The following is a 113,452-nucleotide window of genomic DNA, read 5'->3' as shown; positions in this document are numbered from 1 at the left end:
CTTCAGGCCCGGGGCCGCGAAGGCACCCAGGGACTGACCGGCGGAGCCTTCCAGCTTCACCGTCAGGTGGTCGGGCTGCAGCGCGTTGCGCATGCCGAAGGCCCGCACGATGTGGCTAGAGGTGCGCGTGCCCACGGTGCGGTGCGTGTTCTGCACCGCGTAGGACAGTTGCATCTTCTCCCCGTCCTTCAGGAAGCGAGCCGCGTCGCGGACGATCTCGGCATCCAGGGTGTCCGGCACCGCGTTGCGCGGCTTCAAACGGTCGTAGTGGATGTCCTTGGCGCCATCGACGGTGATCAAGAGCGGGTTGAGGTCCAGATCGTCGAGGTGTTCCGCCCCGCGCGAGACCTGGTGCAGCAGGTCCGCACGGCCGATCACCTCGTCCAGGGACCGGGCGCCGATCTCGGCCAGGATTTCCCGCACTTCCTGAGCGTAGAAGGTGATGAGGTTCACCACCTTGTCCGCCGAGCCGGTGAACTTGGCCCGCAGCGCCGGATCCTGGGTGCAGACGCCCACCGGGCAGGTGTTCGACTGACACTGACGGACCATGATGCAGCCCATGGCGATCAGGGCGGCGGTGCCGATGCCGTATTCCTCGGCGCCCATCATCGCGGCCATGACGATGTCGCGGCCCGTGCGCAGGCCCCCATCGGTGCGCAGCGTGACCCGCTCGCGCAGCTTGTTCATCGCCAGGACCTGATGCGCCTCGGTCAGACCCATTTCCCAGGGCAGACCGGCGAACTTGATCGAGGTCGCGGGCGAGGCGCCCGTGCCGCCATTGTGGCCCGAGATCAGGATGACGTCCGCCTTGGCCTTGGCCACACCGGCAGCGATGGTGCCAACGCCCGAGGACGACACCAGCTTGACCGTCACCTTCACGGTGGGGTTGATCTGCTTCAGGTCGTAGATCAGCTGCGCCAGATCCTCGATCGAGTAGATGTCGTGGTGCGGCGGCGGCGAAATCAGGGTCACGCCCTTGGTCGAGTGGCGCAGACGGGCGATCAGGTCGGTGACCTTCATGCCGGGCAGCTGGCCACCCTCACCGGGCTTGGCGCCCTGGGCCACCTTGATCTCCAGCTCTTCACACTGGTTCAGGTATTCGGCGGTCACGCCGAACCGGCCAGAGGCCACCTGCTTGATCTTGGCAGACGGGTTGTCGCCGTTGGGTTCGGGCACGAAGTGTGCCGGATCCTCACCGCCCTCGCCGCTGTCGGACTTGGCGCCGATGCGGTTCATCGCAACGTTCAGCAGCTTGTGCGCCTCGGGCGACAGGGCGCCCAGGGACATGCCGGGGGTGACGAAGCGCTTGCGGATCGAGGTGATCGATTCGACCTCTTCAATCGGGATCGACTTGGCGAGCGGCTTGATCGCCAGCAGGTCGCGCAGGTGGATCGGCGGATTCGCCTGCATCCGGGCGCTGTACTGCTTCCAGATCTCGTAGCTGGCCCGGTCACAGGCCGCCTGCAGCATGTGCATGGTCTGCGCTTCCCAGGCGTGGGTCTCACCCGATTTGCGCGCCTTGTAGAAACCGCCGATCGGCAGCACGTCCTGGCCGTTCTTCCAGCCCAAGCGGTGCACTTCCTCGATCTTCTTCTGGATGCCGTAGATCCCGATGCCCGAGATGCGCGACAGCATGCCGGGGAAGAACTCGGCGCACATGGCGCGGGACAGGCCCACGGCCTCGAAGTTCAGGCCACCACGGTAGGAGGAGATGACCGAGATGCCCATCTTGGCCATGATCTTCAGCAGACCCTGGTCGATGGCATCGCGATACCGCTTCATGTTTTCGGTCAGAGTGCCGTCCAGCAGGCCGCGCTTGATGCGGTCGGCGATGCTGTCCTCGGCCAGGTAGGCGTTCACGATGGTCGCGCCGGAGGCGATCAGCACGGCGAAGTAATGCGGGTCGACACATTCGGCGGACCGCACGCCGATGGAGCAGAAGGTGCGCAGGCCCTTCTGGGTCAACCAGCTGTGCACGGCGGAGGTCGCCAGGATCATCGGCATGGCCACCTTGTCGGGGCCCTGGTGCTGATCGGTCAGGATGATGTGACCGCCGCCGGAACGCACCGCGTCCTCGGCTTCCTGCCGGATGCGGTTCAGCGCCTCGCGCAGTGCGCCGCGTTCGCCGGTCGCGGGGAAGGTACAGTCGATCTCGACCATCTCGGCGTTGAAGTGGTTGCGCAGCTCCTCGAACTGGGCGTTGCCGACGAAGGGCGTGTCCAGCACCAGGATCTCGGTCTGCGAGCTCGACTCATCCAGCACGTTCTTCAGGTTGCCGAAGCGCGTCTTCAGGCTCATCACGCGGAATTCGCGAAGGCTGTCGATCGGCGGGTTCGTCACCTGGCTGAAGTTCTGGCGGAAGAAGTGCGACAGCGGGCGGTACTTGTTGGACAGCACGGCCGACGGCGTGTCGTCCCCCATCGAGGCGATGGCTTCCTTGCCGTCCTCGGCCATGGGCGCCAGCATGTTCTCCAGCTCTTCGATGGAATAGCCGGCCGCGATCTGCCGCTTGCGCAGCTCGCCGCCCTCGAACAGCGGCTTTTCCTCGACCTGGGCCAGGGCCTCGTCCAGCTCGGAAATCTTGCCGACCCATTCGCCGAAGGGCTGACCCGCGGCCAGTTTGTCCTTGATTTCGACGTCGTGGTAGAGCTTGCCCTCGAAGGTATCCACGGCCAGCAGCTGACCTGGGCCCAGGGCGCCCTTTTCGCGCACGGTGGCCTCGTTCGTCGGCACCATGCCCGCCTCGGAGCCCGCGATCAGCAGGCCATCGCCGGTCACGACATAGCGCATCGGGCGCAGGCCGTTGCGGTCGGTGCCGGCGCAGACCCAGCGGCCGTCGGTCATGGCCAGGGCGGCGGGGCCGTCCCAGGGTTCCATCACCGAGTTGCAGTAGGAATACATGTCACGCCAGGCTTCGGGCAGTTCCTCGGCCTGCTTGGACCAGGATTCGGGCACCAGCATGGTTTTCGCCATGGGCGCGTTGCGGCCCGCGCGGACCAGCACCTCGAACACCGCATCCAGCGCGGCGGAGTCCGAGGACCCACCGGGGATGATCGGCTTGATGTCTTCCGCCATGTCCCCGAAGGCCGACGACGCCATGCGGATCTCGTGGCTCTTCATCCAGTTCACGTTGCCCTTCAGCGTGTTGATCTCGCCGTTGTGGGCCAGCATGCGGAAAGGCTGCGCCAGCCACCATTCCGGGAAGGTGTTGGTGGAGTAACGCTGGTGATAGAGGGCGAAGGTCGAGGTGAACCGTTCGTCCATCAGATCCGGGTAGAAGACGGCGACCTGTTCGGCCAGCATCATGCCCTTGTAGATGATCGACCGGCAGCTGAGCGACGCCAGGTACAGATCGGTGATGCCCGCGCTCGCGGCGGCCTTCTCGATCCGGCGACGGATCACGTACAGCTCGCGCTCGAACTGTTCCTCGTCGACGCCCTTGATGTTGGAAATCAGGATCTGCTCGATCTCGGGGCGGGTCGCATTGGCCTTTTCGCCCAGGCAGTCGATCTCGACCGGGACGTGGCGCCAGCCGTAGATGTAGTAGCCCATGCGCAGCACTTCGGCCTCGACGATGGTCCGGCAGGTTTCCTGAGCGCCGAAATCGGTGCGCGGCAGGAAGACCTGGCCGACGGCCATCAGCTCATTCTCGCGCGGCTCGTGGCCGGTGCGCTTGATCTGGTCATAGAAGAAGGGGACCGGGATCTGCACGTGGATCCCCGCGCCGTCGCCCGTCTTGCCGTCGGCATCCACGGCGCCGCGGTGCCAGATCGCCTTCAGCGCGGTGATCCCCGCCTCGACCACCTTGCGCGACGGCTTCCCGTCGATGGAAACGACAAGGCCCACGCCACAGGAGGAATGCTCATGCTCCTCGCGGAACAGGCCGTTTTCCTCCATCCACTGGCGCTTGGCTTTCTCGGCTGCGGCCCAATTCGCGTCGATCTTGGTCATGGTCAGGTCTCCCTTGGCCGAAATGGCGGTGTTGCGGGGAAAAGCCGGGGCGGTCATGCGCCCTGCTCTCCGGTCATCTCTTCGGTTTCGCTGCCCTCTTCGGGCAGCGCATCTTCGCGGCGGTAGACGCCCAGCGGTTCCAGTGTCTTGCGAAGCTTGCGCGCCTGGTTGAGGAAGGCGCGTTCCAGCACGGCGCCGGTCAGCCCGGCATCATCCAGCAGCTGCGGCACGGTCTTGTCGCCCGAGGGCAGCACGAACTGATGGATGTTCGGCTGCAGCGGGAAGCTTTCCAGGTGGGCGGCCTCGCCCGGCGCCTCGCCGTGGATAAGGTAGTAGTCGGCCGACCGGCCCAGGACCTCGCCCAGGTTGTGCAGGCGCAGATCCTCCAGGCCCTTGCCCTCGGGAATGGCGCGGGCCGGCATGGCGAAGAGCGGGCTCAACGCCAGGGCCACCTTGACCTCCAGGAAGGCCGGCATGGCCAGCGCCATGAAACCGCCCATCCCCTGGCCCAGCACCATCACCGTTTCGGCGGCGCATTCGCGACGATAGGCGGCGGCCCATTCGACGATTTCCTCGATCAGGCCCTCGCCGTTCAGCCAGGTGTTGCCGGGGTCGGCGAAGAACAGCACGTTGTCGCGCCCGCCATGGCTGGCCGCATGGGCAAAGGCCGCGAGCGGCGCGCCGCCCTCCTCGCTGTCCCAGAAGGACAGCACCAGGCGGGTGCTGGTGCCACGGTACAGCCAGACCTTCAGCGTCTCGCTGTCCGAAACCGGGGTGATGTCGAGTGCGTCTGCCATGTCCTGCCCTTTCGGGGCCTTGCGGGAATGCTGGGAAGGGGGGACGCGCGGGGACGCGCGCCCGGGATCTTGCTTACTCGGCGGCGACAGAGGCCGGAGCGGCCAGGTCTTCGAGGATCGCGGCAGCGCAATCGCGGCCGTCGCGGATCGCCCAGACCACCAGGGAGGCACCGCGGACGATGTCGCCCACGGCATAGACCCGGTCCAGAGAGGTGCGGCCGGTGCCGAAATCGGCGCGGACGGTGCCCCAGCGGGTCACTTCCAGGCCGTCGGTGTTCCACAGATTCGGCAGGTCCTCGGGTTCAAACCCAAGCGCCTTGATCACGATGTCGGCCTCTTCGGCATAATCGCTGCCCTCGATCACCTCGGGCGACTGGCGGCCTGTCGCATCGGGCTGACCCAGGCGCATGCGCTGCACCATGGCCTGGCGCACGCGGCCGGCGCCGGCGCCCGCGCCTTCGGGTTCGATCACGCCGGTGGTGAAACCGACGGGGTTCGACAGCCAGACGAACTCCACGCCTTCTTCCTCGGCGTTCTGCACCTCGCGCTGCGAGCCCGGCATGTTCTTGCGGTCGCGGCGATAGAGACATTTGACCGACTCGGCGCCCTGGCGGATGGCGGTGCGCACGCAATCCATCGCGGTGTCGCCACCGCCGACCACGACGACCTTCTTGCCCTTCGCGTTCAGCTCGCCGTTCAGGTATTCCTCGACCTCGTCGCCGAAGCTGACCTTGTTGGAACAGGTCAGATAGTCGATGGCCCGCACGATACCCTCGGCCTCGGCATTGGGGCCGGTCAGCTCGCGGGTCTTGTAGACGCCGGTGGCGATCAGCACGGCGTCATGCTTGCCGCGGATCGCATCGAAGGAGATGTCGTCGCCTACGGTGCAGTTCAGCACGAATTCCACGCCGCCCGCTTCCAGTTGCTCGACGCGGCGCATGACCACGTCCTTTTCCAGCTTGAAACCGGGGATGCCGTAGGTCAGCAGGCCGCCGGCGCGGTCGTAGCGGTCATAGACGGTGACCTGCACGCCGGCACGGCGCAGCATGTCGGCCGCGGCCAGGCCGCCGGGGCCCGCGCCGATGATGCCGACGCTTTCCTCGCGCTCCTGCGCGGGCGCGGGCGGCTTCACCCACCCCTTTTCCCAGGCGGTATCGGTGATGTATTTCTCCACCGCGCCGATGGTGACGGTGCCGTGGCCCGACTGTTCGATCACGCAGTTGCCTTCACACAGACGGTCCTGCGGACAGATGCGGCCGCAGATCTCCGGGAAGGTGTTGGTGGCCTGGCTGATCGCATAGGCCTCTTCCAGACGGCCCGTCGCCGTCAGCTTCAGCCAGTCGGGGATGTTGTTGTGCAGCGGGCAGTGGGACTGGCAGTAGGGCACACCACACTGGCTGCACCGGCTTGCCTGCTCCTCGGCCTTGGCCTGGGCATATTCCGCATAGATCTCGTCGAAGTCATGGGCACGGAGATCCGCATCCCGCTTTTCCGGGGTTTCCCGCTCGACGGAGACGAATTTCAGCATCGGTTGCTTCGCCACGGCCAACTCCTCGTTACGCTTGTCGCTACCTTGTTCCGAGGCCTTCTACAGCACGGATCGCGGCGTGAAAAGTCAGAACTAGTGACCTATTAATGCGCAAACAGCGCTTTCAGCCGGACGGACGCGCATCTGACAGGTTTTATTAGGTATTGATCCGGACCTATTTAACAGCTTTCCATTCACTTACAGCGGGTTAATCCTATCCTTGATTGTGCTCCCCAGGATTTCCCATGCCTTTGCTTCAGCTCCTTCTTCTCGCGATTATTCAGGGTATTACCGAGTTTCTTCCCATCTCCTCCTCCGGTCACCTGATTCTTCTGCCCGCGCTGTCGGGCATGCAGGACCAGGGGCAGGTGATCGACGTGGCGGTCCACGTCGGCACTCTCGGCGCGGTTGTGCTCTACTTCTGGGCAGATGTCCGCGAAGCCATCGGCGGGCTGCCGCTGCTCATGCGCGGCCGGACCGACACGCCGGGCAGCCGGCTGGCCTTCCTGCTGATCGTGGCGACGATCCCCGGCATCCTCTTTGGCCTGTTCCTGGCGATGACCGGCATCGACGACCTGCTGCGCTCGGCCGCCGTGATCGGCTGGACGATGCTGGGCTTCGGCGTGCTGCTGTGGATCGCCGACCGGCGCGGCGACAGCGGGCGTCCGGCCACGGACTGGACGCTGAAGGATGCGATCATCTTGGGGCTGTGGCAGGCCATCGCCCTGATCCCTGGCACCTCTCGATCGGGCATCTGCATCACCGGGGCGCTGTTCGGCGGCTTCGAGCGTCAGGCGGCGGCCAAGATCTCGATGCTGATGTCGATCCCGATGATCCTGGCCAGCGCCGCCTACCTGTCGGGCGAGGTGATTGCCACCGCCGACAGCCAGGCCGCGATCAGCGGCGCCATCGCCGCCTTCTTCGCCTTCCTCTCGGCCCTTCTGGCCCTGACGCTGATGATGCGGCTGCTGAGGTCGGTCAGCTTCACCCCCTACGTGATCTACCGCCTCGCCCTGGGCAGCTTCCTGCTCTGGTGGGCCTACGCCTGACGCCGCCCCGGCCCGCCCCAACGAAAAAGCCCGGCCAGTGGCCGGGCTTTCGCATGTCGTCGAAACGCGGGTGCGTTCAGGCCGTCTGATCAGGCCTTCAGGTTCTGAGCGGAGTCCTTGATCGCCGCGTACTGCCCGGAGGGACGGTAGGTCCACAGATAGTCGGGCAGGACCGCCTCGGGCGCAGCCGGGTCGATGCCCAGATCGGCAAAGGTATTGGCCTCGCCGGTCACCACGTTGTCGTGGCGCAGCTGTTTCACCTGGTCGCTGGTCAGCACGCTGTTGGTCACCAGGCCGAGGGTCAGCGTTTCCACCAGACCCAGGACGCCGGCCATCACGCTGCCGACCCAGAAGGGGAGTGCCAGCACGCCGCGGCGGCGGTGGATCACGCCGAACATTTCCTTCATCCAGCCGCGGAAGGTCTTCACCTCCGGGCCGCCCAGCTCGTAGATGCCGCCCGGGGCCTGGCCCAGCACGCCCATCACGGCGGCGGCGGCCACATCATCCACCCAGACCGGCTGGAACTTGGTGTCGGCACCGATCACCGGCACCACGGGGGCGCGGCTGGCCATCTTGCCGAAGCGGTTGAAGAACTTGTCCTCGTAGCCGAAAATCACCGAGGGACGCAGGATCATCGCCTCGGGATAGGCGGCCAGCACGGCGGCCTCGCCCTCGCCCTTGGACCGGGCGTAACCGCTTCCCCCCTCGGCATCGGCGCCCAGGGCGGAGATATGCACCAGGTTGGCCACGCCCTGCGCCGCGGCGACACGGGCGATTCGCCCTGCCCCGTCGGCCTGCACGGCGTCGAAATTGTTCTTTCCCTTGGCCGCGAAAGTGCCGACGCAGTTCACCACCGCGTCAGAGCCGCGCATCGCGACCTCGACCGAGGCATCGTCGCGGATGTTGCAGAACACGGGTTCCACCTGGCCCACGGCGCCATAGGGGCGCACGAAGCCCGCAAGCGCGGGGTTGCGCACGGCGACGCGCACGCGCCAGCCCTGCTGCGCCATGCGCCGGGCGATGTAACGGCCGACGAATCCCGACCCGCCGAAAATGGTGACAAGCTTCGATTTGGGCATGGACGTACCTCCGGCTGATCGAATTCCTCTCGTTCCTAGCCCCGCTTTCCCTTGCACACAAGGCGGTTGGCAGCTTTGTCGAAATCACTTTCACAAAATGCTCAAAAACCTCGTTGACACCCCCGGACACACCCCATATATCGCCCCTCACGACACCGGCCCAGGTGGCGGAATTGGTAGACGCGCTAGCTTCAGGTGCTAGTGTCTGTATGGACGTGGAGGTTCGAGTCCTCTCCTGGGCACCATTACTCAAAGCCCCGTGAAACCCTTGGTTTCACGGGGCTTTTTGTTGTTCCTACCGCCCCCGCGCCAAGGAAAAAGGGCAGAGGTGCCCCCCTGCCCTTCCCCAGTTTTCCAAGGCCCCGCTTCCTGGGCGCCGGCGCTCAGGCGATGCTCTTGTCCGACCCGTCCGCCACGCCGCGCGTCCAGTAGCCCGCGGCCTTCATCCGGGTCAGCGGGTGACCCCGTTCTTCCAGCGCATTTCGCAGGGCACGGGCCACGGTCGCCTCGGCGGCGATCCAGGCATAAAGCCCCTCGGTCAACTCGACCTCCGCCAGGGCGGGCAGAATCGGATCGACCAGATGCGCCTCGTCCTCGGGGCGGTGGATCCAGCGAATCTCCACCTCGGCATCGGTGTCGAAGCCCTGTTCGTCCGCTGCGCCCGGCACGGCGATCAGCGCGGTGACCTTGTGGCCCGCGTCCAGCCCCTCGATCCGGCGCGCGATGGCCGGCAGGGCGGTTTCATCCCCGATCAGCAGCCACTCCTGCGGGCCGCTGACCACCTGGCTGCCGCGCGGGCCGCCCACGGTCAGTTCGTCGCCCGGCTGCGCCGCGATGGCCCAGGCGGTGGCGGGGCCGGCCTCATGCACGGCGAAATCCAGCACCAGCCGTTGCGCGTCGTTGTCGTAGCTGCGCGGGGTGTATTCGCGCATCACCGGCGCCTCCTCGCCTTTGACGGGGAAGATCAGCTTCACGTGATCATCCACGCCGGGCGAGGCGAAATCGGCCAGGTCCGCGCCGCCGAAGGTCAGGCGCAGCATGTGCGGGGTCAGTTCTTCCTTTTCCAGCAGGGTCAGCGGGCGCCGCTTCAGCTCATGCCGGATACGTTCGATGGTCACGGGGGTTTGGTCGTTCGCCATCTCGGTCCTCTCGTGTCGTGAAATCCGTTTCCCTTCGGGCCTGCGTCCAGTGGCCGGACCTGTCGGGACCGGGTGCCGCGTCAGGCGGGGTCGCGGGCAGCGTCGCGCAAAATGCGCCGCGCCGCCATGGGGAATTACGTGTGCCAGCCGCGCCTGCCCCCTGCGCAGGGGCAGACCGGGCAGCAAAAAAGCCCCCCGGCCCATCGGGGCCGGAGGGCGAATTGCGGGGCGCAGCCCCGGATGGATCAGCCGAAGACGCGGGTCAGGGCCACGTCCATGGCGCCCACGATCTCGTCGATATTGTCTTTCGTGGCGATCAGCGCGGGCGACAGGCACAGCGTGTTGTTGAACCCGGGCAGCGAGCGGTTGGTGACCCCGATCATCACGCCCTGGGCGCCGCATTCACCCACGACCTGCTGGGCCAGCTTCTCGGCCACCGGCTCCTTCGTGCCGCGATCTGCGACCAGTTCGGCGCCGAGGAACAGGCCTTTGCCGCGCACGTCGCCGACGACGGCATGCTTGTCCTTCAGCTCTTCCAGCTTCTCCAGGCAGTAGTCGCCCATGGCCGTGGTGTTTTCCAGCAGGCCCTCGCGCTCGATGATCGCCAGGTTTTCCAGCGCGGCGGCGGGACCGGCGGTGCAGCCGCCGAAGGTGCTGATGTCGCGGAAATAGTTCAGCGGATCCTCGGCATCGTCCTTGAACAGGTTGAACACCTCTTCGGTGGTCACGCAGCAGGCGATGGCGGCATAGCCGGAGGCGACGCCCTTGGCCATGGTCACGAAGTCGGGCTTGATGCCGTAGTGCTGGTAGCCGAACCAGGTGCCGGTCCGGCCGACGCCGCAGACCACCTCGTCGATGTGCAGCAGCACGTCGTATTTCTTGCAGATCTCCTGCACCCGCTCCCAGTAGCCCTTGGGCGGAACGATCACGCCGCCACCGGCGGTGACGGGTTCCAGGCAGATGGCGCCGACGGTGTCGGGGCCTTCGCGCAGGATCACTTCCTCGATCGCATCGGCGGCGCGTTCACCGTAGTTCTCGACGTCCCACTGCTTGCGGTACTCCAGGCAATGCGGGACCTCGACGAAACCGGGCGTCAGGGGGCCGTACTGCATGTGGCGTTCCGGCTGGCCACAGGCCGACAGGGCGGCGATGGTGGTGCCGTGGTAATCGCGTTCACGGAACAGGATCTTGGTCTTCTTGCCGCCATAGCGCTTGTGCGCGATCTGGCGGACCATCTTGAAGGCCTTCTCGTTCGCTTCGGACCCAGAGTTGCAGTAGTAGACGCGGGACATGCCCGGCATCTTTTCGATCAGCTTTTCCGAGAACAGCGCGCCGGGGATCGAGCCCGCGGAACCGGCGAAATAGTTCAGTTTCACCAGCTGTTCACGCACGGCATCGGCGATGGATTCGCGGCCATAGCCCACGTTGACGGTCCAGACCCCGCCGGAGACGGCATCGAGGTAACGGGTGCCCTTGGCGTCCCAGACGTGGATGCCCTTGCCCTCGACGATCACGCGCGGATCGGAGGTTTCAAAGGGTTTGTGCTGGGTCAGGTGGTGCCAGACATGGGCCTTGTCGGCGGCCACCACATCACTGATGTCGTTGTCGTACATGAATATAACTCCCGGTTGGGTCCTTGCCGTCACAAAGCCGCGTGCCGCGCGCTCGCGACAGGTCCAGCCGACACGAATACATGGGTCCACGGACTTGTCCACGCCCGGATCTTGGGCGAAACCGTTGGCAGGCGAACATCCCCGCGCGAAACGTCATGTATCATGTCCCGCCGCACCGGCTATGATCCGGCGAGATAGGACCAACACCCATGCTAACCATCATCACCCGGGAAAGCGAAGAGCCGATCCAGTCGCAGCTGCGGCGCCGGATCGTCGAGTCGATCCACTCGGGCCAGATGCAGCTGGGACAGAAGATGCCCCCCTCGCGGCAGCTGGCTGGTCAGCTTGGCATCGCGCGCAACACGGTCACGGCGGTCTACGAGGAACTGGTGGCGCGCGGCTACCTCGATTCCGTGCCGCGCCGCGGGGTCTTCGTCGCCCGCGACCTGCCGCCCGAACCGGCGAACCAGCCCGAGGCCGCCCCCGGCACCGGCCCGGACTGGGACGCACGGCTGAAACAGCGCCCCTCGCGGCTGCGCCACATCATCAAGCCCTCGAACTGGCAGGACTACGCCTTTCCCTTCGTCTACGGGCAGGTCGATCCCTCGCTCTTTCCGATCAACACCTGGCGCACCTGTTCCCGCGACGCGCTTGGCCGGTCGGCCATTGACTGGTGGACCGCCGACCGCGCGGTGGAGGATGATCCGCTGCTGGTCGAACAGATCCGCACCCAGATCCTGCCGCAAAGGGGCATCTACGCGAAGCCCGAGGAAATCCTGATCACCCTGGGCACCCAGGAGGGGCTGTATCTTCTGGCCCGTCTGCTGGCGCGCCCCGGCACCCGCGTGGGCTGTGAAATGCCGGGCTATCCCGACAGCCGCAACATCATGGCCGCCGAAGGCGCCGACATCATCGACCTGCCCATCGACAGCGAGGGTGCCCGCCTGCCCGACAGCGCGCTGGACCTGGCGGTGCTGACCCCGGCGCATCATTGCCCGACCATGGTGCCCATGTCCCCCGAACGCCGCCTGGCGACCCTAGCGCGGGCGCGCCGTGACGGCACCGTGCTGATCGAGGATGACTACGAGGGCGAAACCGCCAGCGACGGCGACCAGACCACGTTGAAAAGCCTCGATAACTCCGGCCATGTCGCCTACCTCGGCACGCTGTCCAAGGTGCTGGCGCCCGGCGTGCGCCTGGGCTTCATGGTGGCCGCTCCCGCCCTGGTGGAGGAGGCCCGCTGGCTGCGCCGGCTGATCCATCGCTCGGCCCCGCTGAACAACCAGCGCACCGCCGGGATCTTCCTGGCCGAGGGGCATTACCTGGCGCTGCAACGCTCCCTGCGGGCCGCGCTGGACCATCGCCACGCCAAGGTGGTCGAGGGCTGCGACCGCTACCTGCCCGACTTCCGCCGCACGGGCACGCATGGCGGGTCCTCGGTCTGGCTGGAATGCCCGCCCGGTGTCGATGCGCGGGCGCTGTTCACCGCCGCCTGCGCGCGCGGGGTGCTGTTCGAATCCGGAGACCCCTTCGTGCCTGAGGACCAGGCGGGCCGCTTCCTGCGGCTCGGGATTTCCTACATCGACGAACGCAAGATCGACGCGGGCCTCGCCGAGCTGGGCCGCGCCGTGCGCGATCTGTGATCCGCACACATCCCTGACATGAAACGGATTTACGCTGGCCCAACCCATGGGACCGGGCTGGACCTGTCTGGCGCGCCGCCCCCTGCCTAGGCTGCGGGAAAAATCGACCAACAGGACTCTCCCCCCATGACCTCCTCACCCGCGACATCCTCCGCCGTGACCATCTTCAAGGCGGCCCGCATCCGCACCATGAACCCCAACCGTCCACTGGCCACCCATGTGGCGGTGCGCGACGGCCGCATCCTGGCCGTGGGTGATGCCAGTGATTGCGCCGCCTGGCAGGCGACCTGGGACTGCACCCTGGATGAGCGTTTCGCGGAACGCATCCTGATGCCCGGCTTCGTCGAGGCCCATGGGCACACGATGGAAGGCTCGCTGTGGAACAACCTGTTCCTGGGCTACTTCAAGCGCACGGCGCCCGATGGCCATGTCGAGGGCGGGCTGAAAAGCATCGAGGCGGTGGTCGAGCGGCTGAAGGAAGAAGAGGCGAAGCTGACCGATCCCGACCAGGCGCTGGTCGCCTGGGGGTTCGACCCGATCTACTACAGCGAACGGATGACACGCAAACACCTGGATGCCGTTTCCGCCACCCGTCCGATCGTCATCATGCATGCCTCGCTGCACCTGCTGAACGTGAACACGCCGGTGATGGAACGCGGCAACATGCTGGGCCAGAGCAACGTCGAGGGCATCCTGCGCGACGCTGAGGGCGTCGAGACGGGCGAACTGCAGGAGATGGCGGCGATGAACATGGCCGCCCGCGTGGTGGGCGAGGCGATGGCGGTGCGCGATGTCGATGCCGACACCCTGCGCACCTATGGCCGCGCCTCCGTCAACGCCGGGGTCACCACCACCACCGACCTGCACCAGCGCTTGAACGACGACTCGCTGGCCGCCTTCCTGGCCGTCACAAAAGAGGCGGACTTCCCCATCCGCATCGTGCCCGCCCTGGGCGCCATCCAGTGGGCGCTGGACGAGGGCATCGCCCGCGCGACCGAGCTGAAGACACAGGGCAATGACCGGCTCTACATGGGGCTGGTGAAGATCATGACCGACGGCTCCATCCAGGGCTTCACCGGACGACTGAAATGGCCGGGCTATCACAACGGGGCGCCGAACGGGCTATGGAACGTGCCGCCGGCGCAGCTGAAGGCGATGATCCTGGCCTACCACGAGGCCGGCATGCAGATGCATTGCCACGTCAACGGCGACCAGGCGTCCGAGTTCGTGATCGACGTGATGGAAGAGGCGCTGACCAAGGCGCCGCGTCCGGACCATCGCCACGTGTTGCAGCACTGCCAGATGGCCGACCGGGCGCAGTTCCGGCGGATGAAGGCGCTTGGCCTGTCGGCCAACCTCTTTGCCAACCACATCTTCTACTGGGGCGAACAGCACTATGCGCTGACCATGGGACCCGACAAGGCGCGGCGCATGGATGCCTGCGGCACGGCCCTGGCCGAAGGGGTGCAGTTCTCGGTCCATTGCGACGTGCCGGTAACGCCGCTGAACCCGCTGTTTACCGCCTGGTGCGCCGTCAACCGGCTGACCAGCGAGGGCCGCATCATGGGGCCGGAGGAATGCCTGCCCGTCGAGGAGGCGCTGAAGGCGATCACCATCGGCGCCGCCTACCAGCTGAAACTCGATCACCTGGTGGGTTCGATCGAGGTCGGCAAGTTCGCCGATTTCGCCGTGCTGGACAGCGACCCCGCCGAGGTGGAGCCGATGAAACTGCGCGAGGTGCGTGTGCTGGGCACCATCAGCGCGGGCCAGTGGTACGAAAGCGCGATCCCCGCCGACCAGGCGCCGGTGCCCGATGTCACGATCCCCGACGCACCGGTGCCCGCATGACGCCACCCCTGAACGTCGCCGCCCGGCCCGCGCCCGGCCTGATCCCGGTCACCGTGATCGGTGGCTTCCTCGGCTCCGGCAAGACCACGCTGGTCAACCGGATCCTGGGCGCCGCCACCACCCGCATCGCCGTGCTGGTCAACGATTTTGGCGACATCAACGTGGATGCCGCGCTGATCCGCTCGGACGACGGGCTGACGCTGGAGCTGTCGGGCGGCTGCATCTGCTGTTCGATGGCCGAGGGTATCGGCCCGGCCCTGGTCGCGGCGATGGAAAAGGGCCCGGACGAGATCCTGATCGAGGCCTCGGGCGTGGGCGAACCGCGCCGCGTGGCCGAATTCGCCCTGCTGGAACGCGGGCTGAAACTGGACATGGTGGTGACCATGGCCAACGCGGTGGAGCTGGCGGCGCAGCTTGATGACCCGCTGATTGGCGACACCGTGGCGCGCCAGTTCGACGGCGCCGACCTGGTGGTGCTGAACCACGTGGATGCCGCCGGTGACGCCCGCCTTACCGAGGCCCGCGCCGCCCTGCGCCGCCTCGCACCGGGCAAGACCGTGGCCGAAACCACCCGCGCCGCCCTGCCGATGGAGCTGCTGGCCGGCTCCACCCTGTCGCTGCTGTCGGCCCCGCAGGGCGATCCGATGGCCCATGACCATGTCTTCCACCGCTACCGGGTCGACACCGGCCCCCTGCCCCGCCCCGCGCTGGAGGCCGCGCTGGCCGCCCTGCCCGCCGATCTGCTGCGGCTGAAGGGCTGGGTGGAGATCGCCGGCGAAGGCCCCGCCCTGCTGCAATGGGTGGCCGGTCGGTGGGAGCTGACCCCCGGTTCAGATGCACAGGAAACAGGCACGCACCTGGTCGGCATCGGCACCCAGCCCGATCTGGACCTGACCGAGATGCTCTCTGGCAACCCCCTGAAAGCAGGACAATAACCTCCCGGACTGCGCCTCTGGCCCGATCCGGTTTTCATTTCCGCCCCGCGTGGACCCATGCAATGCCGCCCTCTGGCCCAAGCCGGGGGCAGATGACCCAAGGACAACGAAAGAATGACCGAGACACCCCTTCTGCCCCAGGATCCCGAGGCACTGATCGCCTCCTACGCCGGTGTGAACCTGGTGGGCGGCGAGAAACGCGCCACCGCCGCCACCCTGGCGGTGATGAACCCCGCCACCGGGGCCGAGATAGGCCAGGCCGCCGCGTCTTCGGCCGAGGAAACCGCCGCCGCCGTCGAGGTGGCCGCCGCGGCCTTCCCCGGCTGGACCCAGGTGCCGGCACGTGAGCGGGGCAAGCTGGTCGGCGCCGCCGCCCGCGCCATGACGGCAGAGGCCGAGGTGATCGCCCAGGCCCTGGCGCGCGAAACCGGCAAGGCCATCCGCACCGAATGCCGGGGCGAGGTGAAGACCGCCATCGACATCCTGGAATTCTATTCCGGCCTGGGCTCCGAGCTGAAGGGCGAGACGGTGCCCTTCCACCCTCGCTCCCTGACCATGACCACCCGCGAACCGCTGGGCGTGGTGGGCGCGATCCTGCCGTGGAACGTGCCCCTGGTGCTGATGATGCTGAAGATCGCGCCGGCGCTGGTGGCGGGCAACACCGTGGTCGTGAAGGCCTCGGAAGAGGCGCCCTATGCCACCTATGCGATGATCGAGATCCTGTCGCGCCACCTGCCCGCCGGCGTGGTCAACGTCATCAACGGCACCGGCCCGGCCTGTGGCGCGCCGCTGTGCGAACACCCCAAGGTCGCCAAGATCACCTTCACCGGCTCCGAGGCCGTGGGCCAGACGGTCTATGAGGCCGCCGCCAAGAAGATCATCCCGGTCAGCCTGGAACTGGGCGGCAAGTCCCCGATGATCATCTGCGAGGATGCCGACCTCGACAAGACCGTCGCGGGGGCGATCTCCGGCATGCGCTTCACCCGTCAGGGGCAGAGCTGCACCGCCGCCTCGCGCATCTACGTCCATGCCTCGCTGATGGACGCCTTCATGGAGAAACTGACCGCCGAGCTGGACCAGCTGGTGATCGGTGACCCGCTGGACGAGGCCACGGATGTGGGCACGATCATCAACGCCAAACAGGCCAAGGTGATCAACGACTACGTGGCCCAGGCCGAGGCGACCCCGGGCGCGAAGGTCATCCGCTGCGGCACCGCGCCCGAGGGCGCGGAGCTGGCGCCGGAGCTGTTCATGCAGCCAACCCTGCTGCTGGACCTGCCCGAGGATCATCCCTGCGTGATGAACGAGATCTTCGGCCCCGTCGCCTTCATCGCCGCCTGGGACGACTACGAGGACGTAATCGCCAAGGCCAATGCCACCCACTACGGGCTGGCGGCCTCGGTCTGGACGAAATCCCTGTCGGTGGCGCTGGACAGCACGGCGCGGCTGAACGCGGGCTATGTGCAGGTGAACCAGAACCTGACGATCCAGCCCAACGTGTCCTACGGCGGCTTCGGCCGTTCGGGCCTGGGCAAGGAAGCCTCGCTTGAGGCGATGCTGGCCCATTTCACCCGCTCGAAGACCATCGTGATGAACTTCGACTGATGGAGGTCTACGCCCTCATATGCGCGGCGACCTTCGCCGCCGCGGTCCTGCGGGGGCTGACGGGCTTCGGCTTTGCCCTGGCGGCCGTGCCGGCGCTCAGCCTCTTCCTGCCACCTGCCCGCGCGGTGACCATCGCCATCCTGCTGCAATGCATGGTGGGGCTGCGCGACATCCTCAGCACCCGGGGGCTGGTGATGTACCGCACGCTGGGGATCATGGCGATCGGCGCGGTGGTCGGCACGCCCCTCGGCCTCTGGGGGCTGACACAGCTGTCGCCGGACGTGATGCGCGTGGTGCTGGCGGTGATCGTGGCCATCGGCCTGGCTGCCCTGCTGCTGAAGATCCGCCTGCCCAGCGGACCCGGCCCGGCCATCGGCGCAGGTCTGACCGCCGGGGTCTTCTCGGGCCTCGCCGCCATGCCCGGACCGCCCGCCATCGCCTATTTCCTGGGAACCGACACGCCCGCGAAGAACACCCGCGCCTCGGCCATGGTGTTCTTCTTCCTGACCTCCCTGATGGCCCTTCCGGGGCTGTGGCTTGCGCAGAAGATCGACGTGCAGGTCTTCACCCAGGCCCTGATCGCCCTGCCCGCCCTGCTGGTCGGCACCTGGGCGGGGGGCCGTGCCTTCGCCCGGCTGGGCGAGGGCGGATACCGGATGGCCGCCATCGGCCTGCTGGGTATCACCGCCGCCGTGACCGCCCTGCGCGGGATCGGGGGTCTTCTCTAAAACCAAGAAACCAAATAACAAATCTCTCCCAACAGGAACGCAGTCATGAAACTCTTCAAGACATCCACTCTCGCCGGGGCCCTCGCCCTGGGCCTGAGCGCCGGTTTCACCCCGGCCGTCGCCGACACGCTGGTCGTCGGCACCACCCAGACCCCGCGCCATTTCAACGGCGCCATCCAGTCCGGCATCGCCACCTTCATGGCCACCGCGCAGGTCTTCGCCTCGCCGCTGAAATACGATGCCGAGTGGAACCCCGAACCCTACCTGGCCGAAAGCTGGGAAACCTCCGAAGATGGCCTGACGGTCACCCTGAACCTGCGCGACGGCGTGACCTTCCACGATGGCGAGCCGCTGACCTCCGCCGACGTGAAATTCTCGATCGAGACGATCAAGGAAAACCACCCGTTCCAGACGATGCTGGCCCCGGTGACCGAGGTCGAGACCCCCGATGACCTGACCGTGGTGATCCACCTCGCCAACCCGCACCCGGCGCTGATGCTGGCCATGTCGCCCGCGCTGATGCCGATCATCCCCGAACACGTCTACGGCGAGGGCAACATCCAGGAAAACCCGGCCAACCTGTCGCCCGTCGGATCGGGTCCGTTCAAGTTCGTCGAGTACCAGCAGGGGGATTTCTACCGGCTGGAGAAGAACGAGGACTTCTTCCTCGACGGCCTGCCGAAGATGGACGAGGTGATCGTGCAGATCATCGGCGACCAGGCCAACCTGACCCTCTCGGCCGAACGCGGCGACGTCGACATGGTGCCCTTCATGTCCGCCATCCGCGACGTACAGCGCCTGGAAAAGGCCGATGGCGTCAGCGTTTCGGATGACGGTTACGATGCCGTCGGTCCGCTGAACTGGATCGCCTTCAACACCCAGAAGCCGCCCTTCGACGACGTGCGCGTGCGTCAGGCCATCGGCTATGCGATGAACAAGGACTTCATTCTGGAACGTCTGCTGGGTGGCGTGGCCAAGACCTCCGTCGGGCCGATCACCGCGACCTCGCCCATGGCCACCGACGAGGTGGAAACCTACGACTTCGACCTGGAGAAGGCCGCCGCCCTTCTGGATGAGGCCGGCCTGGCCCCCGACGCCGACGGCGTGCGTTTCACCGCCACGATGGACTTCATCCCCGGCATGGCCGAGATGGGCCGCAACATGGCGGAATACATGCGCACCCAGCTGCGGCCCCTGGGCATCGAGGTCGAGGTGCGCACCGCGCCGGACTTCCCCACCTGGGCTCAGCGCATCGCGTCCTACGATTTCGACATGACCGAGGACAGCGTCTACAACTGGGGCGACCCGGTGATCGGGGTGCACCGCACCTACCTGACCTCGAACATCCGCGAGGGCGTGATCTGGTCCAACACCCAGCAGTATTCCAACCCGGAGGTGGACGCCTTGCTGGAACAGGCCGCCGTGGAAACCGACCCGGAGGCCCGGGCGGAGCTCTACAAGGAGTTCCAGCAGATCGTCGTGGCCGATGCGCCGATCCTCTTCATCAACGAAGTGCCCTTCTACACCGCCTACAACGACAGCCTGACCGGGCTGCCGCAGACCATCTGGGGCGCCGTGTCGCCCTGGGACGAAGTCGAGTGGACTGAATAAGCCCGCTCCCTGCCCGGTCCGCGACTGCTCCCCCGCGGGCCGGGTGCCTCCCTCAGCCTTCTCCCCTGCCAGAGGTGCTTTCATGCCTCCCCTCGTCAAACGCCTTGCCTCCGCCATCGGCCTGCTGGTCGCGGTGCTGGTGCTGAACTTCCTGCTGATCCAGATGGCGCCGGGTGATCCCGTCGAGGTCATCGTCGGCGAGATGGGCGGCGCCTCGGAAGAGCTGATCGCCCGGCTGCGCGCCGAATACGGTCTGGACAAGCCGGTCATCGTGCAGCTTGGCCTCTACCTGTCGAAGGTCGTCACCGGCGATTTCGGCTATTCCTACTACTTCAACCAGCCGGTGCTGGGCCTGATCCTGCAACGGCTGCCCGCCACCATCCTGCTGGTCGTGTCCTCGCTGATGATCGCCGTGGTCGTGGGTACGCTGATGGGGATCTATTCCGCGCGCAAACCGAAAGGTCTGCTGTCGCATTTCGTCACCATCTTCTCCCTCGTGGGCTATGCCGCGCCGGTCTTCTGGACCGGGCTGATGCTGCTGATCCTCTTCGCCTCGGTCTTTCCGATCTTCCCGGTCTCGGGGATGCAGAACGTGCGCGGCTCCGAGACCTGGATCGGCGCCGTCCTGGATGTGCTGCACCATCTGGTGCTGCCCTCGGTGACCCTGGCCTCGATCTATATCGCCACCTATTCGCGTCTCTCGCGCGCCTCGATGCTGGACGTGCTGGGGTCCGACTACATCCGCACCGCGCGGGCCAAGGGGCTGAACGAACGCCGGGTGATCTTCGGCCATGCGCTGCGCAACGGGCTGATCCCCGTGGTCACCATGGTGGGTCTGCAGTTCGGTCAGCTGTTCGCCGGCGCCGTGCTGGTGGAAACGGTGTTCAACTGGCCGGGCCTGGGGCGGCTGGCCTACGAATCCATCCTGCGCCGCGACTATCCCACGATCCTGGCGATCCTCTTCTTCTCGGCCATCCTGGTGATGGTCGCCAACATCTTGACCGACCTGGCCTATGGAAAGATCGACCCCCGCATCGGTGGGTCGCGCCGCAAGGCCCCGAAACCCAAAGGAGCGGCCCAATGACGGAGACGACCTCCGCCCCCACCGCCGCGCCCGAGGCCACGGGGCCGAAACCCGCGCATCCGGCGCTGGAGTTCCTGCGCGCCTTCGCCCGCAACCAGTCCGCGATCATCGGGCTGATCCTGCTGGCGCTGGTGCTGGGCACCACCTTCCTCGGCCCGGTCTTCTACGACGTGGATCCCTATTCCATGGTCGACATGCCCTTCGTCGCGCCGGGCGGAGAATATGCGCCCCTGGGCACCGATTACCTGGGCCGCGACATGCTGGCCGGGATCATCGAAGGGGGCCGCGCCACGCTGGCCGTGGGGGCTGCCGCTGCCGTGATCTCGGTGGTGATCGGCATCCTGATCGGATCGCTCGCCGGGTACTTCGGCGGCTGGATCGACGCGGCGCTGATGAAGGTGACCGAGTTCTTCCAGATCCTGCCGACCCTGCTGCTCGCCATGGTGCTGGTGACGATCTTCGGCGCGACGCTGGTGACGATCACCCTCGCCATCGGCGCGGTCAGCTGGCCGCAGGTCGCCCGCCTGGCCCGGGCCGAGTTCATGAAGATCCGGAAACTCGACTACGTACAGGCCGCCCGCACCGCAGGCGCCCGCGATGCCTATCTGATCTTCCGCGTCATCCTGCCCGCCGCCCTGCCGCCGCTGGTGGTGGCCGCGGGCCTGGCAGTCGGCGCTGCGATCCTCTTCGAGGCCGGCATGTCCTTTCTGGGGCTGGGGGATCCCAACACCATGTCCTGGGGCCTGATCATCGGCCAGAACCGGAACTACCTGCTGGACGCCTGGTGGACGGTGACCCTGCCCGGTGTGGCGATCTTCATCACCGTGCTGGCGATCAGCCTTGTCGGCGACGGCATCAACGACGCCCTCAACCCCAAACTGCGGAGGCGCTGATGGATCCCGTTCTGGAAATCACCGACCTGAAGGTCGGCGTGGACACCGGCCGCCAGGTGCATTCGGTGCTGGATGGCGTGTCACTGAAACTCACCCCCGGCAAGACCCTTGGCGTGGTGGGCGAGTCAGGCTGCGGCAAGTCTATGACGGCGCTGTCGACCATGGGCCTGCTGCCCGACCGGTTCGCCGTCTCCGGCGGGTCGATCAAACTGATGGGCGAGGACCTTCTGGCCGCCAAACCCGCCCGCATGCGCGAGTTGCGCGGCAACGCGATCTCGATGATCTTCCAGGAGCCGATGACGGCCCTGAACCCGGTGCTGACCGTGGAACGCCAGATCGCCGAGGTGGTGGAGCTGCACCAGGGCAAGACCGGCGCCGAGGCGCGCGAGATCGCGCTGGAAATGCTGCGCGCCGTCCAGATCCCCTCGCCCGAAGACCGGCTGGCCGCCTATCCGCATGAGCTGTCGGGCGGGATGCGCCAGCGGGTGATGATCGCCATTGCGCTGGCCTGTCGGCCCAAGGTGATCATCGCGGACGAACCCACCACGGCGCTGGACGTGACCGTGCAGGCGCAGATCTTCCGCCTGCTGCGCGAATTGCAGGACCAGACCGAAACCGCGATCATGCTGATCACCCACGACCTGGGCGCGGTGGCGGAAATGGCCGATGAGGTCGCCGTGCTCTACGCAGGCAAATGCGTCGAAAGCGGCCCGGTTCGCGAAATCCTCAGCAATCCCTCGCACCCCTACACGCGCGGCCTGATGGCCTGCACCCCGCGCCTGCGCCTCGGCGCGGCTGCGGCCAGCGCCGCCGAGGAAGGGCTGGGCGAGATCCCCGGCATGGTGCCGCCCCTGGGTCGTTTCCCCAAGGCCTGCCGCTTTGCCCCGCGCTGTGCCCTGGCCGATGCCCGCTGCCACGCCGAGGCCCCGCCCGTGGTGCCCACCGGCCCCGACCATTCCGCCCTGTGCTGGCACACCAACAAGATGGAGCAGGTCGCATGAAACCCCTCCTCGACGTGAAGGACCTGAAGGTCCACTTCCCCCTGGCAAATGGCAGCTCCGTCCATGCCGTCGATGGCGTCAGTTTCCAGGTCAACGAGGGCGACAGCTTCGGCATCGTCGGCGAAAGCGGCTCGGGCAAGTCCACCACGGCGCAGGCGCTGATGCGGCTGGTCGATCCGGTGGCGGGCAGTATCAAGCTGGACAAGCACGATCTGGGCGCGCTGGAGGGCGAGGCCCTGCGCACCCTCCGACACATGCTGCAGATGGTGTTCCAGGATCCCTATTCCTCGCTCAACCCCCGCCTGCGGGCGGGTCAGGCAGTGCGCGAACCGCTTGACCTGATGGGCCTCGGCCCGGCCCGGGGCCGGGACAAACGGGTGGATGAGATGTTTCGCGCCGTGGGTCTGCACCCCGACGCCAAGCGCCTCTTCCCGCACCAGTTCTCCGGCGGGCAGCGGCAGCGACTGTGCATCGCGCGAGCCATGGTGACAGAGCCCCGGCTGATCGTCTGCGACGAGCCGGTCTCGGCCCTCGACGTGGCGATCCAGGCGCAGATCTTGAACCTGCTGAAGAAACTGCAGATCGAGAAGCACCTGACCTATGTCTTCATCTCCCACGACCTGGCGGTGGTGCAGCACCTGTGCACCCATGTGGCGGTGATGTATCTGGGGGAGTTCGTCGAGACCGCCCCCACGCAGGAGCTGTTTGCCAGTGCCAAACACCCCTACACCTGGTCCCTGATGGCCGCGGCCCTGTCACCCGACGACACCACGCCCTCGACCGATCGGTTCACCGTGACCGGCGAGCCGCCCTCGCCCATCAACCCGCCGAAGGGCTGCCGGTTTGCCGGGCGCTGCCCCTTCGCCACCGACACCTGCCGGGCCGAGAAGCCGCCGGTGAAGACCTTCGCCGAGGGGCACAAGGTCGCCTGCCACTACGCGGGCGAGCTGACGCCGCCGCTGCCGGAACTGGCCGCCCACGCCGCCTGAGGCGCTGTGCAAACCCGCACAGGGGGGCCGGGCCGCACCGCCCGGCCCCACGCCTTTTCCCCAAGCTTCATTTGCATCCACGGCCCCGACGCCCTAAGTCATTTCCAGATTTTCAGGGAGCCGCCCCCGTGACCAACCACCTTTACAAGAACGACCTGCCCGACGGGCTGGACCTCGGCCCGGTGGTGGCCATCGACTGTGAAACCATGGGGCTGAACCCGCATCGCGACCGGCTTTGCGTTATCCAGATGTCGGGCGGCGACGGCAACGCGCATATCGTGCAGGTCGCGAAGGGCCAGACCGAGGCGCCGAACCTCTGCCGCATGCTGGAAGATCCGAAGGTGCTGAAGCTGTTCCACTACGGCCGGTTCGACATCGCCGCGATGTTCAAGGCCTTCGGCGCCCTGGCCGCGCCGGTCTACTGCACCAAGATCGCCAGCCGCCTGGTGCGCACCTACACCGACCGCCACGGGCTGAAGAACCTGACCCAGGAACTGATCGGCGTCGACATTTCCAAGCAGCAGCAGATGTCGGACTGGGGCGCGGCGGAGCTGACGCCGGCGCAACTGGACTATGCCGCCTCGGATGTCCTCTACCTGCACCGCCTGCGCGAAAAGCTGGACGAACGGCTGGCGCGCGAGGACCGGACCGAGGTCGCCCAGGCCTGTTTCGACTTCCTGCCCACCCGGGCCAAACTCGACCTCGCGGGCTGGCCCGAGATCGACATCTTCGCCCATTCCTGAGGGTCAGATGGCGCTGAGCGAGTCCTCCCGCACCCGGCTGATCAGCTGGCTGAAGATCGTGCTGCCGCTGGCGGCCATGGCGATCCTGTCGACGCTCTTCCTGATCTCGCGAAGCATCGACCCGCTGGCGGAGATCCCCTATTCCACCGTCGACCTGCGCGACAGCGCCCGCAGCGAACGGGTGACCAAGCCCAGCTTTGCCGGCGCCACCGAGGAAGGCGACATGATCGCCTTCACCGCCGAAAGCGCCCTGCCCCGCGACGGGAACCGCCTGGACGCCAATGACCTGGCGGCCGAGATCGACTTTGCCAGCGGTGGCAGCGTGGCTGTCCGCGCCGAAACCGGCCAGATCGACCAGCCCGCCGATACCGCCACCCTGCGCGGCGGGGTGGAGATCACCTCCTCCACCGGCTACCGCGTGGAGACGGAGGCCCTGGCCATCGGCATGCGCCAGACCCGCGCCGAGACCGAGGGCGAGATCCGCGCCGAAGGCCCGCCCGGCACCTTCACCGCCGGCCGCATGCGGCTGAGTACGGATCCCGAGACCGGCAAGGTCTATATGGTTTTCACCGCTGGCGTGAAGCTGATATACGATCCGGGATCCACCCCCGGACCAACCGAGGAGTAACCCCTGTGCCCCGCGTCCAGACCCACGCCCCAACCCCGCGTCGCGGCCGGGCCTTCGCCCGTCCCCTGGCCGCTGCCGCAGGCCTGGTGCTTCTGCTGGCCGCGCCCGGTATCGCCCAGGAGACGACGGTGCCCTTCGGCACCCAGGCCGACAGCTCCGCCCCGATCGAGGTGCAGTCGGAAACCCTGTCGGTCAGCCAGGACGATGGCGCCGCCATCTTCGAGGGCAATGTGCTGGTCGAACAGGACAACATGCGCCTGTCGGCGGCCCGCGTCGAAGTGATCTACAACGAGACCCAGTCGCAGATCGCCAGCCTGGCGGCCTCTGGCGGGGTCACCCTGGTCAGCGGCGACGATGCCGCCGAGGCCGAACGCGCCGACTATGACGTGACCTCCGGCGCGCTGGTGCTGTCGGGCGACGTCCTGCTGGTGCGTGGCCCCAGCACCATCGCCTCCGAACGGATGCGCGTGGATGTCGACGCGGGCACCGCCCAGCTGGAAGGCCGCGTGCGCACCTTCCTGTCGCAGGACGGGGACTGACACTTGGCCACCCCGGAACTGACAGTCGCGGACGGCCAGCACGGCCTGCGGATCGAGGGCCTGCGCAAGGCCTACAAGAAGCGCGTGGTGATCCGCGACGTGACCATGACCCTGGACCGGGGCGAAGTGGTGGCCCTGCTTGGTCCCAACGGGTCGGGCAAGACGACCACCTTCTATTCCGTCGCCGGCCTGGTGATTCCCGAAGGCGGCCGGGTGATGCTGGACGGCACCGACGTGACCGGCCTGCCGATGTACCGCCGTGCCCGCCTCGGCATCGGCTACCTGCCGCAGGAAATGTCGATCTTTCGCGGCATGAACGTCGAGGACAACATCGCCGCGATCCTCGACATCACCTACTCGGACCGGCACAAGCGCCGCGAGCGGCTGGAAGAGCTGCTGTCGGAGTTTTCCATCGAACACCTGCGCCGCGCGCCCGCCCTGGCCCTGTCGGGCGGGGAACGCCGCCGGGTGGAGATCGCCCGCTGCCTTGCGGCAGAACCCAAGTACCTGCTGCTCGATGAACCCTTCGCCGGGGTCGACCCGATCTCGGTTGCCGACATCCGGCACCTGGTGGCCGACCTGAAGACCCGCGGCATCGGGGTGCTGATCACCGACCATAACGTGCGGGAAACGCTGGAGATCGTGGACCGCGCCTATATCCTGCACGACGGCGCCGTGCTGATGTCGGGCACCCCCGACGAGGTGGTCGAGAACGACAACGTGCGCCGCGTCTACCTGGGCGACAATTTCCGGATCGGCTGATCCCCGCCCGGCCCGTGCGGGCCATTTTGACGCATCTTTCCCGCCCCTCGCCGCAGTGCGGCATGTTCTCGCGCAGCGCAGCGTCAACGTGACAAGGGACAGGCCCGCAAGCGGCGGAAAACCAGCGGCTCCTGCGCTGGTTTACGCTGCTTTGCGGCGCAAGATCCTGGCAAGCTCTTGAACCGGATTTCATTGACAGCCCGGTCCCTTTGCTCGTCAAATGAACCCATGACAGGTCTGACTCACGCCGTAATGTTCCTTGCGTGCCGCCCCGGCGGGACCCGGAAGATTTCGTCGCCGGCCCTGTCGTTTTTCCGCAGCATTCGAGCCTGATCCCACCCCGCGGCCCCGCCGCGCCCGGGTGACGCCCGAATTGTCATGAGAGGAGACGGAATGCGTTACAAGATCACAGGAAAGCAGATCGACATTGGCGATGCGCTGCAAACTCACGTCAAGGACGGCGTCAACACCGCCGTGGCGAAATATGCCGAGCGCCCCACCGATGCGATCGTGACCTTTTCCAAGGACGCCCATGAATTTGTCTGCGAGACGACCGTCCATCTCTCCACCGGGCTGACCGCCCAGGCGCGGGGTGTCTCGACCGAGATCTACGCGGCATTCGAGAAATGCTGCGACAAGATGGAAAAGCAGCTGCGCCGCTACAAGCGCCGGTTGAAAGACCATCACAAAACCCGTGCCACGCCGGTTGAAATCCTCGAGGGCTCCTCGTATATCCTCGCCTCGGATCAGGATAACGAGGATTCGGAACCCGAGACCCTGCAGCCCATTATCGTCGCGGAGATGGAAACACGGATCCCGTCGCTCTCTGTCGGCGAGGCCGTGATGCAGATGGAGCTGGCCGGCGCGCCTGTCCTGGTCTTCCGCAACGAGGGAAAGAACGGTCTGAACGTGGTCTACCGCCGCGATGATGGAAACATTGGTTGGATTGACCCGCGTAGCTGATGGCCGCCTCCGGCCCCGCCACGCGGGGTCGGACCGCCCGAAACAGCACGAGGCAGCATGAAACTGTCACAGATCCTGAAGCCCGAGGCGATCAAGGTGATCAACTCGGCCTCCAGCAAGAAACGTCTTCTGCACGATGTGGGCGAGTTGGCGCATTCCGCCTTCCAGTTGAACCAGTCCCGCGTGGTCGAGGCGCTGCAGGAACGGGAATCGCTGGGTCCGACGGGTGTCGGCCATGGCGTGGCCCTGCCCCATGCACGGCTGGACGGGCTGGACAGCGTTCAGGGCGGATTCATCATGCTGGAAAAGCCGGTCGATTTCGACGCGGTTGATCGTCAGCCGGTGGACCTGGTATTTGCCCTGTTTGCTCCGCAGGACGCGGGTGTCGAACACCTCAAGGCGCTGGCACTGGTGTCGCGCAGCCTGCGCGATCAGGGCCTGTGCAAGAAGTTGCGCGCCAACCCCGATCCCTCGACGCTCTACGCGATCCTGACCTCGGATCAGAACGTCGCCGCCGCCTGACACAAGGCGCAGGGACCGGATCACGCAGCGGGGCCTTCGGGCCCCGTTTTTCGTGTCTGCCCCCTGCCCGCCTCAGCCCGCCCAGGGGCCGAAGCCGAAGATCATGTAATCCCGCTGATAGGCCTCCGCCGCCCGCGCCTCCAGGTCCGCATCGTGGATCTGCGCCAGCGTATAGGGCGTATCCTCGGGCGCGGGGCCGGGCTGCGGCGCGTCGATCCCCAGCCGTGCGGCCAGGCGCGTCAGATCCTCGGCCATCTCCTCTTCCCGCAGCACCAGGTCGGGGGTGGCGAACTGCGCCATCCCTTCCAGCAGCGCCGACTGGCTGGCCCAATGGGGGTCGATGCGCAGGCCCGTCTGCTGCGCCAGGTTGGCCTTCAGGAAATCGAGGAACAGGCCAAAGGCCTCGCGGTGCTGTTCCAGGCTGTAGTCGCCATCGGGCTTGCCGGGGATCGGCAGGGAATAGCGCTGGCGCAGGATCTTGCGGATCTCGGTGAACTTGGCCGACAGGATCTTCTCACAGAAAACCGCATGCGCCCGCGCCAGAGGATGACGCAGCACGGTGAAGCTGCGGTGCCCGGTTCGGGCGCGCAGCCACTGGCGCAGCTCCTTCTGGGACATCTTGCGCGTCAGGTCGCGCGGCTTGCCCCCGTCGAGCGCCGCCAGCCACTGTTCCACCTGCCGGTCCGGCCCGCCCTTCACCGGCATGTAAAGCAATGGCGCCTCGGTCGCGGCGATGAAACCCGGCACCTGTGGCCCCCGGCGCGGCTCGAAATTGGGGGTGCGCGACAGGTTGAACCGATCGAGCCGCGCGAGCACCCCCTCCATCTGGTCGAAGTTCGCAACCTTCTCCGACAGGGCCTGGGGGTTCTGCACCTTCAGTTTCTGGGTCAGCCCCTCCAGCCGCGCCTCGACGCCCAGCCAGTCGGCCAGACCGTTCATCACGTCGACCGATTGCAGGTCCTCGTAATCGACGTAGAAGGCCGTCTGCCCCGTCACCTGCAGCACCGACATCAGCCGCATCTGGAACTGCTGCAGCGCCTGAAGATGGGCCTCGAACTCCTCGGCGTCGAAGGTGGCCTGCTCCTCCTTGCGGCGGCGCACGTCGGTCAGTTTCCACTGGCCGGTGGCCTGGGCGATCTTCCAGCTGACATAGCTTTCGGCCGGATTGCGGGTCAGCACGATCTTGGCACAGCGCGGGTCGGCCAGGGCCAGGTCCAGCACCCTCTGGTCATGGTCGTGGAAGAAGCGGAAGCCGTTCAGACCCGGCGCCGCGCGCACCGCCTCGATCATCGCCAGCGGATCGGCGTCGCGCGCGCCTTGAGTGATCCCGAGACAGTCCTCGGCATTGGGATAGGCGATGAAATAGGGGTTGAAGACCTCGCCCAGACAGCTGACGCCATCCAGCGCGTTCAGGTTCGCCTCCAGGAAATTGGACCCGGTGCGCATCTCGGCGAAGACGATGAAGTAGTCGAAGCGGGCCATGGCGTCCTATTTCTGTACCAGGTAGGGGCGGCGGGGTTTGCGCGGCTTTTCCTCCGGCTCGGTGGCCGGGACGGCCTCCGCCGGGGTGGTCGGAAAATCGCCCATCAGGTAGGGGTGCATGCCCTGGTTCTTCAGGTCCTGCAGAAACTGCCCGAACCCGTCCAGGTCGCGCATCTGCGGCACCTCCGACAGGCGCCGCGCGGTGCGGGCGCCCATCTCGTCGATCATCAGCTGCAGCGGCTCCATCGGGGCCTCGACGAACTCCGCCATGGTCCAGATCCGCACCCGCGCCTTCGCATGGGGGGACCGCAGCGCATGCAGGAAATCGGCCTCCACCTTCTGCAGCCACGCAGCTTCCTTGCGGATCTCGCTGAAGGGGCGGTCTGCGCGGAACAACGGCACCGCCCAGGCGCCGGAGATGACGCTGATCTGCGCGTTCAGGTCCTTGGCCATGTCCCAGGTCACCGCCTGGTTGCCGCGCGGCGAGAACTGGAAGCACTGCCGCTCGCCCCGGGTGTTCCACAGCAGGTTGGTCAGGAAGTCGCGCGGGGCATAGTCGCGCAGCGTCGCGCTGGCCGTCAGTGCCCCGTTGATCACCGGTTGTCCGCCCGCGAAGGCCGCATCGCCGGGGCCGAAGATCTGCCCGTGCACGCGGCAGCCGGTGGTGCGCGCCAGCCAGGGCTCGAAGTCCTCGTATAGCTCGGCAAAGCCTTGGAAGACGGAATACTTGGTGCCCGTCAGCCCGCCTTCCCAGCCATCGCAGGGATAGCGCGACTGCATGTACAGGCCCGCGCGCCCGCGCGTGCGCCGTTCCACCGCCTTGGAAAAGATGCGGTCGATCTTGCCGGGGTTAGGCTCGCGTTTCTTCATCGCGCCGGCCGGGTCGGTCAGGAAGGCGCGGTAGAGGCGGTTGGCATGGGGCCAGATCTTGCGCGCGACGAAGCAATCCGACCGACGCAGCAATTGCAGGTGATCGTCGTAGAAGATGTGCGGCTTACCCTGGAAATCGAACTTCGACAGGGTCAGCGAGCGGCTTTCGACATGGGACGAATACTTCCGCGTCAGGGTCTGGAAATAGCTTTCGTCGGGGATCCAGACCTTGCTGAAATAGCGGTCGTATTCCGCCCTTTGCGGATCGGTCAGAATGGCCTGAAGGGTCTGACGTGTCAGGCACCACCACTGGCTGCCCATATGCGGGACGATGCCCGCCGGGATCCGCCGGCGGAAGCCGACGCGGCGCTGGAAATCGACGTACCAGTCGAAGGCGCGGCGCTGCGTCTTCCAGGAGAAGGGGAAGCGCAGGGTGAACCGCTCCTCGTCCAGCCCGCCCACGGTCCAGGGCACATCCGCCGTGGTGGCGCTTTCAATGAAATCGGTATGGGGGCGGGCACGCAGGTAGTGCTTCAGCTCTTCCACCGGGCGCAGCGGCAGGCAGGACCCCGACGACAGGTAGACGTGGCGCGCCTCGGGGAAATCGCGCAGCAGCATTTCGGCCGCGTCCTGGGTCGCGGCGACGATCCCCCAGGCGCCCCAGGTGCACAGGTGGCGCGGGGAAAACCGGATCAGTTCCTCGTCGGCCAGGGCCTCACGGAACTTGTCATAGACCCGGTCGCGCACCTTCTTGTCGACATGGATGACCACGGGGCATCCGGCCGCCGCCCAATGGCGCGCGACCTGCTCGGCCCGTCCCAGGGCCGTATGGACCAGCATCACGATCCCGACGCCCAAATCCCCGCTCTCTCCTTTCACGGGCCGGTCAGGCCCAGTTTCCCTTCGACATCAGCCCGAGGATCTCCAGCTGGCGCCAGTTGATGTATTTCTCCGACCACTTGCACCACAACTCCGGCTCGTCCTTCAGCCGCTGGTGGTAGGCGATGTATTCCTGGCTGTCGCCGTAATGCTGGCCGCGGGTCAGCTCCTCCGCCGCCTTGGCAGTGAAGGTATCGAGGAACTTGGTGTGCAGCAGCACGCCCGAGGCCTTTTCGCCCCCCCATTCGTCGAACACGAGGTTCAGCCCGCGCGGCAGCAGCGAATGGGTGGAGGACTCGAAGGCATAGCGTCGGTGCCAGCGCACCAGCGGCACCTTGTTCAGCGCCGGCGCCTTCCAGGGGTCATCCTCGAAGAAGACCCGCATGCGCGGCCCGCCTTGGATCCACAGGTTGCCGTTCCGCCAATTGCGGCTGATCGTGTAGTTGCCCGCGTCGAACCAGCTGGCGATCTCCAGCGGGTCCTGCCCCTCCCGGTAGGGGTCCGCGGTGATCGGCCCCTTGGGGTACATATCCAGCAGCATGGCGGAGAAGCTGCGGATCTCTGAGGCGTCCAGCCAGTCGGTCAGCGCGTTCAGGGGGCGCGTGTCGCAGAACGGGTAGACGAAGAATTCGTCCGGATCGACCGTCAGCGTCCAGTGATCATGGGCGTAGCGCAGCAGCAGCCAATTGATCCAGTCCATGCCGAAACGCGATTTCAGGTAGCTGGCCCTGGTCGTCCAGACCGAACAGTCCTCCTGCTCGGCCAGGTATTCGCGCGATCCGTCGTCGCTGTCGTTGTCCACGAAGAGGAAATGGTCGATCCCCAGGTCGCGGTAATACTCCAGGAAATACGGCAGGCGGATGCGTTCGTTGCGCAGGGTGGTGAAGGCCAGGATGTGACGTTTGCGAATCTTCCGGGTCCGGTTGACCACGGCGGTCAACTGGTGCCGCTTGCGCAGCGCCCTGTAGTGCAGGAAACGCTTTTCCCGCCCCAGATTGTACGATTCGAACCAGCCCAATCCACTGCTCCTGCGCCGGGCGCCCTCTGCCTCGGACCACCCCTGCCGGCGGATCCGTGCCGGTCAGTCTACAATCTATTTCTCTATGAAAACAGAACTGTCGGAAAGGGCCGAGTGGTCCGAACGGGGGCGAATGTGCCCCTGCGGCGACGCGCCGGTCAGTCGCGGCGCATCAGGCCCAGTTGCGCCAGCAGGTCCGGGCCGGTGTAGCGGCAGGTCCCCGCGTGCCAGGCATCGGGCGCGGCGCTGACGGCGCTGTAGTAGGGATCGAAGGCCGCCGGGTCGCCGAAATGTTGCTGCCGCTGCCGCTCCTCCGCGGCACGCGCGGGGCTGTCGGGCAGGAATTTCGTGTGCAGCAGCACGCCCGAGGGGCCGGGACCGGCGGGGCCGCGATAGGCCGCGTTCAGGCTGGCGGGCAGAAGGGCATGGGTGGAATTCAGGTAAGCTTGGCGCCAGTGCCAACGCACCAGCGGCAGCTTGTTCAGGGTCGGCCCCTGCGCCGGGGTCTCGGCGAAGAACACCCGTTCGCGCATCCCGCCCTGCACCCACAGATTGCCATGGCGGGGCTGCCAGCAGGCCCGGTAGGGGCCGGGATCAAAGCCCGTCAGCACCTCCGCCGGGTTCTGCCCGGGCCAGTAGGCCACGCCGTCCAGCGGCCCTTCGGGATAGAGATCCAGCATCAGGGCGCCCAAGGCGCTCTGCCCCGCGCTCTCCAGCCGGGCGGTCAGGACGGCCAGCCCTTCCGCCTCATGCCCGGGCCAGACCAGCAGCTCGTCGGCATCCACCGTCAGGCACCAGTGACCCGACCCGTGGCGCATCAGCAGCCAGCCCAGCCAGTCCATGCCGAAGCGGCTGTCGCGGTAGCTGTCCGCTGTCTGCCAGAGCGAGACATCGGGCTGATCCGCCAGCAGGGCCGCGCTGCCGTCGTCACTGCCGTTGTCGACGATCAGGAAATGATCGACGCCCAGGCGGCGGTAGTGATCGAGGAAGAACGGCAGCCGCAGCGCCTCGTTGCGCAGGCAGGTGACGGCCAGCACCGCCTCGGGGGTGATGGCCTCCGTGCGATCCGCGACGGGCCGAAGACGATGCCGCGCGCGCAGTGCACGATAAAGCAGCCGGCGCCGCAGCAGGCGCAGGCGATACCGTCGCCCAAGCGACAGCGCGGGCGGGGGACCGGCATCACCGGCCCCCGCGTCCGGGGTCATTTCTCGTAATGTCCTGTCTGGTGCCACCGCCATGCGTCCTCGATCATAATATCGAGGGTGGAGCGCTGCGGTGTCCAGCCCAGTTCGCGTTCCGCCCGCACGGATCCCGACACCAGCTTGGTGCAGTCTCCGGGACGACGCGGGCCTTCATCATAGGGCACGGCGCGGTTGGTCACCGCGCGGGACTGTTCGATCACCTCCCGCACCGAGAAGCCGGACCCCGTCCCGAGGTTGAAGACGCGGTTGCGCTTGCCCTCCTCCAGCCACTTCACGCCCAGGACGTGGGCATCGACCAGGTCGCAGACATGCACGTAGTCGCGGATGCAGGTGCCGTCGGGGGTGTCGTAATCTGTGCCGAAGATGGTCAGCGCCGGGCGCGTGCCGTCGATCGCCTCCAGCATGATCGGGATCAGATGCGTCTCGGGGCGGTGATGTTCGCCCACCTCCGCCTCGGGATCCCCGCCCGCGACGTTGAAGTAGCGGAAGATCACGTGCCGCAGCCCGTGGCTTTCGCCGAAGTTGCGCAGGATCTCCTCCACCGCCTTCTTCGAGGCACCGTAGGCGTTGATCGGCAACTGCGGGGTGTCCTCGTCCAGCACGACGTTGTCATGCTCGCCATAGGTGGCGCAGGTGGAGGAAAAGACGAAGTTCATGCAGCCCGCGTCCACCGCGGCCTCCACCAGGTTCAGCGACCCCAGCACGTTGTTGCGCCAGTAAAGGCCGGGGTCCTGCATCGACTCGCCGACCTGGCTGAGGGCGGCGAAATGCATCACGGCAACGGGTTCATAGCGGGCAAAGACCGCGTCCAGGCGGGCGCGGTCCAACAGGTCCCCTTTCTCGAAGGGGCCGAATTTCACCGCGTCCTGCCAGCCGGTGACGAGAGAATCGAAGGTGACGGGCACGAAACCCGCCGCCTTCAGCGCCTTGCAGGCGTGCGAGCCGATATAGCCCGCACCCCCGGTGACGAGGACATGATCCTGCACGTATCCGTCCTTCTTATTCTGCAGCCTGCTGGCTGACGACGACGTCCTGCAGATAGCCCATCAGCTCGTCCTTCAGGTCGTCGCGCTGCAGACCGAAGGAAACGGTGGCCTGCAGGAAGCCCGCCTTCGAGCCGCAGTCGAAACGCTGGCCGTTGAAGCGGAAACCGTGCACATCGCGGCCCGCCGCGATCTCATCGGCGATGGCATCGGTCAGCTGCACCTCGCCGCCGGCCCCTTTCTTCATCTGGTTGAGGTTTTCCATCACCTGCGGCGTCAGCACGTAGCGGCCGATCACGGCCAGGTTCGACGGCTGGGTGCCCGGCGCGGGCTTCTCGACCATGCCCTTCACCGACACGACATTGCCCATGTCTTCCTTCACGTCGAGGATGCCGTAGGACTTCGCCTTGTCGGCTGCCACTTCCATCGCGGCGACCATGCAGGCGGGCTTCTCCTCGAAGGCCTCGACCATCTGCTGCAGGCAGGGCTTCTCGGCGGCGATGACGTCATCGGGCAGGATGACGGCAAAGGGCTCATCCTTGTTCAGCAGGCGCCGCGCGCACCAGACCGCGTGACCGAGGCCCAGGGCCTTGTGCTGGCGAATATAGGCGATCTGACCGCTTTCCATGTAGGTGGATTTCAGCACCTCAAGCAGGTCGTCCTTGCCCTTGGCCTCCAGCTCGGCCTCCAGCACGGCGCTATGGTCGAAATAATCCTCCAGGGCGGACTTGCCGCGCGAGGTGACGAAGATGAATTCCTCGATCCCGGCGGCGCGCGCCTCGTCGATCGCGTATTGGATCAGCGGCCGGTCGACCAGGGTCATGATCTCTTTCGGAACCGACTTGGTGGCGGGCAGGAACCGCGTCCCCAGACCGGCAACCGGGAAAATCGCTTTCGTGACCTTTTTTTGCACTGTGAGCCCTCAATCTATTGCTGTTCGGCCGCTCTCGAAACGAGAGCACCGTGATAAACATTTATGGTCAAGTTCACGCCTGACCAGCTTAGATGTCTGAAACCTTAAAACCAACCACCGTGACCCTCTCGGTCAGAACTGCGGACACACACCCCGCAGATCCTCCAGGCGTGCGGCCCATCACACCCAAGCCGCCGATGTCCCTCATGGAGCGTCAGCCAAAAAAGCTTAGTGACCGTGAATGCCGAATGAAAGGCAACGACTCAGGACAGGCAGGTCGTCGCCGATACAACCGCACGCTGTGCCAGAACCCGCCGATGGGACCGCCGCGCTCGGGCCGCCAGTCGGCGAGACGCGGGGCACAGGCCGGATCATGTTTCGGGATTTCCGAGACTTACCCAACGGTAAGCTATCGGAGGCAATCGCGGAAAAGTTCGCACATAGCGCCGGCTTGCGCTGTCAGGCGCCGGGAGCTGGGCAGGGGCAGACCCGGGGCCCGCCGACCCGCGCCAAGGTGCAACGCCCGTTTTTGAGGCAGCTTTGCCGGAGAGTCAGACACCCGCATAAAGTGCGGGTCCCGGAATCGGCTCGCGGGCAGAGCGGACGGCATGGCCCGTCCTGCTCCCCGAGACGCCACACTCCCCTCCGCACACCTCTCGGCATAGGGGCCCGGCAGAATTGATTGCCATGCCAAGGCAATGTATCTTCAGGCCAAAGCCCGAGACGACGGGGGCGACCGGCCCCGTCCTTCGGTCCGGCGGCAAGAGGCAGAGAACCGGCGCATGTTTCAGCAGAGATCCCGGAAGACGCGACTGCAGTCAGCCATCGCCATGTGCGAGCTGATCTTCCACTCGACCGCGCACAACATCCGCAAGAGCCACAACAACGCGATCCTGTCGATCGTGAACAACCTGATCCGCGTGGCGATCATGATGGCGGTCTTCTACGCCATGTTCGCCATCCTCGGCCTGCGCCGAACCGCGATTCGCGGCGACTTCCTGCTGTTCATGCTGTCGGGCGTCTTCATCTACATGACCCATGTGAAGACGGTGTCGTCGGTGATGGGCTCCGATGGGCCGTCCTCTCCGATGATGAAACACGCGCCGATGAACACGGTCATCGCGCTGGCCTCCTCGGCGCTGTCGACGCTCTATCTTCAGGTGCTGACGCTCCTGCTGATCCTCTTCGTCTACCACGTCGCGGTGCGCCCCTTCGAGATCTACGAACCCGCCGCTGCCTTTGCCTGCATCCTGACGGCCTGGTTCTACGGCATCGCCGTGGGGGTCTGTTTCCTGGCGCTGAAACCCTGGTTCCCGGAATTCACCGGGATCGCGGCACAGCTCTATACCCGGGCCAACATGATCGCCTCGGGCAAGATGTTCGTGGCCAACCAGATCACGCCGCAGATGCGCAACCTGTTCGACTGGAACCCGCTGTACCATTCCATCGACCAGGCGCGCGGTCATACCTTCATCAACTACAACCCGCATTTCTCCTCTCTGGAATATGCGCTGTCGGTGGCGGTGGCCCTGTTCTGCCTCGGCATGATCGGCGAGTTCTATACCCGCCGCCACGCCTCGCTGTCCTGGAACGCCCGGCGCTGAGGCCCCGCATCCGGCCCTGGCCAGACCGGCCCACGCTGGGACATCCTGACTGCATCCCTGTCGGAGCTGCCGCCATGACCCGCCTCCTGTCCCTGCTCTGCCTGCTGATCCTGGCCCTGCCCGGGGGCGGGCAGGCCCAGCCCCGTCTTCCCGCCCTCTTTGCCGTGGTGGATGTCGCGGCGGACGACCGGCTTAACATCCGCGCAGCCCCCACCTCCGGCGCCCAGATCCTCGGCAGCTTCGGCCCCACGGAGGACGGGATCGAGGTGATCCGCCTGACCGACGACACCCGCTGGGGACAGGTGAACCTGCGCGACGGCGCGGGCTGGGTCTACATGCGCTACCTAGAGGAGATGCCCGTGTCGGCCGGCCCGCTGCCACCGATCCGGGCCTGTTTCGGCACCGAACCCTTCTGGTCGCTGACCCGCGAAAGCCCCGACAGCTATGCCTACAGCACGCCGGACCGCGCGCCCCTGCCCCTGCTGACGGATTTCGAGGCCCCGGCGCCGGGCGGCGGCACCTTCGCCCTGTCGGCCTCCGCGCCGTCGGTGCAAGTGACCGGCGTGATCCGGCGGGAGATCTGTTCGGACGGCATGTCGGATCGCGCCTATGGCCTCTCCGTGGCGCTGGTGCTGTGGCAGCTTGGCGAGGACGGCGAAAGCTACGCCCTGCAGACAGGCTGCTGCCGGCTGCAGGCGGTCGACTAGCTGCCCTGCCGGGGACGGGTCAGTCCACCACCCGACAGGTCAGATTGATCCGCCCGCCCTGGGCCAGCAGCGTGGAGGAGCCGAACCGGATCCGGTCGACCCCGTGATGCAGCAGCCGCGACGGCCCCTGAAGGGTCAGCACGTCACCGCTTTTCAGCCAGACGCTTTCGGTCTTGCCGCCCCTTTCCTCGTTGCCGATGCGGAAAAGCCCCTCGTCCCCGAGGGACACGGACATTACGGGCCAGGAAAAGTCGGCCTCGTCCCGGTCCTGATGCAGGCCCATCTTCGCCCCCTCGCCATAGAGGTTCACCAGGCAGCAATCGGGCTGCCGCTCCAGCCCGGTCAGATCGGACCAGAGGCGCAGCACACTGTCCGGAATAGGCGGCCAGTCGACACCGCTGGGGTGCTGCCGCTCGTACCGGTAGCCGCGGCGGTCGGAATACCAGCCGTATTTCCCCGCCGAGGTCATGCGCACCGACATCTTCTTGCCCCAGCGGGTCTCGGGCGAAAACAGCGGCGCGGCGCGCTGGACGGCGCGCAGATCCTCCAGCAGGGCCTCCTGCGCGGCCCGATCCAGCACTCCCTGCCAGATCTTCACGCCGCGCAGGGTCAGGGTCGGATCGGGGGACATGGGTCTACCTCTCTTCGGAACACTGACGGGTCTCTTCCCCTATGTAGGGGAAGTTTCGGCGCCGGACACAACAGATTGCCCTCTCCCGCGTCCCGGGCCCACCCCCGCCAATTCACTGACATTGCAAGAATCCCGGGCATTCCCCGACGGGACGTTCACCAAGAGCGCAAAAGGCGAATTTTTTGCCGATCTCGCGCTTGTGACCGGCTTGCAGGGCCGAAACCCCCTCCTTATATAGCCTTCGAAGCCCGGCGGGCGGGGCCAAAACCCCCGCCGGACCGGGTCTTGGAAGGGCCGATGCCGGAATGGGTCGGACCGCCAGACCATCGCCTTAAGTAGAAGGGATACAAATCATGGGTAAAGTGATCGGGATCGACCTCGGCACCACCAACTCCTGCGTCGCCATCATGGACGGCGCCCAGCCGAAGGTCATCGAGAACTCCGAAGGCGCCCGTACCACGCCTTCGATCGTCGCCTTCACCGAAGAAGAGCGACTGGTCGGCCAGAGCGCCAAGCGCCAAGCCGTGACCAACTCCACCAACACCATTTTCGGCGTGAAGCGCCTGATCGGTCGTCGCGCGACCGACCCGGCCCTGGCTGCGGATAAATCCAACCTCCCCTACGCAATTGTCGACGGCGGCAATGGCGACGCATGGGTCGAGTCCCGCGGCGAGAAATATTCGCCCTCGCAAATCTCCGCCTTCATCCTCGGCAAGATGAAGGAAACCGCCGAGAGCTACCTCGGTGAAGAAGTCGACCAGGCGGTCATCACCGTTCCGGCATACTTCAACGACGCCCAGCGTCAGGCCACCAAGGACGCCGGCAAGATCGCCGGCCTGGAAGTGCTGCGGATCATCAACGAACCGACCGCGGCGGCCCTGGCCTATGGCCTCGACAAGGAAGAAAGCCACACCATCGCGGTCTATGACCTTGGCGGCGGCACCTTCGACGTGACCATCCTGGAAATCGACGACGGCCTCTTCGAGGTGAAGTCGACCAACGGCGACACCCACCTGGGCGGCGAAGACTTCGACATGAAGATCGTCAACTACCTCGCCGAGGAGTTCAAGAAAGAGAACAACGTCGATCTGCGCCAGGACAAGATGGCCCTGCAGCGCCTGAAAGAGGCGGCTGAAAAGGCCAAGATCGAACTGTCCTCCAGCCAGTCGACCGAGATCAACCAGCCGTTCATCTCGATGGGCTCCAACGGCCAGCCGCTGCACATGGTCATGAAGCTGACCCGTGCCAAGCTGGAAAGCCTGGTGTCCGACCTGATCAAGAACTCGATCAAGCCCTGCCAGGCCGCGCTGAAGGATGCCGGTCTGTCCACCTCCGACATCGACGAGGTCGTCCTGGTCGGCGGCATGACCCGCATGCCCCGCGTGGTCGAGGAAGTGACGAAGTTCTTCGGCAAGGAACCCCACAAGGGCGTGAACCCGGACGAAGTGGTCGCCATGGGCGCCGCCATCCAGGCCGGGGTGCTGCAGGGTGACGTGAAGGACGTGGTCCTGCTGGACGTGACCCCGCTGTCGCTGGGCATCGAGACGCTGGGTGGTGTCTTCACCCGCCTGATCGACCGCAACACGACGATCCCGACGAAGAAGTCCCAGGTCTTCTCGACCGCCGAGGACAACCAGGGCGCCGTGACGATCCGCGTGTTCCAGGGTGAGCGCGAGATGGCCGCCGACAACAAGATGCTCGGCCAGTTCAACCTGGAAGACATCCCGCCGGCACCGCGCGGCATGCCCCAGATCGAGGTGACCTTCGACATCGACGCCAACGGCATCGTGTCGGTCTCCGCCAAGGACAAGGGCACCAACAAGGAACAGAAGATCACGATCCAGGCCTCCGGTGGTCTCAGCGATGACGACATCGAACAGATGGTCAAGGACGCCGAGGAAAACGCCGAAGCGGACAAGGCCCGCAAGGACCTGGTCGAAGCCAAGAACCAGGCCGAAAGCCTCATCCATTCGACCGAGAAATCGGTCGAGGATCACGGCGACAAGGTCGACCCCTCGACCGTCGAGGCGATCGAACTGGCCGTTGCCGCGCTCAAGGACGAGCTGGAGAACGACAACGCCGAGAAGATCCGCAGCGGCATCCAGAACGTGACCGAAGCGTCGATGCGTCTGGGCGAAGCGATCTACAAGTCGCAGCAGGAGGAAGGCTCGGATGAGCCCCAGGCCTCTGACGACGGCGCGTCCGACGGCGGCTCCGACGATGACACCATCGTCGACGCCGACTTCGAGGATCTGGATGACAACAAGCGTGGCTGATCTGATCAGCCCACGCTGAGGAACCTCTGGGGCCGGTCCTCCCTTCGGGCGGGCCGGCCTTCAACGTTCCAAGGAAGGGATAACCTACCGTGGCAAAACGTGATTACTACGAGGTCCTCGGCCTGAAGAAGGGCGCCTCTGCGGACGAGATCAAGAAGGCCTATCGCAAGAAGGCGAAGGAACTTCACCCCGACCGCAATGCCGACAACCCCCAGGCCGAAGACCAGTTCAAGGAAGTGAACGAGGCCTACGACTGCCTGAAGGATGGCGACCGCAAGGCGGCCTATGACCGCTATGGCCATGCGGCCTTCGAGGGCGGCATGGGCGGCGGAGGCCGTCCCGGCGGCGGCGGCCCCGGCGGCAATGCCGACTTCGCCTCGGCCTTCTCCGATGTCTTCGACGACCTCTTCGGCGACTTCATGGGCGGGCGTCAGCCCGGCGGACGCCAGCGCGCCACCCGGGGCGCCGACCTGCGCTACAACCTGCGCGTCTCCCTCGAAGAGGCCCACACCGGCCTGCAGAAGACGATCAACGTGCCGACCTCGGTGCAATGTACCGTCTGCGAGGGGTCCGGCGCCGAGGGCGGCGCAGAACCCACCACCTGCCCCACCTGTTCCGGCATGGGCAAGGTGCGCGCGCAGCAGGGCTTCTTCACGGTCGAACGCACCTGTCCGACCTGTTCGGGCCTGGGCCAGATCATCCAGAACCCCTGCAAGGCCTGTGGCGGCCAGGGCCGTGTCGATCGCGACCGGCAGCTGTCGGTGAACATCCCCGCCGGTGTCGAAACCGGCACCCGCATTCGCCTGGGCGGCGAGGGCGAGGCCGGGATGCGTGGCGGTCCGTCCGGGGATCTCTACATCTTCATCGAGGTGGCCAAGCATCCGATCTTCGAACGCGAAGGGCCCAACCTCTTCTGCCGCGTGCCGGTGTCGATGGCCACGGCCGCGCTTGGCGGCGACATCGAGGTGCCGACGATCGACGGCGGCCGCAGCCGCGTGAAGATCCCCGAAGGCTCGCAGTCGGGTCGCCAGATGCGCCTGCGCGGCAAGGGCATGCCCGCCCTGCGCGGCGGCGGCTCGGGCGACATGTTCATCGAGCTGGCGGTGGAGACCCCGGTCAACCTGACCAGCCGCCAGAAGGAGCTGCTGCGCGAGTTCGAGGATCTGTCGGAAGAGAACAATCCCGAAAGCGAAGGCTTCTTCAAGTCGGTGAAGAACTTCTGGGATTCGATGAAGGGGTGAATTGCCGAACCGGGGCCTTCGGCCCCGGCAAAAGGTCCAGTGGACCTTTTGGGCAATTCACGGGCGGAGCCCCGGGCCGAACCTCCAGTGGAGGCTTCGACCTGTTCACGGGCGGAGCCCCGGCACCCATGCAACACCCCAACAAAGGGCGGCCCCACTGGGCCGCCCTTTCTCTTTGCCCCAAGCCCCTTAACCCAACGCTAACCATTTGCCGCGCAACCTGTCGTCATGACTGAAACTTCTGCCTTTTCCGACAGTGCGCCCTCGCTTTTCGACAGCGACGAGGCGCCGGTGCAGCCGCTGAAATCCGGCCGCCTGCCGTCCTATATCGGCGAACACCGCAAGCGCCTGCGCGAACGGTTCATGCAGGGCGGTCCCGCCGCCCTGCCCGACTACGAGATGCTGGAACTGGTCCTCTTCCGCGCCAATGCGCGCCAGGACATGAAACCCCTGGCCCGCCGCCTGTTGCAACGGTTCGGGGATTTCAACAGCGTCATCAGCGCACCGCGCGAACAGCTACTGGAACAGCATGAGGTCGGCGAGGCCGTGGTGTGCGAGCTGAAGATCATCGAGGCCGCCGCGCACCGCCTGGCCCGCGCCCGCATCATGCAGCGCCCCGTGGTCAGTTCCTGGGACGCCCTGCTGGACTATTGCCACACCGCCATGTCGCATCGCGAAACGGAACAGTTCCGCGTCCTCTACCTGGACAGGAAGAACGTGCTGATCGCGGATGAGGAACAGGGAAAAGGCACCGTCGATCATGTGCCCGTCTACCCGCGCGAGGTGGTGAAACGCGCGCTGCAGCTGAACGCCAGCGCGCTGATCCTGGTGCACAACCACCCCTCGGGCGACCCGTCGCCCTCGCAGGCGGATATCGACATGACCGCCCAGATCGAAGCCGCGGCCGCGGCCTTGGGCCTGTCGCTGCACGACCACATCATCGTCGGCCGCTCGCGCGAACTGTCCTTCCGCTCCGAAGGCTACCTCTAGCCCTTACCCGGATCCCCTGGCCCGGAAACGACGGACGGCCCCCCAAGGGGCCGTCCGATCCTATCATGCTGTCCCCGGAAGGGTCAGAGCGTCGCCTCGAAGGCCGCGAGACCGGCCTCGGCCACCTCGCGGTCCTGCCCCGGCGTGCCGGAACTGATACCGATGCCGCCGACACAGTCGCCGCCGGCCATCACCGGCAGGCCGCCGGCGACGACCATCAGGCGCCCACCGATGGCGGAGCCGATGCCGTAGGCCGGTGCGCCGGGCTGCGATGCGCTGCCGTAGTCATGGGTCGCCTTCTTCGCGCCCGAAGCGGTGAAGCTCTTGTCGATGGCGATGGTGATCGAGGTCACCTTGCCGCCTTCCATCCGCTCGAACGCCAGCAGGTTGCCGCTTTCGTCGGTGATGGCGATACACATGGGCACGCCGATTTCCTCGGCCTTGGCCTTGGCGCCGTCCAACAGCACGCGGGCATCGGCGAGGTCCAGTCGGGTCACCTGGATCATTGGGTCTTCTCCTTCGCTTCCCGGCGGCGGGCGTGCAGCACCGGCTCGGTATAGCCCGAAGGCTGCGCCACGCCGGTGAAGATCAGGTCCCGCGCGGCGGCAAATGCCACCCCGTCGAAATCGGGCGCCATGGGGGTATAGGCCGGGTCACCGGCATTCTGGGCGTCGACCTTGACGGCCATGCGGCGCAGAGCATCCTCGACCTGGTCCTCGCTGACCAGGCCATGCAGCAGCCAGTTGGCCAGGTACTGGGACGAGATCCGCAGCGTCGCGCGGTCTTCCATCAGGCCCACGTCGTTGATGTCGGGCACCTTGGAACAGCCCACGCCCTGATCAATCCAGCGCACCACGTAGCCCAGGATGCCCTGGCAGTTGTTTTCGACCTCGCGCGTCACCTCCTCGTCCGTCAGGTTGCGCCCCGACAGCAGCGGCGGCGTCAGCAGCGCATCCAGCGAGGCGGCGTCGCGGCCCTTCAGCTCATCCTGGCGGGCAAAGACATCGACCTGGTGGTAGTGGGTGGCATGCAGCGTGGCGGCCGTGGGCGACGGCACCCAGGCGCAATTGGCGCCGGCCATCGGGTGGCCGATCTTGGCCTCCAGCATCTCGGCCATCTTGTCCGGCTTGGCCCACATGCCCTTGCCGATCTGCCCCTTGCCCTGCAGGCCCAGGGTCAGGCCGGTGTCGACGTTGCCCTGTTCATAGACGGCCAGCCAGCCGGCCTTGGCCATGTCGGCCTTGGGCACGAAGGCGCCCGCCTGCATCGAGGTGTGGATCTCGTCCCCCGTCCGGTCGAGGAAGCCGGTGTTGATGAAGACCACGCGGTCCTTCACCTGGCGCAGGCATTCGGAGAGGTTGACCGAGGTGCGGCGCTCCTCGTCCATCACGCCCAGCTTCACCGTGTTCAGCGGCAGGCCCAGAACGGCCTCCACGTCAGCGTAAAGACGATCGGCAAAGGCCACTTCCTCCGGTCCGTGCATCTTCGGCTTCACCACGTAGACCGACCCGGTGCGGGAATTGCGCGGGCCCTCGGTCTTGGCCAGGTCGTGCATGGCGCAGGTCACGGTGACCATGGCGTCCAGCATGCCTTCGGGCGTCTCCTCGCCCTCGAACAGCACCGCGTCGGTTGTCATCAGGTGCCCCACGTTGCGCACCAGCTGCAGGGATCGGCCCTGCAGCGACAGGGCACTGCCGTCAGGGGCGGTCAGAGCCATGTCGGGGGCCAGGACGCGGGTCATCGTCTTGCCGCCCTTCTCGAAGGTTTCGCTGAGGTCGCCCTTCATCAGGCCCAGCCAGTTGGCATAGGCCAGAACCTTGTCGGCGGCATCGACGCAGGCCACGCTGTCCTCGCAGTCCTGGATCGCGGTCAGGGCCGATTCCAGCAGCACGTCGCGCAGACCCGCGGCGCTGTCGCGGCCCACCGGGTGCGAGGGGTCGATCAGCAGGCCGATGTGCAACCCGTTGTGGCGCAGCATGTAGGTGGCCGTGGCGCCCTCTTCGGCGTAGCCCACGAAGACATGCGGATCCTTGAAGCCGTGCACACCGGAGGCCGAGCGCGCCATCAACTCCTCGCCCTCGCGGAAATACTCGCTGACCTCGGTGTGCGAGATCGTTTTCAGCGGCACCGAGGTATCCAGGAACTCTGCCGCCCAGGCCACCGCCTGTGCGCCACGCTTGGGATCATACCCCTTGCCCTCGGGCGCGCCCGGCAGCGCGTCGGTGCCGTAAAGCGCATCGTAGAGCGATCCCCAGCGGGCATTGGCAGCGTTCAGCGCGAAACGGGCGTTGGTGATCGGCACCACCAGCTGCGGGCCGGCGACACGGGCGATCTCGTCATCGACGTTCTCGGTGCCGATGGAGAAATCCGGGCCCTCGGGGACGATATAGCCGATCTCCTCCAGGAAGGCGCGATAGGCGGCGCCATCCCAGGGCTGACCCTTGCGGGCGGTCAGCCAGTCGTCGATCTGCGCCTGCATCCTCTCGCGGGTGTTCAGCAGGGCCAGGTTCTGCGGCACCAGATCCCGCAGGATGCGGGCATAGCCTGTCCAGAACTCTTCCGCCCCCACGGGCAGGCCGGGCAGGACCTGCCCTTCGATCAGATCGGCCAATTCCGTGGCCACGGAGAGGCCGGCGCGGCTGACATAGTCGGTCATAACGATCTCCTGAAAGTGTTGCGGCAAGGATAGCGCCTGTGCGGCCACTGGCGACGGAAAATCCGCACCTTTCCACGATATGGAAAACGAGGGCCGAAAAATGGAAAACCCAGGCCCTGCGGGCCCGTTCAGCGCAGCCAGACCTCGACCCGGCGGTTCACCTGGCGGCCCCATTCGCTGTCATCGCAGGCCATGGGCATCGCCTCGCCGAAGGTGTCGATGCCCAGGGTCAGGCGCGACAGGTCGGCGGTTTCGGCCGCGGCCAGCACCGCGCGGCGCACCGTTTCGGCCCGTTCCGCCGACAGCCGCAGGTTCGCCTCGGCCGCGCCATCCCCGTCGGAGAAGCCGACCAGCAGAACCTCGCGCCCGTCGAACTGGCCGCTTTCCAGCGCCCGGGCCATCATCCGCACGTTCGACATGGATTGCGCGTCCAGCCGGGTGGACCCGGCGCGGAAACGGAAGGAGATGGTCAGCCGCTTCATCCCCGTCAGGGTGGTCACCATGCGCTGCAATTCGGCCAGCGGCACCTCGTCGCCGGCCTGGGCGATGGCATTGGCAAACCGGTCCCCCTGGTCGTCGATCGCGACCTCCTCGGGCAGCTGGTCGACGAAGCCCGCGCGGCGGATCACGTATTGCGCCTGGGGGTCGCGGGTATAGGCCAGAAAGTCGCGCGCCAGTTTCGGCAGGCGCACGGCGGGCTGGTAGAGGAAGACGGGCGCCGTCATCGGGTAATCTTCGGTCTTGGCGTTGCGCCGCGTGGCCTGAAGGGTGAAACCGCAGTCGCCCGACAGGGCCAGCCCCGCCGCGGCCCCCACTTCGGAGGCCGAGGACAGACCGATGGCGAAGGGATCGGCCAGCACCGCGCGCAGCAGGGCGTCGTCGGTTTCGTGCTGCACCGCCCCCTCGGCCAGATCGGCCCCGGCGGGGCGCAGCAGGCGGTCCTGCACCACCTGCCCCAGGCCCGAGGTCAGATCCCGCAGGTGCGGCACGATGGGCGCATCCGCCCCGCCCAGCTCCTGCCAGTTGGTGATCCGCCCGGCAAAGACATCGGCCAGCTGGGTCATGGTGATCCGCTGCACCGGGTTGCCCGGCGCCACAATGGGCACCAGCGCATCCAGCGCCAGCACCCGCGCCCGGCCCCGCTGGGTCAGATCGCCGAGGCCTGCCGCCCGGGCGGCCTCCAGCTCCTCTTCGCGGACCTCGCGCAGGGCCATGACCAGATCGGCGCCAGCCTCGATCAGCTCGTCGAAGCCGCTGTCGGTGGTCTGGCTGTGAATTGTGAACTCCCCCGCAACGCGACCACCATCCCGTTCGGTCAAGGTGTAAAGGACCTGCCCCGGCCCCAGGGCCTCGCGCCGCACGGCATAGCCCGCACGCAGGCCGAAACCTTCGACGAGGGCGGGCATCAGCACCTCGCCCACGGTTTCGGCACCGGAGATGGTGATGCGGGCGACGTAATCCGTCAGGTCCGGGCAACCCGGCCCGTCACAGAGAACGCCGGATCCATCCAGCGTCAGCACGCCGAACTCAGTCTGCAGCCGGTAGAATTCGCCGTCGAAGCCCAGCAGGTCGCCGGACAGCTCGACATTGCCGTCGCGCGAGGTCAGCGTCACGTCCTGCGCGCGGACCAGTGTCGCGAGGGGCAAAAGGAAAAGTGCGGCGAAAATCGCCGCACGGAAGGATCGCATGTGCCTGACCTCGGGTTCCCGCAGGTTACTTGGCGGCGATCTTCAGATCATCGAGCAGATTCTTCAACAGCAGATAATCCCCCGCCGCGTCGCAGGCGGGCATCGTGACATTCAGGTCATGGAAGCTGCCGAAGGCGCCTTCGCTGACATGGATCACCTGGGCGGTGATCTCGCGGCCGCAATTGGCCTCGGTCACCTGGGCCTCCACCGACAGGTCGATGGTGCCGGCCTGGCGGGCGATGCCCAGCGGGAAGGAATAGACCTGCGCCAGGCGGGCCTGCGGCAGATCGGCGTTGCCCAGCACGGTCAGGAAGCCGCCCTCGCCCCGTGCCGCGACGCTGACATCCCGGGGGGTTTCGGCCCAGACGTGGCCGCTGTCGTCGTAGCTGGCGCCATATTCCAGCGCATGCAATTCCAGCCCCGTCTCGCCCTGCCACTGCACGACAGACCGGTCGTAGAAGGCCAGCGACGACACCTCGGCCTCGGCGCTGGCGCCTTCGCCATCCTGGAAGACGGCCACGAAGATCGCATATTCGGCCAGGGCCGGCACCGACAGGGTCAGCGCGCCCTCGGCGTCGGTCAGTTCGGAAAACACCATGCCCTCATGATGGAAGGCCACGCGATCCTCGGCGTAGCAGGGCGCGTCGAGGGTCAGGGTCACCATGGCCGCGGCGGCGGGTTCGGCGGTCAGGGACACGGGGCAGTCGTTTGCCACCTCCGCGCCAGCCTCACCCTCGGGCGCCGTCGGGTCCGTGGCTTGGTCAGTGGCCTGGGCCTGAACCAGCTGCGCCTCTGCGCCGAAGCCGCCATGGCTTGGGTCGCTCTCGGGCAGGATCACGGGGGAGGAGGTCAGTTCGATGTCCTGAAGCGGCAGGGTGTCAGCCTCGGGCAGAGCCTGGGGCACCGGAGCGGCCGGCAGGGCGGCAGCCGTGGCCTCCTGCACCGCGGGTTGCGGGGCCGGGGTGCGCGCCTCGGCGGCCTGTTCCGCGGCGACCTGGCGGCTGTGCCGCTCCATCAGCACCCCGCTGACGCCCGCAACGCACAGCGTCGCCCCGGCAATGGCAACGCCCTTGATCAGTCTGGCCTTGGCGAGTGGCATCGGATGTCCCTCCTGCGATGATCGCAAGATCGGCGAGGATTCGGGCAGCGATGTGGCGCGGGCGGGGAGTCATTCGGGCCTCTCCCCCCGTTCGGGCCCATGAAAAAAGGGCGGCGCCACTGGCACCGCCCCTTCGCATCCTGTCAGCGGCCATCGATCAGACCAGCGCGCCGTGGCAATGCTTGAACTTCTTGCCCGACCCGCAGGGGCAGAGCGCATTGCGGTTCGGACGGCCCCAGGTCTCGGGGTTCTCCGGATCAAAGCCTTCGACGTAGCCTTCGCCCTCGGGGTTCACGCCTTCGGCCACCACCTCGCCCGAGGCGCGGGCCTCGGACTGCTGCACGGCGGCATCCACCTGGGCCTGTTGCGCCGCCATCTGCTGTTGCAGGGCGTTGATCTGGGCCTGGCGTTCTTCCTCGGTCATCGGGCGGACCCGCGACAGGGTCGCCGTCACCTCTTCACGCAGGCTGTCCAGCAGCGTCTCGAACAGCTGGAAGCCCTCGTTCTTGTACTCGTTCAGCGGATCGCGCTGCGCATAGCCGCGGAAGCCCACGACGGAGCGCAGGTGTTCCATCCGCAGCAGGTGTTCGCGCCACTTGCCGTCGATGGTCTGCAGCAGGATCTGCTTTTCGATGACGCGCATGTGCTCGGGGCCGAAGGCGGCGGCCTTGGCGGCCATGGCCTCGTCCGAGGCCTTCTCCAGACGTTCGATCACCTGTTCGTCGTCCACGCCTTCCTCGGCGGCCCATTCGTCCACCGGCACGTCGATGCCCAGCTTCTCGATGCAGGCGGCGCGCAGACCCTCGGTGTCCCACTGATCGGCGTAGGTCTTGGGCGGCATGTACTGATCGACCAGATCCGCGATCACCTCATAGCGCATGTCCTGCACGATCTCGCTCAGGTCCTGCGCCTCCATGATCTCGCGGCGCTGACCGAAGATCAGCTTCCGCTGGTCGTTCATCACGTCGTCGAACTTCAACACGTTCTTGCGCATGTCGAAGTTGCGGCCCTCGACCTTGGCCTGGGCGCGTTCCAGCGACTTGTTCACCCAGGGGTGGATGATCGCCTCGCCTTCCTTCATGCCGAGACCCGACAGCACCTTCTCCAGGCGTTCGGAGCCGAAGATGCGCATCAGGTCGTCTTCAAGGCTCAGGAAGAAGCTGGACTTGCCGGGGTCGCCCTGACGGCCCGACCGGCCTCGCAGCTGGTTGTCGATGCGGCGGCTCTCGTGGCGTTCGGTCGCCAGCACGTAAAGACCGCCGGCATCCTTCACCGCCTGTTCGGCGGAGGCATGTTCGGCCTCGATCTTCTCGCGCACGGCGTCGGGATCGGCCTCGGGGTTGGCGGCCAGGGCATCCATCACCTTCATCTCGACGTTGCCGCCCAGCTTGATGTCGGTGCCGCGGCCGGCCATGTTCGTGGCGATGGTGATCGCGCCCAGCTTGCCGGCCTCGCCGACGATCTGCGCCTCCTGCTCATGGTGGCGGGCGTTCAGCACGTTGTGCTCCAGCCCGGCCTGGGTCAGCAGCTGCGACAGCAGTTCCGACTTCTCGATCGAGGTGGTGCCCACGAGGATCGGCTGACCCTTTTCGTGCGCCTGGCGGATCTCCTCGATGATCGCCTGGAACTTCTCTTCCTGGGTGCGGTAGATCGCGTCGTCGTTGTCGATCCGCGCGATCGGCTTGTTCGTCGGCACCTCGACCACGCCCAGGCCATAGATTTCCTGGAATTCCTCGGCCTCGGTGGTGGCGGTCCCGGTCATGCCCGACAGCTTGTTGTAGAGGCGGAAGTAGTTCTGGAAGGTCACCTGCGCCAGGGTCACGTTCTCCGGCTGGATCTCGACCTTTTCCTTGGCCTCGATCGCCTGGTGCAGCCCCTCGGACAGGCGGCGACCCGGCATCATGCGGCCGGTGAATTCGTCGATCAGAACCACGTCGCCGTTGCGCACGATGTAATGCTGGTCCTTGATGAACAGCTTGTGGGCGCGCAGGCCCTGGTTCACGTGGTGCACGATGGTGGTGGATTCAGGGTCATAGAGCGTCGCCCCCTCTTCCAGCAGACCGGCCTCGTGCAGGAGGGTCTCCAGCTTCTCGTTGCCGGCCTCGGTGAAGGTCACGCTGCGCTGCTTCTCGTCGGTGGAATAGTCCTCCTCGGTCAGCGAGGGGATCAGCGCGTCGATCGCGGTATAGAGATCGCTGCGGTCCTGCGCCGGGCCGGAGATGATCAGCGGCGTGCGCGCCTCGTCGATCAGGATGCTGTCCACCTCGTCGACGATCGCGAAGTTGTGCTCACGCTGGTAGAGGTCCTTCAGCTCGGACTTCATGTTGTCGCGCAGGTAATCGAAGCCCAGCTCGTTGTTGGTCGCATAGGTGATGTCGCAGAGGTAGGCCTCGCGTTTCTCCGCGTCCGGCTGGCTGGGATAGACGACGCCGGTCGTCAGTCCGAGGAAGCCGTAAACCTTCGACATCCATTCCGCGTCGCGCTTGGCCAGGTAGTCGTTCACCGTGACCACGTGCACGCCCTTGCCCGTCAGCCCGTTCAGGTAGGCGGGGAAGGTGGCGACCAGGGTCTTGCCCTCGCCCGTCTTCATCTCGGCGATATTGCCCTGGTGCAGGAAGATGCCGCCCATCAACTGAACGTCGAAGGCCCGCAGGCCAATGGCGCGGCGGGCCCCTTCACGGCAGTTTGCAAAGGCTTCGGGCAGCAGATCGTCGAGTGTCTCGCCCTCGCCCAGCCGTTTCTTGAATTCCTCGGTCTTGGCGCGCAGGCCATCGTCCGACAGGGCCTTGTACTCTTCTTCCAGCGCGTTGATCTTCGCGATCAGCGGGCGTGTCGCCTTGACCTTGCGGTCATTCGGTGTGCCGAAGACCTTCTTGGCGAGTGTTCCGAAACCCAGCATGATCTATCTTCCGCTTCCTGACGCCAACGTGTGAGGGGGCCGGTTGTGCGGTCGCTCTCGGGCCCGTAAACAGGGCCGGAACAGGCCGCCAAGCCCCTTTGCCATAAGGCGATGTAGTGGGCGGGCGGAAGAGTGTCAACGCCACGGCCCCCGTGGCAAACGGAAGGAAAATCCATGTTGCACCGTCTCACCCTCGCCGCCCTGCTGGCCCTTTCGGTTCCGGCCCCCCTGCTGGCGCAGGACACTGCCGCAACGGAAACCACCGCACCGGAGATGGAGACCTTCACCGTCGAAGGCCCGCTGGCCCTGGACACCGTGCTGGCCCGCGTCGGCGAGACCGAGATCACCCTGGGTCATGTCGTGGCAGCCCACATGGAGGCCCCGCAGCCTTATAACCAGATGCCCATGGCGCAGATCGCCGGCCCTCTGCTGCAACAGCTGATCCAGCAGGAAGAGCTGAGCCAGCAGTTCGACGGCGAGACCCCCGCCGCCACGCGCTACATGCTGGACAACACCGAACGCCGGATCGTGGCCACCGACGCCATGATGCAGCACCTGAACGAGACCCTGACGGATGAGCGCATCCAGGCCGCCTATGACGAGGCCTACCCCGACGATGCCTCCGGCCCCGTCGAATACCACGCTGCCCATATTCTGGTCGAAACCGAGGAAGAGGCACAGGCCATCATCGAGCAGCTGGACGGCGGCGCCGAGTTCGCCCAGCTGGCGCGCGACGAATCCACCGGCCCGTCGGGCCCCAACGGTGGTGACCTGGGCTGGTTCACCCCGGACCGCATGGTCGCCGAATTCAGCCAGGCCGTCGAAGCGATGGAGCCGGGCGAGGTGTCCGCGCCGGTGCAGACCCAGTTCGGCTGGCACGTGATCAAGCTGGAGGAAACCCGCCAGCGCAAGCCCTCGCTGGACGAGGTGCGCCAGGAACTCACCGCGGAACTTCAGCAGAGCGAGAGCGCGGCCTATCTTGACGAGCTGACCGCAAACTCCGATGCATCCATTGCCGAACTTGGCGAACTGGACCTGGGCAACCAGGCCATGATGCCGCTCTACATGGAAATGCAGGAGTAACACCGCATGGCAGGCAAGTATCCGACCTCTCCCCTGGCTCCGGCCGCCTTCCCCGCACTGCCCGTCATCGACGGGGTGCGCTTTGCCACGGCAGCGGCGGGCGTGAAATACCAGGGGCGCACGGACGTGATGCTTGCCGCCCTCGACGCCGGCACCACGATGGCCGGCGTCTTCACCCGTTCGAAGACCCGTTCGGCCCCGGTCCTGGATTGCCAGGACAAGATCGGCCAGGACGGAGACGGCCCGGCGGCCATCGTCGTCAACTCGGGCAACTCCAACGCCTTCACCGGCAAGAACGGCATCGAGGCGACCCGCGCGGTCACCTCCGCCGCGGCGAAGGCACTGGGGCTGGAGGAGGCGCGCGTTTTCTCCTCCTCCACCGGGGTCATCGGTGAACCCCTGCCTCACGCCCGCATCACCGCCAAGCTGGATGAGCTGGCCGGCAGCCTCTCGGCCACCGGGATCGAGGGCGCGGCCCGCGCCATCATGACCACCGACACCTTCCCCAAGGGCGCCTCGACCGAGGTGATGGTGGACGGCAAGCCGGTGAAGATCGCGGGCATCGCCAAGGGCTCGGGCATGATCGCGCCGGACATGGCGACGATGCTGGTCTACATCTTCACCGATGCGAAGGTGGAACGGTCCGTTCTGCAGGACATGCTGTCGGCGCTGACCGACGTGACCTTCAACTGCATCACCGTGGACAGCGACACCTCGACCTCCGACACGCTACTGCTGGCCGCCACCGGCGCCTCGGGCGCCGAGGTCGGCCCGGAAAACACCGCCTTCATCGAGGCGCTGCGCGGCGTGATGCTGGACCTCGCCCACCAGGTGGTGAAGGACGGTGAAGGGGCGACGAAGTTCGTCGAGATCCACGTCTCCGGCGCGGCCTCGGACGAAGACGCCAAGGTGCACGCCATGGCCATCGCCAATTCGCCGCTGATCAAGACCGCCGTCGCCGGCGAGGACCCGAACTGGGGCCGTGTCGTCATGGCGATCGGCAAATCCGGCGCCGCTGCCGACCGCGACCTGCTGACCATCCGCTTCGGCGATGTCCTGGTGGCCGAGAACGGCTGGGTCTCGCCCGACTACCGCGAGGAACAGGGCGCCGCGATCATGAAAGAACAGGAGATCGCCATTTCGGTCGACCTGGGCCTCGGCGGCGGAACCGCCACCGTCTGGACCTGCGACCTGACCCACGGCTACATCTCGATCAACGCGGATTACCGGTCGTGACCAAGAAGATCATTCTCGTCTCCGCCGTCGCCCTGATCGACGTGGACGGCCGGGTGCTGCTGGCGCAGCGCCCGGAGGGCAAGTCCATGGCCGGCCTGTGGGAGTTCCCGGGCGGCAAGGTCGAGCCGGGCGAAAGCCCCGAGGCCGCGCTGATCCGCGAGCTGAAGGAGGAGCTGGGCATCGACACCTGGTCGTCCTGCCTGGCACCGCTGACCTTCGCCAGCCACGCCTATGACGATTTCCACCTGCTGATGCCGCTGTTCGCCTGCCGACGCTGGGAGGGCACGCCGCAGCCCCAGGAGGGCCAGACCCTCGCCTGGGCGCGTGGCAATGAGTTGCGCAACTACGAGATGCCCCCCGCGGATGTGCCCCTGCTGCCCATCCTGCGCGACTGGCTCTAGGCGAATCACCGCCGCGATCGGCGCCCTATCGCCGCCTCCCTCTATGCGTGTGCAATAGTTACCATATCCACCATAGGGTTATCTCTGCCCATTTCATAGACGAGTCAACGGTTTGTGCCGATTTTCGGGGCGCACACCACGACCATACGCACAAGTCATACTTCTGCGTCGCGGAGAAATTTCTGCGCCGCGGCGGAGTTCTGGACGAAAAGTGAGACGGTTTTGTTAAGGAAGCGTAATTTTTAGATGATCTGAGAACGCCGCATAAGGTATAAAGGAGCTACAACGTTTGTGGGGAAGGGGTTCCTACCATGCTGAAGACCATTACTCTTGGCACGTGCGTCTCCGTTCAGGGCACCTTCGTGCGCGCACTGCCGAACGGCAAGGTCGAAGTTCGCGTCGGCCAGCAACTGTTCACCGGCTCCCCGGTGAGCCAGGACGCTGCCGCCTGAACATCCCGGCACGGCCGAATTGAATAGCGTCAGGGCAGCCTTCGGGCTGCCTTTTCGTTTTCGGCGGCGGGGTCAGCCCCCGAACGCCCCATCCCAGACAAAGAAAAAGGCCGGCCCCGCGAGGGACCGGCCTTTCGTCTGTTCCGGGACGGGCGATCAGAGCTTCCGCTCGACCTCCTCGCGCTCGAAGATCTCGATGACATCGCCGGGGCGGATGTCGTCGTAGTTCTCGAAGGCCATGCCGCATTCCTGGCCCGAGATGACTTCCGACACCTCGTCCTTGAAACGCTTCAGGGTCTTCAGCGTGCCCTCGTGGATCACCACGTCGTCGCGCAGCAGGCGGACGCCTGCGGAGCGGCGGGCCACACCTTCGGTGACCAGGCAGCCGGCGACCTTACCCACGTTGGAGACCTTGAAGACCTCCTTGATGGACGCGTAGCCGATGAAGTTCTCGCGGATCTCGTTCGACAGCAGGCCCGAGGCCGCCGCTTTCACGTCATCCACCAGGTCGTAGATCACGCTGTAGTAGCGGATCTCGACGCCCTTCTGGTTGGCCGAGTTCCGCGCCGGGGCGTTGGCCCGGACGTTGAACCCGATCACCGGGCAACCGGAGGCTTCGGCCAGGCCCACGTCGGTTTCGGTGATGGCACCGACGCCGTAGTGGATGACCCGCACGCGGACCTCGTCGTTGCCGACCTTTTCCAGCGCCTGGACAATCGCCTCGGCAGAGCCCTGCACGTCGGCCTTCACGATGACCGGCAGTTCGGACACGTTCTCGTCCGCCTTGGCCTTCGCCATCAGCTGTTCCAGCGTGGTGCCGGCGCCGATGACCGCGGATTTCTCCTTGGCCACGTTGTGACGGTACTCGGCGATCTCGCGGGCCTGGGCCTCGGTCTCGACCACGTTGAGGACGTCACCCGCTTCGGGCGTGCCGTTCAGGCCCAGCACCTCGACGGGCACGGACGGGCCGGCCTCCTCGACGCGCTCGCCCTTGTCGTTCACCAGGGCGCGGACCTTGCCGTACTGTTCGCCGACGACGAAGATGTCGCCGCGATGCAGGGTACCCTTCTGGACCAGCACGGTGGCAACGGGGCCACGGCCCACGTCCAGCTGGGCCTCGATCACTGCGCCTTCGGCGGCCCGGTTCGGGTTCGCCTTCAGTTCCAGGATCTCGGACTGCAGCGCGATGGCTTCCAGCAGTTCATCCAGGCCCTGACCGGTCAGCGCGGAGACTTCCACGTCCTGCACGTCACCCGACATCTTCTCGACGATCACCTCGTGCTGCAGCAGTTCGGCGCGCACCTTGTCGGCGTCGGCGGCGGGCTTGTCGCACTTGTTGATCGCCACGATCATCGGCACGCCGGCCGCTTTCGCGTGGTTGATGGCCTCGATGGTCTGCGGCATGACCGAATCATCTGCTGCCACCACCAGCACCACGATGTCCGTCACCTGGGCGCCGCGGGAGCGCATGGAGGTGAAGGCCGCGTGGCCGGGCGTGTCGAGGAACGACAGGACAGCGCCGCTGTCGGTCGTCACCTGGTAGGCACCGATGTGCTGGGTGATGCCGCCGGCTTCGCCAGCCACCACCTTCGCGTTGCGGATCGCGTCCAGCAGCGAGGTCTTGCCGTGGTCGACGTGGCCCATGATCGTGATGACCGGGGGACGACCCTGCAGATCCTCGGGCTTGTCCTCGACCGACTGGATGACATCCTCGACGTCGGCATCGGAAACCCGCTGCACCTTGTGGCCGAATTCCTCGATGATCAGTTCGGCGGTATCGGCGTCGATGGTCTGGTTCTGGGTCACCATCATGCCGTTCTGCATGAGAGCCTTCACCACGTCGGCGACGCGTTCAGCCATGCGGTTCGCCAGTTCCGACACCACGATGGTCTCGGGCAGCTGCACGTCACGCACCACCTTCTCACGGGAAACGTTGCCGCCCATGGCTTTCTGACGGGCGCGCTCCTGCTTCCGCTTCATCGCGGCCATGGATTTCTGACGGCCACCTTCGCCACCGCGAAGCGCCTGATTCAGCGTCAGTTTCCCGGAACGACGGCCATCGTCGCGACCCTTGTTGCGGCCGCCGCGATCGTCGCGGTCGGTGCGTTCGGGGGTCGCGGGCTTGGCGCGGCCCTTGGGCGCGCGACCGGCATCGTCGCCAGCCGGAGCAGCAGCCGGCGCGGAGGCAGCAGCGGCAGCACGCTTGGCGGCCTCGGCCTCCTCGGTGCGCTTGCGCTCTTCTTCCGCGGCCTTGGCCTTGGCTTTTTCCTCGGCTTCGCGGGCTTCACGCTCTTTCTGCTCCGCCTCTTCACGGCGGCGCTGGCGCTCTTCCTCGCGTTCCTTTTCCTCGCGGGCGCGGCGTTCGGCGTCTTCGGCCTCACGCGCTTTGGCGGCGGCCACGGCCTTCAGGCGGCGTTCCATTTCGGCATCGGTGATGCCCTTTGGCCGCTTGTTGGGATCGCCCAGTGCCGGGTTGCCACCAGATTTGCCCGAGCCCGGCTTGGGCACGACAACGCGTTTGCGCTTCGTCACCACTTCGACGTTCTTGGTGCGGCCGTGGCTGAAGCTCTGCTTCACGTTCCCCGCACGGGGACCGCCGCCTCGAACACCCAGAGTCTTTTTACCGTCGTTGTCGCTCATATTGGCCAATCTTCCTTTCAGGCGGGACCCTCCCGCCTCATGCGTCAGGCACGCAGACCTCGCAGTCTTGCGGCCTCCTCTACAACACGTTTGCTCAAACCGCCAGTTCCTAAGGCGGCGTGTATGACAGTTTCCCGTCCGAAGGCCAAGCCCAGCTCACTTGCGGTGAGCCAGCCGATGTAATTGCCCCGGTGGGGGGTCGACAGTTTGGTCTTGCCTCGGGTCGACCCGTCGCAGGCCTGGATGAGGGCAGTTGCCTCTTCCTTCGCCAGCATATCCTTCACCTTCTCGTAGCCCGCGACCGCGTCACCGGACTTGCGCGCCAGAGCCAGAAGCTCGCACACGCGTTTCGCCAGAAGGGTTTCGACCATGTCCGACAGATTGTCGGGCACGGTCACCTGTTGCTTGGCCGACCGCGAGAAGAGTTTCTTCTTCGCGGCCGTGTCGATCGCCTCGCGATCCGAGGTGACCCAGATGCCCCGGCCGGGCAGTTTCTCCGCCACGTCCGGGACCACCTGGTCCTCGGGCCCGACGACGAAACGCATCAGCCCGGCCTTGGGCTGCACCTCGCCAGTGACGATGCACTTGCGTTCCGGTCCGTCCTCGCGGGCCTTGGTCTTGCCACCACGGCTCATCGGCGCGTCTCCGTTCCCGGTCTCAGCCTTCGGCCTGTTCTTCGCCGTCGGCCTCTTCGCCGTCTTCGATCTCTTCCTCGTCCGGTTCAAGCTCGGCCGGATCGACCCAGCCCAGCAGGACGCGGGCGGTCATCACCAGTTGCTGGGCCTCTTCGAGGGAAACCTCGAATTTCTCCAGAAGGCCGTCGTCCTTCTGGCGTTCGCCGTCGACAGTGGTCCAGCCGCCAGCCAGTTCCCAGTCGGCACAGGTGGCGAAATCTTCCAGCGTCTTGATGCCGTCTTCCGCCAGCACCTCCACCATCTGGGGGGTCAGGCCGTCGAATTCAATAAGGCTGTCCTCGGCACCCATCTCGCGGGCGTGGTCCAGGGCCGCCTTGGCCTGGGCTTCCAGCACGTCGCGGGCCCGGGCCTGCAGTTCGTTGGCCGTGTCCTCGTCCACCCCGTCGATCACCAGCAGTTCGTCGATCTCGACGTAAGCGACCTCTTCGAGGTTGGTGAAGCCTTCGGACACCAGGAGCTGGGCAAAGAACTCGTCCAGGTCCAGCGTGTCCATGAACAGCTTGGTGCGATCCTCGAATTCCTTCTGACGGCGGGCGGATTCCTCCTCCTCCGTCATGATGTCGATGTCCAGACCGGTCAGCTGCGACGCCAGGCGCACGTTCTGGCCGCGACGGCCGATGGCCAGGGACAGCTGCTCTTCCGGCACCACGACCTCGATACGCTCAGCTTCCTCGTCGAGGACGACCTTGGTCACCTCGGCCGGTTGCAGCGCGTTCACCAGGAAGGTGGGCATGTCTTCGGACCAGGGGATGATGTCGATCTTCTCGCCCTGCAGCTCGTTCACCACGGCCTGCACGCGCGAACCGCGCATACCGACACAGGCGCCGACCGGGTCGATCGACCCGTCATGCGAAATCACACCGATCTTGGCACGCGAACCGGGATCCCGGGCCACGGCCTTGATCTCGATGATGCCGTCGTAGATCTCGGGCACTTCCATCTTGAACAGCTCGGCCATGAACTGCGGGTCGGTGCGGGAAAGGAAGATCTGCGGGCCGCGGGTCTCGCGGCGCACATCCTTGATGTAGCAGCGGATGCGGTCGTTCGGGCGGTAGGCCTCGCGGCCGATTTTCTCGTTGCGGCGCAGGATGGCTTCGCCCCGACCCACGTCGACGATGACGTTGCCGTATTCCTCGCGCTTGACCACGCCGTTGATGATCGTGCCGACGCGATCCTGGAATTCCTCGTACTGACGATCCCGCTCCGCTTCGCGGACCTTCTGCAGGATCACCTGCTTGGCCGACTGGGCGGCGATCCGGCCCATTTCGACCGGCGGGATCTCTTCGACGTAGGTGTCGCCAATCTGCGGGTCGGCCATGTACTGCTTGGCCTGCTGGACGGTCATCTCGGCCTGGTAGTTCTCCAGCTCCTCGTCCTCGACCACGGTGCGCACGCGGGTGAAGGTGGCGCGGCCGGTCTTGCGGTCGATGGACACGCGGATGTCCATCTCCGAGCCGTAGCGGCTCTTGGCAGCCCGGGCCAGCGACTCTTCCATCGCCTCGACCACGAGACCGGGGTCGATCATCTTCTCGCGCGCAACCGCCTCGGCGGTTTGCAGCAGTTCAAGCTGGTTGGCAGAGGTAATCGCCATAATCAGTCCTCCTGGGAACCCGGATCGGTCTCGATCTCGTCGAAAGTCTCTTCGTTCAACACGCCGGCGGCTTTCCGGGCCTTCAGCATTTCCTTGACCAGCTCGTCGGTCATGACCAGCTTGGCATCCGCCAGCCAGTCATAGTTCAGACCCACGGTGATCTCTTCGCCCTGATCCTCGATGTTGATCAGCACGTCGTTGTCCTCGATCCCGGCCAGGATGCCGCGGAACCGCTTGCGGCCATCGATCAGCTCGGCGGTTTCGACCTTGGCTTCGTAGCCTTCGTAGGCCTCGAAGTCCTTCAGCCGGGTCAGCGGCCGGTCGATACCGGGGGAGCTGACCTCGAGGTTGTACATGTCGGTGATCGGGTCCTCGACATCCAGCACGGCGGAGACCGCGTTGGAAATCTCGGCGCACTCGTCCACCTCGATCCCGCCGTCAGGCCGTTCGGCCATGATCTGCACGGTCTTGGTGTTCTTGGTGCCACCCATCACGCGGATGCGCACCAGCTCGAAACCGAGGTCCTCGATCACGGGGCCCACGATCTCTGCCAGGCGGCGGTCGATGGCGGTTTTTGCGATTAGATCGGTCATACTCATCCGGGTCGGGGCCGTCAGGCGTGGGGGCCATCGGGGCACAAAAAAACGGGCGCGCGGCCCGTCGAAAATCCGGTGGAGTGTCGATCCCAGAGGGTCCGACGCGCCGCTGTTGAGGGGCATATACGCCTCAACGCGGCGAATCGCAAGCCCTGCTGCGTTTCAGCCCGCTCAGCCCCGCGCCACGCGGTCCATCACCTGCACCAGTTTCGCGGTGATCCCCGGCTCCGACAGGGCGTGCCCCGCGTTCGGGACCATGTGCAGATCCGCCTTGTCCCATGCCCGCGCCACCGCCCAGGCCGTGCGCGGCGGACAGATCATGTCCAGCCGGCCCTGCACGATGTCGCCGGGGATATGGGCGATGCGGCCGATGTCGCGCAGGATCTGCCCCTCGTCCATCCAGCCCAGGTGGGTGAAGTAGTGGTTTTCCAGCCGCGCGAAGGCCCGAGCATACTGCCCCGGGGGTTCCCCGCCGACGCCGTTGCTGGCGACCGAGGCCAGCGCATTCTCCCACGACGACCAGGCCTTGGCGAACCGCACCTCCTCGGTCGGGTCGCCGGTGAACAGCCGCCGGGCATAGGCGGCGATCAGGTCGTCGCGTTCCTCCTCGGGGATCGGTTCGATGAAGCGGGCCCAGGTTTCCGGCCAGAAATGCCCGGCGCCACCGCCATAGAACCAGTCCAGCTCGGCCCGGGTCATGGTGAAAACCCCGCGCAGCGCCAGGTGCAGCACGCGGTCGGGGTGGGTTTCGGCGTAGATCAGCGCCAGCGTGGCGCCCCAGGACCCGCCGAAGACACACCACTGGTCAATGCCCAGGGTCTCGCGGATCTTTTCGATGTCGCGGACCAGGTGCCAGGTGGTGTTGTGCTCCACGCTGGCGAAGGGGCGCGAGCGGCCGCAGCCGCGCTGATCGAACAGGATGATGCGATAGCGGTCGGGATCGAAATAGCGCCGCATGGCGGGGGAACAGCCGCCCCCGGGTCCACCGTGCAGGACGATGGCCGGAAGGCCCTTCGGGTTGCCGGATTGCTCGACATAGATGTCATGCCCCTCGCCCACCGTCAGCATCCGCTGATCGAAGGGATCCACGGGCGGGTACAACATCTGGCTTGCGCTCTTTTGACCCGAGTTTCTATCCATCTCCGTCCCATATAAGAGGGGTTAAGCCACCATGACCCCAAGGAGCGCGGAATGCAAACCGACAACACAACCGTGGACGCCGCGGAAGTCGCCAAGTTCGAAGCCATGGCGGCCGAATGGTGGGACCCCACCGGAAAGTTCAAACCGCTGCACATGATGAACCCGGTGCGGCTGGACTACATCACCCGCCAGATCGCCGCGGAATTCGATCGTGACCTGGGCCAGGAAAAACCCTTTGCCGGCCTGCGGTTGCTGGACATCGGCTGTGGCGGCGGGCTTCTGTGCGAACCCATGGCGCGGCTTGGCGCCGAGGTGGTGGGCGTCGATGCCGCCCCGCGCAACATCCCTGTGGCCCAGACCCACGCCGAACAGTCGGGCCTGCAGATCGACTATCGCCACGACACTGCCGAGGCGATGGCGGCGGCCGGTGAGAAATTCGACGTGGTGCTGAACATGGAAGTGGTCGAGCATGTCTCCGATCCGCTGGCCTATCTGACCGCCTGTCACGATCTGTTGAAGCCGGGCGGCCTGCACCTGTGCTCGACCATCAACCGCAACGCGAAAAGCTTTGCCATGGCCATCGTGGGAGCCGAATGGGTCATGCGCTGGCTGCCCAAGGGCACCCATGAATGGGCCAAGTTCATCACCCCCGATGAGCTGTACGAGCTGATCCGTAAGGCCGGCATGACCCCCGTGGACCGCAAGGGCTACGTCTTCAACCCGGTCAGCTGGCAATGGTCGATCTCCGCTCGGGATCTGTCGGTGAACTACGTCACCGCCGCGCTGCGGCCGGAATGAGGGAACCGGCGGGCGCAGGGGGCGTTGAGGCTGCGATGACACAGTCCTGCCCCTGCCCCGTTCCCCCGATCCAGGCCGCCGATGTTCGCTGATCTTCCCCCAGCCGTCGTGCTGGCCCTCTTCGCCGGTTTCGCCGTGGTGATCGCCCTGGTGGGCGTGCGGATGACCGACTACGCTGACCGGATCGCCGACCGCACCGGGCTGGGCGAGGCGATCGTGGGCGGCGTCATCCTGGGCGCCGCGACCTCCCTTTCGGGGACCATCGTGTCGATCTCCGCCGCGATGGAAGGGCGCGCCTCTCTGGCGTTTTCCAACTCCATCGGGGGCATCGCCGCGCAGACGGCCTTCCTGGCGCTGGCCGACATGGCCTTCCGCCGCGCCAACCTGGAACATGCCGCCGCCGAGCTGACCAACCTCTTCCAGGGTATCCTGCTGATCTTCCTGCTGCTTCTGCCACTCGGCGCGCTGGTCACGCCGGAGGTGACCTGGCTGTCGATCCACCCCGTTTCCTTCCTGATCCCCACCCTCTACATCGCGGGCCTTTTCGTGTCGAAAACGGTGCAGGAAACGCCGATGTGGACGCCGGTGCACACGCGCCACACCCGCACGGACGCCCCGGAGGAAGAGGACGAACAGACGGCGCGCAAATCGAACCTGCGTCTTTACGGCGAATTCGGCGTGCTGATGCTCATCATGGGCGTGGCGGGCTACGGGATCGGGCAGACCGGCTCGGCCATCACCGACACGCTGGGTCTGTCGGCCTCCCTCGTCGGGGCGCTGATGACCGCCGTGGCGACCTCCCTGCCGGAACTGGTGACGACGCTGGCCGCCGTGCGGCGCGGTGCGCTGCAGCTGGCCGTGGGCGGGATCATCGGCGGCAACACCTTCGACACGCTGTTCCTGCCGCTGTCGGACATGGCCTATCGCGACGGGTCGCTCTACCACGCGGCCACGAACCAGGACTATTTCTGGGTGGTCACCTCGTCGCTGATGACGGCGATCCTGATCGGCGGGCTGGTGGTGCGCGAACGGCGCGGACCGGCGGGCATCGGGTTTGACAGCTCGGCCCTGCTGCTGATCTACGCCGGCGCCATCGCGGTACAGGTCCTGGCCTTCGGCGGCGGCGGTTAACGCTCGTCGTCGAGCTTGCCGCGCAGTTCCCGCAGCAAGGGCAACATGGCGCGCACCTTTTCCTCGGGGATCTCGTCCAGCATGCCGGCGAACAGCGGCGCCACCGCCGTCAGCGCCGCATCGCGGGCCTGGCGCCCGGCGGGGCTGATCGCCACCATCTTGCGCCGCGCATCATCCCAGTCGGGCCGGATATGCACGTAGCCCGCCCATTCCAGCTTCCCCAGGGTGTTGGTCATCGCGCCGCGCGTCACGTGAAACGTCTGCGCCAGCTGTGCCGGGCTGCGTTCAGTGCCGGTCCGCGCCAGGTGGTTCAGCACCGAGAAATGCGACAGCTCCATCCCCTTGGGCAACACCTTGGACAGGCGGTTGCGGATCATCTGATCCACCGCCAGGATCTCGGAGAACAGCGCGATGGCGAGGGAATTCCTGGGTCCGTCCATGGGGCCTCAGAGCGCGGAAGTATCGAGGGAGAAGGGCCGGTCATGGCCCAGCGACGGCACCCGCTTGCGCGCACTGGTCACGGCGGCGGGGTCGATCTCGGCATAGCCGATGCCGGTCTCGGTGCCCATGTCCAGCAGGACCTCGCCCCAGGGCGCTACCACCATGGAATGACCATGGGTGCGGCGTTCCTTCTGGTCCGGGCGGGTGTGCAGCCCGGTCTGCGCGGGCGCCAGCACGTAGCAGCCGGTCTCGATCGCCCGGGCGCGTTGCAGCGGCTCCCAATGGGCGGCGCCGGTGACGGGGCTGAAGGCGGCGGGCGCGGTCAGGATCGTCGCGCCGGCCTTGGCCAGTGCCCGGTGCAGGTAGGGAAAGCGTACGTCGTAGCAGATGGTCATCCCCACCGTGCCAAAGGGCGTCGCGGCGACCACCGCGCGATCACCGGGGCGGTAACCATCGGATTCGCGGTAGGTTTCATGGGCGTCCACGTTCACGTCGAACATATGGATCTTGTCGTACCAGGCAGCGATCCCGCCCTTTGGGTCGATCAGGAAGGAGCGGTTGGCGAACCGCCCGTCCGCCTCGCCCGTCTTCAGCCCGAGCGAGCCGATCAGAAGCCAGATGCCCAGCTCCGCCGCTTGGGCGCGCAGGCCTGCCAGCACGGGGTCGTCGTCCTGCATGCACAGCACCTCGCGCTGATGCGCACGCGAATTGGACAGGCAGTTCGACACCTCCGGCGTCAGCACGAACCCCGCGCCCTGGCCGGCGGCCTCGGCCACCATGGCGCGGATCATGCCGAGGTTGTCCTGCGGCTGATCGGTCGAGGTGATCTGCAGAAGGGCGGCTTTGACGGGCGCGGCCACGGGATCACTCCATTGCCAGAAGGGGGTCGAGCTTGCCGGCACGTTCCAGCGCCATCAGCTCGTCACAGCCGCCGACATGGATCTCACCCACGAAGATCTGTGGCACGGTGGACCCGCCCGAGGCGCGGCTGATCATCTCGCCCCGGCGTTCCGGGTGCTGGGCGATGTCGATCTCGGTGAATTCGGCGCCCTTGCTGGTCAGCAGGCGCTTGGCGGCATGGCAGAAGCCGCAGGTCGGCTTGGTATAGATTTCAATGGTCTGCACGGGAGCCTCCGTTATCCGGTTCGGCCGCCAACCTAAGGTGCTTTGCCCACCCGCGCCAGTGCCAGAACCGCAACCGTTGCGGCACCGGCGGCCTGGCAGGCCCGGGTTGCCGCCGAAAAGGTCGCCCCCGAGGTCAGGACATCGTCGACCAGAAGCACCGGGCGCCCCGCCAGCCTGTCGGCGTACCGGGGCGTGACCCGGATCGCGCCCTCCAGGATCGCGCGTCGCTCGGCCCGCTGCCGCCCGTCCAGCGAGGGCGTGGCGCGGGGGCGTTCCAGCAGGTCGGGCAGGTCCAGCACCGCATGCGCCGCCAGGGCGCGGGCCAGTCCACGTGACAGCAGGGCCGACTGGTTGTAGCCGCGCCGCACCCGTCGCCGCCAGTGCAGCGGGATCGGCGCGATGACGGTGCCGGGGGCCACGATCCCCTCCGCCGCCTCGGCCAGCCAGGCGGATGCGGGGGCCGCGATGTCATGCCGGTCGCCATGCTTCAGCCCCAGCACCAGTTTCCGCCCCATCCCTTCATACAGGATCACCGCCCGCCCCTGCGCCCAGGGCGGCGGATCGGCCAGGCAGCCGTCGCAGCGCGCCACCTCGCCCGGCCGCCCGCCGGGCAGCGGCAGCCCGCAGCCATCGCAGGCCAGACCCCCGATGAAGGGCGTGTCGCGCCAGCACGGGCCGCACAGACCGAAGTCGCTTTCGACCAGCCCGCCGCAGCCCAGGCAGCGCGGCGGATAGATCAGGCGCAGTGCCATTTGCACAGCGCCGCCGAAGCTCCTATCTAGTCGCGCATGACCCATCCGATCCTCACCGATACCGACGCCCTGGCCCGCAACCGGGCCCGCGCCACCGCAGACGCCCTTTTCCTGCACGAGCGCGCCGCGCTGGACCTTCAGGATCGGGTCGAGATGGTTAAGAGAGAGTTTACCAATCCCCTGCTGGTCACGCCCTACCCCGACCACTGGCGCGCCCTGACCGCGCCCTTCCCGGTCGCGCCGCGGATCATCCCCGCGGCGGAGGTGCTGGACGTGGAACCCGGATCCGCAGACCTCGTGATGCATGTCTTCGATCTGCACTGGTCCAACGACCCGGTCGGCCAACTGATCCAGTGCCGCCGCGCCCTGCGGCCCGACGGGCTGATGCTGGCGGTCTTCTTCGGCGGCCAGACCCTGACCGAGCTGCGCGCCTGCCTGGGCCAGGCCGAGGTCGAGGTGACGGGCGGGTTGTCGCCGCGCATCGCCCCCATGGGAGAGATCCGCGACATGGGCGGCCTGCTGCAACGGGCGGGGTTTGCCCTGCCGGTGGCCGACAGCGACACGGTACAGGTCGATTATTCCTCGCCGCTGAAACTGCTGGCGGACCTGCGCGCCATGGGCGAGGGCAACGCGCTGAACGACCGGCTGCGCCACCCGACGCGCCGGGCCGTCATGATGCGCGCGGTCGAGCTGTACCTGCAGACCCATGGCGACGCCGAGGGGCGCGTGCCCGCCACCTTCGAGCTGGTCACCCTGACCGGCTGGGCCCCGCATGAAAGCCAGCAGCAACCGCTGCGCCCCGGTTCCGCCCGCGCCTCCCTGGCCGAGGCGCTGAGCACCACCGAGACACCGCTGAAATCCTGACGGCGCAGCGGCCCGCGCCTGATGACGTGACGCATTGACCCGGGGCGTGAACCCTCTATCTCCGGGGACGACATTGCCAGGAGAGCCCCCATGGACGACGCCACCCGCCCCGACCACGCCCCCGCCAGCCACCCGGCCATCCCGCGGGAAAAGGTGGGCGTGCTGTTGGCCAACCTCGGCACGCCGGACAACACCGATTACTGGTCCATGCGCCGCTACCTGTCGGAGTTCCTCAGCGACCAGCGCGTCATCGACTATCCGAAATGGAAATGGCAGCCGATCCTGCAGGGCATCGTCCTGTCGATCCGCCCGTTCAAATCCGGCGCGGCCTACCGCACGATCTGGAACACGGAAGACGACGAATCGCCCCTGATGACGATCACCAAGGCGCAGACCGCCGCGCTGACCGCCGCCCTGGCCGAACGCTATGGCGAAGAGGTGGTGATGGTCGATTTCTGCATGCGCTACGGCAATCCCTCGACCCGGTCGAAGGTGCGCAAGATGGTCGAGGCGGGTTGCACCAAGATCCTGTTCTGCCCCCTCTACCCGCAGTACGCCGGCGCCACGACGGCCACCGCCAACGACCAGTTCTTCCGCGCCCTGATGGAGGAGAAGTGGCAGCCGGCGACCCGCACCCTGCCGCCCTACTTCGACAGCCCCGCCTATATCGAGGCCCTGGCGGCTTCGGTGGAACGCAAGTACGCGGAAATGGAGGACCAGCCCGACATCCTGGTCTGTTCCTACCACGGCCTGCCGTTCCGCTACCTGACCGAAGGGGACCCCTACCATTGCCAGTGCGTGAAGACGACGCGCCTGCTGAAGGAACGGCTGGGCTGGGACGACGGGCAGATCACCACGACCTTCCAGTCGAAGTTCGGCCCCGAGGACTGGCTGCAGCCCTACACGGTGGAAGAGGTCGCGCGCCTGGCCGAGGCCGGCAAGAAGAAGATCGCCGTGATCGCGCCCGCCTTCTCCGCCGACTGCATCGAGACGCTGGAGGAGATCAACGAGGAGATCCGCGAGAGCTTCGAACATGCGGGCGGCGAAAGCTTCACCTACGTGCCCTGCCTGAACGACGACGAGGAACATATCGCCGCGCTGGCCTTCGAGATCGAGCGCAACCTGCAGGGCTGGCTGGACTGACAGGCCCCGGGCGGGCCGATGGCGGCCTGCCCACCCGACGCCCGGCGTCCCCGGATCTGGGCAGCAGACATGAAAAAAGGCGGTGGATTGCTCCACCGCCTTCTTTGTTTGCTATGCGCCTGCCGAATTAGTCGGCGATGGCTGCAGCAACCACGGCCAGCAGGATCAGCGGCAGGATGATGCCGGCGGACGAGCTGGTGGTTTCTTCGACGACAACCGGAGCTTCGATGACCGGCTCGGAGTAGGCGCCAGCGGAAGCGGTGGTTGCGGCTGCGGCCAGAGCGGCGGCGAGAACGAGTTTTTTCATTTTATCCTCCAGATAAAGGCCGGCAGACGAATAGACATAGATCGACCGGCACCCAAGACTTACCTCGTGATTCCGTCATACGCGGGCCGGGGCGCAAAATGCAATTGGCAACATGCGTAAGGTCCAACCCGCACACGGAAATGTCGTCAAATAAGCAACACTTGCGTGCCCACTTGCGACAGGTCGAACAGCTCCAGGATGTGTTCGTTGTAGAGTCCGATGCAGCCGTTGGAGGACCGGCGGCCGATCTTGCGCGTGTCGTGGGTGCCGTGGATACGGTAGTAGGTCCAGCTGAGGTAAAGAGCGCGCACGCCCAAGGGGTTATCCGGCGCGCCGCCTTCGACCACGTCGGGCCACTCGGGGTTGCGTTCCTTCATCGAAGGCGTCGGGCGCCAGGTCGGGTTCTCCACCTTCTGCACGACCGAGGTGCGGCCGCGCCGGGTCAGGTCCTCGGTCAGCGGCACCGAGGTGGGATAGAGGCGATAGACCGACTGGTCCTCGGACCAGAAGTGCAGCGCACGGCTGTCGATATCCACCAGGATGGCGCCGTTGCGCGTATTGTCGAAATAGGGGCGCCAGTCGAGCGAGCGGAAGGACGAGATGTTGCGGCGCGCGGTCTCGTTCGGGTCACGCTCCACTTCCGTCGAGTTCTCGAAGGGGGTCGCGTATTCGCCGCCGCCGACCACCTGGCCGAGGGCGGGACTGGCGAGGGCAGCGGCACCGCCGGCAAAGAAGGCACGCCGCGTGGGAAATTTGGGGAAAGTCATTTTCATCTCCGTATCCGATCTGGCCAAATGGCGCCGGACCTGCGGCGGCACCTTATGGCGAAGTTGCCGCAGTCGCAATTCAAACGCATGTCATTGAACCGCCTCACGGGCATGTGCGTTTGAAAAGGTCACCCGGCCGCGCTAAGCGGTCTTAGCTTTACTTAACTCGGCGGAGCCCCGATGCGTTTCATTCTACTTCTCCTGCCGGCCATGCTTTTCCTGTCCGGCTGCGTCAGCCCCACCACGCAGCAGCCCACGACGACCCTGGCCGCCGACGGCAAACCCCTGCCCAAGCTCTACCGGATCTCGGGCAATGCGCGGAACCGGATCCCCTACGAGGTCCTGGATTCGGTCAACACCCTGCGCAGCGCCGCCGGCGCCCCGCCGGTGCAGCTGAACCCGCAGCTGACCGCCGCGGCCGCCACCCATTCGCGCGACATGTCCAACCAGAACCGCCCCTGGCACTTCGGCTCCGACGGCTCCTCGCCCATCGACCGGGTGCAGCGCGTGGGCTACCCCGGCGGCCTGATCGGCGAGAACATCTCGGAGACCTACGAAACCGAGATGGAGACGATTTCCGCCTGGATGGACAAGGATGACACCCGCCGCGTGCTGCTGTCCAAACGCGCCACCGACATGGGCTTTGCCTGGCACCAGGAAAACAACGGCAAGATCTGGTGGACCCTCATCATGGGCGCCCGCAACCCCGAAATGGCGATGGCTCAGTAACCGCATCGGCGGTTAATCCAAGACATATCAGGTGGTTACGAAAAGGGCGGCCCGCGGGCCGCCCTTTTTCATGTCGCATGACATGCCACGATCCGATCGGGGTCAGGGGTGGATGTAGATCGGGGTGCCGTTGCCCACCATGGCGTAGATCTCCTCCACCTCCTTGTCGGAGACGGAGATGCAGCCGGCCGTCCAGTCCTGCGGCGCGTTGCGGTACTTGCGCGGCTTGCCGTGGATGAAGATGTCACCCCCCGGGCTGCGCCCCTGTTCCTCGGCGAAGGCCATGTCGGCCTCGTTCGGGTAGGAAACACCGATCGACAGGTGGAACTCGGAATTGGGGTTCCGGCGGTCGATGATATAGGCCCCCTCCGGCGTCTTGCCGTCGCCCTCGAACTGCTTGTGGCCCACGGGGGCGAAGCCCAGGCCGATGTCGTAGGCCTTCAGCACCTCGTCGTGATGCATCAGGTACATCCGCCGCTGACCCTTCAGCACGTGGATGCGCGTCACCTCCGGCCCGCGGTAGGTCTGGAACTTGGAACAGGCCGTGGCGACTGCCGCCAGGACCAGGGAAAGCACTGCCCGTCTTTTCATTGATCTGCTCGTTTTCGGGGTTTTCCCCAGTCTACCAGCCCGCATGGGGCCGCGAAAAGCGGCAAGGCGGCGATCACGACTTGTTGAGCGAAAATCCGGCCACGACCTCCACGTGGGGCGACCAGCGGAACTGGTCCACCACCGTCACCGGGCCCATCGTGTAGCCGGCGGCCAGCAGGTGGCGCGCGTCACGGGCGAAGGTCACGGGGTTGCAGCTGACGGCGGCGATCACCGGCATGCGGGCCTCGGCCAGGGCGCGCACCTGCGCCTCGGCGCCGGCCCGCGGCGGGTCGATCACGGCGGCCTGGATGCCCTTCAGGTCCTCGCCCTCCAGCGGATCGCGGAACAGGTCGCGCTGCATCGCGCTGAGGGCGTGCAGCCCCCCGGCACGGCGCCATCCGTCTTCCAGTGCGGCGGTCATGGCCCGGTCGCCCTCGACCGCCAGCACCTCGGCCCGTTCCGACAGCGGCAGGGCGAAGGTGCCGCAGCCCGCGAACAGATCCGCGACCTTCTTGGCGCCCTTCACGATCTCCAGCACATGCGCCAGCAGCGTGTCCTGCCCGTGCTGCGTGGCCTGCAGGAAGGCCCCGGGCGGCGGCACCACCTGGGCGCGGCCAAAGCGCTGGAACGGCGGGTTGCGGGTGACGATCAGCTCGCCCTCCCACGACAGGCGCGCCAGGTCGAGCTTCTGCGCCGCCTCGGTCAGTGTCAGCCGCAGGGGTTCATCCAGTTCCTTGCCGCCCTTCACCGAGATGTCGAGGCCCGCTTCCGACAGGGTCGCCAGCACCGACAGCTCTCCCTTGCGGGCACCGCCTGCCACGGCCAGGGCCTCGGCCACGGGGATGGCGCGCATCAGGTCGGGGTGCAGCAGCTTGCAATCGGGCACCTCGACGATGGCGCCCGAGGCACGCCCGTGAAACCCCGCGATGGCCCCCGATTTCGTGCGCCGCGCCGAGAGCGACGCACGGCGGCGGGACTGCGCGGGCGAGGTCTCGACCCCCGCGATCTCTGCCTCGATCCCCTGGGCGGCCAGGGCGGTTTCCACGATCCCGCGTTTCCAGGCCGCCACGTAATCGTCGCCCGCGTGTTGCACCGCGCAGCCCCCGCAGGAGCGGAAGTGCCGGCAGGGTGCCGCCACCCGTTCGGGGGCGGGTTCGAGGATCTTCACCCCCTCCAGCCGGTCACCCGAAAGCGTGCCGGTCACCCGTTCCCCGGGCAGGGTCATGGGGGCGAAAATCGGGCCTGTGGGGCCTGCGGCGATCCCGTCGCCGTGGTGGCCCAGTCGCTGGATCTGAAACTCTTGCATGGCGCGGCTCCTACATGAGGCGCGGCGCTTCGCCTAGCCCTTTCGCAGCAGGGTCACTCGGCAGCCGCGCCGCCCTGGGCCTGATCTGCCTCGTCATCCTCGGTCACCAGGAAGCCGCCCGACTGCCGCGCCCAGTAGCGGGCATACAGGCCCTCTTGCTGCAACAGCTCGCGGTGACTGCCCAGCTCGGCGATTTCGCCGTCATGCAGCACCACGATCCGGTCCATGTGGGAAATGGTCGACAGGCGGTGCGCGATGGCCAGCACCGTCTTGCCCTGCATGACGTTTTCCAGCGCCTCCTGGATCTGCGCCTCGACCTCGCTGTCCAGGGCGCTCGTCGCCTCGTCCAGCACCAGGATCGGGGCGTCCTTCAGGATGGCACGGGCCAGCGCGATCCGCTGCCGCTGCCCACCCGACAGTTTCACCCCCCGCTCGCCCAGCCGGGCGTCGTAGCCGGTGCGCCCCTCGAAATCGGTCAGCTCCTCGATGAAGGCATGCGCCTCGGCCTTGTCGGTAGCCTCCATCAGCTCATCCTCGCTGGCATCGGGACGGCCGTAGAGGATGTTTTCCCGCGCCGAGCGGTTGAACATCGAGGTGTCCTGGGTGACCAGCGCGATATTGCGGCGCAGGCTGTCCTGGGTGACACCGGCGATGTCCTGCCCGTCGATCAGGATGCGGCCCTTTTCGGCGTCGTAGAGGCGCAGCAGCAGCGAGACCAGCGTCGACTTGCCCGCCCCCGAGGCGCCCACGATGCCCAACTTCTCGCCCGGGCGGATCACCAGGTCGAGGTCCTTCACCCCACCCTTTTCCTGCCCGTAGGCAAAGCCCACATGATCGAACCGAATCTCGCCCTCGGTCACCACCAGGTCGGTCGCGCCGGGCTTGTCGTGCAGCCGCACCGGGCGGCCCAGGGTGCGCATGCCATCCTCGACCTCGCCCACTGAGGCATAGATGCCCATCAGGGCGAAGCTGACCCAGCCGGTCATCTGCGCCACCCGCACCGCCACGGCACCGGAGGCCACGATGTCGCCCACGCTGGCCGCGCCCCGCGACCAGAAGATCAGCGTGCCACCGACCAGCAGCACGGGCAGCAGCCCGCCGATGATGGTCAGAAGCGCCCGGAAGGCGGTGGAGATGCGGCCAAAGGACAGCGCCGTCTGGCGGAAGTTCTCCAACGCCCCGAGCGCCGCGCGATCCTCATGTTCGGTATGGGCAAACAGCTTCACCGTCTTGATGTTGGTGATCGTGTCCACGACCACGCCCGACACCATGGCCCGGGCCGAGGCGCGTTTGGCCGAACGTTCGCGGATGCGCGGCATGAAGAAGCGGATCAGGGCGAAATAGCCCGCCAGCCAGAGGACGAAGATCAGCCCCAGCCAGCCGTCGATCGAGATGATCAGCGCGATGGACCCGGCCAGGGTGGCCAGGGCGAAGGCCACCACGTTGATGACCTCGAAGGCCACGTCGGTCATGGCGCGCGAGGTCTGCATCTGTTTCTGGCTGATGCGCCCGGCGAAATCGTTGTCGAAATAGACCACCGACTGACCCATGGTCCAGCGATGCACACGGCTCAGCACCAGCGAGAAGAGGTTCGGCTGCAGGATCATCGAGGTGGCCGCGGTCGACAGCCCCATGAACAGCGGCCGCGCGATCAGGAAGAAGCCGAGCGCGCCCAGCAGAAGCGCCAGGTTGGCGACCGAGAAGAACTCTTCGCGGCCCATGGCCTCCGCCCCGTCGACCACCGCGCCCAGGATCCAGGCGGTGCCGGCATCCGCCGCCCCCGACAGCGCGGCCAGGAATGCACCCAGGGCCAGGCCGGGCCAGGCGCCGGACAGGCACCAGCCCATGAAGGCCAGCAAGGTGTCGGGCGGCGCGCCCTTCGCCGGGCGATAGGGATCGACCAGTTTCGCAGGCCAGGTCTTGATATTGAGCATGTCGGGCCCCTTTCGCCTACTTATCCCCGCGCGCATCGGGGGATTCAAGCGCCGGCGTGGGACAGGCAGGAAGCTAGAGCGCGGCCAGCAATCCGCCAGCGTCGAGGGTGAAATCGGAGGCAATCCACAGCGCCTCCGCCCGGCGCAGAGCCTCACCCAGTTCGCGCCCCTGGAACCGGGGTTGCAGGCCCTTCGCGGTCAGCGGGAAAGTCTGCGCCGCGCCGAACCCCGCGCGGGCCATGGCGTCGGGCGGCAGGGGCATTTCCAGCAGGGCCTCACGCAGGATCAGGATCGCCTGCGCCTCGCCCTCGCCGTGGCGCCAGCCCAGCTCCGCCGGGCCGCGGCTGCCGGTCGCCTCGTCGCGCAACCGGGTGATGCGCGCTGCGTCCTTCTTGGGCAGGCGCAGGGCGGGGCCCGGGTCCTCTCCGCCCAGGGCGGCAAGGCGCAGCACCTGGTCGGGGGCGCGACCCTGCGTGCCCTCCAGGTGCACCAGCGGCCCCAGCGCCCGCAGGCCGGCACCGGGCAGGACATGGCGCAGCACGCCGGTCTGATCCATGGCCGCCAGGGCGCGCATCGGATCGGCGACCGACAGAAGTTTCACCAGCTCGGCCCCAACGCGTTCGCGCGACAGCCCGTCGATGCCATCCGCATTGGCAGCGATGGCCGCCAGGGCCTCCGGGTCCATGCCGGCGTCGGGATCGCCGAACCGGGCGTGAAAACGGAAATAGCGCAGGATGCGCAGGTAATCCTCGCGGATGCGCTGATCGGGATCGTCGATGAACCGCAGGTGCCGCGCGCGCAGATCCTGCACCCCCTGTCCCAACGGATCGGCCACGCGCCCCTCCGGATCGGCATAGAGCGCGTTCATGGTGAAGTCGCGGCGCCGCGCGTCCTCTTCCATGGTGTCGGCAAAGGCCACCACGGCGCGGCGGCCGTCGGTTTCCACGTCGCGGCGCCAGGTCGTCACCTCATGCGGGATGCCGCCCGAAACCACCGTGATCGTGCCATGGTCGATCCCTGTCGGCAGCGCCTTCAGACCGGCGGCCTGCGCCAGGGCCAGCGTCGTCTCGGGGCGCGCATCGGTGGAAATGTCGATGTCCCCCACCGGCACGCCCAGCAGCGCGTCGCGCACGCAGCCGCCGACGAACCAGGCCTGGTGCCCGCCCCCGGTCAGCGCATCGCAGACCGCGCGCGTGGCGGGCGCCGTCAACCAGTCGCCGGTGATCCGCGGGGCGTCCCCGGTCATTGCCCGACCTCCACCGCCTCGGCCAGCACCCGCAGCATCCGCGCCGTGGCGCCCCAGATGTAATAGGGCCCCCAGGGCACGGTGAAGTAGTGCCGCATGGAGTTCTGCCAGCGCCGCGACTGGATCGAATAGTTCCGCCGGTCCAGCACATGCGACAGGGGCACGGGAAAGATCTCCTCGACCTCGCCGGGTTCGGGGCGGGCCACGAAGGGGGCGGTGACGCGGGCGATCACCGGGGTCACCTGGAAGGCGGTGACGGTGCGGTGCGTGGGCAAGGTGCCCAGCACCTCGACATGCGAGGGCGGCAGGCCGATCTCCTCATCCGCCTCGCGCAGGGCGGCGGCAATCGGGTCGGCATCGCCGGGGTCCTGCTTGCCGCCCGGAAAGGCGATCTGGCCGGGGTGATGTTTCAGCCGGGAGGAGCGTTTGGTCAGGATCACATGGGGCACGCCGCCCAGGTCCTCGACCGCGCAAAGCACGCCCGCCGGCCGCGTCTTCACATTGGCCAGCAGATGCGCGTCATCGTTCAGATCGAAATCCGACGATGGCTCCGTGGCGCGGGACAGCGCCACGGAGAGCAGGTCATAGGGATCGCGCGGATCAGTCCTTCGACACATCGTTGCCAAGGGCGTCCTTCCCTTCGGCCTCGAACCCGACGGTAGCCGGATCCAGCACGTAATGGGCGCCACAGAACTGGCAATCGGCGGTCACCACGCCCTCTTCGGTGGTCATCGTCTCGATGTCCTTGGCCGAGTAGATCGACAGCGACTGCCGTACCTTGTCCTCGGAGCAGGAGCAGCCGAACTTCACCGGCTGGGAGTCGAAGACGCGCGGCACTTCCTCGTGGAACAGGCGCACCAGAAGATCGGTCGGCGCCACGGAGGGGCCGATCAACTCCAGCTGGTCGACCGTATCCAGGTGGAAGTTCACCCGGTTCCAGTTCTCCGACTTCTCCTCGTCGCTTTCCACCAGATCACCGGCGGTCAGCAGGCCCTTTTCGCCGCTGCCTTCGCTGACGTGCATCCCGGCGCCCGGCATCATCTGAAGCATCACGCCCCCGGCGCGCCAATGTTCCTCGCCGCCCGCTTCGCGCGACAGGCCGTAGGACAGGTTGAACCGCGTGGCGATCTGTTCCGACTGGGCAAAGTAGGCCTCGGCGCAGGCGCGCAGCGACCCGCCGGCCAGCGGGGAGATCCCCTGGTAGGGCTGCATGCCCTGGCCCTGGTCGATCAGGATGGCGAAGTAGCCCTCGTCGCCCAGCTGCGACCAGGGGTCGTCGCCGGTGACCTTGTCCTTGTCGTAGGAGGCATAGGCACGGATGCGCGCCGGCTCCCCCTCTTCGGTGGGGCCGTAGTAGTCGGTGGCGATCATCCGCACCGCGCCGCCCTTGGTCTGCACCTGCAGCGACAGTTTCCAGCGCAGCTTGATCGTCTGGCCGATCAGCGCGGTCAGCAGCGCCATCTCGGCCACCAGGGCCTCGACCGCGCGCGGGTAATCGTGCTGTTTCAGGATGCCGTCCAGCACCCCGTCCAGCCGCGCCACGCGGCCGCGGATGTCGGCATTGTCCAGTTGGAACGGCAAAACGGTGTCGTCCCAGGCGATCTTGCTGCTGAGGGTCATGAAATGGGTCCTATCCGCTTGCTCTTGGCATAACCCGGTGCCACCTAAGGGGCAAGCGAGCCCGCTTCAAGGAGACATCATGCGTCGCTACGGCAAGCCTCCCCTGTCCGACACGCAATACACCCTGCGGCCCGGGGCCTATGCGATCCTGCCGCGCGACGGGAAACTGCTGCTGACCTACCAGGCCGAACCGGAGGCCGAGGTGCAGCTGCCCGGTGGCGGCATCGATCCCGGCGAAAGCCCGGTGCGCGCCCTGCACCGCGAGGTCTGGGAGGAAACCGGCTGGACCATCGCGGCACCGCGCCGCGTCGGCGTCTACCGCCGCTTCGTCTGGATGCCCGACTACGACATGTATGCCGAGAAGCTGTGCCACATCTACATGGCGCGCCCCGTCATGGCCCGGTCCGAGCCGATCGAGCCGCATCACACCGCCCTGTGGATGGCACCGGAGATCGCGGTGGACCTGCTGGGCAGCGAAGGCGACGCCGGCATCCTGCGCCAACTCCTCTAGGCACGGGCTGACTACACCGGCGCCGGCTGCGGGTATTCCAGCAGCACGGCGGAAATGTCATCCGGGAACTCCTCCTCGCCGCCGTAGTCCCCCAGCTGCCACAACAGCCCCTCCAGGAAGGCGGTGCCACAGGCGCCGCGCAAGTCCTGCAGGATCCGCGCCAGCCCGTCACTGTCCAGCAGCCGCCCCGTGGGATCGGGGCATTCGGTGATCCCGTCGGAGGTGACAAGCAGGCGATCCCCCGGGCGCAGGACCAGTTCATACTCCTCGAACGCGACCTCCGGCAGCAGGCCCACGGGCACGCCTGGCCGCCCCACCTCCGCGATGCGGCCGTCGGCCCGTTGCAACACGGGATGGGGATGGCCCGCCTGCACCAGCCGCACCCGGCCCGTGGTCATCTGCACATGGGCCAGGATCATGGTGAAGTAGTGCTCGGTCGTCATCTCCCCCAGCACCAGGTCGTTCAGATGGGCCACCACCTCCGCCGGATCGCGCGGCGCATAGCCGCCTCCGGGCAGCGCGCGGATCGCCACGTTCTGTTCGGGCACGGCCGAGGACAGGTAGCCCGCCAGCCGCGCCGTCATCAGGGCCGAGCTGATCCCGTGGCCCGACACGTCGATGGCGAAACAGCCGAAGGTCTGCTCGTCGATCGGGTAGAACCCCACCAGATCGCCGCCGACGCGCCCGGCCGGGCGCAGCAGCAGCGAGATCTGCATCGGCCCGAAGGCGCGATGCCGGTCGCGCACCAGGCTCTGCTGCAGCTTGCGCGCCTCGATCAGGTCGCTGTCGATCACGTCATGGGCGGCCTGCAGCCGGCTGAGGGTCTGGCGGATGATGCGGTTCTTCGCCGTCAGCTCCTCCTGCATGTCGAGGATGCGTTCGCCGGCGTTCAGCCGCGCCCGAAGCTCCGCCTTGTTCACCGGCTTGGTCAGGAAATCGTCGGCCCCGGCGTCCAGCCCCTCGGCGGCATGCACCTTCTCGTTCTTCGAGGTCAGCAGCAGGAAATAGCCATAGCTCTCCCGCTCCAAGTTGCGGAACTGCTTGCAGAAATCCAGCCCGTCCATGCCCGGCATCATCCAGTCGCTGATCACCAGGTCGGGCGGCCAGTCGCGGCAGACGGCCAGGGCGGCCTCCCCGCTGTCGGCCTCACGCAGCTCATACCCCCAGCCCGACAGCGACGACAGCAGGATGCGCCGCTGCAACCGGCTGTCATCCACCACCAGCACGCGGCGCGCGGCCGGAACCGCGGCAGAGATCCCCTCCGCCCCGTCCTCCGCCAGCACGGGGCGCGCCCCTGCCCTCTGGTCGCTTTTCAACTGCACGTCCAAGACCACTTGCCTGTTTCGCCCGTTTCGACCCGCCCGCAAACGCGGGGCCGGTCCAAGCGCCACAGCCTTAGACAGCCGGATTTAAGAGCCTCTTAAAGCTCGACTTGTCGTTAAACACCGCCCGGGCTTCAGCCCCGGTTAAACATCGCGGCCTAGCCTCGGCCCACGGACAGGCGGAGGCTGTGATGATTACCTGGTCCCAGGTCACCGAACTGCGCAACGATGTCGGCGCCGAGAATTTCGACGAGGTGGTCGAGATATTCCTCGATGAGGTCGAGGAAACGCTGGCGGCGCTGGCCCATGGCCCGAGGCTGGAACAGGTGTTGCATGCGCTGAAGGGCTCGGCGTTGAACCTCGGGTTCACACATTTCTCGGACCTCTGCGCCGAGGGCGAGGCCCGGGCGGCGCGCGGCGAAGGGGCCGCGGTGGATCTGGCGGCGATCCGCGCCAGCTATGCCGAAAGCAAGGCGATATTCCTGGCCGAACTGCCCGAACGGCTGGCGGCCTGAGCGCTGCGCCCCGGGGCCTTTTCAGCGACCACGCCGCTCACACGGCCTGCACCGTTCCGCCGGAGACCAACCTGCGAAGCGCCGGGCAGCGCCGCCCCAAGTCAGATCAGGAATTCCGACAGCACCGGATCCGTCGTAATGTCACGATAGGTAAAGCCTGCCGCGTCCATCCGCGCATAAAGCGCATCCAGGTTCTCGGCCCGCTTGGTCTCGATCCCGATCAGGACAGAGCCGAAGTTGCGCGCCGATTTCTTCAGGTACTCGAACCTGCTGATGTCATCCTCCGGCCCCAGCATTTCCAGGAAATCGCGCAGGGCGCCGGGGCGCTGCGGCAGGCGCAGGATGAAGTATTTCTTCACACCGGCGTATCTCTGCGCCCGTTCCTTCACCTCCGGCAGGCGTTCGAAATCGAAATTGCCCCCCGAGGTGACGCAGATCACCCGCTTGCCGGCAATCTGATCGCGCAGATCCTCCAGCGCGTTGATCGACAGCGCGCCGGCGGGTTCCAGCACGACGCCTTCCACGTTCAGCATGTCCAGCATGGTGATGCAGATGCGATCCTCGGGCAGCGCCAGCACATGGGCCGGATCCACGTCGCGCAGCCGCTCGAAGGGCCGCGCGCCGATCTTCGCCACGGCAGCGCCATCGACGAAGTTGTCCGCGATCTTCACCGTCACCGGCTCCCCCGCCGCAACGGCGGCGCGCAGGGAAGGCCCGCCAGCCGGTTCGACGAAACGATACTCGATCCGATCCCCGAAATAGCTGCGCACGCCGGACGACAGGCCGCCGCCGCCCACGGGCAGGACGATCATGTCGGCCAGATCAGGCAGCTGCGCCTCGATCTCGGCCGCGACGGAGGCCTGGCCCTCGATCACGTCCCCATCGTCGAAGGGCGCCAGGAAATGCCCGCCCACCTCGGCGCAATGGCGCTGCGCCTCGGCCAGGGTGTCGTCGAAATAGTCGCCAACCAGGCGGATCTCGACGAAGTCACCGCCGAAGATGCGCGTCTTGTCGATCTTCTGCTGCGGCGTGGTCACCGGCATGAAGACGACACCGGGCACCTGGAAATGGCGACACATGAAGGCCATGCCCTGCGCGTGATTGCCCGCGCTGGCACAGACGAAGGCCGAAACCTCCCGCTCCGCCAGCACCTTGCGCATGGCGTTGAAGGCCCCGCGCAGCTTGTAGCTGCGTACCGGCGACAGGTCCTCACGCTTCAGCCAGATCTCGGCGCCGTACTTGGCCGAAAGGTGATCGTTGCGCATCAGGGGCGTGGCGGGGAAGACCTCGCGCATCGCCTCCATGGCGTCGCGGGCGGCCTGAACGAAGGTATCCATGGCGCCAGAGGTGCCGCACGGCGCGGCTTTTGGCAAGGGGCGGCGGGTCGAAAGCCCTTCGTACAAGGCGCTTTGCGGGGCTGTCGCTTGCCCTGCCCCGCAAAACCCGCTATCGCCGCTCTCGCATCCGCAAGAGGGAACAGATATGTCCGCGCCCAAGAAAGTCGTCCTGGCCTATTCCGGCGGCCTCGACACCTCGATCATCCTGAAATGGCTTCAGACCGAATACGGTTGCGAAGTCGTCACCTTCACCGCCGACCTCGGTCAGGGCGAAGAGCTTGAACCGGCTCGTGCCAAGGCAGAGATGCTGGGCGTGAAGGAGATCTTCATCGAGGATGTCCGAGAAGAATTCGTGCGCGACTTCGTCTTCCCGATGTTCCGCGCCAACGCGGTCTACGAAGGCCTGTACCTGCTGGGCACCTCCATCGCCCGCCCGCTGATTTCCAAGCGCCTGGTCGAGATCGCCGCCGAAACCGGCGCCGATGCCGTGGCCCATGGCGCCACCGGCAAGGGCAACGACCAGGTCCGGTTCGAGCTGGCCTGCTACGCCCTGAACCCCGAGATCAAGGTCATCGCCCCCTGGCGCGAATGGAACCTGAACTCGCGCACCTCGCTGCTGGACTTCGCCGAGAAGAACCAGATTCCGATCGCCAAGGACAAGCGCGGCGAAGCGCCCTTCTCGGTCGATGCCAACCTGCTGCACACCTCCTCCGAGGGCCGCGTGCTGGAAGATCCCGCCGTCGAGGCACCGGAATACGTCTACCAGCGGACCGACGATCCGGTCCTGTCGGCCCCGAATGAGCCGCAATACGTTGAAATCACTTTCGAAAAAGGCGACGCCGTTGCCATCGACGGTGAAGAGATGTCGCCCGCCACGATCCTGACCAAGCTCAACGAGCTGGGCAAGCTGCACGGCATCGGGCGCCTCGACTTCGTGGAAAACCGCTTCGTCGGCATGAAGTCCCGCGGCATCTACGAGACGCCGGGCGGGGAGATCCTGCTGGAGGCGCACCGTGGCATCGAGCAGATCACCATCGACAGCGGCGCCGGCCACCTGAAGGATTCGATCATGCCGCGCTACGCGGAGCTGATCTACAACGGCTTCTGGTTCAGCCCCGAACGCGAGATGCTGCAGGCGCTGATCGACAAGAGCCAGGAATTCGTCACCGGCACCGTGAAGCTGATGCTCTACAAGGGCTCCGCCCGCACCGTGGCGCGCTGGTCGGACTACTCGCTCTACTCGGAGGCCCATGTGACCTTCGAGGACGACGCGGGCGCCTACGATCAGAAGGACGCGGCCGGATTCATCCAGCTGAACGCCCTGCGGCTGAAGCTGCTGGCGGCGCGCAACAAGCGCGTGAAGTAACCTCGTCCGCCGGGTCCTGGCGCCCGTCGGATACCTCGTCGGAACGGCGCCTTCGGGCGCCGTTTTGCGTTTGTGTGTGCGGGCGCCCCGCGCTGACGTGACGTTCACGTCAAGACGCGCCACGTCACCCTTGGCAGCGCCCTGCCCCCGCCCTCAACTGCCGGCGACCAGAGGGAGGGAAAGTCATGACCATGGAAGAGATTGCCGCGAAGATCGCCCGCGGGCTGGAGAAACGGCCCGTCGAGGACAGCTTCAAGTTCGACTGCGGCGCGGACGGCGCGATCACCATTCGCGACGGCGGCGTGGTGCTGGCCGATGAGCCCGCCGATTGCACCATTCACATCAGCCGCGAGAACCTGGTGAAGCTGATGGCGGGCGACCTGAACCCGATGACCGCCTTCGCCTTCGGCAAGATCAAGGTCTCGGGCGACATGGGCCTGGCGATGAAGCTGGGGAAGGTGCTTGGCTAAAGCTCTGATCTAGCGCCAGAATTCACCACATATAGCTGGTAAGAAAGAGATTTGCGCTCCATCTAGTGGTGGCACACCATGCCTTGAGCTTGACTCGTTAGCGGTCACAGGGAATCCTATACTCTGACGGATGGAATCGATTGCGCCGTCTCGGCTGGTACCCGAGACGGCGCGGTCCTCCATCGCCGCCAACCGATCTAGATGGGCTGCGGCGGGCGTAGAGAGTACCCTGAGTGAATCCCGTTCAGGGCTATGTGTCAAGCAGTCCATCGTTCTTGATGGAGGCTCAAATGCCCTATTCGAACTACTATGTTAACGATCATCAGCAACCGACTGGCGAGCACGAGGTACACAGAGAAGGGTGCCAATGGCTCGCGCTGGCAAAGTCGAAATCCTACGTCGGTTTCTACGACAATTGCCAAGATGCTGTGTCGGAGGCCAAACGCGCTCACTATTGGAACTCTGATGGATGCGCATATTGTTGTCCTGCCTGTCACCGCAAGTAGCCCTAGAGCTGGTTACTCGCCGAGGGCAGCGCCGACCCGGGGTGGCGCTGCAGCGCCGCCCATGGGGCGGGTCGGCGCTGCCCGGCGGTGCCGCCGGGCGGGACTCCAAGCCCGGCGTGGGCACTGAAGGCACACAACGCTTCGGGCACTCCGACACATCCCACCCCGTTCACGATAAACTCGAAGTGCCCGCACGCCGTCTCAACTATCCCTTGTACGACTCACCCAAGCGGCGTAGGGGTTGGGAGCTTACGTTTTTCTTTTTCGACAGCTGTCTCCTCTAAACCGGCGCTCAGTCTTTCTCGATCCAGACCGACCACGCCACGCTGCCGCATCCTGCGGGCAGGTTTATTGAAGGAGACCACGATATGGCCAATGGCGTCGTGAAATGGTTCAACACCACTAAAGGCTTCGGCTTCATCGCACCGGAATCCGGCGGCAAGGACATCTTTGTCCACATCTCCGCCGTCGAACGCGCCGGTCTGACCGGCCTGGCCGACAACCAGCAAGTGACCTTCGACGTGGAAGCCGGCCGTGACGGCCGCGAATCCGCATCGAACATCGCCCTGGCCTGAGCCACAGCGATCTTCACGATCCGAAACGCGGTGCCTCCGGGCGCCGCGTTTTGCGTTCCAGGGGTCCGCGCATGCGGCTCCGCGACACCGCGTCCCTCTTGCCGCCCGCGTTTCACGTGACACATTCACGGCAAGCGACAGGAGATCCCCCCGATGAACTGGAACGATCGTTTCGACACCCCCGATTACGTCTACGGCACCTCGCCCTCCCAGGTGCTGCGCACCCACACCGGCCTGCTGGTGCCCGGGCAGACGGCCCTGTCCATTGCAGATGGCGAGGGGCGCAATTCCGTCTTCATGGCCGAGCGTGGCATGAAGGTGACCGCCTTCGACGGCGCCCCCAAGGCGGTGGAAAAGGCGCGCAAGCTGGCCGAGGACTGGCACGTGGAGGTCGAGACCTCCGTCGCCGACATCCTCGACTACGACTGGGACGCGCAGCAATACGATCTGGTCGTCGGGATCTTCTTCCAGTTCCTCACCCCCGACGACCGGGCGCAGGTCTTCGACGGGATGATCCGCGCCACCAAGCACGGCGGCACGATCCTGGTGCATGGCTACACGGTGGACCAGCTGGAGCATGGCACCGGCGGCCCCCGCGTCGCCGAGCAACTTTATACCGAGGCCATGCTGCGCGAGGCCTTCTCGGGCTGCGAGATCGTCGAGCTGACCAGCTACGAGAAGGTGCTGGAAGAGGGCGCGGGCCATTCCGGCCCCTCCGCCCTGGTGGACATGGTGGCGCGGCGGCACTGAGGCCCCGCGCCTTGGGATCAGGCCGAGATCAGGGGCGCAACCGGCAGGCCGCCAGCGCCTGATAGGCGGGCAGCGCGGCCTCGGCCAGTGCGGCCATCTCCCCCGTCAGCGCCGGCATTTCCCCCTCGGCCCCCGCAAACCCGGTGGAGCCGTGAACGGCATTGTACCAATGCGCGGCCCAGACCCCGTCATGGGGTTTCGGGCCCGCCTCCCAGGACAGCATCGCCGGATCCCAGTCCAGCCCCAGCCGGTCGCAGAGCGCGCGCAGCATCCCCTCGGGGTCGGCGCGGATGTCGTGGCTGTCGATGACCACCGGATCGTGGCCCTCCATCAGCACCTGCTCGAACAGCTCCGCCTGCTGGACGAAGCCGATCTCCGACAGCTCCGGGTTGTCGTACTTGACCGAGAAACTGGCCACGACACGGGCCGGATGGCGGATCAGGAAGACATGCCGCATGTCCCCGAACCAGTCGCGCGGGATCTGCGGGATCATGTGTTGGGCCATATGCTTGTGATAGGCGTGCGGCGTGGCATCGGGGGCGGTCAGCGTGGCGATGACCTCCGCCGGGTCCTGCGGTTGCGCCGCCAGGATCTCCGCCTGCATCGGGTGCACGCGGCCTGTCAGCGCCAGGTAGGCGGCGTAGAAGGGTTCATCCACGGCGGAGAAATCTTCCCGGTTTCCAAAGGCATACATCATCGCGGTGGAGATGTTGCGGGGGCCGGACCAGCAGGCGACCTTCATCGCGATGCCTCCCGCGCCACCAGATCCTTGTAAAGCGCGCGGATGCGTTCGGTGACCGGCCCCAGCTCTCCGGTGCCGATCTGCCGCCCGTCGATGTCCCCGACGGGCGTCTGGGCGCCGAAGGTGCCGGTCAGGAAGGCCTCGTCGGCGCCATAGGTATCAACCAGGGAGAAGTTGCGCTCGAACACCGGGATGCCCTCGGCGCGGCAGACGTCGATCACCTTCTGCCGGGTGATCCCGTTCATGCAGTAGTCCCCCGTGGAGGTCCAAACCTCGCCCTTGCGGACGATGAAGAAATTGCAGGAATTGGTGGTGTTCACGAAGCCATGCACGTCCAGCATCAGCCCCTCGTCGGCACCGGCCTTCTCGGCGGCGATGCAGGCCAGGATGCAGTTCAGCTTGGAATGGGAATTCAGCTTGGGATCCTGGGTCATCGGCAGACCGCGCAGATGCGGCACGGTGGCCAGGCGGATCGGGCGGCCGAGGACCGGCTTGGAATGTTCCATGATGATCGCGACCGTCGGCCCCGACCGCGACAGCGAGGGGTGCTGGAAGGGGCGGTCCTTCACGCCGCGGGTGACCATCAGCCGGGCATGGGCGTCGGTCTCCATGCCGTTGGCGGCGCGCAGCTCTTCCAGCGCCACCTCGATCTCTCCCTTGGACAGGCCGATATCCAGGTCGATGGCCAGGGCCGCCTCGAACAGACGGTCCAGGTGTTCGTCCAGGAAGGCCCAGCGGCCATCGTAGAGGCGCAGCCCCTCCCAGATGCCATCTCCCAGCATGAAGCCGCTGTCGTAGATCGACACGACGGCCTCGGCCTTGCCGACGATCTTGCCGTTCAGCCAGAACTTCAGGTCGTCGTTGCGGGCGTCATGTTCCGCGTCATGGGCGGTCTGTTCCCGGGTATCGCTCATCGTCACCTCCGTCTTTGGGCGACGCTAGGAGGCTGGCGCCGGAAAGCCAATCGGCGGACCCGGAAAATCCGGATCCGCCGATCAAACTGGCCGAATTTCGCGGCCCCGATGGCAAGAGGGGAGCAAAGGCTCCCCTCCGCCGGCATCCGATCACTCTGCGGTGATCACCGACATCACCAGGTCACCACCGGGCTTGATCGGGCCGTCCTCGGTCGCGCCCAGGGTGTATTCGAACATGCCGGTGGTCATGCCACCCTCTTCGGAGTGGACCATCAGCATCAGCATGTCGCCGGGCATCACGTCTTCCTGCAGGATGGCGGCCACATCCATGGTTTCGCCGGCGCGCAGGGGCGCATAGCCGACGACCGGGCCGGGGGCCATTTCGGCATCGGTACGGTGCACGACCATCCAGCCGTTTTCCGGGGCCACGACCTTGGTGGCGCTGACCACGCCGTTGGACACGTCCTGGTCCATGGCTTCGACCATGGGGGCCATGTGATCGTCGGCGAGGGCGGCGGAGGCAACGAGGCTGAGGCCGGCGGCTGCGATAAGGGTCTTCATGTCATATCTCCCATTGTGATGTCAGGACCGTCCCCGTTTGGGGTCGGTTGCCTTGAATCACGGGAGAAACCGGGGGGAGTTTCAGAAAAGGACGCCGAAGCGCATCACGAGACATGACAGGACCGTGATCGGATCACAGGTCGTCGCGTTTGGGGATCACGTCGGCGGTGCCCATCCGGGTGACCATCACGGCGGCGGCGCGCTGTGCCAGCTCGATCGCCTCGGCCATCGCCAGCCCCTGTTCCAGCCCGGCCACCAGGTAGCCGGTGAAGGTGTCCCCGGCGCCGGTGGTATCCACGGGCCGGACCTTGGGCGCCTCGAAACTGCGGTCGCCGTCGGCGCCGATCCAGCGCGCGCCCTTGGCCCCCAGGGTGATCACCACGTCGCGCACGGGCAGCGCCTCGGGCGCCAGGCCGGTGGCCGCCTGCAGCTGCTCCGCCTCCACCTGGTTCATTACCAGCAGGTCCAAGAGCTCCAGCAGGGGTGCCACGGCCTCGGCATCGAAGGGCGCGGCGGCATGGGCGAGCGGCAGGCCCCGCGCCTTGGCGGCCTGAGCGAAATCAAGCAGGCCGTTGGTCTCGTTCTGGAACAGGGCCCAGTCGCCCTCCTCCGCCTCGGACAGGATCTCGTCAAAGCCCATGATGTCGATGCGCCGGTTGGTGCCGGGCAGGATGATGATGCGGTTCTCCCCCTCGTCATCCAGCTCGATCACCGCCTGGCCCGAGGGGCCCGGCATCTCGGCCAGGTGGGTGACCGACACGCCGTAGCCGGCCAGCCGGTCCTTCATCCAGCCGCCATCCTCGCCCACGGCGCCGATATGTTCCACGTGGGACCCGGCGCGCGTGGCGGCCACCGACATGTTGGCTCCCTTGCCGCCCAGCCCGCGGGAAAAATCCGTGGCCGCCAGGGTTTCCCCCGGCGCCGGCAGATGCGGCACCCGGAACACCAGGTCCGCGTTGACCGAGCCGAGGGTCCAGATGGTCATCTCACTTCACCTTGCAGGCGGCCATGACGGCCATGTTGAGGATGTCGTTCACGGTGGACCCGGTCGAGCAGAGCTGCACCGGCTTGTCGACGCCGGACAGGATCGGGCCGATGACGGTGGCGCCGGCCATTTCCTGCATCAGCTTGACCGAGATCGAGGCCGAGTGCCGCGCGGGCACCACCAGGATGTTGGCATTGTCGGTCAGCCGGGCGAAGGGGTAATGCGCGCGGGCGCGGGCGTTCAGCGCCACGTCCACGGTCATCTCGCCCTCGAACTCGAAATCGACCCCGCGCTTTTCCAGCACCTTGGGCGCCAGATGCATCTTCTCGGCGCGTTCGGACACCGGGTAGCCGAAGGTGGAGAAGCTGACGAAGGCCACGCGCGGCTCCAGCCCCAGATCGCGCGCAACCTCGGCGCTGCGCTCGGCGATGTCGGCCAGGTCGTTCTCATCCGGCCATTCCTGCACCAGCGTATCGGCGATCAGCACGATCCGCCCGTTCATCAGCACGGCGGTGGTGCCCACGGCGCCGTCCTTGGGGCCCGCGTCGAAGACGTGGTTGATCAGCTCCATCACATGGGCGGACTTGCGCGTCGCGCCGGTGATCATCGCGTCGCCATGGCCATGTGCCAGCATCAGCGCCGCGAAAACATGGCGATCGCGCGCCGCCAGGCGGTGCACGTCCTGCTGGTCCATCCCCTTGCGCTGCAGGCGGCTGTAGAGGAAGTCCTTGTATTCCCCCAGGTATTCGGTGTTGGCGGCGTTCACCACCTTCAACTCGTCCACCGCGTCGCCCAGGCCCGCGGCCTCCAGCTTGGCCTTCACGTCGGCCTCGCGGCCCACGACGATGGCCTCACCCAGCGAGGAGCGTTGATAGGCCACGGCGGCGCGCAGCACGCGGGGGTCGTCACCCTCGGCGAAGATCATCCGCGCCTGGGCGTTCTTGGCCCGCGCATGCAGCGCCCGCAGGATCGAGGCGGTCGGGTCCAGACGCGCCTTCAGCGTCTGTTCATAGCCATCCATGTCGACGATGGGCCGCCGCGCGGCGCCGGTTTCCATGCCGGCCTGGGCCACGGCGGGCGGGATCATGTAGATCAGCCGCGGGTCGAAGGGCGTCGGGATGATGTAGTCGCGCCCGAAGGACAGCGCCCGGCCATAGGCCATGGCGACCTCGTCCGGCACGTCCTCGCGCGCCAGCTTGGCCAGGGCCTCGGCGCAGGCGATCTTCATCTCGTCGTTGATCGCGCGGGCGTGGATGTCCAGCGCGCCGCGGAACAGATAGGGGAAGCCCAGGACGTTGTTCACCTGGTTGGGGTAGTCCGACCGGCCGGTGGCGACGATCACGTCCTCGCGGACCTCGTGCACCTCTTCCGGCGTCACCTCCGGGTCGGGGTTGGCCATGGCGAAGATGACGGCGTTCGGCGCCATGCTCTTCACCATGTCCTGCGTCACGGCGCCCTTCACCGACACGCCCAGGAAGACATCGGCGCCATCCATCGCCTCGGCCAGGGTGCGGGCATCGGTGGTCGCGGCATGGGCCGACTTCCACTGGTTCATGCCTTCCTTGCGGCCCTGGTAGATCACGCCCTTGGTGTCGCACATGATGCAGTTGTCATGGCGCGCGCCCATGGCCTTCAGCAGTTCCAGGCAGGCGATACCGGCGGCCCCTGCCCCGTTCAGCACGATCTTGCAGTCCTCGATCGCCTTGCCCGAGATATGCAGCGCGTTGATCAGGCCCGCGGCACAGATCACGGCGGTGCCGTGCTGGTCGTCGTGGAAGACGGGAATGTCGCAGTCTTCCTTCAGGCGCTGTTCGATGATGAAACACTCGGGCGCCTTGATGTCTTCGAGATTGATCCCCCCGAAGGTCGGTGCCATCAGCTTCACCGCCTTGATGATTTCCTCCGGGTCCTCGGTGTCCAGCTCGATGTCGATCGAGTTCACGTCGGCAAAGCGTTTGAACAGGACCGACTTGCCCTCCATCACCGGCTTCGAGGCCAGCGCGCCCAGGTTGCCCAGGCCCAGCACGGCGGTACCGTTGCTGACCACCGCCACCAGGTTGCCCTTGTTGGTGTAGTCATAGGCGGTTTCCGGCGTCTGGGCGATTTCCTCGCAGGGCACGGCAACGCCCGGGGAATAGGCCAGGGACAGGTCCCGCTGGGTGGTCATCGGCACGGTGGCCTTGATCTCGAACTTGCCAGGGCTGGGTTCGAGGTGAAACGCCAGCGCGTCTTCGCGGCTGATCCGGCTCTTGGACATGATGCACTCCCTTCAAGGCTCTCGCGTCTTACACGAAGCGCGCCCCGCCTGCCAACTCTCGCCGCTTTCGCCTTTCGTCACCGGGCGCGCGATTGTAGATTGCCCGAAAGACCCGGGGGCCCCATGAACACGTCTGCCAACGTCACGCCGATGATGGCGCAATACCTTGAAATCAAGGAACAATATCAGCACGCCCTGCTGTTCTACCGCATGGGCGACTTCTACGAGATGTTCTTTGCCGATGCCGAAGCCGCCGCAGCGGCGCTGGACATAGCCCTGACCAAGCGGGGCAAGCACCTGGGTGAGGACATCGCCATGTGCGGCGTGCCCGTGCATGCGGCGGAAAACTACCTGCTGACGCTGATCCGCAAGGGGTTCCGCGTGGCCGTCTGCGAACAGATGGAAGACCCGGCCGAGGCGAAGAAGCGCGGCTCGAAATCCGTGGTGCGCCGCGACGTGGTGCGCCTGGTGACCCCCGGCACCCTGACCGAGGACAGCCTGCTGGAGGCGCGGCGCCACAACTTCCTCGCAGCATTCGCAACCGTACGGGGCGAAAGCGCCCTGGCCTGGGTCGACATCTCGACCGGCGCGTTTCACGTGATGCCCATGGCAGCGGTGAAGCTGGGGCCGGAACTGGCCCGGCTGACGCCCTCCGAGTTGCTGGTCAGCGAGGCCGAGGAGGCCGAGTTGCGCCCGCTGGTCGAGGAATTCGGCATTTCCCTCACGCCCCTGTCGCGCGGCAGCTTCGACAGCGCCGGCGCCCAGACGCGGCTGACGGATCTGTTCAAGGTGGGCACGCTGGAAAGCTTCGGCAGCTTCTCGCGGCCGGAGGTGTCGGCCATGGGCGCCGTGGTCGATTACCTGGAGATCACCCAGAAGGGCAAACTGCCCCTGCTGCGCCCGCCGAACCGCGAGGCGCTGGACGGCAACGTGCAGATCGACGCGGCCACCCGCCGCAACCTGGAAATCACCCATTCCATGACCGGCGCGCGGGCCGGCTCGCTGCTGTCGTCCATCGACCGCACGGTCACCGCCGTGGGCGCCCGCCTGCTGGAACGGCGCCTCGCCTCGCCCTCCCGCGCGCTGCCGGTCATCACCGGGCGGCTGGACGCGGTGGATTTCGCCGTGGATCACACCCGCCTGTCGTCGGACCTGCGCGACGCCCTGCGCAAGGTCCCTGACCTGGACCGTGCCCTGTCGCGCCTGTCGCTGGACCGCGGCGGCCCCCGGGACCTGGCGGCGATCCGCAACGCGCTTGGCCAGGCCGAGGTGCTGTCGGCCCGGCTGTCGGACGCGCAGCTGCCACAGCTTCTGTCCGAGGCCGCACGCGGCCTGTCGGGGCTGGAAGAGCTGCTGGCGCTTCTGGACGTGGCCCTGGTGGCCGAGCCGCCCCTGCTGGCCCGTGACGGCGGCTTCATCGCGCCGGGATATGATCAGGAGCTGGACGAGGTGCGCCGGCTGCGCGACGAAGGCCGCGGCGTGATCGCGGGCATGCAAAGCCAGTACGCCGAGGACACCGGCATCTCCTCGCTGAAGATCAAGCATAACAACGTGTTGGGCTATTTCGTCGAGGTGACGGCGACCCACGCCGACAAGATGTTGAACCCACCTCATTCCGAGACGTTCAAGCATCGCCAGACCACGGCCAACCAGGTGCGGTTCACCACGCCCGAGCTGACCTCGCTGGAAACCCGCATCCTGAACGCCGCCGGCCAGGCCCAGGCGATCGAGACGCGGCTTTATGGCCAGTTGCGCCAGGCGATCCTCGACAAGGCGCCGGAGATCACCCGCCTCAGCCAGTCGGTGGCGGAGTTCGACCTGGCCACGGCGCTGGCCGACCTCAGCCGCGCCGAGGACTGGGTGCGCCCCCGCGTCGACATGTCCCGCACGCTGGAGATCGAGGGCGGCCGTCACCCGGTGGTGGAACAGGCCCTGCGCCGTGAAGGGGCACCCTTCATCGCCAACGACTGCCTGCTGTCGCCCGATGGCGAGGACGCGTCGATCTGGTTGCTGACCGGCCCCAACATGGCCGGTAAATCGACCTTCCTGCGGCAGAACGCACTGATCGCCCTTCTGGCCCAGATGGGCAGCCACGTGCCCGCCACCACGGCCCACGTGGGTCTGGTCAGCCAGATCTTCAGTCGTGTGGGCGCCTCCGACGACCTCGCGCGGGGCCGCTCGACCTTCATGGTGGAGATGGTGGAAACGGCGGCGATCCTGAACCAGGCCGATGACCGCGCGCTGGTGATCCTCGATGAAATCGGGCGTGGCACGGCCACCTACGACGGGCTGTCGATCGCCTGGGCGACGATGGAACACCTGCACGAGGTGAACCGCACCCGGGCGCTTTTCGCGACCCACTACCACGAGATGACCGAGCTTTCGAAACGCCTGTCGGGAGTGGAAAACGCCACCGTCACGGTGCGCGAACACGAGGGCGAGGTGATCTTCCTGCACGAGGTGCGCATGGGGGCCGCCGACCGCAGCTACGGGGTTCAGGTGGCAAAACTGGCCGGCCTGCCCGAGAGCGTCGTGGCCCGCGCGCGCGAGGTTCTGGCCTCGCTCGAAGACAACGCGCGCAAGGGCGGCAGCCCCAAGGCGGTGATCGACGACCTGCCCCTCTTCGCCGCCGCGCCCCCACCGGCGCCCGCGGCCAGCGCGAAGATCCCGGAGGGGCTGCAGGCCCTGGGTGAGCTGGTCGAGGGCATGAACCCCGACGACCTGACCCCGCGCGAGGCGCTGGAGATGCTCTATCGGCTGAAGGACACTGCGCGGGGATAGATCCTGTCAAAGGGGGGCTCTGCCCCCGCCTTCGGCTCCCCCGGAGTATTTTCAGCCATTGTATGGCAAAAGGGCGCGCCACCGATCCCGGAGACGCGCCCTTTCTCTATTTGTTGGCGGGAAATATCCCCACCGGAGGCCATCGGCCAAGGGCCGATACCCGCGATCAGCCGGTGAAGCTGGACACGCCCACCTGAGCGGGGCGCAACAGGCGGTCATGCAGCATGAAGCCCTCGGCCGAAACCTGGATGATCTCGCCGGCCTTGGTGCCAGGCACCGGGGCCTCGAACATCGCCTCGTGTTCGTTGGGATCGAACTTGTCGCCCACTTCCGGCGCGATCGGCTCGATGCCGTGCTTGCGGAAGGTGTTCAGCAGCTCCCGCATCGTCAGCTCCAGCCCTTCGATCAGGGCGGCGTTTTCCTCGGTCTTTTCGCCTGCGGCCTCGACGGCGCGCTTCAGGTTGTCGTAGACCGGCAGGATGTCCCGCGACAGCTTTGCGCCGCCGTAGTTCTCCGCCTCGCGACGCTGCTTGTCGGCGCGCTTGCGGGCGTTCTCCGCATCCGCCAGGGCGCGCATCCACTTGTCCTTCAGCTCATCCCGCTCGGCTTTCAGCGCGTCGACCTCCGCCGCGTCATCGTCGATCTCTTCCACTTCGACCTCATAGGTCTCGGCTTCGGCCTCATCGATGTCGTCCAGGAAATTCTCGTCCTTCGGCTCTGCCATGTCTCACCTCATCTCGGCCTATCGCCGGTCCGTCAGCATCCGCCCGACCAGCTGCGCCGTGTAATCCACAATCGGAACGATGCGCCCGTAGTTGAGCCGCGTGGGCCCGATCACACCGACCGCACCGATGATCTTCCGGTCAGCGTTCATATAAGGAGAGACCACCAGAGAGGAACCCGAAAGTGAGAAAAGTTTGTTCTCCGACCCGATAAAAATGCGCACACCGTCGCCATCCTCGGTCAGTTCCAGGAACTCGGCAATGTCCCGCTTGCGTTCAAGATCGTCAAAGAGGACGCGGATGCGATCCAGGTCCTCTTCCTGGCTGTCCAGCAGGTTGGCCCGGCCGCGCACGATCAGCCGTTCATGGAAATCACCCTCGTCCTCCCAGACCGCCACGCCGCTTTCCACCAGCGCCCGGGCCAGCCCGTCGATCTGTTGACGGCGGGCGTCTATTTCACGTGAAACAGCCGACCGCGCCTCGCTCAAGGTCTTGCCCTCCAGCACGGCGTTGAGGAAATTCGCCGCCTCCCGCATCGAGCTGGGCGTTTGCCCCGGCGGTGGGGTGAACAGCCGGTTTTCCACGTGGCCGTCGGCGGTGACCAGCACCACCAGCGCCCGTTCAGGCCCCAGCGACACGAACTCGATATGCTTGATCGGTGCCTCGTGTTTCGGGGTCAGCACCAGGCTGGCGCCATGGGTCGCGAGGCTGAGCGCGGAGCCGATCCGGTCCATCATCGTGCCCACATCGCCGCCGTTGCCGATGGTGGCGTCGATCTTCTCGCGCTCGGTCGCGTCCAGATCGCCCACTTCCAGCAGGCCGTCGACGAACATGCGCAGCCCCTGCTGCGTCGGCACGCGGCCGGCGCTGACATGGGGGCTGCCCAGCAGGCCCATGAATTCCAGGTCCTGCATCACGTTGCGGATGGTGGCCGCCGAGACCTTCTCGTTCATCACACGGGTCAGGCTGCGCGACCCCACGGGTTCGCCGGTGTCCAGATAGCCCTCGACCACGCGGCGAAAGACCTCGCGCGAGCGGTCGTTCAGATCCTCAAGGGTCGAAGTTCTCTCGGCCATTCTCGTCTCGTCTGCCCTGATCGTCATTAAAGAGAGGCCCCCGGAAAGGTCAACGGGGTTGCCTTCGCACGCCGCCCCTGCCTATCACGGCCCGAAGAAAGAGGGGAATTCATGCGACCGTCTGGAAGAGATTTAAGCGAAATGCGCCCGGTTTCAATCGAGACCGGGGTCACGAAACACGCCGAAGGGTCCTGCCTGATCAAGGTGGGTGACACCCATGTGATGTGCACGGCCACCATCGAACCCCGCGTGCCTCCCTTCATCAAGGGGTCCGGCCTGGGCTGGGTCACGGCGGAATACGGCATGCTGCCCCGCTCCACCACCTCGCGCATGCGACGCGAGGCGGCCATGGGCAAGCAAGGCGGAAGAACCGTTGAAATTCAACGCCTTATTGGTCGATCCCTGCGGGCTGGCGTTGATCGTGTTGCCCTGGGCGAACGTCAGATCACCATCGACTGCGACGTGATCCAGGCCGATGGCGGCACCCGCTGCGCCTCGATCACCGGGGGCTGGGTGGCGCTGAAGCTGGCGGTCAACAAGCTGATGAAGGCCGGCGACGTGATCAGCGATCCGCTGACCGATCCGGTCGCCGCCGTCAGCTGCGGCATCTATGCCGGCCAGCCGGTTCTGGACCTCGACTACCCCGAGGACAGCGAGGCCGGCGTCGACGGCAACTTCATCATGACCGGCTCGAAGAAGCTGATCGAGGTGCAGATGTCGGCCGAGGGCAGCGTGTTTTCGCGCGACCAGATGAACCAGCTGATGGACCTCGCCGAAAAGGGCGTGGAAGAGTTGGCGGAGATCCAGAAGGCGGCCGTGAATGCGTAAGTTCGACGGAAAGCAGCTGGTCCTGGCCAGCCACAACAAGGGCAAGCTGCGCGAGATCGCAGAGCTGCTGGCGCCCTACGGGATCGAGGTCAGCTCTGCCGCCGATCACGGGCTGGAAGAGCCGGTGGAGGATCAGGACACCTTCGTCGGCAACGCCCGCATCAAGGCCCATTACGCCGCCAAGGCAACCGGCCTGCCCGCCCTGTCGGACGACAGCGGGATCACCGTGGATGGTCTGGACGGTGCCCCGGGCGTCTATACCGCCGACTGGGCCGAAACGCCCAATGGGCGCGACTTCCCCATGGCGATGAAGAAGACCTGGGACCTGCTGGAAGAGCGCAATGCGCCCTACCCCCGCACTGCGGCCTTCAACTGTACCTTCTGCCTGGCCTGGCCCGATGGCCATGACGAGATCTTCGCCGGGATCTGCAAGGGTCGCGTCGAATGGCCGATGCGCGGGACCGAGGGCCACGGGTATGACCCGATCTTCGTCCCCGAGGGATACGACATCACCTTCGGCGAGATGGACGCCGCAGAGAAGAACCGCATCAGCCACCGCGCCGATGCCTTTGCAAAACTCAAGGCCTGCTTTGAGTAACGCGGATCAGGATTGGCAGAACGCGGGCTTCGGGATCTACATCCACTGGCCTTTCTGCCAATCCAAATGCCCCTACTGCGACTTCAACTCCCACGTCTGGAGCAACGTCGACCAGGATCGGTGGCTGAAGCCCTACATCAGCGAGCTGGAACGCTACGCGGCCCTCACACCGGGCCGTGTGGTGCAATCGGTGTTCTTCGGCGGCGGCACCCCCTCGCTGATGGAACCCGCCACCGTAGAGGGCATCCTGAACGCCATACGGCGGCTTTGGCCCCAGGCCAATGACACCGAAGTCACGCTGGAGGCCAACCCGACCTCCGTCGATGCGGGGCGTTTCGCGGGCTATGCCATGGCCGGGGTGAACCGTGTGTCCATGGGCTTTCAGGCGATGAACGACGAGGACCTGCGCCGGCTGGGCCGGTTGCACAGCGTCGACGAGGCGCTGCGCGCCTTCGACATCGCCCGCAACCAGTTCGAGCGGGTCAGCTTCGACCTGATCTATGCCCGGCAGAACCAAACCCTCTCCGCCTGGGAGGCGGAGCTGGACCGCGCCCTGTCACTGGCCATCGACCATCTGTCGCTCTACCAGCTGACGATCGAGGACGGCACGGCCTTCGGCGACCGGTACAAGCGTGGCGGGCTGCGTGGCCTGCCGGAGGAAGACCTGGCCGCCGATATGTGGGAGCTGACCCAGGAGGTCACCGCCGCCCACGGGTTCGAGAACTACGAAGTGTCAAACCACGCCCGCGACGGCGCGCGGTCGCGGCACAACGTCCTCTACTGGCGCTACGGCGATTACATCGGCGTCGGCCCCGGCGCCCATGGCCGGGTGACGCTGGACGGGCACCGCCATGCCACCGAGCAGCCGCGCGCCCCCGGCAAGTGGTTGCAGATGGCCGAGGCCGGAAATGCCGACAGCCTGGTGGACTCCTTAACTGGACAGGAACAGGCCGAGGAATATCTTCTGATGGGTCTTCGGTTGCGCGAAGGGATCTCTCTGGACCGGTTCGAGAAATTGAGCTCAGCGCCGCTCAACGGGTCCCAGGTCGAGGAGATGCGCGAGAGAGACCTGGTAAAAGTCGAAAACGGTCGAATTTTCGTTACGGATCAAGGACGTATGCTTCTGAACGCGGTCATAAACAAACTGCTGGATTCGTAGGAAATGCGGGTCATTTGGCTGATTTCCGGGCTTCTGGCCATGGGTCTCGGCCTCGTGGGGGTTGTGCTGCCCCTTTTGCCCACCGTGCCCTTCATGTTGCTGGCGACCTTCTGTTTCGCCCGCTCGTCGGACCGACTGCACGCCTGGCTGACGCAACACCCGACTTTCGGCCCCTCCATCGCCGACTGGCACGAACGCGGCGCCATCTCTCTGAAAGCAAAACGCCTCGCCACCGTGATGGTGGGAGGCGTTTTTCTTCTGTCTGTCCTGATGGGCCTGCGCCCGGCGATCCTGCTGATCCAGGGGCTGACCCTGACCTGCGTGATGATCTTCCTCTGGACGCGGCCCAGCTAGGCCAGGCCGATCAGTTGCCGCTGCCGAGGATCTGCACGATGTCGTCCAGCGCCTCCAGCGAGGGGTAGCTGATGGTGATCTTGCCGGACTCCTGCCCCGCCACATGGTCGATCTGCACCTTGTAGCCAAGCGCGGCGGACAGATCCGCCTCCAGCGCCTTGGTGTCCGCGTCCTTGTCGCCCAGGCTTTTCGGGGCGCTGCGGGTGACTTTCGGCTTGTCGTTGGCCTTCGGCTTCTTCGCCAGGGCCTCGGTGGCGCGCACCGACAGCCCTTCGGAGACGACTTTCTTGGCCAGCGTCACCGGATCGTCAGAGGTAATCAGCGCCCGTGCATGGCCGGCGGACAGCTTGCCCTCTTCCAGGTACTCGCGCACCTCGTCCGGCAGTTGCAGCAGACGCATCAGGTTGGCGATATGCGAGCGGCTCTTGCCGAGCGCCTGGGCCAGCTTTTCCTGGGTATGGCCGAACTTCTCCATCAGCTGCCGGAAACCGGCCGCCTCTTCGATGGGGTTCAGGTCAGCGCGCTGAATGTTCTCGATGATCGCGACCTCAAGAACCTCGGTATCGTCGAAATCGCGCACGATGACAGGCAGTTCGTGCAGCTTGGCCCGCTGCGAGGCGCGCCAGCGACGTTCGCCTGCGACGATCTCGAACTTGCCGTCGTCACCGGGTTTCGGCCGCACGATCAGGGGCTGGATGACGCCCTTTTCCTTGATCGAGGCTGTCAGCTCGTCCAGGTGATCCTCGGTGAAGGTCCGGCGTGGCTGATCGGGGTTCGGCACCACGTTCTCGATCGGCACCATCATGTCCGGACGGCGGACGCTGGTGCCGCTGGTGGTCGTGGTGGCCGGCTGTTCGTTCACATCGGCCATCAGGGCGGACAGCCCCCGGCCCAGACCCCGGCTCTTTTTCTTTTCCATTCTGCTCTCCACTCGCCTCAGGCGGCGACGCTTTCGTGTTTTTGCAACAGCTCGGAGGCCAGCGCGCGATAGGCCGCGGCCCCTTTCGACATGGTGTCGAACTCCAGCACCGGGACCGAGAAGGACGGCGCTTCGGACACCCGGACGTTGCGCGGGATGATCGTGCGGAACACCAGATCGCCCAGGTTCTCGCGCGCGTCTTCCTCCACCTGCTGGCTGAGATTGTTGCGGCTGTCGTACATCGTCAGCACGATGCCCTCGATCCGCAGATCGGGATTGGCCGACTGGCGCACCTCCCGGATCGTCAGCATCAGCTGCGACAGGCCTTCCAGGGCGAAGAACTCGCTCTGCAGAGGCACCAGCACCGAATGCGCGGCGACCATGGCGTTCACCGTCAGCAGGTTCAGCGAGGGCGGACAATCGATCAGGATGTAATCGTAGTTCAGGTCGTTCATCGCCGGCTGACGCAGGGCATCATGCAGCAGGAAGGACCTTTTTTCATTCGCAATCAGCTCAATATCCGCAGACGACAGGTCGACGGTGGCCGGGACGATGTCCAGGTTCTGCACGTCGCTCTGCATGATGATCTGGTCAAGCTGCGCATCGTCCAGCATCAATTCGTAACTGGTATAGGTGCGGTCATCGGGCTCGACACCCAACCCGGTAGAGGCGTTGCCCTGCGGATCGATGTCGATCAGGAGAACCCGCTGCCCCTGCTCCGCCAGCGCGGCACCGAGGTTGATCGCGGTCGTGGTCTTCCCCACCCCGCCTTTCTGGTTGGCGATGGCGACGATGCGGGGACCATGCGCCGAAAGCAGGTCAGACACGTTCGATTCCTCCGATTTTCAGGATCACAGCCTCGGGTTCGGTTGTACTCGGCACGGCCTCGCAGGAAAAGCGCCAATGGGCCTCCGCCGCGCGAACTTCCTCGCGCCAGCGTACCCCCTTCTGGAAAAGCGCCGTTCCGCCGGCGGCCAGATGCCGCTCGGCAAAGCCCAGAAGCCCGTCCAACTGCGTCAGCGCCCTGGCAGAGAGCACATCGGCGCCCTGAGCGGGGGCGGATTCGATGCGTTTGGCCAGAATATCCACCTTCAGCCCGCATTCCCGCGCCACCGAACGCAGGAAAGCGCACTTCCTCTGGTCCGATTCGATCAAGGTGAAGCGTGCCTGCGGCTGCCGTTCTGCCGCCAGGATCGCCACGACAAGGCCGGGAAAGCCCCCGCCACTGCCAATATCGACCCATTTTTCATAGCTTTTGGGCGCCAGATCGGCCACCTGGATCGAATCCAGCAGGTGCCGGGTCCACAGCTCCGGGATCGTGGACTTGGCCACCAGGTTGATCTTCGGATTCCAGCGCGTCAGCAGATCCGCGTAGGTGTCGAGCCGCTGCAATGTTTCACGTGAAACATTGGCGGCGATAATGTCCCTGCTCACGCCGATTTTTCCCGCTTGTCCCGGTTCAGACGCGACAGGATCAGCGCCAGCGCCGCCGGCGTCATGCCCTCGATCCGACCCGCTTGGGCCAGGTTCGACGGACGGATGCGCACCAGTTTCGATTTCAGTTCGTTCGACAGCCCATCGAGCCGATCATAGTCGAAATCACCGGGAATCCCGCGCGCCTCGTCCTTCTGCAGCGCCTGGGCATCATTCTGCTGGCGCTGGATGTAGGTGGCGTAGAGGGCGTCGCGCCGCAGTTGTTCCTGCGTTTCCTGATCCAGATCGGCCAGCTCTGGCGCCAGGGGCACTAGATCTGCGACCGTCGTCTCAGGAAAGGCCAACACCTGGTAGAGCGTACGCTGCTTGCCGTCTTCACCGACGCGAATACCGGCGCCGTTCAGCTGTTTCGGCGTCACCACGGTATTATCCAGAACGTCGCGCCCTGCCCCGATGCGGCCCATCTTCGCCTCGAAAGCCGCACGACGCGCCTCGCCGACGAACCCGGCCTCGACGCCCTTGGGGGTCAACCGCTGGTCGGCGTTGTCGGCCCGCAGCGACAGACGATATTCGGCGCGCGAGGTGAACATGCGGTAGGGTTCCGAGACGCCGCGCGTCGTCAGATCGTCGATCATAACGCCGATATAGCTGTCGGACCGGCTAAACAACACAGGATCTTGTGCCAGCGCCTCTTTCGCGGCGTTCACGCCGGCGACCAGGCCCTGGGCCGCGGCCTCTTCATAGCCCGTGGTGCCGTTGATCTGCCCCGCCAGATACAGACCCGGCAGGTCGCGCAGCGACAGCCGCGTGTCCAGGGCGCGGGGATCGACATAATCGTATTCGATGGCATAGCCCGGCTGCAGGATTTCGACGTTCTCCAGCCCCTTCATCGAGCGGACATAGGCGTGCTGCACCTCCTCGGGAAGGGAGGTGGAGATCCCGTTGGGATAGACCGTATCGTCATCAAGCCCCTCGGGCTCCAGGAAGACCTGGTGGCTGTCCTTGTCGGCAAACCGCACCACCTTGTCCTCGATCGAAGGGCAATAGCGCGGCCCCACCCCGTCGATGTGCCCGCCATACATGGCCGAGCGTTCGAGGTTCTCGCGGATGATCTCATGCGTGGCGGCGTTGGTGTGGGTGATGCCACAGGCGACCTGGCGCAGGTTCACACCCTTGGACAGGAAGGAAAACAGCACCGGATCCTCGTCGCCCGGCTGATCCTCCAGCACGCTCCAGTCGATCGTCTTGCCGTTCAGCCGCGGCGGCGTACCGGTCTTCAGGCGGCCAAGCGGAAGATCGAGCGCCCGCAGGCGGTCGCCCAGGCGATCCGCGGCGCTGTCGCCCATGCGGCCACCGCCATAGCTGACGTCGCCGATGTGAATGAGACCCTTCAGGAAGGTGCCAGTGGTGAGAACCACGGCGCCGGCCGCGATCACGGACCCGTCGCCGAGCACGACACCGGCAACCCGCTCGCCCTCCATGCGGAAATCGGTCACCTCGCCTTCCAGCACCGTCAGCCCGGGGGTATTCGTCATTTCCCGCAGCATTTCAGTACGATAGACGGCGCGATCCGCCTGGGCGCGCGGGCCCTGCACAGCAGGCCCCTTACGACGATTCAGCAGGCGAAACTGGATACCGGCCAGATCGGCGACGCGGCCCATGACCCCGTCCAGCGCGTCAATCTCGCGCACCAGGTGGCCTTTGCCCAGGCCCCCGATGGCCGGGTTGCAGGACATGACGCCGATGCCCGACAGCTTCAGCGTGACCAGCGCGGTGCGGGCGCCAGCCCGGGCGGCGGCGGCAGCAGCGTCGCAACCGGCGTGCCCGCCGCCCACAACCACAACATCGAAATTAGAATGTTTCACGTGAAACATCTCCCTCACTTACCGATGCAGAAAGACGTGAAGATCTCGCCCAGCAGGGTTTCGACATCCACGATGCCTACCAGAGAATCCAGCGCCCTGATAGCGGAGCGCAGCTCTTCGGCGATCAGGTCTTCGCTATAGGCGGGATCACGCAGCATGGTGCGGGCCTGAGCCAGATCGTCCAGAGCGCGCAAGATCGCGATGCGGTGGCGTTCGCGGGTCGCGGTGGCCACGAGCGCGCTACGCTGGCTGAAAACATCGGTCAGCCGGGAGACAAGACGGTCGATCCCCTGCCCCGTCGCACCGCTGATTCCCTCCGGATCGCCGGTCAGATCCGCCTTTCCCTGCAGGAGGATGTCATCCTCGCGCAGATCGATTCGCGGATTCTCACCCGGTTCCAGCAGGTAGATCCGCAGGTCGGCATCCTCGGCCCGGGCCTTTGCCCGCGCAACACCGATGGATTCGACCTCATCCTCGGTCTCGCGCAGCCCGGCGGTGTCCAGCAAGGTCACCGGCAGACCGTTCAGGTCCATCCGAACCTCGATCACGTCCCGGGTCGTGCCGGCGACGGCAGAGGTAATGGCTGCCTCGCGCCCGGCCAGCGCGTTCAGAAGTGTGGATTTCCCGGCATTCGGCGCCCCAAGGATGGCAACCTCGAACCCCTGGCGCACCCGTTCGGCCACCGCGGCACCGCGTGCCTGGGTTTCCAGCGAGGCCGCGACCCCGTCCAACAGCTCATGCACCTCGGGGCGAACGTCGACGGGCACGTCTTCATCGGCAAAGTCGATCACCGCTTCCAGCAGCGCGGCGGCGCGGATCAGATCGCGGCGCCAGCCCTGCACCACCTCGCCCAGCTTGCCGGAAAAGACCCGCTGCGCCTGGCGCCGCTGCGCCTCGGTTTCCGAATCGATCAGATCTGCCAGGCCTTCGACTTGGGCCAGGTCCATCTTGCCGTTTTCCAGCGCCCGGCGGGTGAACTCCCCCGCCTCGGCCATGCGCGCGCCCTCCACCTCGGACAGCATCCGCAGGACGGAGGTCACGATAGCGGGCGAGCCGTGCAGATGCAGCTCCACCACGTCTTCGCCGGTGAAACTGGCGGGACCGGGAAAGGCCAGGATCAGCGCCTGGTCAACCACATCCTCGCCGTCGCGCAACAGACGCAGAGCGGCGGCGCGCGGTTCCGGCGTCGTCAGGCCAAAACGCGACAGGGCCGGGAAAGCTCCCGGCCCAGAAATCCTGATGACGGAGACGCCAGCCCGGCCGGGGGCCGAGGCGAGCGCGAAAATCGTGTCCATCTCACCCTCTCGTGGTGGATCAGGTGTTCATCGAGTCGAAGAATTCCGAGTTGGTCTTCGTCTGCTTCAGCTTGGAAATCAGGAACTCGATGGCGTCGGTCGTGCCCATCGGGTTCAGGATGCGGCGCAGGACGAAGGTCTTCTGCAGATCGGCCTTGTCGACCAGCAGGTCCTCCTTCCGCGTACCGGACTTGAGGATGTCCATCGCCGGGTAGACCCGCTTGTCCGCGATCTTGCGATCCAGGACGATTTCCGAGTTACCGGTGCCCTTGAATTCTTCGAAGATCACCTCGTCCATGCGCGAGCCGGTGTCGATCAGCGCGGTGGCGATGATGGTCAGCGAGCCGCCCTCTTCGATGTTCCGCGCCGCGCCGAAGAAGCGTTTGGGCCGCTGCAGGGCGTTTGCGTCGACACCACCGGTCAGAACCTTGCCCGAAGACGGGACGACAGTGTTGAAGGCACGACCAAGTCTTGTGATCGAATCGAGAAGGATCACAACATCTCGTTTATGCTCGACCAGGCGCTTGGCCTTTTCGATAACCATCTCGGAGACGGCAACGTGGCGCGTGGCGGGTTCGTCGAAGGTGGAGGAGATGACCTCGCCCTTCACGTTCCGCTGCATGTCGGTGACTTCCTCGGGGCGTTCGTCGATCAACAGGACGATCAGATAGCACTCGGGATGGTTCGTTTCGATGCTGTGCGCGATATTCTGCAGCAGCACGGTCTTACCCGTGCGCGGCGGTGCCACGATCAGCGACCGCTGGCCCTTCCCGATCGGCACCACCAGGTCGATGATCCGCGCCGAGCGGTCCTTGATGGTGGGATCCTCGATTTCCATCTTCAGCCGCTCATCCGGGTAGAGCGGCGTCAGGTTGTCGAAGGCGATCTTGTGGCGGGCCTTTTCGGGTGCCTCGAAGTTGATCCGGGTGACCGAGGTCAGTGCGAAGTAGCGTTCGTTGTCGTCGGGCTGCTTCATCAGCCCTTCGACGGTATCACCGGTGCGCAGCGAATGCTGGCGGATCATGTCGGGCGAGACGTAGATGTCATCGGGACCCGGCAGGTAGTTCGCCTCGGGCGAGCGCAGGAAGCCGAAGCCGTCCTGCAGGACCTCCAGCACGCCATCACCGCCGACCGTCCATTCGTCGTCGGCCAGTTCGCGCAGGATCTGGAACATCATTTCGCCCTTGCGCATGGTCGAGGCGTTCTCGATTTCGAGTTCCTCGGCCATGGCCAGCAGATCCTTCGGGCTCTTCGCCTTCAGATCGGACAGGTTCAGATGGTTCTCGGTCATGGAAAAAAGGTCCTTCGTCCGGCCCGAAGGGGCACGCGGATCGGGTATATGCATGGAAGATCGACTCGCCCGGACGGGCGGCTTGGCGCTTCAGATAGGCGCTTCGCCTTTCTGAGTCAATAAAATCAGAACTTCACGACGACGGAAGCGACGATGATGATCATCAGAAGCGTCGGAACCTCGTTCATCATCCGGTAGGTCCGGCCGGTCCGCGTGTTGTCGCCGCGCACGAAATCTTTCCGGCGCAGGCCCAGCCAGTGATGGAACCAGGTCATTGCCAGCACCGAGATCGCCTTCAGCCAGGGCCAGACATCGCCCCAGTAGACGATCCCGGGGGTGAAGACGAGGGCGAGGCCGAAAACCCAGGTCGCGATCATCGCCGGGTTCATGATTCCGCGCAGAAGACGGCGTTCCATGGTCTGGAACAGCTGGTCCGTCGTCTCATCCAGATCCTGTTCGGTGTGATAGACGAAGAGACGGGGCAAATAGAAGATCCCGGCCATCCAGGAAATCACCGAGATGATGTGCAGGAACTTTGTCCACGGGTAGGCCAGGGCGAGGAAATCGAGCATGGGGAACTCCGGTCAGTCTCTCTCCCCCTAATAAATAAGAAAGAAAAAAAGAAGTTGTTGTTTGTTGTAGTCTGACCCCTGCCCTGTGGATCCTTTCTTTCCGCACAGGTTTATCCACAGGGGGATAAGTCTGGGGGGAATCGTTAGCGAATCGAGGAGAAGTTTTCGCGAGATTCTGAAAATTCCCGGATTCCAGTGGCTTGCCCTGGGACAAACCTGTGGGCAACGAAGGATGCCTTGTGGGGATCGAATCCGGGGAGTCTTCGGGATACGGAGTTTTCCAGTTGTCCTTATCCCTCGGTGGGAGTCTTTCGCATCGCTGTGAGGGACTCGGGGGGTTACGCACAGCGCCGCGCCGGGTCTTGCGTCAAGACGCAATTTTTCCCAGAAGTATCTCTAACCCATCACCCAGTTTTCCGCCGGTTTATCCACATGCCCGCACCTATCCTTCTGGCCTCCGGTTCCGAAATCCGGGCAGAGCTGCTGCGCCGCGCGGGCGTGGCCTTCGAGATCAGCAAAGCACGCATCGATGAAGAGATGGTGAAGGCCTCTCTGCAGGCCGAGGGCGAGCGGCCGCGCAACATCGCGGACGCCCTGGCCGGTCTGAAGGCGGAAAAAGTGGGGCTGAAGCGGCCCGAGGCCTTCACCATCGGTTGCGATCAGGTGCTGGAGCTGGACGGAGAGATCTTTTCAAAGCCCGAAAGCGCCGAGGAGGCCCGCGCCCAGATCGAACGCTTGGCCGGGCAGCGGCATTCGCTGCACACGGCGGCGGTCATTCATAACGAGGCCAAGCCGGTCTGGCGAAAGCTGTCAGAGGTGAAACTGACGATGCGCCGGCCCTCTCCCGCCTATCTGGACGACTATATCGCCCGGAACTGGCCCGCCATCGGCCACTCCTGCGGCGCCTACCAACTGGAGAACGAGGGCGCGCGCCTCTTCACCCGGGTTGACGGCGACTACTTCTCCGTGTTGGGGCTGCCGCTCCTGGAAATCCTCGACTATCTCGGCCTGAGAGGAGCCATCGCCGCATGAATCCCGACACGATCCCCCTGGCCGGTGTCATCGGTCGCCCGATCGTCCATTCCCGCTCGCCGCAGCTGCATGGTTACTGGCTGAAATCCATGGGGTTGCCTGGGCACTACATCCCGATGGAGGTTGCCGCTGAGGATCTGCGCGAGGTGCTGCGCACCCTGCCGAAGATGGGGTTCGTCGGCGTCAACGTGACGATCCCCCACAAGGAATCGATTCTGGAGATTGCCGACCTGGTGACCGACCGGGCCACGGTGATCGGGGCTGCGAACACGCTGATCTTCCGCAAGGACGGCAAGATTCATGCAGATAATACAGATGGTTACGGCTTCATCGAGAACCTGAAGCAAAACGCGCCGAACTGGGATCCGACGGCCGGCCCGACCGCCCTGCTGGGCGCCGGCGGCGCCGCGCGGGCGGTGATCTCGGCGCTTCTCGACGCCGGCGTGCCGGAGATCGTCATCTCCAACCGCACGCGCGCGCGGGCGGACAAGCTGCACGATGATTTCGGCCGCCGGGTGCGGGTCGTCGAATGGGTTCAGGCCGGCAATGCGATCGAGGATGCGGCGACGGTGGTCAACACCACCTCCCTCGGCATGCTGGGCAAGCCCGAGCTGCGGGTGCCGCTGGACGGGCTGAACAAGCATCAAGTCGTCACGGATCTTGTCTATAACCCTCTGAAAACGAACCTTCTTCTGGAGGCAGAGGCAGCCGGCGCCACGGTGGTCGACGGCCTCGGCATGCTGCTGCACCAGGCCGTTCCGGGGTTCGAACGCTGGTTCGGCAAGCGCCCGGCGGTCACGGCGGAGGCCCGCGCGGCGGCCCTGGCATGACCTTCATACTGGGCCTCACCGGTTCCATCGGGATGGGCAAGTCGACCACGGCGCAGATGTTCGTCGACGAAGGCTGCGCCCTGTGGGATGCCGACGCGGCGGTGCATCGCCTCTACGGGCCCGGCGGCGCGGCGGTGGCACCGCTCGGGCTGATCTGGCCGGAGGTTGTCGAGGACGGCAATGTTTCACGTGAAGCATTGAAGAAAGTAATTGCGGCCGACCCCGAGGCCCTGAAACGGATTGAGGGGATCGTGCATCCGCTGGTCGCCGAGGACCGTCGTGCCTTCCTGGCGGAGGCCCGCGCCGACATCGTCGTCCTGGACATCCCCCTGCTCTTCGAGGGCGGATCGGACCGGTCGATGGACGCGGTGGTGGTCGTCTCGGTCACGCCGGAGGTTCAGAAGGCCCGCGTCCTGGCGCGCGGCACCATGACCGAGGCGCAGTTCGAGATGATCCGAGCGAAACAGATGCCCGACGCGGAAAAACGCGCCCGGGCGGATTACGTGGTGACGACCGACACGATGGACCATGCGCGGGCGCAGGTTCGGCAAATCGTGTCTGAAATTAGGTCAAAGGTGCAAGATGCGTGAAATTGTTATGGATACGGAAACGACTGGCTTTGAACCCGAACAGGGGGACCGGCTGGTCGAGATCGGCGGTGTCGAGCTTCTGAACCATGTGCCGACCGGCGAGACCTTCCACGTCTACATCAATCCCGAACGCGATGTGCCCGAGGATGCCTTCAAGGTGCACGGGCTGTCGTCCGAATTCCTGGCGGACAAGCCGCTGTTTCGTGACGTGGCGCAGGATTTCCTCGATTTCGTGGGCGATGCGAAGCTGGTGATCCACAACGCCGCCTTCGACATGAAATTCCTCAACGCCGAACTGGGCTGGCTCGGCATGCCGAAACTGCCTTGGGAACAGGCCATCGACACCCTGGCCATCGCGCGCAAGAAATACCCGGGTTCGCCCGCCTCGCTGGATGCGCTCTGTCGTCGGTTCGGCATCGACAACTCCGCCCGGACGCTGCACGGCGCGCTGCTCGACAGTGAGATTCTGGCGGAGGTCTATCTGGAGCTGATCGGCGGCCGTCAGCCCGACCTGGTGCTGGGCGCCGGCCGCAAGAGCAGCGACAGCGGCCCGGTGGACGAGGACTGGCGCCCGCGCCCACGGCCCACGCCCTTGCCCTCGCGTCTGACCGAGGAGGAACGCGCCGCCCACCAGGCCTTCGTGGAAAAGATGGGTGAAGAGGCGCTCTGGACCAAGTTGGGCTGACGCCCAGGCTTTGACGCGCGCCGCTCCTGCTTATCCGAAAGCCGAAAATACTCTCGCCGAAGGCATCGGCCCGTGAGGGCCGACCAAGGGACAGCAAAAAGGGCGCCCCGCGGGACGCCCTTTTGTCATTCGTGCAACCGGGCCTCAGTTGGCCGGGGTCGACGCCTGCTGTGCCGCGACGCGACGCTGCACTTCCGAACGGTAGAGCGCGACGAAGTCGATGGTGTCCAGGTTCAGCGGCGGGAAGCCACCGTCGCGGGTCACGTCCGACACGATGCGGCGCGCGAAGGGGAAGATCATCCGCGGGCATTCGATCAGCAGGAAGGGGTGCATCTGCTCTTCCGGCACGCCCTCGATGTGGAAGACGCCGACATATTCCAGTTCCAGCAGGAACATGGATTCCCCGGTGTCCTTCGCCTTCGAGGTGATCGTCAGCTTCATGATCACTTCGTACTGGTTTTCCGCCTCGCGCTTCTTCGCGTCGAGGGCGACCTGCACCTTCACGTCGGGCTGGACGTTGCCCGACACCGGCTTGCGCGCCAGGATGTTCTCGAACGACATGTCCCGGATGTACTGGGTCAGCACGTTCATCTTCACTTGCGGCGCCTGTTGCGGTTGCGTCGGCGCTGCGCCGTTGGTCGTCTCTTCGGCCATCTGGCCCTCCTGCGTCTTGTCAGCTTGGCCGTTGTCCTAGCAGCTTGGCCGCACGGCCTCAACGTTCCATCCGCATGCGCCTAGTGGCGGGTCCAGCCGGATGGATGCGTGGGGCGTTTCGAGGGGTCCACCTCGGTAAACTCGCCGTCGATCACCTCGTCCGAGGCCGAGGGTCCGGGACGTGGGCCGGGACGAGGACCGGGGCGCGGGCCGCGCGGATCCCGGGGATCGGCGCCGGGGCCGGTGGCACCGCCGGCGGTGAAACTCTGGACCTTGACCCGCTTGCGCAGCCACTTGAAGGCGACGTGACGGAAGGCTGGCGTCAGCAGGGCGAAGCCGACGGCATCGGTGAAGAACCCCGGCGTCAGTAGCAGCGCACCGGACAGCAGGATCATCGCCCCGTCCGCCAGTGGCTCCGACGGGTCGGTCATCTCGGAAAAACTGCGCTGAATGTTCGCGATCGCCTGGCGTCCCTGCTGTTTCACCAGCCAGGTGCCCAGCACCGCCGTCAGCAGCACGATGGCAAGGGTCCAGCCCAGGCCGATGACGCCGCCGACCTGGATGAAAAGCGCGATTTCGATCATCGGCACCGCGATGAAGGCCAGAAGAAGCCACATGTCCTCAATCTCCTTTCGGTGGCAGATGTAGACTTGGCTCTGCCTAGCACCTACATAGGGACGGACCCCGGGTGATGCCATGCCCGGAGGCCCGAGAGGAGGTTGATCCCTTGCCGATTATCCAGCTGCTGGTCCTTGCTGGCATTGCCGTTTTCCTGATCCTGCGCCTGAAGAGCGTGCTGGGCACCCGCGAAGGATTCGAAAAACCGCCGGTGACCGGGCAACCCGCGCCGAGCCCGCTGGAACGCTCCGGTTTCGAGGTGATCGAGGGCGGCCCCGACCGCGACATCATCGACCACGTGGCCGAGGACAGCCCCGCGGCCCGCGCCCTGGCTGAGATGAAGAAGGTCGAACCGGGCTTCTCCGTTTCCGAGTTCCTGGGCGGGGCACGTCAGGCCTACGAGATGATCCTGATGGGTTTCGAGCGCGGCGACATGGCCGACATCAAACCCTTCCTGTCCGACGAGGTCTACCAGACCTTCGCCGAGGTGGTCGCCGCGCGTGACGCCCAAGGTTTGACCGTCGAGGCCGATTTCATCGGCGTGCGCGAGATGACCCTGGCCGACGCCGCCTATGATCCCGACACCGGCATCGCCGAGCTGACCGTGCGTTACGTCGGCCAGCTGACCCAGGTCGTGCGCGACCGCGCCGGTGACATCATCGAAGGCGATGAAGGCAAGGTGAAGACCCAGAAGGACAGCTGGACCTTCGAGCGCCGCATGGGCACCGACGACCTGAACTGGCAACTGGTCGCGACGGGGGAATAAGGCGCGTCATGGGACGGCGGAGGATCGCGGCATATCTGGCGATGGCCCTCCTCCTGCCGGGCACCGCGCCCTGGGCCCAGGACACGGAGCCGGACCTGGCCGAGGCGCCAACGGTAACTGTCCTCGATTTCGACGATCTGTCCGGATGGGCGGCCGACGATCACGCGGCCGCCCTTGCCACCTTCACCGCCACCTGCGGCGACATGCGCGCCCCCGACTGGGTCGCCGTGTGCAACATGGCCAAGACCCAGACAGCCGACAGCGCGCGCACCTTCTTCGAGCTGTTCTTCACGCCCGTGCTGATCCAGGATGGCACCCCCGCCCTCTTCACCGGCTACTACGAGCCGGAGATCGAAGGCGCCCGCCAGCGCAGCGCCCGCTACCGGTATCCCGTCTACCGCATGCCGCCCGAGGCGCTGGAAATCCGCCCCTGGCTTTCGCGCGCCCAGATCGAACAGGGCGACGCCCTGGCGGGCCGCGGGCTGGAGATCGCCTGGGTCGACGACCCGGTGGCGCTGATGTTCCTGCAGATCCAGGGCTCGGGCCGTATTCTGCTGCGCGACGGCAGCCATATCCGGATCGGCTATGGTGGCGACAACGGCCATCCCTATGCCTCCATCGGGCAGGAAATGGTGCGGCGCGGGATCTACAACGCGCATCAGGTCTCGGCCAAGGTCATCGGCAACTGGGTGCGCCGCAATCCCGCGCAGGGCGCCGAACTGCTGCGGCACAATCCCAGCTACGTCTTCTTCCGTGAAATTCGGGATGTCTCGCCCGAGGCCGGGCCGAAGGGCGCCATGAACCGCTCGCTCACCGCCATGCGGTCGCTGGCGATCGACCCGGCCTATGTGCCGCTCGGCGCGCCCGTCTGGGTCGAGAAGACCGGTTTTCGCGGACTGCGTCGGTTGATGGTGGCGCAGGATACCGGATCGGCGATCAAGGGCCCGCAGCGCGCGGATGTCTTTGTCGGCTCCGGCCCCGGGGCGGGCAAACTCGCGGCGCGGATCAAGGATGAGGGGCGGCTGGTCGTCCTGCTGCCGATCCAGCGCGCCTATGCCATGCTGGTGGAGGACAACATATGAGCCGCCGCCGCAAGCTGCGCCCCGACGAGAAGGAGCTGTGGGACAAGGTCGCCGGCTCCACCGAGCGGATGCACCCGGAAAAGCGCGTGCTGGCCCGCCCGCAGAAGGCCGCGCCCGAGAAACCGGCGAAGCCGCGCCCTGAACCGGAGGCGCCGCAGCCCCTGTCGCCCTTCCGCCTGGGAGAGAAATCGCGCAGCCGCGCCGGCGGCCACGACGTGCTGCCGCCGATCCACGACCGGCTGCACCAGGCGCCCCTGCGCATGGACAAGAAGACCCACGGCAAGATGACCCGGGGCAAGATGGCGCCCGAGGCGCGCATCGACCTGCACGGCATGACCGTGGACCGGGCGCATCAGGCGCTGGTGGCCTTTATGCTGCGCGCGGTGCAGAACGACCTGCGGCTGGTCCTGGTCATCACCGGCAAGGGCCGCCGGTCCGAAGAGGACGGCCCGATCCCCGTCCGGCACGGCATCCTGAAACACCAGCTGCCGCACTGGCTTTCGACGCCGCCGCTGGCGCAGATCGTGCTGCAGACCACCTCGGCGCATCGCAAGCACGGCGGCACCGGCGCCTTCTACGTCTACCTGCGCCGCGCGCGCTGAGGGGAAACGAAAAACGGCGGGCCCTTTCGGAACCCGCCGTTTGTGTTGTCTGGCTCAGTGCCCGCCGTGGGCCGCCGCGCCCGGCTGCATGTCCGGCGGGCGACGCACGAAGAAACCCGCAACGATCAGCAGCAGCGAGATCGAGGCTGCCACGGTGAAGGCCGCGTGCAGGCCCGAGGCGGTGGCCTGGACCATCTCGGCCCCGCCCGAGAGCTCATCCCCGATACGCAGCGACATGACCGAGACGAAGATGGCGATGCCGGCGGCGCCCGCCACCTGTTGCACCGTGCCGATCACCGCCGAGCCGTGCGAGTAGAGATGCGCGGGTAGCGAGCCCAGGCTGGAGGTGAAGAGCGGCGTGAACAGCAGCGCCAGCCCGATGCTCAGCAGAAGGTGCGCGATCAGCACCATGACCATCGAGGACTCGGGCGTCAGCAGCGTCATCGCCCAGAGGCCCGCGCTGACGATGGTGCCGCCGGGGATCACCAGCTTGCGCGCGCCGACGCGGTCGAACATGCGCCCGACGAAGGGCGACATCAGCCCCATCATCAACCCGCCGGGCAACAGCAGCAGACCGGAATGCAGCGTGTTCAGCCCCATCACCGACTGCATGAACAGCGGCAGCAGCACGATCATCCCGAACAGCGCCATCATGGCGAGGCCCATCATGATGACCGAGACGGTGAAGACCCGCACGCCCAGGGTGCGCAGGTCCAGCAGGGCGCGATCCTTCGGCCCCAGCACCAGCTGGCGCCAGATGAACAGCACCAGGAACACCGCTCCTACGGCCAGTGGCAGCCAAAGCGGGATCGGCCCGCCTTCGCCATGGCCCTCGCCGATGGCCGAGAACCCGTAGACCAGCCCGCCGAAGCCCAGCACCGACAGCGGCACCGACAGCAGGTCCAGCGTCTTTTCGCGGGCCTCGTTCACGTTCACCAGCTTCAGGTAGCCCAGGGTCAGGGCGCCCAGGGCAATGGGCATCATCAGGATGAACAGCCAGCGCCAGTGGAAGAACTCTAGGATCAGCCCCGACAGGGTCGGCCCGATCGCCGGCGCGACCGAGATCACGACGGAGATATTGCCCATGGTCTTGCCCCGGCTTTCCGCCGGCACCAGCGCCATCACGGTGGTCATCAGAAGCGGCATCATGATCGCCGTGCCGATGGCCTGCACGATGCGCCCGAGGATCAGCGGCATCAGGCTGGGCGAGATCGCGCAGATCAGCGTGCCCAGGCTGAAGAAGCTCATGGCCATCAGGAAGACGGTGCGCGTCGGCAGCCGTTGCAGCAGGTAGCCGGTGATCGGGATCACCACCGCCATGGTCAGCAGGAAGGCCGTGGTCAGCCATTGCGCGGCGTTTGCGGTCACGTCGAGGTCGGTCATCAGCCGCGGCAGGGCCACCGACATCAGCGTCTCGTTCAGGATCACCGTGAAGGTCGAGATCATCAGCAGGGCGATGACCAGCCGGTTGCGGGCCGGATCCAGGTCTTCCGGATCGACGACGGCCTGGCTCTCGGGTGGTTGCATGGCGGGAATCCTTATCGAGCCGCTCCGGGTGGAGCGGGTAAAACATGCGCGCAACATGCTTTCTGCACCTGCGAAGTCAAGAGATGCCATGCCCACATGAAGATTGGAAGAATGCAGAGCGGCACGCGCGGCTGTGCGCCGATAGCGATAACGTCGCGCGTCCCCCGGTAACGCCCATGTCTGTCCTTCCTCCCAGATCGCCGCAGAGGGTCCTTTGGGCTACCCAAGGGTCACGCCATAGTTTAGAATGAATCTAAATATTGTTCCCGTCGAGGTTTCTGCCATGTCCCCTGCCCCTCAGCCCTCCGCCCACGCGGATGATCCCCATTTCATGACCCGGTCCAACTGGCTGCGCGCGGCGGTGCTGGGCGCCAACGACGGCATCGTGTCGGTCAGTTCGATCATCGTCGGCGTGGCCGCCGCCGATCCCGATCCGCGTGCCATCGCCATTGCCGGGGTCGCGGGTCTGGCCGCCGGGGCGATGTCCATGGCGGCCGGCGAATATGTCTCGGTCTCCTCGCAGTCGGACACCGAACGCGCGGACATGGCGCGCGAGGCCGAGGCGCTGCAGGCCGATCCCCAGGGGGAGATGGACGAGCTGGCGGAGATTTACGAGGCGCGTGGCCTCAGCGCCGAGACCGCCGCGCAGGTGGCGCGGGAGTTGCATGCCCACGACGCCCTCTCGGCCCACATGCGCGACGAGATCGGGGTGACCGAGGTCAGCTCGGCCAACCCGTTGCAGGCGGCCTTCGCCTCGGGTGTGACTTTCTCGGTGGCGGCGATCTGGCCGGTGCTGGCCGCGATCCTGGCGCCCTCGGAACTGGTCATCCCGGTGGTGCTGGTGGTGACGCTGCTGCTGCTGGCGGTACTTGGTGCGCTTGGGGCCCGCGCGGGCGGCGCGCCCATGGGCCGGGCGGCCCTGCGGGTGGTCCTCTGGGGGGCCTTCGCCATGGTGGTAACGGCCGCGGTCGGCGCCCTTTTCGGCGTGGCGGTCTGACGCCCCCCTGCCCCTTGCGGATGCACATGAAAACAGCCCGGCGGATCGCTCCGCCGGGCCTCTGTCATTCCCTGTTCCGCAGATGTCAGAGCACGTAGCGGCTGAGGTCGGCGCTGGCCGCCAGCTGGCCCACGTTCTCCTCGACGAAGGCGGCATCGACGGTCACTTCCTCTCCGGCCTTGTCCGGAGCCTGGAAGGACAGCTCCTCGAAGACCCGCTCGATCACGGTGTAAAGCCGCCGCGCGCCGATGTTCTCGACCGAGCGGTTCACGTCCGCGGCGATGCGGGCGATGGCGGCGATGCCATCCTCGGTAAAGGTGACCTTCACCTGCTCGGTGCCCAGCATCTCGGCGTATTGCCGGGTCAGGGCGTTGTCGGTCTCGGTCAGGATGCGGGTGAAATCGCCCTCGGTCAGCGCCTGAAGCTCCACCCGGATGGGCAGGCGGCCCTGCAGCTCCGGCAGCAGGTCCGAGGGTTTGGCGATGTGGAAGGCGCCGGAGGCGATGAACAGGATATGGTCAGTCTTCACCGCGCCATGCTTGGTGGAAACGGTCGTGCCTTCGATCAGCGGCAGCAGGTCGCGCTGCACGCCTTCGCGGCTGACATCGCCGCCGCGCGCATCGGACTTGGCGCAAACCTTGTCGATCTCATCGAGGAAGACGATGCCGTTTTCCTCCACCGAGGCCAGCGCGGTGGTCTTCACCGTCTCGTCGTCCAGCAGCTTGTCGGCCTCTTCCCCGATCAGCAGCTCATAGCTTTCGGCCACGGTCAGGCGCTTGGTCACGGTGCGGTTGCCGAAGGCCTTCCCGAAGATGTCGCCGAGGTTCATCATGCCCATCTGGCCGCCGCCCGGCTGGCCGGGAATTTCCATGCCACCCAGCGGGTTGGAGGTGTCGGCCACCTCCAGCGTGATGACCGTGTCATCCAGCAGCCCGTCGCGCAGTTTCTTGCGGAACATCTCGCGGGTGCCCTCGCGGGCGTCGGTGCC

Annotated in this window: 105 protein-coding genes and 1 tRNA gene (2 of these 106 running past the window's edge); 51 read left to right on the top strand and 55 right to left on the bottom strand. The window is 66.2% G+C overall.

Features of this window, described 5'->3' with window-relative positions; genetic code table 11:
* The 3 genes from gltB to LC066_RS10385 form a co-directional block, all read right to left on the bottom strand.
* Window positions 1-3,951 carry the 5' portion of a glutamate synthase large subunit gene (gene gltB / locus LC066_RS10395; protein ID WP_224898518.1) on the bottom strand. It extends 588 nt beyond the left edge of the window, so the window shows 3,951 of its 4,539 coding nt (coding positions 1-3,951); it begins with the start codon at window positions 3,949-3,951; the stop codon falls past the left edge of the window.
* Between the two features lie 53 nt (window positions 3,952-4,004).
* Window positions 4,005-4,748: a hypothetical protein gene (locus LC066_RS10390; RefSeq protein ID WP_224898516.1), complete on the bottom strand. Its 744-nt coding sequence runs from the start codon at window positions 4,746-4,748 to the stop codon at window positions 4,005-4,007.
* Window positions 4,749-4,821: 73 nt separating this feature from the next.
* Window positions 4,822-6,291 (bottom strand): NAD(P)-dependent oxidoreductase, encoded by a 1,470-nt coding sequence (locus LC066_RS10385; protein ID WP_224898514.1) that lies wholly within the window; start codon window positions 6,289-6,291, stop codon window positions 4,822-4,824.
* A gap of 230 nt (window positions 6,292-6,521) precedes the next feature.
* On the opposite strand from LC066_RS10385, the gene LC066_RS10380 reads away from it, so the two are divergent.
* Complete coding sequence (locus LC066_RS10380) at window positions 6,522-7,325, top strand: undecaprenyl-diphosphate phosphatase (RefSeq protein WP_224898512.1); 804 nt, start codon at window positions 6,522-6,524, stop codon at window positions 7,323-7,325.
* Window positions 7,326-7,414: 89 nt separating this feature from the next.
* Here LC066_RS10380 and LC066_RS10375 read toward each other — a convergent pair whose 3' ends face one another.
* Window positions 7,415-8,404: a complex I NDUFA9 subunit family protein gene (locus LC066_RS10375; protein ID WP_224898510.1), complete on the bottom strand. Its 990-nt coding sequence runs from the start codon at window positions 8,402-8,404 to the stop codon at window positions 7,415-7,417.
* 158 nt (window positions 8,405-8,562) lie between these two features.
* On the opposite strand from LC066_RS10375, the gene LC066_RS10370 reads away from it, so the two are divergent.
* Window positions 8,563-8,649: transfer RNA gene (locus LC066_RS10370), tRNA-Leu, on the top strand.
* A 138-nt stretch (window positions 8,650-8,787) separates the two neighbouring features.
* Here the strand turns inward: LC066_RS10370 and LC066_RS10365 are convergent.
* A complete protein-coding gene (locus LC066_RS10365; protein WP_224898508.1) occupies window positions 8,788-9,543 on the bottom strand; it encodes a siderophore-interacting protein in 756 nt (251 codons plus the stop codon).
* 245 nt (window positions 9,544-9,788) lie between these two features.
* Window positions 9,789-11,156, bottom strand: coding sequence for an aspartate aminotransferase family protein (locus tag LC066_RS10360; protein WP_224898506.1), 1,368 nt, complete (start codon window positions 11,154-11,156; stop codon window positions 9,789-9,791).
* Between the two features lie 209 nt (window positions 11,157-11,365).
* Here LC066_RS10360 and LC066_RS10355 point away from each other — a divergent pair, with 209 nt between their 5' ends.
* From LC066_RS10355 to LC066_RS10280, 16 genes are all read left to right on the top strand, one after another.
* Window positions 11,366-12,799 carry a PLP-dependent aminotransferase family protein gene (locus LC066_RS10355; RefSeq protein ID WP_224898504.1) on the top strand — a complete coding sequence of 478 codons (1,434 nt, stop codon included), beginning with the start codon at window positions 11,366-11,368 and terminating at the stop codon, window positions 12,797-12,799.
* A 126-nt stretch (window positions 12,800-12,925) separates the two neighbouring features.
* A complete protein-coding gene (locus LC066_RS10350; RefSeq protein WP_224898502.1) occupies window positions 12,926-14,647 on the top strand; it encodes an amidohydrolase in 1,722 nt (573 codons plus the stop codon).
* On the top strand, window positions 14,644-15,582 hold the full coding sequence (locus LC066_RS10345; protein WP_224898500.1) for a CobW family GTP-binding protein: 939 nt from the start codon (window positions 14,644-14,646) through the stop codon (window positions 15,580-15,582). Before LC066_RS10350 ends, LC066_RS10345 begins: the two co-directional genes overlap by 4 nt.
* A gap of 114 nt (window positions 15,583-15,696) precedes the next feature.
* Window positions 15,697-17,187: an aldehyde dehydrogenase family protein gene (locus LC066_RS10340; RefSeq protein ID WP_224898498.1), complete on the top strand. Its 1,491-nt coding sequence runs from the start codon at window positions 15,697-15,699 to the stop codon at window positions 17,185-17,187.
* Window positions 17,187-17,915 (top strand): sulfite exporter TauE/SafE family protein, encoded by a 729-nt coding sequence (locus tag LC066_RS10335; RefSeq protein ID WP_224898496.1) that lies wholly within the window; start codon window positions 17,187-17,189, stop codon window positions 17,913-17,915. The genes LC066_RS10340 and LC066_RS10335 overlap by 1 nt, the downstream gene beginning before the upstream one ends.
* 45 nt (window positions 17,916-17,960) lie before the next feature.
* Window positions 17,961-19,526 carry an ABC transporter substrate-binding protein gene (locus LC066_RS10330; RefSeq protein WP_224898494.1) on the top strand — a complete coding sequence of 522 codons (1,566 nt, stop codon included), beginning with the start codon at window positions 17,961-17,963 and terminating at the stop codon, window positions 19,524-19,526.
* 82 nt (window positions 19,527-19,608) lie between these two features.
* A complete protein-coding gene (locus LC066_RS10325) occupies window positions 19,609-20,610 on the top strand; it encodes an ABC transporter permease (protein ID WP_224898492.1) in 1,002 nt (333 codons plus the stop codon).
* A complete protein-coding gene (locus tag LC066_RS10320) occupies window positions 20,607-21,503 on the top strand; it encodes an ABC transporter permease (RefSeq protein WP_224898490.1) in 897 nt (298 codons plus the stop codon). Before LC066_RS10325 ends, LC066_RS10320 begins: the two co-directional genes overlap by 4 nt.
* Window positions 21,503-22,504 (top strand): ABC transporter ATP-binding protein, encoded by a 1,002-nt coding sequence (locus tag LC066_RS10315; RefSeq protein ID WP_224898488.1) that lies wholly within the window; start codon window positions 21,503-21,505, stop codon window positions 22,502-22,504. Before LC066_RS10320 ends, LC066_RS10315 begins: the two co-directional genes overlap by 1 nt.
* Window positions 22,501-23,493 (top strand): ABC transporter ATP-binding protein, encoded by a 993-nt coding sequence (locus LC066_RS10310; protein WP_224898486.1) that lies wholly within the window; start codon window positions 22,501-22,503, stop codon window positions 23,491-23,493. Before LC066_RS10315 ends, LC066_RS10310 begins: the two co-directional genes overlap by 4 nt.
* A gap of 128 nt (window positions 23,494-23,621) precedes the next feature.
* Window positions 23,622-24,236: a ribonuclease D gene (locus tag LC066_RS10305; protein ID WP_224898484.1), complete on the top strand. Its 615-nt coding sequence runs from the start codon at window positions 23,622-23,624 to the stop codon at window positions 24,234-24,236.
* Between the two features lie 7 nt (window positions 24,237-24,243).
* Window positions 24,244-24,864: an LPS export ABC transporter periplasmic protein LptC gene (gene lptC / locus LC066_RS10300; RefSeq protein ID WP_224898482.1), complete on the top strand. Its 621-nt coding sequence runs from the start codon at window positions 24,244-24,246 to the stop codon at window positions 24,862-24,864.
* A 5-nt stretch (window positions 24,865-24,869) separates the two neighbouring features.
* Window positions 24,870-25,403: an LptA/OstA family protein gene (locus LC066_RS10295; protein WP_222475952.1), complete on the top strand. Its 534-nt coding sequence runs from the start codon at window positions 24,870-24,872 to the stop codon at window positions 25,401-25,403.
* Between the two features lie 3 nt (window positions 25,404-25,406).
* Window positions 25,407-26,165, top strand: coding sequence for an LPS export ABC transporter ATP-binding protein (lptB, locus tag LC066_RS10290; protein WP_224898480.1), 759 nt, complete (start codon window positions 25,407-25,409; stop codon window positions 26,163-26,165).
* Between the two features lie 393 nt (window positions 26,166-26,558).
* The gene (gene hpf, locus LC066_RS10285) at window positions 26,559-27,128 is read left to right on the top strand and encodes a ribosome hibernation-promoting factor, HPF/YfiA family (RefSeq protein WP_085889602.1); all 570 of its coding nucleotides are present in this window, start codon (window positions 26,559-26,561) and stop codon (window positions 27,126-27,128) included.
* A 57-nt stretch (window positions 27,129-27,185) separates the two neighbouring features.
* Complete coding sequence (locus tag LC066_RS10280) at window positions 27,186-27,650, top strand: PTS sugar transporter subunit IIA (RefSeq protein ID WP_222475950.1); 465 nt, start codon at window positions 27,186-27,188, stop codon at window positions 27,648-27,650.
* Window positions 27,651-27,722: 72 nt separating this feature from the next.
* Here the strand turns inward: LC066_RS10280 and LC066_RS10275 are convergent, their stop codons facing one another.
* The 6 genes from LC066_RS10275 to LC066_RS10250 form a co-directional block, all read right to left on the bottom strand.
* On the bottom strand, window positions 27,723-29,132 hold the full coding sequence (locus LC066_RS10275; RefSeq protein ID WP_224898478.1) for a sulfotransferase family 2 domain-containing protein: 1,410 nt from the start codon (window positions 29,130-29,132) through the stop codon (window positions 27,723-27,725).
* Between the two features lie 6 nt (window positions 29,133-29,138).
* Window positions 29,139-30,842 (bottom strand): beta-1,6-N-acetylglucosaminyltransferase, encoded by a 1,704-nt coding sequence (locus LC066_RS10270; protein ID WP_224898712.1) that lies wholly within the window; start codon window positions 30,840-30,842, stop codon window positions 29,139-29,141.
* Between the two features lie 46 nt (window positions 30,843-30,888).
* Window positions 30,889-31,899 carry a glycosyltransferase family 2 protein gene (locus LC066_RS10265; RefSeq protein ID WP_224898476.1) on the bottom strand — a complete coding sequence of 337 codons (1,011 nt, stop codon included), beginning with the start codon at window positions 31,897-31,899 and terminating at the stop codon, window positions 30,889-30,891.
* Between the two features lie 158 nt (window positions 31,900-32,057).
* Entirely contained in the window at window positions 32,058-33,104 is a 1,047-nt protein-coding gene (locus LC066_RS10260) for a glycosyltransferase family 2 protein (protein WP_224898474.1), read from the bottom strand.
* The gene (gene galE / locus LC066_RS10255) at window positions 33,101-34,087 is read right to left on the bottom strand and encodes a UDP-glucose 4-epimerase GalE (RefSeq protein ID WP_224898472.1); all 987 of its coding nucleotides are present in this window, start codon (window positions 34,085-34,087) and stop codon (window positions 33,101-33,103) included. The genes LC066_RS10260 and galE overlap by 4 nt, the downstream gene beginning before the upstream one ends.
* A 13-nt stretch (window positions 34,088-34,100) precedes the next feature.
* Entirely contained in the window at window positions 34,101-34,997 is an 897-nt protein-coding gene (locus tag LC066_RS10250; protein WP_224898470.1) for a UTP--glucose-1-phosphate uridylyltransferase, read from the bottom strand.
* A gap of 830 nt (window positions 34,998-35,827) precedes the next feature.
* On the opposite strand from LC066_RS10250, the gene LC066_RS10245 reads away from it, so the two are divergent.
* Window positions 35,828-36,601 (top strand): ABC transporter permease, encoded by a 774-nt coding sequence (locus tag LC066_RS10245; protein ID WP_224898468.1) that lies wholly within the window; start codon window positions 35,828-35,830, stop codon window positions 36,599-36,601.
* Window positions 36,602-36,675: 74 nt separating this feature from the next.
* Window positions 36,676-37,308, top strand: a complete 633-nt coding sequence (locus LC066_RS10240) for an SH3 domain-containing protein (protein WP_224898466.1) — start codon at window positions 36,676-36,678, stop codon at window positions 37,306-37,308.
* Between the two features lie 19 nt (window positions 37,309-37,327).
* Here LC066_RS10240 and LC066_RS10235 read toward each other — a convergent pair whose 3' ends face one another.
* On the bottom strand, window positions 37,328-37,939 hold the full coding sequence (locus LC066_RS10235) for an alpha-ketoglutarate-dependent dioxygenase AlkB family protein (RefSeq protein ID WP_224898464.1): 612 nt from the start codon (window positions 37,937-37,939) through the stop codon (window positions 37,328-37,330).
* Between the two features lie 353 nt (window positions 37,940-38,292).
* Between LC066_RS10235 and dnaK the strand changes: the two genes are divergently transcribed.
* The 3 genes from dnaK (at window position 38,293) to radC (ending at window position 42,446) form a co-directional block, all read left to right on the top strand.
* Window positions 38,293-40,215 carry a molecular chaperone DnaK gene (gene dnaK / locus LC066_RS10230; RefSeq protein WP_222475932.1) on the top strand — a complete coding sequence of 641 codons (1,923 nt, stop codon included), beginning with the start codon at window positions 38,293-38,295 and terminating at the stop codon, window positions 40,213-40,215.
* Between the two features lie 89 nt (window positions 40,216-40,304).
* Window positions 40,305-41,456, top strand: a complete 1,152-nt coding sequence (gene dnaJ / locus LC066_RS10225) for a molecular chaperone DnaJ (RefSeq protein ID WP_222475924.1) — start codon at window positions 40,305-40,307, stop codon at window positions 41,454-41,456.
* A gap of 228 nt (window positions 41,457-41,684) precedes the next feature.
* Complete coding sequence (gene radC, locus LC066_RS10220) at window positions 41,685-42,446, top strand: RadC family protein (RefSeq protein WP_222475916.1); 762 nt, start codon at window positions 41,685-41,687, stop codon at window positions 42,444-42,446.
* An 83-nt stretch (window positions 42,447-42,529) separates the two neighbouring features.
* Here the strand turns inward: radC and LC066_RS10215 are convergent, their stop codons facing one another.
* The 5 genes from LC066_RS10215 to secA form a co-directional block, all read right to left on the bottom strand.
* Window positions 42,530-42,952: a GlcG/HbpS family heme-binding protein gene (locus LC066_RS10215; RefSeq protein ID WP_222475914.1), complete on the bottom strand. Its 423-nt coding sequence runs from the start codon at window positions 42,950-42,952 to the stop codon at window positions 42,530-42,532.
* Window positions 42,949-45,102: a malate synthase G gene (locus LC066_RS10210; RefSeq protein ID WP_224898462.1), complete on the bottom strand. Its 2,154-nt coding sequence runs from the start codon at window positions 45,100-45,102 to the stop codon at window positions 42,949-42,951. Before LC066_RS10210 ends, LC066_RS10215 begins: the two co-directional genes overlap by 4 nt.
* A gap of 128 nt (window positions 45,103-45,230) precedes the next feature.
* The gene (locus LC066_RS10205) at window positions 45,231-46,790 is read right to left on the bottom strand and encodes a phosphate ABC transporter substrate-binding/OmpA family protein (protein WP_224898460.1); all 1,560 of its coding nucleotides are present in this window, start codon (window positions 46,788-46,790) and stop codon (window positions 45,231-45,233) included.
* Window positions 46,791-46,815: 25 nt separating this feature from the next.
* Entirely contained in the window at window positions 46,816-47,889 is a 1,074-nt protein-coding gene (locus LC066_RS10200) for a translocase (protein ID WP_224898458.1), read from the bottom strand.
* Window positions 47,890-48,046: 157 nt separating this feature from the next.
* The gene (secA, locus tag LC066_RS10195; RefSeq protein WP_224898456.1) at window positions 48,047-50,788 is read right to left on the bottom strand and encodes a preprotein translocase subunit SecA; all 2,742 of its coding nucleotides are present in this window, start codon (window positions 50,786-50,788) and stop codon (window positions 48,047-48,049) included.
* 174 nt (window positions 50,789-50,962) lie between these two features.
* Here secA and LC066_RS10190 point away from each other — a divergent pair, with 174 nt between their 5' ends.
* The 4 genes from LC066_RS10190 to LC066_RS10175 all read left to right on the top strand — a co-directional run bounded on the left by LC066_RS10190 (window position 50,963) and on the right by LC066_RS10175 (window position 53,960).
* The gene (locus LC066_RS10190; protein ID WP_224898454.1) at window positions 50,963-51,871 is read left to right on the top strand and encodes a peptidylprolyl isomerase; all 909 of its coding nucleotides are present in this window, start codon (window positions 50,963-50,965) and stop codon (window positions 51,869-51,871) included.
* Between the two features lie 6 nt (window positions 51,872-51,877).
* Window positions 51,878-53,107: a bifunctional glutamate N-acetyltransferase/amino-acid acetyltransferase ArgJ gene (gene argJ, locus LC066_RS10185; RefSeq protein ID WP_224898452.1), complete on the top strand. Its 1,230-nt coding sequence runs from the start codon at window positions 51,878-51,880 to the stop codon at window positions 53,105-53,107.
* A complete protein-coding gene (locus LC066_RS10180) occupies window positions 53,104-53,508 on the top strand; it encodes a (deoxy)nucleoside triphosphate pyrophosphohydrolase (RefSeq protein WP_222475902.1) in 405 nt (134 codons plus the stop codon). The genes argJ and LC066_RS10180 overlap by 4 nt, the downstream gene beginning before the upstream one ends.
* Window positions 53,509-53,819: 311 nt before the next feature.
* Entirely contained in the window at window positions 53,820-53,960 is a 141-nt protein-coding gene (locus LC066_RS10175; RefSeq protein WP_222475900.1) for a hypothetical protein, read from the top strand.
* Window positions 53,961-54,116: 156 nt separating this feature from the next.
* Here LC066_RS10175 and infB read toward each other — a convergent pair whose 3' ends face one another.
* From infB to pip, 5 genes are all read right to left on the bottom strand, one after another.
* The gene (gene infB / locus LC066_RS10170) at window positions 54,117-56,600 is read right to left on the bottom strand and encodes a translation initiation factor IF-2 (protein ID WP_222475898.1); all 2,484 of its coding nucleotides are present in this window, start codon (window positions 56,598-56,600) and stop codon (window positions 54,117-54,119) included.
* 44 nt (window positions 56,601-56,644) lie between these two features.
* Entirely contained in the window at window positions 56,645-57,235 is a 591-nt protein-coding gene (locus LC066_RS10165; RefSeq protein ID WP_224898450.1) for an RNA-binding protein, read from the bottom strand.
* 22 nt (window positions 57,236-57,257) lie between these two features.
* A complete protein-coding gene (gene nusA / locus LC066_RS10160) occupies window positions 57,258-58,886 on the bottom strand; it encodes a transcription termination factor NusA (RefSeq protein WP_222475889.1) in 1,629 nt (542 codons plus the stop codon).
* 2 nt (window positions 58,887-58,888) lie between these two features.
* On the bottom strand, window positions 58,889-59,479 hold the full coding sequence (gene rimP / locus LC066_RS10155; RefSeq protein ID WP_085889579.1) for a ribosome maturation factor RimP: 591 nt from the start codon (window positions 59,477-59,479) through the stop codon (window positions 58,889-58,891).
* 174 nt (window positions 59,480-59,653) lie between these two features.
* On the bottom strand, window positions 59,654-60,622 hold the full coding sequence (gene pip / locus LC066_RS10150; protein ID WP_224898448.1) for a prolyl aminopeptidase: 969 nt from the start codon (window positions 60,620-60,622) through the stop codon (window positions 59,654-59,656).
* A gap of 51 nt (window positions 60,623-60,673) precedes the next feature.
* Here pip and ubiG point away from each other — a divergent pair, with 51 nt between their 5' ends.
* Both ubiG and LC066_RS10140 read left to right on the top strand, forming a co-directional pair.
* A complete protein-coding gene (ubiG, locus tag LC066_RS10145; RefSeq protein WP_222475885.1) occupies window positions 60,674-61,420 on the top strand; it encodes a bifunctional 2-polyprenyl-6-hydroxyphenol methylase/3-demethylubiquinol 3-O-methyltransferase UbiG in 747 nt (248 codons plus the stop codon).
* 81 nt (window positions 61,421-61,501) lie between these two features.
* Window positions 61,502-62,551, top strand: a complete 1,050-nt coding sequence (locus LC066_RS10140) for a sodium:calcium antiporter (RefSeq protein ID WP_222475877.1) — start codon at window positions 61,502-61,504, stop codon at window positions 62,549-62,551.
* Here the strand turns inward: LC066_RS10140 and LC066_RS10135 are convergent.
* Genes LC066_RS10135 through LC066_RS10120 form a run of 4 tightly spaced genes read right to left on the bottom strand, consistent with a single transcriptional unit; the run spans window position 62,548 to window position 64,869 of the window.
* Window positions 62,548-62,991, bottom strand: a complete 444-nt coding sequence (locus LC066_RS10135; RefSeq protein WP_085889575.1) for a MarR family winged helix-turn-helix transcriptional regulator — start codon at window positions 62,989-62,991, stop codon at window positions 62,548-62,550. The two genes, LC066_RS10140 and LC066_RS10135, sit on opposite strands and share 4 nt — an antisense overlap.
* A gap of 6 nt (window positions 62,992-62,997) precedes the next feature.
* The gene (locus LC066_RS10130) at window positions 62,998-63,852 is read right to left on the bottom strand and encodes a carbon-nitrogen hydrolase family protein (RefSeq protein ID WP_224898445.1); all 855 of its coding nucleotides are present in this window, start codon (window positions 63,850-63,852) and stop codon (window positions 62,998-63,000) included.
* 4 nt (window positions 63,853-63,856) lie between these two features.
* Complete coding sequence (gene grxC, locus LC066_RS10125; protein WP_224898443.1) at window positions 63,857-64,117, bottom strand: glutaredoxin 3; 261 nt, start codon at window positions 64,115-64,117, stop codon at window positions 63,857-63,859.
* A gap of 32 nt (window positions 64,118-64,149) precedes the next feature.
* The gene (locus tag LC066_RS10120) at window positions 64,150-64,869 is read right to left on the bottom strand and encodes a ComF family protein (protein ID WP_224898441.1); all 720 of its coding nucleotides are present in this window, start codon (window positions 64,867-64,869) and stop codon (window positions 64,150-64,152) included.
* Window positions 64,870-64,905: 36 nt separating this feature from the next.
* Between LC066_RS10120 and LC066_RS10115 the strand changes: the two genes are divergently transcribed.
* Complete coding sequence (locus tag LC066_RS10115) at window positions 64,906-65,733, top strand: SAM-dependent methyltransferase (protein ID WP_224898439.1); 828 nt, start codon at window positions 64,906-64,908, stop codon at window positions 65,731-65,733.
* A gap of 90 nt (window positions 65,734-65,823) precedes the next feature.
* On the top strand, window positions 65,824-66,876 hold the full coding sequence (gene hemH / locus LC066_RS10110) for a ferrochelatase (RefSeq protein WP_224898437.1): 1,053 nt from the start codon (window positions 65,824-65,826) through the stop codon (window positions 66,874-66,876).
* Window positions 66,877-67,003: 127 nt separating this feature from the next.
* On the opposite strand, the gene LC066_RS10105 is transcribed toward hemH, so the two are convergent.
* Window positions 67,004-67,183 (bottom strand): hypothetical protein, encoded by a 180-nt coding sequence (locus tag LC066_RS10105; RefSeq protein WP_085889569.1) that lies wholly within the window; start codon window positions 67,181-67,183, stop codon window positions 67,004-67,006.
* A 146-nt stretch (window positions 67,184-67,329) separates the two neighbouring features.
* A complete protein-coding gene (locus LC066_RS10100) occupies window positions 67,330-67,950 on the bottom strand; it encodes a L,D-transpeptidase (protein WP_222475855.1) in 621 nt (206 codons plus the stop codon).
* 180 nt (window positions 67,951-68,130) lie between these two features.
* Between LC066_RS10100 and LC066_RS10095 the strand changes: the two genes are divergently transcribed.
* Entirely contained in the window at window positions 68,131-68,679 is a 549-nt protein-coding gene (locus LC066_RS10095; protein ID WP_222475853.1) for a CAP domain-containing protein, read from the top strand.
* Window positions 68,680-68,781: 102 nt separating this feature from the next.
* Here the strand turns inward: LC066_RS10095 and LC066_RS10090 are convergent, their stop codons facing one another.
* From LC066_RS10090 to LC066_RS10065, 6 genes are all read right to left on the bottom strand, one after another.
* The gene (locus tag LC066_RS10090; protein WP_224898435.1) at window positions 68,782-69,270 is read right to left on the bottom strand and encodes a L,D-transpeptidase family protein; all 489 of its coding nucleotides are present in this window, start codon (window positions 69,268-69,270) and stop codon (window positions 68,782-68,784) included.
* 73 nt (window positions 69,271-69,343) lie between these two features.
* Window positions 69,344-70,576 carry a class I SAM-dependent RNA methyltransferase gene (locus tag LC066_RS10085; RefSeq protein ID WP_224898433.1) on the bottom strand — a complete coding sequence of 411 codons (1,233 nt, stop codon included), beginning with the start codon at window positions 70,574-70,576 and terminating at the stop codon, window positions 69,344-69,346.
* Window positions 70,577-70,629: 53 nt separating this feature from the next.
* Complete coding sequence (locus LC066_RS10080) at window positions 70,630-72,510, bottom strand: ABC transporter ATP-binding protein (protein WP_224898431.1); 1,881 nt, start codon at window positions 72,508-72,510, stop codon at window positions 70,630-70,632.
* 73 nt (window positions 72,511-72,583) lie between these two features.
* A complete protein-coding gene (locus LC066_RS10075) occupies window positions 72,584-73,756 on the bottom strand; it encodes a CCA tRNA nucleotidyltransferase (RefSeq protein WP_224898429.1) in 1,173 nt (390 codons plus the stop codon).
* Window positions 73,753-74,373, bottom strand: coding sequence for a CoA pyrophosphatase (locus LC066_RS10070; RefSeq protein WP_224898427.1), 621 nt, complete (start codon window positions 74,371-74,373; stop codon window positions 73,753-73,755). Before LC066_RS10070 ends, LC066_RS10075 begins: the two co-directional genes overlap by 4 nt.
* The gene (locus tag LC066_RS10065) at window positions 74,357-75,376 is read right to left on the bottom strand and encodes an Hsp33 family molecular chaperone HslO (protein ID WP_224898425.1); all 1,020 of its coding nucleotides are present in this window, start codon (window positions 75,374-75,376) and stop codon (window positions 74,357-74,359) included. The genes LC066_RS10070 and LC066_RS10065 overlap by 17 nt, the downstream gene beginning before the upstream one ends.
* A gap of 76 nt (window positions 75,377-75,452) precedes the next feature.
* On the opposite strand from LC066_RS10065, the gene LC066_RS10060 reads away from it, so the two are divergent.
* Window positions 75,453-75,887 (top strand): NUDIX domain-containing protein, encoded by a 435-nt coding sequence (locus tag LC066_RS10060; protein ID WP_224898708.1) that lies wholly within the window; start codon window positions 75,453-75,455, stop codon window positions 75,885-75,887.
* 11 nt (window positions 75,888-75,898) lie between these two features.
* Here the strand turns inward: LC066_RS10060 and LC066_RS10055 are convergent, their stop codons facing one another.
* Complete coding sequence (locus tag LC066_RS10055) at window positions 75,899-77,209, bottom strand: PP2C family protein-serine/threonine phosphatase (protein ID WP_318246709.1); 1,311 nt, start codon at window positions 77,207-77,209, stop codon at window positions 75,899-75,901.
* A gap of 191 nt (window positions 77,210-77,400) precedes the next feature.
* Between LC066_RS10055 and LC066_RS10050 the strand changes: the two genes are divergently transcribed.
* The gene (locus LC066_RS10050; RefSeq protein WP_224898423.1) at window positions 77,401-77,724 is read left to right on the top strand and encodes an Hpt domain-containing protein; all 324 of its coding nucleotides are present in this window, start codon (window positions 77,401-77,403) and stop codon (window positions 77,722-77,724) included.
* A gap of 101 nt (window positions 77,725-77,825) precedes the next feature.
* Here LC066_RS10050 and ilvA read toward each other — a convergent pair whose 3' ends face one another.
* A complete protein-coding gene (ilvA, locus tag LC066_RS10045; protein ID WP_224898421.1) occupies window positions 77,826-79,061 on the bottom strand; it encodes a threonine ammonia-lyase IlvA in 1,236 nt (411 codons plus the stop codon).
* Between the two features lie 145 nt (window positions 79,062-79,206).
* On the opposite strand from ilvA, the gene LC066_RS10040 reads away from it, so the two are divergent.
* From LC066_RS10040 to LC066_RS10025, 4 genes are all read left to right on the top strand, one after another.
* Window positions 79,207-80,427, top strand: coding sequence for an argininosuccinate synthase (locus LC066_RS10040; protein ID WP_224898419.1), 1,221 nt, complete (start codon window positions 79,207-79,209; stop codon window positions 80,425-80,427).
* Window positions 80,428-80,612: 185 nt separating this feature from the next.
* Entirely contained in the window at window positions 80,613-80,897 is a 285-nt protein-coding gene (locus LC066_RS10035; protein WP_222475807.1) for an SCP2 sterol-binding domain-containing protein, read from the top strand.
* An 874-nt stretch (window positions 80,898-81,771) separates the two neighbouring features.
* Window positions 81,772-81,978 (top strand): cold-shock protein, encoded by a 207-nt coding sequence (locus LC066_RS10030; protein ID WP_224898417.1) that lies wholly within the window; start codon window positions 81,772-81,774, stop codon window positions 81,976-81,978.
* Between the two features lie 153 nt (window positions 81,979-82,131).
* Window positions 82,132-82,728, top strand: a complete 597-nt coding sequence (locus tag LC066_RS10025; RefSeq protein ID WP_224898415.1) for a class I SAM-dependent methyltransferase — start codon at window positions 82,132-82,134, stop codon at window positions 82,726-82,728.
* Window positions 82,729-82,756: 28 nt separating this feature from the next.
* Here the strand turns inward: LC066_RS10025 and LC066_RS10020 are convergent, their stop codons facing one another.
* The 5 genes from LC066_RS10020 to LC066_RS10000 all read right to left on the bottom strand — a co-directional run bounded on the left by LC066_RS10020 (window position 82,757) and on the right by LC066_RS10000 (window position 88,187).
* Window positions 82,757-83,470, bottom strand: a complete 714-nt coding sequence (locus LC066_RS10020; RefSeq protein ID WP_224898413.1) for a sulfotransferase — start codon at window positions 83,468-83,470, stop codon at window positions 82,757-82,759.
* A complete protein-coding gene (locus tag LC066_RS10015; RefSeq protein ID WP_222475801.1) occupies window positions 83,467-84,384 on the bottom strand; it encodes a D-amino acid aminotransferase in 918 nt (305 codons plus the stop codon). The genes LC066_RS10020 and LC066_RS10015 overlap by 4 nt, the downstream gene beginning before the upstream one ends.
* Before the next feature lie 150 nt (window positions 84,385-84,534).
* A complete protein-coding gene (locus LC066_RS10010) occupies window positions 84,535-84,945 on the bottom strand; it encodes a hypothetical protein (protein WP_222475799.1) in 411 nt (136 codons plus the stop codon).
* Window positions 84,946-85,078: 133 nt separating this feature from the next.
* Window positions 85,079-85,930 (bottom strand): ribokinase, encoded by an 852-nt coding sequence (locus LC066_RS10005; RefSeq protein WP_224898411.1) that lies wholly within the window; start codon window positions 85,928-85,930, stop codon window positions 85,079-85,081.
* A 1-nt stretch (window position 85,931) separates the two neighbouring features.
* The gene (locus LC066_RS10000) at window positions 85,932-88,187 is read right to left on the bottom strand and encodes an NADP-dependent malic enzyme (RefSeq protein WP_224898409.1); all 2,256 of its coding nucleotides are present in this window, start codon (window positions 88,185-88,187) and stop codon (window positions 85,932-85,934) included.
* Between the two features lie 123 nt (window positions 88,188-88,310).
* Here LC066_RS10000 and mutS point away from each other — a divergent pair, with 123 nt between their 5' ends.
* Window positions 88,311-90,968, top strand: coding sequence for a DNA mismatch repair protein MutS (gene mutS / locus LC066_RS09995; protein WP_224898407.1), 2,658 nt, complete (start codon window positions 88,311-88,313; stop codon window positions 90,966-90,968).
* A 166-nt stretch (window positions 90,969-91,134) separates the two neighbouring features.
* On the opposite strand, the gene LC066_RS09990 is transcribed toward mutS, so the two are convergent.
* Both LC066_RS09990 and hrcA read right to left on the bottom strand, forming a co-directional pair.
* On the bottom strand, window positions 91,135-91,692 hold the full coding sequence (locus tag LC066_RS09990) for a nucleotide exchange factor GrpE (protein ID WP_085889551.1): 558 nt from the start codon (window positions 91,690-91,692) through the stop codon (window positions 91,135-91,137).
* Between the two features lie 18 nt (window positions 91,693-91,710).
* Window positions 91,711-92,766 (bottom strand): heat-inducible transcriptional repressor HrcA, encoded by a 1,056-nt coding sequence (gene hrcA, locus LC066_RS09985; RefSeq protein WP_085889550.1) that lies wholly within the window; start codon window positions 92,764-92,766, stop codon window positions 91,711-91,713.
* Window positions 92,767-92,877: 111 nt separating this feature from the next.
* Between hrcA and rph the strand changes: the two genes are divergently transcribed.
* From rph to LC066_RS09965, 4 genes are read left to right on the top strand one after another with little or no spacing between them, the layout of a single operon-like run.
* The gene (gene rph / locus LC066_RS09980) at window positions 92,878-93,594 is read left to right on the top strand and encodes a ribonuclease PH (protein ID WP_224898405.1); all 717 of its coding nucleotides are present in this window, start codon (window positions 92,878-92,880) and stop codon (window positions 93,592-93,594) included.
* Window positions 93,587-94,192, top strand: a complete 606-nt coding sequence (gene rdgB / locus LC066_RS09975) for an RdgB/HAM1 family non-canonical purine NTP pyrophosphatase (protein WP_224898404.1) — start codon at window positions 93,587-93,589, stop codon at window positions 94,190-94,192. Before rph ends, rdgB begins: the two co-directional genes overlap by 8 nt.
* Window positions 94,158-95,351, top strand: coding sequence for a radical SAM family heme chaperone HemW (hemW, locus tag LC066_RS09970; RefSeq protein WP_224898402.1), 1,194 nt, complete (start codon window positions 94,158-94,160; stop codon window positions 95,349-95,351). Before rdgB ends, hemW begins: the two co-directional genes overlap by 35 nt.
* Window positions 95,352-95,354: 3 nt before the next feature.
* Window positions 95,355-95,705, top strand: a complete 351-nt coding sequence (locus tag LC066_RS09965; protein ID WP_224898400.1) for a YbaN family protein — start codon at window positions 95,355-95,357, stop codon at window positions 95,703-95,705.
* Window positions 95,706-95,715: 10 nt separating this feature from the next.
* Here LC066_RS09965 and LC066_RS09960 read toward each other — a convergent pair whose 3' ends face one another.
* The 7 genes from LC066_RS09960 to hemJ form a co-directional block, all read right to left on the bottom strand.
* Entirely contained in the window at window positions 95,716-96,624 is a 909-nt protein-coding gene (locus tag LC066_RS09960) for a ParB/RepB/Spo0J family partition protein (protein WP_224898398.1), read from the bottom strand.
* 17 nt (window positions 96,625-96,641) lie between these two features.
* Window positions 96,642-97,451 (bottom strand): ParA family protein, encoded by an 810-nt coding sequence (locus LC066_RS09955; RefSeq protein WP_224898397.1) that lies wholly within the window; start codon window positions 97,449-97,451, stop codon window positions 96,642-96,644.
* Window positions 97,444-98,064 (bottom strand): 16S rRNA (guanine(527)-N(7))-methyltransferase RsmG, encoded by a 621-nt coding sequence (rsmG, locus tag LC066_RS09950; protein ID WP_412103236.1) that lies wholly within the window; start codon window positions 98,062-98,064, stop codon window positions 97,444-97,446. The genes LC066_RS09955 and rsmG overlap by 8 nt, the downstream gene beginning before the upstream one ends.
* Complete coding sequence (mnmG, locus tag LC066_RS09945) at window positions 98,055-99,932, bottom strand: tRNA uridine-5-carboxymethylaminomethyl(34) synthesis enzyme MnmG (protein WP_224898393.1); 1,878 nt, start codon at window positions 99,930-99,932, stop codon at window positions 98,055-98,057. Before mnmG ends, rsmG begins: the two co-directional genes overlap by 10 nt.
* Before the next feature lie 5 nt (window positions 99,933-99,937).
* Entirely contained in the window at window positions 99,938-101,218 is a 1,281-nt protein-coding gene (mnmE, locus tag LC066_RS09940; RefSeq protein ID WP_224898391.1) for a tRNA uridine-5-carboxymethylaminomethyl(34) synthesis GTPase MnmE, read from the bottom strand.
* Between the two features lie 19 nt (window positions 101,219-101,237).
* Entirely contained in the window at window positions 101,238-102,509 is a 1,272-nt protein-coding gene (rho, locus tag LC066_RS09935) for a transcription termination factor Rho (protein WP_224898390.1), read from the bottom strand.
* 125 nt (window positions 102,510-102,634) lie between these two features.
* Complete coding sequence (gene hemJ, locus LC066_RS09930; protein WP_224898388.1) at window positions 102,635-103,081, bottom strand: protoporphyrinogen oxidase HemJ; 447 nt, start codon at window positions 103,079-103,081, stop codon at window positions 102,635-102,637.
* A gap of 432 nt (window positions 103,082-103,513) precedes the next feature.
* Between hemJ and LC066_RS09925 the strand changes: the two genes are divergently transcribed.
* The 4 genes from LC066_RS09925 to dnaQ are packed head-to-tail and all read left to right on the top strand — an operon-like array spanning window position 103,514 to window position 106,218.
* Window positions 103,514-104,113, top strand: a complete 600-nt coding sequence (locus LC066_RS09925) for a Maf family protein (RefSeq protein WP_224898387.1) — start codon at window positions 103,514-103,516, stop codon at window positions 104,111-104,113.
* Entirely contained in the window at window positions 104,110-104,943 is an 834-nt protein-coding gene (locus tag LC066_RS09920) for a shikimate dehydrogenase (protein ID WP_224898385.1), read from the top strand. The genes LC066_RS09925 and LC066_RS09920 overlap by 4 nt, the downstream gene beginning before the upstream one ends.
* Window positions 104,940-105,533 (top strand): dephospho-CoA kinase, encoded by a 594-nt coding sequence (coaE, locus tag LC066_RS09915; RefSeq protein WP_224898383.1) that lies wholly within the window; start codon window positions 104,940-104,942, stop codon window positions 105,531-105,533. The genes LC066_RS09920 and coaE overlap by 4 nt, the downstream gene beginning before the upstream one ends.
* Window positions 105,526-106,218: a DNA polymerase III subunit epsilon gene (gene dnaQ / locus LC066_RS09910; RefSeq protein WP_222475741.1), complete on the top strand. Its 693-nt coding sequence runs from the start codon at window positions 105,526-105,528 to the stop codon at window positions 106,216-106,218. Before coaE ends, dnaQ begins: the two co-directional genes overlap by 8 nt.
* A 144-nt stretch (window positions 106,219-106,362) precedes the next feature.
* Here dnaQ and secB read toward each other — a convergent pair whose 3' ends face one another.
* A complete protein-coding gene (gene secB, locus LC066_RS09905; protein WP_085889535.1) occupies window positions 106,363-106,872 on the bottom strand; it encodes a protein-export chaperone SecB in 510 nt (169 codons plus the stop codon).
* Between the two features lie 80 nt (window positions 106,873-106,952).
* Window positions 106,953-107,489 carry an FxsA family protein gene (locus LC066_RS09900; protein ID WP_224898381.1) on the bottom strand — a complete coding sequence of 179 codons (537 nt, stop codon included), beginning with the start codon at window positions 107,487-107,489 and terminating at the stop codon, window positions 106,953-106,955.
* A 110-nt stretch (window positions 107,490-107,599) separates the two neighbouring features.
* Here LC066_RS09900 and LC066_RS09895 point away from each other — a divergent pair, with 110 nt between their 5' ends.
* From LC066_RS09895 to LC066_RS09885, 3 genes are read left to right on the top strand one after another with little or no spacing between them, the layout of a single operon-like run.
* On the top strand, window positions 107,600-108,256 hold the full coding sequence (locus LC066_RS09895) for a Tim44/TimA family putative adaptor protein (protein WP_222475736.1): 657 nt from the start codon (window positions 107,600-107,602) through the stop codon (window positions 108,254-108,256).
* A gap of 41 nt (window positions 108,257-108,297) precedes the next feature.
* The gene (locus tag LC066_RS09890; protein ID WP_224898376.1) at window positions 108,298-109,338 is read left to right on the top strand and encodes a murein transglycosylase A; all 1,041 of its coding nucleotides are present in this window, start codon (window positions 108,298-108,300) and stop codon (window positions 109,336-109,338) included.
* A complete protein-coding gene (locus LC066_RS09885) occupies window positions 109,335-109,940 on the top strand; it encodes a Smr/MutS family protein (RefSeq protein ID WP_224898374.1) in 606 nt (201 codons plus the stop codon). The genes LC066_RS09890 and LC066_RS09885 overlap by 4 nt, the downstream gene beginning before the upstream one ends.
* A 54-nt stretch (window positions 109,941-109,994) precedes the next feature.
* Here LC066_RS09885 and LC066_RS09880 read toward each other — a convergent pair whose 3' ends face one another.
* Window positions 109,995-111,467 carry an MDR family MFS transporter gene (locus LC066_RS09880; RefSeq protein ID WP_224898372.1) on the bottom strand — a complete coding sequence of 491 codons (1,473 nt, stop codon included), beginning with the start codon at window positions 111,465-111,467 and terminating at the stop codon, window positions 109,995-109,997.
* Window positions 111,468-111,750: 283 nt separating this feature from the next.
* Here LC066_RS09880 and LC066_RS09875 point away from each other — a divergent pair, with 283 nt between their 5' ends.
* A complete protein-coding gene (locus tag LC066_RS09875) occupies window positions 111,751-112,464 on the top strand; it encodes a VIT family protein (RefSeq protein ID WP_224898370.1) in 714 nt (237 codons plus the stop codon).
* 85 nt (window positions 112,465-112,549) lie between these two features.
* Here the strand turns inward: LC066_RS09875 and hslU are convergent, their stop codons facing one another.
* A protein-coding gene (gene hslU / locus LC066_RS09870) for an ATP-dependent protease ATPase subunit HslU (RefSeq protein ID WP_222475728.1) crosses the window boundary here: on the bottom strand, window positions 112,550-113,452 show its 3' portion. 408 nt of this gene lie beyond the right edge of the window; the window shows 903 of its 1,311 coding nt (coding positions 409-1,311); its start codon lies off the right edge, out of view; the stop codon is at window positions 112,550-112,552.

Origin of the sequence: Pseudooceanicola marinus (assembly GCF_020177265.1) — a bacterium.
GTDB lineage: Bacteria > Pseudomonadota > Alphaproteobacteria > Rhodobacterales > Rhodobacteraceae > Pseudooceanicola > Pseudooceanicola marinus_A.
The sequence above is the reverse complement of the archived record's forward strand: the minus strand, read 5'-3'. Positions and strand labels throughout refer to the sequence as shown.

Excerpts from the sequence above, each read along its gene's own strand:
- LC066_RS10320 (WP_224898490.1), top strand. The coding sequence starts at position 20,607 with ATGACGGAGACGACCTCCGCCCCCACCGCCGCGCCCGAGGCCACGGGG.
- LC066_RS10095 (WP_222475853.1), top strand. The coding sequence starts at position 68,131 with ATGCGTTTCATTCTACTTCTCCTGCCGGCCATGCTTTTCCTGTCCGGC.
- argJ (WP_224898452.1), top strand. The coding sequence starts at position 51,878 with ATGGCAGGCAAGTATCCGACCTCTCCCCTGGCTCCGGCCGCCTTCCCC.
- LC066_RS10075 (WP_224898429.1), bottom strand. The coding sequence starts at position 73,756 with ATGACCGGGGACGCCCCGCGGATCACCGGCGACTGGTTGACGGCGCCC.
- dnaK (WP_222475932.1), top strand. The coding sequence starts at position 38,293 with ATGGGTAAAGTGATCGGGATCGACCTCGGCACCACCAACTCCTGCGTC.
- LC066_RS10190 (WP_224898454.1), top strand. The coding sequence starts at position 50,963 with ATGTTGCACCGTCTCACCCTCGCCGCCCTGCTGGCCCTTTCGGTTCCG.
- secB (WP_085889535.1), bottom strand. The coding sequence starts at position 106,872 with ATGGCCGAAGAGACGACCAACGGCGCAGCGCCGACGCAACCGCAACAG.
- LC066_RS10345 (WP_224898500.1), top strand. The coding sequence starts at position 14,644 with ATGACGCCACCCCTGAACGTCGCCGCCCGGCCCGCGCCCGGCCTGATC.
- LC066_RS09900 (WP_224898381.1), bottom strand. The coding sequence starts at position 107,489 with ATGTGGCTTCTTCTGGCCTTCATCGCGGTGCCGATGATCGAAATCGCG.
- mutS (WP_224898407.1), top strand. The coding sequence starts at position 88,311 with ATGAACACGTCTGCCAACGTCACGCCGATGATGGCGCAATACCTTGAA.
- LC066_RS10310 (WP_224898486.1), top strand. The coding sequence starts at position 22,501 with ATGAAACCCCTCCTCGACGTGAAGGACCTGAAGGTCCACTTCCCCCTG.
- LC066_RS10015 (WP_222475801.1), bottom strand. The coding sequence starts at position 84,384 with ATGAGCGATACCCGGGAACAGACCGCCCATGACGCGGAACATGACGCC.
- LC066_RS10360 (WP_224898506.1), bottom strand. The coding sequence starts at position 11,156 with ATGTACGACAACGACATCAGTGATGTGGTGGCCGCCGACAAGGCCCAT.
- LC066_RS10085 (WP_224898433.1), bottom strand. The coding sequence starts at position 70,576 with ATGCAAGAGTTTCAGATCCAGCGACTGGGCCACCACGGCGACGGGATC.
- rdgB (WP_224898404.1), top strand. The coding sequence starts at position 93,587 with ATGCGTAAGTTCGACGGAAAGCAGCTGGTCCTGGCCAGCCACAACAAG.
- LC066_RS10105 (WP_085889569.1), bottom strand. The coding sequence starts at position 67,183 with ATGAAAAAACTCGTTCTCGCCGCCGCTCTGGCCGCAGCCGCAACCACC.
- dnaQ (WP_222475741.1), top strand. The coding sequence starts at position 105,526 with ATGCGTGAAATTGTTATGGATACGGAAACGACTGGCTTTGAACCCGAA.
- nusA (WP_222475889.1), bottom strand. The coding sequence starts at position 58,886 with ATGGCGATTACCTCTGCCAACCAGCTTGAACTGCTGCAAACCGCCGAG.
- rph (WP_224898405.1), top strand. The coding sequence starts at position 92,878 with ATGCGACCGTCTGGAAGAGATTTAAGCGAAATGCGCCCGGTTTCAATC.
- LC066_RS09920 (WP_224898385.1), top strand. The coding sequence starts at position 104,110 with ATGAATCCCGACACGATCCCCCTGGCCGGTGTCATCGGTCGCCCGATC.
- LC066_RS10070 (WP_224898427.1), bottom strand. The coding sequence starts at position 74,373 with ATGTGTCGAAGGACTGATCCGCGCGATCCCTATGACCTGCTCTCCGTG.
- hemW (WP_224898402.1), top strand. The coding sequence starts at position 94,158 with ATGCCTTTGCAAAACTCAAGGCCTGCTTTGAGTAACGCGGATCAGGAT.
- LC066_RS10135 (WP_085889575.1), bottom strand. The coding sequence starts at position 62,991 with ATGGACGGACCCAGGAATTCCCTCGCCATCGCGCTGTTCTCCGAGATC.
- LC066_RS09885 (WP_224898374.1), top strand. The coding sequence starts at position 109,335 with ATGAGCCGCCGCCGCAAGCTGCGCCCCGACGAGAAGGAGCTGTGGGAC.
- LC066_RS10380 (WP_224898512.1), top strand. The coding sequence starts at position 6,522 with ATGCCTTTGCTTCAGCTCCTTCTTCTCGCGATTATTCAGGGTATTACC.
- infB (WP_222475898.1), bottom strand. The coding sequence starts at position 56,600 with ATGAGCGACAACGACGGTAAAAAGACTCTGGGTGTTCGAGGCGGCGGT.
- LC066_RS10205 (WP_224898460.1), bottom strand. The coding sequence starts at position 46,790 with ATGCGATCCTTCCGTGCGGCGATTTTCGCCGCACTTTTCCTTTTGCCC.
- LC066_RS10080 (WP_224898431.1), bottom strand. The coding sequence starts at position 72,510 with ATGCTCAATATCAAGACCTGGCCTGCGAAACTGGTCGATCCCTATCGC.
- LC066_RS10030 (WP_224898417.1), top strand. The coding sequence starts at position 81,772 with ATGGCCAATGGCGTCGTGAAATGGTTCAACACCACTAAAGGCTTCGGC.
- LC066_RS10090 (WP_224898435.1), bottom strand. The coding sequence starts at position 69,270 with ATGAAAAGACGGGCAGTGCTTTCCCTGGTCCTGGCGGCAGTCGCCACG.
- LC066_RS10330 (WP_224898494.1), top strand. The coding sequence starts at position 17,961 with ATGAAACTCTTCAAGACATCCACTCTCGCCGGGGCCCTCGCCCTGGGC.
- LC066_RS10275 (WP_224898478.1), bottom strand. The coding sequence starts at position 29,132 with ATGGCCCGCTTCGACTACTTCATCGTCTTCGCCGAGATGCGCACCGGG.
- LC066_RS10020 (WP_224898413.1), bottom strand. The coding sequence starts at position 83,470 with ATGAAGGTCGCCTGCTGGTCCGGCCCCCGCAACATCTCCACCGCGATG.
- secA (WP_224898456.1), bottom strand. The coding sequence starts at position 50,788 with ATGCTGGGTTTCGGAACACTCGCCAAGAAGGTCTTCGGCACACCGAAT.
- LC066_RS10235 (WP_224898464.1), bottom strand. The coding sequence starts at position 37,939 with ATGTCCCCCGATCCGACCCTGACCCTGCGCGGCGTGAAGATCTGGCAG.
- LC066_RS10200 (WP_224898458.1), bottom strand. The coding sequence starts at position 47,889 with ATGCCACTCGCCAAGGCCAGACTGATCAAGGGCGTTGCCATTGCCGGG.
- LC066_RS10315 (WP_224898488.1), top strand. The coding sequence starts at position 21,503 with ATGGATCCCGTTCTGGAAATCACCGACCTGAAGGTCGGCGTGGACACC.
- mnmG (WP_224898393.1), bottom strand. The coding sequence starts at position 99,932 with ATGTTTCACGTGAAACATTCTAATTTCGATGTTGTGGTTGTGGGCGGC.
- mnmE (WP_224898391.1), bottom strand. The coding sequence starts at position 101,218 with ATGGACACGATTTTCGCGCTCGCCTCGGCCCCCGGCCGGGCTGGCGTC.
- LC066_RS10040 (WP_224898419.1), top strand. The coding sequence starts at position 79,207 with ATGTCCGCGCCCAAGAAAGTCGTCCTGGCCTATTCCGGCGGCCTCGAC.
- ilvA (WP_224898421.1), bottom strand. The coding sequence starts at position 79,061 with ATGGATACCTTCGTTCAGGCCGCCCGCGACGCCATGGAGGCGATGCGC.
- LC066_RS10260 (WP_224898474.1), bottom strand. The coding sequence starts at position 33,104 with ATGACCCCGGACGCGGGGGCCGGTGATGCCGGTCCCCCGCCCGCGCTG.
- LC066_RS09960 (WP_224898398.1), bottom strand. The coding sequence starts at position 96,624 with ATGGAAAAGAAAAAGAGCCGGGGTCTGGGCCGGGGGCTGTCCGCCCTG.
- LC066_RS10025 (WP_224898415.1), top strand. The coding sequence starts at position 82,132 with ATGAACTGGAACGATCGTTTCGACACCCCCGATTACGTCTACGGCACC.
- LC066_RS10270 (WP_224898712.1), bottom strand. The coding sequence starts at position 30,842 with ATGCTGGTCCATACGGCCCTGGGACGGGCCGAGCAGGTCGCGCGCCAT.
- LC066_RS10335 (WP_224898496.1), top strand. The coding sequence starts at position 17,187 with ATGGAGGTCTACGCCCTCATATGCGCGGCGACCTTCGCCGCCGCGGTC.
- LC066_RS10245 (WP_224898468.1), top strand. The coding sequence starts at position 35,828 with ATGTGCGAGCTGATCTTCCACTCGACCGCGCACAACATCCGCAAGAGC.
- LC066_RS10010 (WP_222475799.1), bottom strand. The coding sequence starts at position 84,945 with ATGAAGACCCTTATCGCAGCCGCCGGCCTCAGCCTCGTTGCCTCCGCC.
- LC066_RS10005 (WP_224898411.1), bottom strand. The coding sequence starts at position 85,930 with ATGACCATCTGGACCCTCGGCTCGGTCAACGCGGACCTGGTGTTCCGG.
- LC066_RS09890 (WP_224898376.1), top strand. The coding sequence starts at position 108,298 with ATGGCCCTCCTCCTGCCGGGCACCGCGCCCTGGGCCCAGGACACGGAG.
- LC066_RS10120 (WP_224898441.1), bottom strand. The coding sequence starts at position 64,869 with ATGGCACTGCGCCTGATCTATCCGCCGCGCTGCCTGGGCTGCGGCGGG.
- hemH (WP_224898437.1), top strand. The coding sequence starts at position 65,824 with ATGGACGACGCCACCCGCCCCGACCACGCCCCCGCCAGCCACCCGGCC.
- LC066_RS09990 (WP_085889551.1), bottom strand. The coding sequence starts at position 91,692 with ATGGCAGAGCCGAAGGACGAGAATTTCCTGGACGACATCGATGAGGCC.
- hrcA (WP_085889550.1), bottom strand. The coding sequence starts at position 92,766 with ATGGCCGAGAGAACTTCGACCCTTGAGGATCTGAACGACCGCTCGCGC.
- LC066_RS10100 (WP_222475855.1), bottom strand. The coding sequence starts at position 67,950 with ATGACTTTCCCCAAATTTCCCACGCGGCGTGCCTTCTTTGCCGGCGGT.
- hpf (WP_085889602.1), top strand. The coding sequence starts at position 26,559 with ATGCGTTACAAGATCACAGGAAAGCAGATCGACATTGGCGATGCGCTG.
- LC066_RS10175 (WP_222475900.1), top strand. The coding sequence starts at position 53,820 with ATGCTGAAGACCATTACTCTTGGCACGTGCGTCTCCGTTCAGGGCACC.
- coaE (WP_224898383.1), top strand. The coding sequence starts at position 104,940 with ATGACCTTCATACTGGGCCTCACCGGTTCCATCGGGATGGGCAAGTCG.
- radC (WP_222475916.1), top strand. The coding sequence starts at position 41,685 with ATGACTGAAACTTCTGCCTTTTCCGACAGTGCGCCCTCGCTTTTCGAC.
- LC066_RS10280 (WP_222475950.1), top strand. The coding sequence starts at position 27,186 with ATGAAACTGTCACAGATCCTGAAGCCCGAGGCGATCAAGGTGATCAAC.
- LC066_RS10115 (WP_224898439.1), top strand. The coding sequence starts at position 64,906 with ATGACCCATCCGATCCTCACCGATACCGACGCCCTGGCCCGCAACCGG.
- ubiG (WP_222475885.1), top strand. The coding sequence starts at position 60,674 with ATGCAAACCGACAACACAACCGTGGACGCCGCGGAAGTCGCCAAGTTC.
- LC066_RS10210 (WP_224898462.1), bottom strand. The coding sequence starts at position 45,102 with ATGACCGACTATGTCAGCCGCGCCGGCCTCTCCGTGGCCACGGAATTG.
- LC066_RS10035 (WP_222475807.1), top strand. The coding sequence starts at position 80,613 with ATGACCATGGAAGAGATTGCCGCGAAGATCGCCCGCGGGCTGGAGAAA.
- LC066_RS10355 (WP_224898504.1), top strand. The coding sequence starts at position 11,366 with ATGCTAACCATCATCACCCGGGAAAGCGAAGAGCCGATCCAGTCGCAG.
- LC066_RS10215 (WP_222475914.1), bottom strand. The coding sequence starts at position 42,952 with ATGATCCAGGTGACCCGACTGGACCTCGCCGATGCCCGCGTGCTGTTG.
- LC066_RS10325 (WP_224898492.1), top strand. The coding sequence starts at position 19,609 with ATGCCTCCCCTCGTCAAACGCCTTGCCTCCGCCATCGGCCTGCTGGTC.
- lptC (WP_224898482.1), top strand. The coding sequence starts at position 24,244 with ATGGCGCTGAGCGAGTCCTCCCGCACCCGGCTGATCAGCTGGCTGAAG.
- LC066_RS09925 (WP_224898387.1), top strand. The coding sequence starts at position 103,514 with ATGCCCGCACCTATCCTTCTGGCCTCCGGTTCCGAAATCCGGGCAGAG.
- LC066_RS10340 (WP_224898498.1), top strand. The coding sequence starts at position 15,697 with ATGACCGAGACACCCCTTCTGCCCCAGGATCCCGAGGCACTGATCGCC.
- LC066_RS10065 (WP_224898425.1), bottom strand. The coding sequence starts at position 75,376 with ATGACCCTCAGCAGCAAGATCGCCTGGGACGACACCGTTTTGCCGTTC.
- LC066_RS10240 (WP_224898466.1), top strand. The coding sequence starts at position 36,676 with ATGACCCGCCTCCTGTCCCTGCTCTGCCTGCTGATCCTGGCCCTGCCC.
- hemJ (WP_224898388.1), bottom strand. The coding sequence starts at position 103,081 with ATGCTCGATTTCCTCGCCCTGGCCTACCCGTGGACAAAGTTCCTGCAC.
- LC066_RS10365 (WP_224898508.1), bottom strand. The coding sequence starts at position 9,543 with ATGGCGAACGACCAAACCCCCGTGACCATCGAACGTATCCGGCATGAG.
- LC066_RS10390 (WP_224898516.1), bottom strand. The coding sequence starts at position 4,748 with ATGGCAGACGCACTCGACATCACCCCGGTTTCGGACAGCGAGACGCTG.
- LC066_RS10050 (WP_224898423.1), top strand. The coding sequence starts at position 77,401 with ATGATTACCTGGTCCCAGGTCACCGAACTGCGCAACGATGTCGGCGCC.
- LC066_RS10140 (WP_222475877.1), top strand. The coding sequence starts at position 61,502 with ATGTTCGCTGATCTTCCCCCAGCCGTCGTGCTGGCCCTCTTCGCCGGT.
- LC066_RS09965 (WP_224898400.1), top strand. The coding sequence starts at position 95,355 with ATGCGGGTCATTTGGCTGATTTCCGGGCTTCTGGCCATGGGTCTCGGC.
- LC066_RS09880 (WP_224898372.1), bottom strand. The coding sequence starts at position 111,467 with ATGCAACCACCCGAGAGCCAGGCCGTCGTCGATCCGGAAGACCTGGAT.
- LC066_RS10350 (WP_224898502.1), top strand. The coding sequence starts at position 12,926 with ATGACCTCCTCACCCGCGACATCCTCCGCCGTGACCATCTTCAAGGCG.
- LC066_RS10000 (WP_224898409.1), bottom strand. The coding sequence starts at position 88,187 with ATGTCCAAGAGCCGGATCAGCCGCGAAGACGCGCTGGCGTTTCACCTC.
- rho (WP_224898390.1), bottom strand. The coding sequence starts at position 102,509 with ATGACCGAGAACCATCTGAACCTGTCCGATCTGAAGGCGAAGAGCCCG.
- rimP (WP_085889579.1), bottom strand. The coding sequence starts at position 59,479 with ATGACCGATCTAATCGCAAAAACCGCCATCGACCGCCGCCTGGCAGAG.
- LC066_RS10375 (WP_224898510.1), bottom strand. The coding sequence starts at position 8,404 with ATGCCCAAATCGAAGCTTGTCACCATTTTCGGCGGGTCGGGATTCGTC.
- LC066_RS10165 (WP_224898450.1), bottom strand. The coding sequence starts at position 57,235 with ATGAGCCGTGGTGGCAAGACCAAGGCCCGCGAGGACGGACCGGAACGC.
- pip (WP_224898448.1), bottom strand. The coding sequence starts at position 60,622 with ATGGATAGAAACTCGGGTCAAAAGAGCGCAAGCCAGATGTTGTACCCG.
- LC066_RS09875 (WP_224898370.1), top strand. The coding sequence starts at position 111,751 with ATGTCCCCTGCCCCTCAGCCCTCCGCCCACGCGGATGATCCCCATTTC.